At 43.3% G+C, this 115,343-nt stretch carries 87 protein-coding genes and 1 tRNA gene (2 of these 88 cut by a window edge); 69 read left to right on the top strand and 19 right to left on the bottom strand.

Annotation, left to right across the window (positions count from 1 at the left end; all coding sequences use genetic code 11):
- Both EHO59_RS08635 and EHO59_RS08630 read left to right on the top strand, forming a co-directional pair.
- Positions 1-998, top strand: partial view of a hypothetical protein gene (locus EHO59_RS08635; protein WP_135587308.1) — the 3' portion only. 166 nt of this gene lie to the left of the window's left edge; the window shows 998 of its 1,164 coding nt (coding positions 167-1,164); its start codon lies off the left edge, out of view; it ends in the stop codon at positions 996-998.
- Between the two features lie 66 nt (positions 999-1,064).
- Positions 1,065-1,703: an ankyrin repeat domain-containing protein gene (locus EHO59_RS08630; RefSeq protein WP_167882095.1), complete on the top strand. Its 639-nt coding sequence runs from the start codon at positions 1,065-1,067 to the stop codon at positions 1,701-1,703.
- An 8-nt stretch (positions 1,704-1,711) separates the two neighbouring features.
- Here EHO59_RS08630 and EHO59_RS08625 read toward each other — a convergent pair whose 3' ends face one another.
- The 3 genes from EHO59_RS08625 to EHO59_RS08615 are packed head-to-tail and all read right to left on the bottom strand — an operon-like array spanning position 1,712 to position 4,676.
- On the bottom strand, positions 1,712-2,371 hold the full coding sequence (locus tag EHO59_RS08625; RefSeq protein WP_135586899.1) for a tetratricopeptide repeat protein: 660 nt from the start codon (positions 2,369-2,371) through the stop codon (positions 1,712-1,714).
- The gene (locus EHO59_RS08620; protein WP_135586897.1) at positions 2,368-3,723 is read right to left on the bottom strand and encodes a Kelch repeat-containing protein; all 1,356 of its coding nucleotides are present in this window, start codon (positions 3,721-3,723) and stop codon (positions 2,368-2,370) included. The genes EHO59_RS08625 and EHO59_RS08620 overlap by 4 nt, the downstream gene beginning before the upstream one ends.
- A complete protein-coding gene (locus tag EHO59_RS08615) occupies positions 3,720-4,676 on the bottom strand; it encodes an LA_3334 family protein (protein ID WP_246052762.1) in 957 nt (318 codons plus the stop codon). The genes EHO59_RS08620 and EHO59_RS08615 overlap by 4 nt, the downstream gene beginning before the upstream one ends.
- A gap of 200 nt (positions 4,677-4,876) precedes the next feature.
- Between EHO59_RS08615 and EHO59_RS08610 the strand changes: the two genes are divergently transcribed.
- The 4 genes from EHO59_RS08610 to EHO59_RS08595 all read left to right on the top strand — a co-directional run bounded on the left by EHO59_RS08610 (position 4,877) and on the right by EHO59_RS08595 (position 13,864).
- The gene (locus EHO59_RS08610) at positions 4,877-11,989 is read left to right on the top strand and encodes an RHS repeat-associated core domain-containing protein (RefSeq protein ID WP_135587304.1); all 7,113 of its coding nucleotides are present in this window, start codon (positions 4,877-4,879) and stop codon (positions 11,987-11,989) included.
- The gene (locus tag EHO59_RS08605) at positions 11,986-12,681 is read left to right on the top strand and encodes a hypothetical protein (RefSeq protein ID WP_135586895.1); all 696 of its coding nucleotides are present in this window, start codon (positions 11,986-11,988) and stop codon (positions 12,679-12,681) included. Before EHO59_RS08610 ends, EHO59_RS08605 begins: the two co-directional genes overlap by 4 nt.
- A 53-nt stretch (positions 12,682-12,734) precedes the next feature.
- Positions 12,735-13,094, top strand: a complete 360-nt coding sequence (locus EHO59_RS08600; RefSeq protein WP_135586893.1) for a TIGR04452 family lipoprotein — start codon at positions 12,735-12,737, stop codon at positions 13,092-13,094.
- Positions 13,095-13,195: 101 nt separating this feature from the next.
- Positions 13,196-13,864 carry a hypothetical protein gene (locus EHO59_RS08595; RefSeq protein WP_135586891.1) on the top strand — a complete coding sequence of 223 codons (669 nt, stop codon included), beginning with the start codon at positions 13,196-13,198 and terminating at the stop codon, positions 13,862-13,864.
- Positions 13,865-13,918: 54 nt separating this feature from the next.
- Here the strand turns inward: EHO59_RS08595 and EHO59_RS08590 are convergent, their stop codons facing one another.
- The 5 genes from EHO59_RS08590 to EHO59_RS08570 all read right to left on the bottom strand — a co-directional run bounded on the left by EHO59_RS08590 (position 13,919) and on the right by EHO59_RS08570 (position 19,598).
- Complete coding sequence (locus tag EHO59_RS08590; RefSeq protein ID WP_135586889.1) at positions 13,919-14,554, bottom strand: TetR/AcrR family transcriptional regulator; 636 nt, start codon at positions 14,552-14,554, stop codon at positions 13,919-13,921.
- Between the two features lie 2 nt (positions 14,555-14,556).
- Positions 14,557-16,011, bottom strand: a complete 1,455-nt coding sequence (locus EHO59_RS08585) for a phytoene desaturase family protein (protein ID WP_135586887.1) — start codon at positions 16,009-16,011, stop codon at positions 14,557-14,559.
- Positions 16,011-17,654 (bottom strand): DUF3556 domain-containing protein, encoded by a 1,644-nt coding sequence (locus tag EHO59_RS08580; protein WP_135586885.1) that lies wholly within the window; start codon positions 17,652-17,654, stop codon positions 16,011-16,013. The genes EHO59_RS08585 and EHO59_RS08580 overlap by 1 nt, the downstream gene beginning before the upstream one ends.
- 77 nt (positions 17,655-17,731) lie before the next feature.
- The gene (locus EHO59_RS08575) at positions 17,732-19,231 is read right to left on the bottom strand and encodes an ATP-binding cassette domain-containing protein (RefSeq protein ID WP_135586883.1); all 1,500 of its coding nucleotides are present in this window, start codon (positions 19,229-19,231) and stop codon (positions 17,732-17,734) included.
- Between the two features lie 295 nt (positions 19,232-19,526).
- Positions 19,527-19,598 (bottom strand) — tRNA-Arg (locus EHO59_RS08570).
- Positions 19,599-19,744: 146 nt separating this feature from the next.
- Here EHO59_RS08570 and omp85 point away from each other — a divergent pair.
- Positions 19,745-21,190 (top strand): Omp85 family outer membrane protein, encoded by a 1,446-nt coding sequence (gene omp85 / locus EHO59_RS08565; protein WP_210413052.1) that lies wholly within the window; start codon positions 19,745-19,747, stop codon positions 21,188-21,190.
- Positions 21,191-21,310: 120 nt separating this feature from the next.
- Complete coding sequence (locus EHO59_RS08560; protein WP_135586881.1) at positions 21,311-21,655, top strand: LIC10421/LIC12816 family protein; 345 nt, start codon at positions 21,311-21,313, stop codon at positions 21,653-21,655.
- Here the strand turns inward: EHO59_RS08560 and tmk are convergent.
- On the bottom strand, positions 21,649-22,242 hold the full coding sequence (gene tmk, locus EHO59_RS08555; RefSeq protein ID WP_135586879.1) for a dTMP kinase: 594 nt from the start codon (positions 22,240-22,242) through the stop codon (positions 21,649-21,651). The two genes, EHO59_RS08560 and tmk, sit on opposite strands and share 7 nt — an antisense overlap.
- Before the next feature lie 86 nt (positions 22,243-22,328).
- Here tmk and EHO59_RS08550 point away from each other — a divergent pair, with 86 nt between their 5' ends.
- From EHO59_RS08550 to EHO59_RS08515, 8 genes are all read left to right on the top strand, one after another.
- A complete protein-coding gene (locus EHO59_RS08550) occupies positions 22,329-23,468 on the top strand; it encodes a S1C family serine protease (RefSeq protein ID WP_135586877.1) in 1,140 nt (379 codons plus the stop codon).
- A gap of 10 nt (positions 23,469-23,478) precedes the next feature.
- Entirely contained in the window at positions 23,479-24,510 is a 1,032-nt protein-coding gene (gene ruvB / locus EHO59_RS08545; protein ID WP_135586875.1) for a Holliday junction branch migration DNA helicase RuvB, read from the top strand.
- On the top strand, positions 24,488-25,423 hold the full coding sequence (locus EHO59_RS08540; protein ID WP_135586873.1) for an energy transducer TonB family protein: 936 nt from the start codon (positions 24,488-24,490) through the stop codon (positions 25,421-25,423). The genes ruvB and EHO59_RS08540 overlap by 23 nt, the downstream gene beginning before the upstream one ends.
- Positions 25,424-25,434: 11 nt before the next feature.
- Positions 25,435-26,487 carry a tetratricopeptide repeat protein gene (locus EHO59_RS08535; protein ID WP_135586871.1) on the top strand — a complete coding sequence of 351 codons (1,053 nt, stop codon included), beginning with the start codon at positions 25,435-25,437 and terminating at the stop codon, positions 26,485-26,487.
- 164 nt (positions 26,488-26,651) lie between these two features.
- Positions 26,652-27,929, top strand: coding sequence for a glycosyltransferase family 39 protein (locus EHO59_RS08530; RefSeq protein WP_246052760.1), 1,278 nt, complete (start codon positions 26,652-26,654; stop codon positions 27,927-27,929).
- A gap of 434 nt (positions 27,930-28,363) precedes the next feature.
- Positions 28,364-32,653 carry an LIC12048 family lipoprotein gene (locus EHO59_RS08525; RefSeq protein ID WP_135586868.1) on the top strand — a complete coding sequence of 1,430 codons (4,290 nt, stop codon included), beginning with the start codon at positions 28,364-28,366 and terminating at the stop codon, positions 32,651-32,653.
- Positions 32,654-32,744: 91 nt separating this feature from the next.
- Positions 32,745-40,313, top strand: a complete 7,569-nt coding sequence (locus tag EHO59_RS08520; protein WP_135586866.1) for a SpvB/TcaC N-terminal domain-containing protein — start codon at positions 32,745-32,747, stop codon at positions 40,311-40,313.
- Between the two features lie 9 nt (positions 40,314-40,322).
- The gene (locus EHO59_RS08515; RefSeq protein WP_135586864.1) at positions 40,323-40,724 is read left to right on the top strand and encodes a hypothetical protein; all 402 of its coding nucleotides are present in this window, start codon (positions 40,323-40,325) and stop codon (positions 40,722-40,724) included.
- Between the two features lie 92 nt (positions 40,725-40,816).
- On the opposite strand, the gene EHO59_RS08510 is transcribed toward EHO59_RS08515, so the two are convergent.
- Both EHO59_RS08510 and EHO59_RS08505 read right to left on the bottom strand, forming a co-directional pair.
- Complete coding sequence (locus tag EHO59_RS08510; protein WP_135586862.1) at positions 40,817-41,176, bottom strand: LIC12806 family lipoprotein; 360 nt, start codon at positions 41,174-41,176, stop codon at positions 40,817-40,819.
- 1 nt (position 41,177) lies between these two features.
- A complete protein-coding gene (locus tag EHO59_RS08505; protein WP_135586860.1) occupies positions 41,178-42,170 on the bottom strand; it encodes a hypothetical protein in 993 nt (330 codons plus the stop codon).
- 105 nt (positions 42,171-42,275) lie between these two features.
- On the opposite strand from EHO59_RS08505, the gene EHO59_RS08500 reads away from it, so the two are divergent.
- The 10 genes from EHO59_RS08500 (at position 42,276) to EHO59_RS08455 (ending at position 57,729) form a co-directional block, all read left to right on the top strand.
- Positions 42,276-42,467, top strand: a complete 192-nt coding sequence (locus EHO59_RS08500; protein ID WP_135586858.1) for a hypothetical protein — start codon at positions 42,276-42,278, stop codon at positions 42,465-42,467.
- 38 nt (positions 42,468-42,505) lie between these two features.
- Positions 42,506-43,045 (top strand): hypothetical protein, encoded by a 540-nt coding sequence (locus tag EHO59_RS08495; RefSeq protein ID WP_135586856.1) that lies wholly within the window; start codon positions 42,506-42,508, stop codon positions 43,043-43,045.
- Positions 43,042-43,623, top strand: coding sequence for an RsmD family RNA methyltransferase (locus EHO59_RS08490; protein ID WP_135586854.1), 582 nt, complete (start codon positions 43,042-43,044; stop codon positions 43,621-43,623). The genes EHO59_RS08495 and EHO59_RS08490 overlap by 4 nt, the downstream gene beginning before the upstream one ends.
- A complete protein-coding gene (locus EHO59_RS08485) occupies positions 43,604-45,940 on the top strand; it encodes a sulfatase-like hydrolase/transferase (RefSeq protein WP_135586852.1) in 2,337 nt (778 codons plus the stop codon). The genes EHO59_RS08490 and EHO59_RS08485 overlap by 20 nt, the downstream gene beginning before the upstream one ends.
- A 33-nt stretch (positions 45,941-45,973) precedes the next feature.
- Positions 45,974-49,285: a carbamoyl-phosphate synthase large subunit gene (gene carB, locus EHO59_RS08480; RefSeq protein WP_135586850.1), complete on the top strand. Its 3,312-nt coding sequence runs from the start codon at positions 45,974-45,976 to the stop codon at positions 49,283-49,285.
- A 108-nt stretch (positions 49,286-49,393) separates the two neighbouring features.
- A complete protein-coding gene (locus tag EHO59_RS08475) occupies positions 49,394-50,878 on the top strand; it encodes a flagellar hook-length control protein FliK (RefSeq protein WP_135586847.1) in 1,485 nt (494 codons plus the stop codon).
- A 10-nt stretch (positions 50,879-50,888) separates the two neighbouring features.
- On the top strand, positions 50,889-51,602 hold the full coding sequence (locus EHO59_RS08470) for a flagellar hook capping FlgD N-terminal domain-containing protein (RefSeq protein WP_135586845.1): 714 nt from the start codon (positions 50,889-50,891) through the stop codon (positions 51,600-51,602).
- A 30-nt stretch (positions 51,603-51,632) separates the two neighbouring features.
- The gene (gene flgE, locus EHO59_RS08465) at positions 51,633-53,027 is read left to right on the top strand and encodes a flagellar hook protein FlgE (protein WP_135586843.1); all 1,395 of its coding nucleotides are present in this window, start codon (positions 51,633-51,635) and stop codon (positions 53,025-53,027) included.
- A gap of 155 nt (positions 53,028-53,182) precedes the next feature.
- Positions 53,183-55,537, top strand: a complete 2,355-nt coding sequence (locus EHO59_RS08460; RefSeq protein ID WP_135586841.1) for a patatin-like phospholipase family protein — start codon at positions 53,183-53,185, stop codon at positions 55,535-55,537.
- Between the two features lie 212 nt (positions 55,538-55,749).
- Positions 55,750-57,729, top strand: a complete 1,980-nt coding sequence (locus EHO59_RS08455; protein ID WP_135586839.1) for an HD family phosphohydrolase — start codon at positions 55,750-55,752, stop codon at positions 57,727-57,729.
- 8 nt (positions 57,730-57,737) lie between these two features.
- On the opposite strand, the gene murD is transcribed toward EHO59_RS08455, so the two are convergent.
- Entirely contained in the window at positions 57,738-59,087 is a 1,350-nt protein-coding gene (gene murD, locus EHO59_RS08450) for a UDP-N-acetylmuramoyl-L-alanine--D-glutamate ligase (RefSeq protein WP_135586837.1), read from the bottom strand.
- Between the two features lie 74 nt (positions 59,088-59,161).
- Between murD and EHO59_RS08445 the strand changes: the two genes are divergently transcribed.
- The 6 genes from EHO59_RS08445 to EHO59_RS08420 all read left to right on the top strand — a co-directional run bounded on the left by EHO59_RS08445 (position 59,162) and on the right by EHO59_RS08420 (position 72,311).
- The gene (locus EHO59_RS08445; RefSeq protein WP_135586835.1) at positions 59,162-59,500 is read left to right on the top strand and encodes an STAS domain-containing protein; all 339 of its coding nucleotides are present in this window, start codon (positions 59,162-59,164) and stop codon (positions 59,498-59,500) included.
- Between the two features lie 3 nt (positions 59,501-59,503).
- Positions 59,504-60,253 (top strand): beta/alpha barrel domain-containing protein, encoded by a 750-nt coding sequence (locus tag EHO59_RS08440; RefSeq protein ID WP_135586833.1) that lies wholly within the window; start codon positions 59,504-59,506, stop codon positions 60,251-60,253.
- 167 nt (positions 60,254-60,420) lie between these two features.
- On the top strand, positions 60,421-61,488 hold the full coding sequence (locus EHO59_RS08435) for a TMEM43 family protein (protein WP_135586831.1): 1,068 nt from the start codon (positions 60,421-60,423) through the stop codon (positions 61,486-61,488).
- A 539-nt stretch (positions 61,489-62,027) separates the two neighbouring features.
- Positions 62,028-65,789 (top strand): hypothetical protein, encoded by a 3,762-nt coding sequence (locus tag EHO59_RS08430; protein WP_210413051.1) that lies wholly within the window; start codon positions 62,028-62,030, stop codon positions 65,787-65,789.
- A gap of 37 nt (positions 65,790-65,826) precedes the next feature.
- Positions 65,827-68,967, top strand: coding sequence for an Ig-like domain-containing domain (locus EHO59_RS08425; RefSeq protein WP_135586827.1), 3,141 nt, complete (start codon positions 65,827-65,829; stop codon positions 68,965-68,967).
- Between the two features lie 248 nt (positions 68,968-69,215).
- Positions 69,216-72,311, top strand: a complete 3,096-nt coding sequence (locus EHO59_RS08420) for an Ig-like domain-containing domain (protein WP_135587298.1) — start codon at positions 69,216-69,218, stop codon at positions 72,309-72,311.
- On the opposite strand, the gene EHO59_RS08415 is transcribed toward EHO59_RS08420, so the two are convergent.
- Complete coding sequence (locus EHO59_RS08415) at positions 72,308-73,051, bottom strand: FecR family protein (RefSeq protein ID WP_210413058.1); 744 nt, start codon at positions 73,049-73,051, stop codon at positions 72,308-72,310. The two genes, EHO59_RS08420 and EHO59_RS08415, sit on opposite strands and share 4 nt — an antisense overlap.
- 5 nt (positions 73,052-73,056) lie before the next feature.
- Positions 73,057-74,457 carry a hypothetical protein gene (locus EHO59_RS08410; RefSeq protein ID WP_210413057.1) on the bottom strand — a complete coding sequence of 467 codons (1,401 nt, stop codon included), beginning with the start codon at positions 74,455-74,457 and terminating at the stop codon, positions 73,057-73,059.
- A 377-nt stretch (positions 74,458-74,834) separates the two neighbouring features.
- Here EHO59_RS08410 and EHO59_RS08405 point away from each other — a divergent pair, with 377 nt between their 5' ends.
- Complete coding sequence (locus EHO59_RS08405) at positions 74,835-75,800, top strand: sensor histidine kinase (RefSeq protein WP_135587296.1); 966 nt, start codon at positions 74,835-74,837, stop codon at positions 75,798-75,800.
- Positions 75,797-76,540: a LytR/AlgR family response regulator transcription factor gene (locus EHO59_RS08400; RefSeq protein WP_135586821.1), complete on the top strand. Its 744-nt coding sequence runs from the start codon at positions 75,797-75,799 to the stop codon at positions 76,538-76,540. The genes EHO59_RS08405 and EHO59_RS08400 overlap by 4 nt, the downstream gene beginning before the upstream one ends.
- A 10-nt stretch (positions 76,541-76,550) precedes the next feature.
- Here EHO59_RS08400 and EHO59_RS08395 read toward each other — a convergent pair whose 3' ends face one another.
- The 4 genes from EHO59_RS08395 to EHO59_RS08380 are packed head-to-tail and all read right to left on the bottom strand — an operon-like array spanning position 76,551 to position 79,640.
- Positions 76,551-77,249 carry an SDR family NAD(P)-dependent oxidoreductase gene (locus tag EHO59_RS08395; RefSeq protein ID WP_135586819.1) on the bottom strand — a complete coding sequence of 233 codons (699 nt, stop codon included), beginning with the start codon at positions 77,247-77,249 and terminating at the stop codon, positions 76,551-76,553.
- Between the two features lie 10 nt (positions 77,250-77,259).
- Positions 77,260-78,261 carry a magnesium/cobalt transporter CorA gene (corA, locus tag EHO59_RS08390; RefSeq protein WP_135586817.1) on the bottom strand — a complete coding sequence of 334 codons (1,002 nt, stop codon included), beginning with the start codon at positions 78,259-78,261 and terminating at the stop codon, positions 77,260-77,262.
- Between the two features lie 20 nt (positions 78,262-78,281).
- The gene (locus EHO59_RS08385) at positions 78,282-78,833 is read right to left on the bottom strand and encodes a TetR/AcrR family transcriptional regulator (protein WP_135586814.1); all 552 of its coding nucleotides are present in this window, start codon (positions 78,831-78,833) and stop codon (positions 78,282-78,284) included.
- Positions 78,834-78,836: 3 nt separating this feature from the next.
- The gene (locus tag EHO59_RS08380; protein ID WP_135586812.1) at positions 78,837-79,640 is read right to left on the bottom strand and encodes an aldolase/citrate lyase family protein; all 804 of its coding nucleotides are present in this window, start codon (positions 79,638-79,640) and stop codon (positions 78,837-78,839) included.
- Between the two features lie 139 nt (positions 79,641-79,779).
- Here EHO59_RS08380 and lepB point away from each other — a divergent pair, with 139 nt between their 5' ends.
- The 15 genes from lepB (at position 79,780) to EHO59_RS08300 (ending at position 95,802) form a co-directional block, all read left to right on the top strand.
- Positions 79,780-80,814 (top strand): signal peptidase I, encoded by a 1,035-nt coding sequence (gene lepB / locus EHO59_RS08375; RefSeq protein WP_135586810.1) that lies wholly within the window; start codon positions 79,780-79,782, stop codon positions 80,812-80,814.
- Between the two features lies 1 nt (position 80,815).
- Positions 80,816-81,049, top strand: a complete 234-nt coding sequence (locus tag EHO59_RS08370) for an AtpZ/AtpI family protein (protein WP_135586808.1) — start codon at positions 80,816-80,818, stop codon at positions 81,047-81,049.
- A gap of 476 nt (positions 81,050-81,525) precedes the next feature.
- Positions 81,526-82,575: a F0F1 ATP synthase subunit A gene (gene atpB, locus EHO59_RS08360; RefSeq protein ID WP_135586804.1), complete on the top strand. Its 1,050-nt coding sequence runs from the start codon at positions 81,526-81,528 to the stop codon at positions 82,573-82,575.
- Positions 82,576-82,620: 45 nt separating this feature from the next.
- Entirely contained in the window at positions 82,621-82,911 is a 291-nt protein-coding gene (gene atpE, locus EHO59_RS08355; protein WP_135586802.1) for an ATP synthase F0 subunit C, read from the top strand.
- 2 nt (positions 82,912-82,913) lie between these two features.
- Positions 82,914-83,441 (top strand): F0F1 ATP synthase subunit B, encoded by a 528-nt coding sequence (locus tag EHO59_RS08350; protein WP_135586800.1) that lies wholly within the window; start codon positions 82,914-82,916, stop codon positions 83,439-83,441.
- A gap of 1 nt (position 83,442) precedes the next feature.
- A complete protein-coding gene (gene atpH / locus EHO59_RS08345) occupies positions 83,443-84,003 on the top strand; it encodes an ATP synthase F1 subunit delta (RefSeq protein ID WP_135586797.1) in 561 nt (186 codons plus the stop codon).
- Positions 83,993-85,507, top strand: a complete 1,515-nt coding sequence (gene atpA / locus EHO59_RS08340) for a F0F1 ATP synthase subunit alpha (protein WP_135586795.1) — start codon at positions 83,993-83,995, stop codon at positions 85,505-85,507. The genes atpH and atpA overlap by 11 nt, the downstream gene beginning before the upstream one ends.
- A 12-nt stretch (positions 85,508-85,519) precedes the next feature.
- Entirely contained in the window at positions 85,520-86,380 is an 861-nt protein-coding gene (gene atpG, locus EHO59_RS08335) for an ATP synthase F1 subunit gamma (RefSeq protein WP_135586793.1), read from the top strand.
- Between the two features lie 22 nt (positions 86,381-86,402).
- A complete protein-coding gene (atpD, locus tag EHO59_RS08330; RefSeq protein WP_135586790.1) occupies positions 86,403-87,806 on the top strand; it encodes a F0F1 ATP synthase subunit beta in 1,404 nt (467 codons plus the stop codon).
- A 3-nt stretch (positions 87,807-87,809) separates the two neighbouring features.
- Positions 87,810-88,193 (top strand): ATP synthase F1 subunit epsilon, encoded by a 384-nt coding sequence (atpC, locus tag EHO59_RS08325; RefSeq protein WP_135586788.1) that lies wholly within the window; start codon positions 87,810-87,812, stop codon positions 88,191-88,193.
- Between the two features lie 193 nt (positions 88,194-88,386).
- Complete coding sequence (locus EHO59_RS08320; protein ID WP_135586786.1) at positions 88,387-91,119, top strand: midas domain-containing protein; 2,733 nt, start codon at positions 88,387-88,389, stop codon at positions 91,117-91,119.
- A gap of 2 nt (positions 91,120-91,121) precedes the next feature.
- A complete protein-coding gene (locus tag EHO59_RS08315; protein WP_135586784.1) occupies positions 91,122-93,416 on the top strand; it encodes a GAF domain-containing protein in 2,295 nt (764 codons plus the stop codon).
- A 43-nt stretch (positions 93,417-93,459) separates the two neighbouring features.
- On the top strand, positions 93,460-94,665 hold the full coding sequence (locus EHO59_RS08310) for a serine hydrolase domain-containing protein (protein WP_135586782.1): 1,206 nt from the start codon (positions 93,460-93,462) through the stop codon (positions 94,663-94,665).
- Positions 94,666-95,003: 338 nt separating this feature from the next.
- A complete protein-coding gene (locus EHO59_RS08305; RefSeq protein ID WP_135586780.1) occupies positions 95,004-95,333 on the top strand; it encodes an ArsR/SmtB family transcription factor in 330 nt (109 codons plus the stop codon).
- Positions 95,320-95,802, top strand: coding sequence for an SRPBCC domain-containing protein (locus EHO59_RS08300; RefSeq protein WP_135586777.1), 483 nt, complete (start codon positions 95,320-95,322; stop codon positions 95,800-95,802). Before EHO59_RS08305 ends, EHO59_RS08300 begins: the two co-directional genes overlap by 14 nt.
- 109 nt (positions 95,803-95,911) lie before the next feature.
- Here EHO59_RS08300 and carA read toward each other — a convergent pair whose 3' ends face one another.
- A complete protein-coding gene (gene carA / locus EHO59_RS08295) occupies positions 95,912-97,000 on the bottom strand; it encodes a glutamine-hydrolyzing carbamoyl-phosphate synthase small subunit (RefSeq protein ID WP_135586776.1) in 1,089 nt (362 codons plus the stop codon).
- A 72-nt stretch (positions 97,001-97,072) separates the two neighbouring features.
- Here carA and thrS point away from each other — a divergent pair, with 72 nt between their 5' ends.
- The 20 genes from thrS to hisG all read left to right on the top strand — a co-directional run.
- The gene (gene thrS, locus EHO59_RS08290; RefSeq protein WP_135587294.1) at positions 97,073-99,046 is read left to right on the top strand and encodes a threonine--tRNA ligase; all 1,974 of its coding nucleotides are present in this window, start codon (positions 97,073-97,075) and stop codon (positions 99,044-99,046) included.
- 198 nt (positions 99,047-99,244) lie between these two features.
- A complete protein-coding gene (infC, locus tag EHO59_RS08285) occupies positions 99,245-99,790 on the top strand; it encodes a translation initiation factor IF-3 (protein ID WP_135586774.1) in 546 nt (181 codons plus the stop codon).
- Between the two features lie 33 nt (positions 99,791-99,823).
- Entirely contained in the window at positions 99,824-100,027 is a 204-nt protein-coding gene (gene rpmI / locus EHO59_RS08280; protein ID WP_135586772.1) for a 50S ribosomal protein L35, read from the top strand.
- Positions 100,027-100,380, top strand: a complete 354-nt coding sequence (rplT, locus tag EHO59_RS08275) for a 50S ribosomal protein L20 (protein WP_135586770.1) — start codon at positions 100,027-100,029, stop codon at positions 100,378-100,380. The genes rpmI and rplT overlap by 1 nt, the downstream gene beginning before the upstream one ends.
- A gap of 227 nt (positions 100,381-100,607) precedes the next feature.
- Positions 100,608-101,291 carry a hypothetical protein gene (locus EHO59_RS08270; RefSeq protein WP_135586768.1) on the top strand — a complete coding sequence of 228 codons (684 nt, stop codon included), beginning with the start codon at positions 100,608-100,610 and terminating at the stop codon, positions 101,289-101,291.
- A 6-nt stretch (positions 101,292-101,297) separates the two neighbouring features.
- Entirely contained in the window at positions 101,298-101,597 is a 300-nt protein-coding gene (locus EHO59_RS08265; RefSeq protein ID WP_135586766.1) for a cell division protein ZapA, read from the top strand.
- Positions 101,598-102,182 (top strand): 5-formyltetrahydrofolate cyclo-ligase, encoded by a 585-nt coding sequence (locus EHO59_RS08260; protein WP_135586764.1) that lies wholly within the window; start codon positions 101,598-101,600, stop codon positions 102,180-102,182. It begins immediately after the preceding gene.
- A 112-nt stretch (positions 102,183-102,294) separates the two neighbouring features.
- Positions 102,295-102,780 carry a chemotaxis protein CheW gene (locus EHO59_RS08255; protein ID WP_425460223.1) on the top strand — a complete coding sequence of 162 codons (486 nt, stop codon included), beginning with the start codon at positions 102,295-102,297 and terminating at the stop codon, positions 102,778-102,780.
- Entirely contained in the window at positions 102,781-105,927 is a 3,147-nt protein-coding gene (locus EHO59_RS08250) for a chemotaxis protein CheW (RefSeq protein ID WP_135586760.1), read from the top strand.
- A gap of 27 nt (positions 105,928-105,954) precedes the next feature.
- Positions 105,955-107,028 carry a protein-glutamate methylesterase/protein-glutamine glutaminase gene (locus EHO59_RS08245; RefSeq protein ID WP_246052787.1) on the top strand — a complete coding sequence of 358 codons (1,074 nt, stop codon included), beginning with the start codon at positions 105,955-105,957 and terminating at the stop codon, positions 107,026-107,028.
- A 2-nt stretch (positions 107,029-107,030) separates the two neighbouring features.
- The gene (locus tag EHO59_RS08240) at positions 107,031-107,393 is read left to right on the top strand and encodes a response regulator (RefSeq protein WP_135586755.1); all 363 of its coding nucleotides are present in this window, start codon (positions 107,031-107,033) and stop codon (positions 107,391-107,393) included.
- 11 nt (positions 107,394-107,404) lie between these two features.
- Entirely contained in the window at positions 107,405-108,181 is a 777-nt protein-coding gene (locus EHO59_RS08235; protein WP_135586753.1) for a segregation and condensation protein A, read from the top strand.
- 5 nt (positions 108,182-108,186) lie between these two features.
- Positions 108,187-108,726: an SMC-Scp complex subunit ScpB gene (scpB, locus tag EHO59_RS08230; protein ID WP_425460222.1), complete on the top strand. Its 540-nt coding sequence runs from the start codon at positions 108,187-108,189 to the stop codon at positions 108,724-108,726.
- A complete protein-coding gene (pheA, locus tag EHO59_RS08225) occupies positions 108,713-109,804 on the top strand; it encodes a prephenate dehydratase (protein WP_135586749.1) in 1,092 nt (363 codons plus the stop codon). Before scpB ends, pheA begins: the two co-directional genes overlap by 14 nt.
- The gene (locus EHO59_RS08220) at positions 109,801-110,718 is read left to right on the top strand and encodes a prephenate dehydrogenase (protein WP_135586747.1); all 918 of its coding nucleotides are present in this window, start codon (positions 109,801-109,803) and stop codon (positions 110,716-110,718) included. Before pheA ends, EHO59_RS08220 begins: the two co-directional genes overlap by 4 nt.
- A complete protein-coding gene (gene aroA, locus EHO59_RS08215; protein WP_135586745.1) occupies positions 110,699-112,015 on the top strand; it encodes a 3-phosphoshikimate 1-carboxyvinyltransferase in 1,317 nt (438 codons plus the stop codon). Before EHO59_RS08220 ends, aroA begins: the two co-directional genes overlap by 20 nt.
- Positions 112,012-112,725, top strand: coding sequence for a (d)CMP kinase (gene cmk / locus EHO59_RS08210; protein ID WP_135586743.1), 714 nt, complete (start codon positions 112,012-112,014; stop codon positions 112,723-112,725). The genes aroA and cmk overlap by 4 nt, the downstream gene beginning before the upstream one ends.
- Positions 112,715-114,439: a 30S ribosomal protein S1 gene (locus EHO59_RS08205; protein WP_281275714.1), complete on the top strand. Its 1,725-nt coding sequence runs from the start codon at positions 112,715-112,717 to the stop codon at positions 114,437-114,439. Before cmk ends, EHO59_RS08205 begins: the two co-directional genes overlap by 11 nt.
- A 20-nt stretch (positions 114,440-114,459) precedes the next feature.
- On the top strand, positions 114,460-115,197 hold the full coding sequence (locus EHO59_RS08200; RefSeq protein ID WP_135586739.1) for a tetratricopeptide repeat protein: 738 nt from the start codon (positions 114,460-114,462) through the stop codon (positions 115,195-115,197).
- Positions 115,197-115,343 carry the beginning of an ATP phosphoribosyltransferase gene (gene hisG, locus EHO59_RS08195; protein WP_135586737.1) on the top strand. 483 nt of this gene lie beyond the right edge of the window, so the window shows 147 of its 630 coding nt (coding positions 1-147); its start codon is at positions 115,197-115,199; its stop codon lies off the right edge, out of view. Before EHO59_RS08200 ends, hisG begins: the two co-directional genes overlap by 1 nt.

Raw genomic sequence — 115,343 nt, 5'->3', positions numbered from 1 at the left:
CGGAGATCCTACTTTCTTATCCTGGTCTCACCCCGATTCATTCGGACGCTGTGTCCCGTTTCGGAAACGAGAAAGTATATATTATAAATCGATTGAATAAGGATAGTGTCCAAGTTCTGGATCCGAATTTTGGATTTCAAACAGTTTCCGAATGGTCGATGGGAGCAGGCACGAATCCAAGTGATATCGCGATTGTCGGACCGAATAAGGCCTATGTTTCTTTATACAATTCTAGATTTCTTAGGATCATAGATCCGAGCAATGGAGCTTCCCTCGGAAATATGGATTTAGGCGGTTACTCGGAACCGAGTGCTGTGCCGGATAACTTACCTGAGGCTTCCGGTATGCAGATCGTCGGTACTAGCCTTTTTATTTGTCTAGAGAGATTAGATCGCAATGATCCGAGTGGATACTTTCCTCCAGGGCCTTGGGGTTCCTTATTGTTGGAGATCGATATCCTTACGGATTCCGTTATTGCAGTTTATACCTTTCCGACACCGAATCCTGTAGGTAAGCCTTTGCTAGTGGATATTTTCGGAGAGCAACATATCGTTATTCCTACTCCGAACAGGATGGGATTTATCAGCGCGTTGGACGGCGGAGTCACTGCGTTCAGACTTTCTACTCGAACATTTCGCTCTGGATATCTCTATTCGGAGACCACTGCAGGGGGAGATCTGATGGTGGTCCAGATTGCAAGCGATCAATTAGGCTATGCTAGCGTGATGGACGCCGGCTTCAATAAAACATTACAAGTATTTAATCCTAGTACAGGCCATAAGATCTCGACTCTGATCTTTATTCCTTCTTCTTTCGATGCCAGTCTCTCCAGCATTTTACTCGGAGACGACGGAATACTGTATGTCGCAAATACTGAATTCACTCAGCCAGGAGTCACTATGTTCGATACGAACGATTCGAATCGGCTGATTACTCCTTTGCCTATCTCGGTCGACTTGCAGCCTTTCGATCTCATCCAATTAAAAGATTCTCCGTGAATCCGGATTGACAAAACTGAAAAAAAATGGATCATCCATCGGTGGTTTTTGGAGGCCCCACTTTTGATTTCGGATATCTTTCAGATGATTGCGGCCGGCCAAAAAGCTCAGGTGATCTATTCCTTGAGAGAAGCACCGGATCTTTGCTCTAAGCAAAATGCAGAGGGGATCACTCCTGTACTATTTGCGCTCTATTTCGGAAAAGAAGATATAATACAAGCGTATCTAACTCTCGGAATTCCTTTGAATCTATACGAGGCTGCTGCTTTGGGAACCGAGGCAAGAGTTAGAGAGTTGGTCGAAGGAAATTCTTCACTCGTGCATTCTTATAGTCCGGATGGATGGACTCCTTTGCATCTTGCCGCTCATTTTGGTCGTTTGCCTCTGATCAAATATTTGATCGAGAAGGGTGCGGATATACATGCAAAATCCAAGAGTAAGTTCTCTTTAGGAAACACTGCTTTGCATTCTGCAGTCGCTTCTTGGAAGGCGGATGCAGTTGCACTTCTGTTGGAGTTTGGGGCTGATCCGAATTTTACACAGGAGGGAGGATTTTCTCCTCTGCATATAGCTGCTTCTCGCCAGGGAAATGAACAGATAGTGAATCTACTCCTGCAAAAAGGAGCCGATCCTGATTTGAAGACTGAGGATGGAAAGACTGCCAGAGATATTGCAGCCGAGCGCGGGGTCGCTCTAAGTATTTAATATCTTTATTATTTATCTTTTTTGAATAAAATAAGGATCTGAAATACAATCTGAGTTAATAGAAGGGCACTGATCCATAGGAGGATATTATTTCCTCGAGTTTGGGCGGCCTCTATTTTCGTTTTCAGATCCGAGACTTCCATTCTTAACCCTGAGATCTCCGTTCGTAAAGACTCCATTACGGATTTCCATTCTTCGAAAGGGGCAGCCGAGAAAGTTTGCCGTTTAGTTGTCGAAGGATTCTTTATCGTTTTTGAATGGCCTGGACCTTTTTCGAGTTCCTGGATTTCTTTTCGAAGATCTTCGTTTAAAGGCCATTTCTCATAGGCTTTTTCCAGATATTCCTTGGCGGAGCTGAGATTTCCTTTTTTTCCTTCTTCCTTTCCTAATCCGATCCAGGCTCGAGTGAGTAGGAATTCGGCCTTTAAGTCGGATGGATTCGATCCCAGAATCGAATTTGCCAGTTTCTCCGCTTCCAAGAATTGTTTCGTTTCGATGAGTATCTCTCCTTCTTTGATCCAAGAAGTTTCGGATTCGGATAAGGGCTGCGAATATAAGGAAAAACTTATATAGAATGACAAAAGTAGAAGAACAAATTTACTTTTGTAGGAAGAAGCAGCCGATGGCCTGAATTCGGTTTTTGGATCTGTAAAGAAGATCTTCTTCATCGATCGATCCGGATTGCCTTATGACCATATCTTCTACGAGGCATAGTTTTGGGATGAAGGCTCCAAGCGGAGAGGATCGGATTTCCCGAATCCAAGTAATACACGCTGTCTTCTGGAACATTGATCGCACTTGCCCCTCCAAATACAAAGATCTGTCTAGTCTCGTAAGAGGTTTGAGCTGCCGGATAATACAAAGAAGAGGGAAGAGTGGGACCTGAGGTGAAAACGCCGGAACCTAATTGATAGAATTCCGTTTTATTTGTAGGAAGAATAAAAGTCGCAGGTTGGAACACATTTCCTGAGCCTGTGGATCCACCGATGACTGCAAACCAAACTCCATCTGCAGGAAAAGGATCTTGAGAGCTTGGATTGATGCAGAGTCCTACACCTCCATGTTTGGACTCCACAAGACTTGGTTCACCGAAGGAAGTAGTCGTATTTGCAGGTGGAACAAAACCATCCGTGCTTGCATTTGCACTTCCGGTATTGTAAGTCCTTCCTCCTGAATAAAAAATAGTGCCGTCGATGGCGCATCCAGCCATATCCACTCTGCTGAATATTGTAGATGCAGATGAATAGGAGATCCATTGTCCATTTGTTCCTAACTCAGGATAGAACTTTAAGATTGTATTAAATACGGGACCATTCGTCATGTCGGTTGAATTAGAACCGGAAAGAATATAGATCTCGTCTCCTACGGAACCGGATACGGCTCCCTGAGATCCGAAAGGAAGAGATGCCTTACTTTCCCAGATATCCAAATATGGATCATATACTTCGACTTTAGAAGAGGAAGTGTATACTCCTGAAATGAGTTCCATTCCTCCAATCACATATATTTTACTTTTGTGTGATAGAATGCTCGCGTAGACTCTTGGAGTTGGAACACTCGTGATGGAAGGATACCAAATTCCAGTAACAGGATCGAATAAATCGATTTCGGCAACAGGAACTGCAGTGGACCCGATACCTCCTACGATCCAAATTCCTCTCGTTTTAGGTGGATCATTGGAGATCCAAGTCTTAAATCGGAGAGATTTTCCTTCGAGGATAGTTTGAGAACCGCAGGTCACAATCGCATTGTATTCAGTATTTGGTCGTAAATACTTTAGTTCTATCCAATGAGTCTTTAAAGAAGAAGGATCCGAAATCATTCCTACTTCGCTATAAACATTTCCTTTGGCGGGCCCGGAACAATTCCAAGAGAGAGCTGCTGAATTCGGGCCAAGTTTTGCTACGTAAGCAAAGCCTGCTTCCGATGCTTCTTCTCCTAAAATACTGCTTAGGCCTGAATCTCCGCATCTTAAAATTCCTAAGAGTAATATTATAAAAATAAAATATAAAGATCTCATATATAAAATCCCCAGGAGAATCGGATCCCAGAATTACAAAGGCTTGCCTCATTTTGTAGATTGCATTGAGAACGAATTCCTAATCGGACTAAATGCTGAGAGTGAGTATTCCAACTCCATCCGAATTCAAGAAGAAGGTCAGGTGCAAGAGCCGAATTTCTTTCTTCTCCTTGGTTTCTTGAGATGGAACTTGTTCCTGCTCCTATCATCCAATAGGGAGAAGAATTTCCGTAAGCGGATCCTAAATAAAGGTTTTGGCTCCAGATGGAAAGTTGCCCTGTCTTGCCCGGGCCGGTCGCATATTCGGAAGAAAATCCATAAAACCAACCTGACACTCCCGCATTTCTCTCTAAGAAGAATCCACCTCCATACACCAGAGGAAATGCCGTGGACCAAGTTCCCAAGGATGCTAAGCCGATACCAGAAACGCCGACTCTCCAGCCCAGATTGACCTGTGAAGCGTCTAAATATTTTTCGGGAAGAGAAGGAGAAGCCTCCAGATCTTCCTGCGTTTGAGAAACTATTTTACTTTTATCTAATTCAGCAAATCCCAGCTCTGTTTTTAAAACGATCTTAGATCCTTTCGTTTCGATAAAGACTCCTTTCAATACGGTTCCGTCACTCAATACGAATTCGGCATATTTGTAGGAAGAATCCTTTCCCTTCTTTCTAGGATCTAAGCGTTGCACTTCCTGTTTGGAGATCCTGTATTTATTTTCCTTCCAATAGAAATGGATCTCATCTTGCGTTTCGGAAACTTCTTCCGTTAGAAACGCATCACCATTTTTTAATAGGATTTCAGTAGAGAAGAGAGAATTGGTCGAGAGAAGAACATATAGAGAGAATAAGAATATATTTTTTCGCATAAGGTTCTCTTTGCTTTTGGAAGTTCGGATCTGGAATGGAAATTCAGCATCTCTCACCCATTTGCCATTCTTGGAAACGAATTCCATCTTCTTCTTCAAAAAGAAAGAAATTAATTTGAGAGTGAGAAAAAATATCCCAAAATAGGATATTACTGTTTGACAAAAGTCTTTTTGAACGCGTTAGTGCCCTTATATATAAAGCGCCTTATAGGCGTTTGCTCACAGCTCGGCTGATTCCCCCGATAGGAACTTTGGTTCCGGAACTATTGGTGAGGATTAGCAAGAGAATGTTTCGATCCGGAAAATATTATGTAATTCTGATTTTATTCAGCGCGTTATTCGTCTTAGGTGGAAATCCACTTAAGCCAGTATTTACTTTCCTTGCCAATTTATTCGGAATCCAAACGGAGATACCTCTCCCGTTTGCGGATGTGAATGTGGATCATACAGGAAAGGCTAGATTCTCTCTTGCAATCCAGGTGCCACCAGGGGCGGGAGATCTTGTACCAAATATCTCACTTCAATATTCAGGAACAACAAACCAAGGGATCTTGGGGAAGGGTTGGTCCTTATCAGGATTTTCTCAAGTAGCCAAGAACCCTAGTTTAGGAATTCATTATGGATCTTCGGATGGGTTTATTTCGGATCAATTTGGAGAAATACTCTCTGCAAACGGAGCATATAGATTTAAATACGAGAGTTTTTCGAAGGTGGACTTTTCTTCCGATGTATGGACGATCCGAGACCGAAACGGAACCATCTATGAGTTCGGAAGAAACCAGCCTTCGGGTGCAAATTCTGTCATAGATTCCAATGGACAACCGATCGCGTATTATTTGGATCGGGTTCGAGATAGATTCGGGAACGGATACGATATCAGCTACGATCCGGAAACATTACAATCTAACGAACCGATCCCACGGGAGATTCGATATGCGAGGGGAAATGCCAGGATCTCATTCACGTATGAAGATCGATCGAACGGGTTTGGGGAGAAATTATTTTATGCGACTAAGCAAATTACACGCAAGAAGCTACTGCAAAAGATCCAGGTCTTTGCAAATGATGGGTCCGGTGCCGAGACAGAAGTAGAGACGTACGAGTTTGATTACGATTCTTTAGAAGGACAATCCATTCTTTCTTCCTTTCATAGGGAGCAATACAAGCCTCTTACATTTTCTTATACCCAAAGATCCAAACAGAATAATCTACTTCAATCTTCGGGAAAGAATTTCACGAATTCCTATAAGGCAATGGAACCAAGTGTGCAGTCTGCCTGTGCTAAGACTCAGGCAATCTGCGCTTGCACTGCAGATTGGGGTTGCATTGTAGCAAGCAATTATACTGCCCCGGATTTGTGTAGGGCAGGAGTAGAAGCATTCCAAGACGTTTGTTCCAACGGAGTGGAGATGTCCTTTGTGACCACTGCAGATACCAATGGAGACGGCTCCGTTGAGATAGTTCGTATCTTAGGAGAAATAGGAGATCAAAAATTTACGGTTTCTTCTTTGGGTTCTTGGGATAACTCCGGAAATGTTTCTCTTTCTGCTTCTGAAAATCGTGTGGGAGATCCTATCGGTCTTACTACGCAAGGACAGATCCTTCCAGGTGATTTTAATGGAGATGGGAAGAGCGACTTTTTAGTACTGAGACAAAAAGGTTCTGCTTTAAGTGTTCACTATGGACCGAACTTTCAATCTTCTGAATATTCAAATATTGTTTTGGGAAATTTGGACTTTGGTGCGGATGATTTTTCTCAGAGATTTTTCACTGCGGACGTAAACGGCGATGGTAAGACTGATTTTCTACAGAGTACTGACGGATCTCAAATGGATGTGTTTTTGTCCAATGGTTCCGGCTTTCAGAAAATACAGAGTCTGGCAGTCACTGACTTCGGAACTGAGTTCCAGCAATTTATAGATCTAGATCGAAATGGGGTTCCGGATTTTCTAAGAATACAGACCACAAACGGGACCAAACGTTTGATCTCTACCTTTTATGATTACCAGAATGGACAGTTAGTTGCATTAGAAAATACTGAAATATCCAGATCCAGTTTCGGTGCGCATGGAGATCAATTTATAGCAGATATCAACGGAGACGGTTATCTTGACTTTGCTTTCTTCTCTTTGACCGGAAGCCAAGGAAATATCTCCTATTATCCTTTTGACGGACGTAAATTCGTCTCAAACGGAGCTAGTCCATTCGTAAGCGCTGAGGTGAACGGAGCTTATGCCAATCTTGAAAAGAAGAAGTTTAGCTATTTAGCATCTTCTTCTTATCTAGAAATTGATCTTTCGGGAGACGGAATAAAAGACAGAGTAAGTTACGATACTTCCGACTATTTGAATCCATTCTTTAAGGTGGAATTGTACGATCCTGTCCAGTCTAACTATCTTCCTGCATTCAATTTGTATTGGAACCAGGATCAATCCTTGGATCTGAACGGAGATGGCACCTTGGATGTTCTACGTGCCAATGTTGTGAACTCTGGCGATCCTGCGAATACGGACCCTTCTTCTCAAAGTGATGCTACCCGTAATTTTTCGGTTACCATTACGAATTTGTTATATTATGAGGTTCCGATCGATCTTTCCGAGTATCTTCCTGCATCGACCAGCACAGGCTCTGCAACTCAGAATGCTTATTTTAATTGGAGAAATCCTAAGGCATTTTTAGATCTAAACGGAGATGGAAAGGCGGATTTTTTGCGTTATGACGACTCTTCTTCTGCATTAAGTGTTTCTTATGCAAGTATCGGTTCGGATGGGAATACTACCTATTCTGCGGATGGAGATGATACCTGGTCTACGAACGGATTCTTTTTGGCCTTGGATATTAACTCGGATGGAAAACCGGAACTCTTGGGTATGGATGGGAATCAGAAAGCGTTTCAGTCCAACATTCCAAGCTCCATTCCATTTATCAACACTACTCAGTATCGTCAGTTCCCTTACGAATCTAGTCTGAGTATTTCTTTACTTCGTTTCAATAAAGAAGTTCCCAGTGGACTTGTGAATAAGATAGAGAACGGATCGGTTTCTTCTTCCGGTGATATAATGCAAACTTTAGATTACCAGCTTTCTAAGGATCATGCGGGTGCCTGCTCCTTGGGTTCTTCTTCAGATCCTAGAATCCAATCTATTTGTTTTACGGATATTCTACTAACTGGCATCTCTCAGAAAGCGGGTGATTCGATCCTTTCTTCTTTGAGCTATCAGTATTCTAACTCGAGAGTCTTCTTGGGTGGTCTGAGGAATTCTAGTTATATAGGATTTCAATCCTTAAACCAAACGGATACGATCTCGAATTCACAGGTCCAATCCAAATATGAGCCAAGCTTCTTAGAGATGGTAGGAAGTCCTACATACCAGGCTTCCTTTAAGAATGGGATTCAGATCTCTGAATCATTTAGATCCTATACAAGATCTACATCTCAATTCGGCGGTATCTTAGTTTTGCCGAATGCTTCTACTGAAAATTCTTATAGTGGAGGGCAGCTCTTAACTTCTACTACAACGAATCCTATTTACGATTCTTTCGGAAATATCACTACTAAGACCACGAATACCAACGGAACTATCTTAGTAGAAACGAGTACATATCAAAACGACTGGAATTTGGGAATATTAGGAAGACCTACGGATCTACAGATCCAAAAGGACGGAGATTTAATCTCTTACAAGAAAATTGAATATTCTAATTCTTCCATATCTTCGGTAAAAGAAATGGTTTCTGATGGAGTTTGGAAGACCCAGCTCATCAATTCTTACGATTCGTATGGGAATCCGATCTCGATCCAAGATTCGAATGGAAATATTAGTAATATTCAATATGATTCCGTTGTTTATAAATATCCGATCCGATTCACCAATTCTCTCGGCCATACCACTTCTAAGACATACGATTATACAAGAGGATTAGAGCTTTCTAATACCGATCCGAACGGGGCCGTTTCCAGGTCAGAATATGATTCCGTGGGTCGTGCAACCTTTAGCTATCTGCCAGGGGAAAGCGATTGGTCCGAAAAAATCGAATATGAGAACCCCGGAGATCTAGAGAATCAGCTTGTCCGAAAAGTATTTCGCACCAGTAATGGTGAGACTTGGAAGGAAGATTTGAGTAATAATATTACCGGAGTCTATAGAAAGCGAAGTAACCTTGGAAATGGGTATGTGCTGGTGGAAGAGTCCCAGAAGAACCTCCAAGGACAGATCGTTCGTAAGGTGGATCCTTATTTAGAAGGATCGGACCCTTTTTCCTGGACGGACTTTTCGTATGATGCGGAAGGGAATCAGATCCGGGCTACGAAGAAGGATGGAACGATAACCGAAATTTCTCGTGACGGGCTTACCACCACAACCACCGACTCCTTGAATGGAAATGTTCTGGGCCAGACTGTAGAAGTAAAAAATTCCCTGGGCCAAGTGATCTCTGTGACTAAGCAGGGAAAAACAGTAAGCTATTCTTATTCGTCGAACGGAAGGACTTCGCAGATTTCTGATCCGGAAAATGGGACCACTTCTATCGAGACGGATCTTTCCGGAAGACAAACCAAGATCATTCATCCAGATTCAGGAAAGACAGAGTTCTCTTACGATCCGAATTCAGGAAATCTAATAGAGCAAAGGAATGCAAACGGATCCAAGGTCGGATACCAGTATGATGTTTTGGGAAGGACCATCCAAGTGATCGGTCATTCTTCTCAAGGAGAAATAGAATCTCATTCCTATGAGTATGATGATCCTGAAAAGAACAATTCTATCGGAAGACTTTCCAAGGTCACGGATACTTCTGGAAGCACTGAGTTTCAATACGATGCTCGCGGAAACCAGATACTCATTCAGAAAAACCTAATACAAGAAGATCTGAACTTCCTGATCCAAAAGAGCTTCAATCTGCAAGATCAGGTAGAAGAAGTTGTCTATCCGGATGGAAGTGTTGCTAAGAATCTCTACTCGGATGCGGGTTATCTTTCCGGAATCACATTGACTCCTTCCAACGGGAGTGGCTCCGACTTTCCAGTCGTTCAATACAATGGCCCTATTTTAGAAGACGGTCAGATCAAGATCCAAAGGGTTTTAGGAAATGGTGTTCGAACGGATATATATTATGATCCTATAAAGCTTAGACCTACTAAATTCTTAACCTCCAAAGATACTCAAACCTACCAGAGCATTGTGTATTCTTATGATAGTTTTGGAAATTATCAATCCATCCAAGACAAGGTGAATCCGAATCGAAGCCAAAACTTTACGTATGATCCTCTCAATCGTCTCTTAACTGCTGCAGGAGTTTACGGGAGCGAAGATTATCAATATTCTGACTCGGGCAAATTACTCCAAAAAGGAAATTTAACTTATTCTTATGCGAATTCATCTCATAAGAATGCAGTGACGAGGGTAGTAGGACAGAACACAAGCTACGATTATTCGTACGATGAATCCGGAAATGTGATCAGTCGGAGTGGAGAGAATTACGCTTATAATTCTTTTCAGAAATTAGAGAGTATCGTTACCGCAGATCAAGAGACTATCTTGTTCGATTATGATTTTACAGGAACTCGGATCAGAAAGACCAAGTATAGCGATTCCAGCAAAACGATCTCCATCGGAGGGATCTACGAAGTTGTCTTAAGTCCGGGACAATCTCCTCAACATACATTGTATTTCAAGGGGAACTCTGGGGACTTAGTGGGGCAGTGGAGTAGAACGGATGCCGTTTTAGTGAGTAGTGCGCAGGGCACTGGAGGATCGGCATCTCCTATCCGATCTGCATGGAACGGTTTCGCTTGGAAGTTAAAAGACAAGACGATTCGAGGAGTTAAATATTTCTTCTTAGCTCCTGGAACGAATTTAGGATTTTTGTATATAGCAATTTTCTTAAGTATCGGATTTGCCTTTATTTCATACCAAGAAGGACTTCGAAATATACTCTTTCGGTTTGCGACTCCGATCCTTTTGTTATCTTTTTCTCATTGTTCCGTCTTCATGCCAAATGGAAACGGAACTCCTCCTTGGTTGATAGCTCCTCTATTTAATCCGGACACTCCTTCTGTCGGAAATCCATACGAGCCCGGAGGGCCAGGCTCCGGAGCGGGGCTTCCTTTTAGCGGTTTCCTGTTCCTACATCCGGATCATTTGGGCTCCATCACTATGGCAACCGATGGGAATGGAAACAGGATCGCAGGAGGGGACCAAGGAGGAGCATCATATATTTCTTATAAACCATACGGAGAAATACAACGCACCGACTCTTCGGGCCCGGATGTGTTCCGCTATAAATATAACGGACAAGAAGAAGATAAAGAAACAGGGCTCTATTATTTCAAAGCTAGATATTATGATCCAATCTTAGGAAGATTCCTGCAGGCGGATTCGGTCATGGACTCCAATCATCCAATGGGGATGGATCTGTATATGTATACGGAAGGAAATCCAATCCGTTATACCGACCCGAGCGGAAATAGTATGGTAAGCAGTTTCTTCGACAGAAATGGATTAGGTTTTCTTAATTTTCATATTTCGTTCAGCGGCTTCTTTCAAAGAGCATTCTTTATTAGTTCTCAAAGATGGAGTGATGCATTGGGAATCGGGGCAGCGATTGCTCCGGTCACATTGATCGGCACAGCCTTAGGAATAGGAGCCGTCGGAATTGGCATCGCAGGGATCTTAGGGATGAACATGATTGGTGCCGCTCTTGGAGCAGCTCTTGTCGGAAGTGCAAGCGCTACTGCAGTGGGGGCTACGGGATTCTTAGCGGCTATGGGGGCTGTTTCCGTTGCCTCTACGGTTACCATGGTGGCAGGAGCATTGGGGATAGGAGTGGGACTACTTGCTTCCGCAGTCGCGATGACTGCCGCTGCGACTGCTTTACTCGCTGGAGTTGCGGCTCTTGGAGTGACCTCGCTTTTAGTGATGGTAGCCTTGGTGACTGCACTTGTTCCTGCAGCTGGGATCGCGTATTTAGTTAGCACTACTGCTTTAATTGCGGGCTATATCGGAGTCTCCTTAGTAGGATCCGCTCTTTCTCCATTTACTCTCCAAGCCTATATTGCAGGCGGTTTATCTAAATCAAGTTTCAATAATATACATTGGAGCGAAAAGGATGCGAGGATTGCAGCTTGTTATGCGACAGGGATTCAGTTTGGGATCATTATGGGAGTAAGCGCAGCAGGTGTGTTCGGCGGAATTGTTAAAGAGATTACAATAGTGAAGGAAATTGCAGAGGTTTACGGCTACGTTAGCACTGCTAAGAGTATTATTAAGCAAGATTGGAAATCCGTTGCGGCTGATGCTCTTGGCTACTATGTCAAATACAAGAAAGACGCCGATATTCCTTTCGGTTTGGTCTTGGATTATGGAGAGGGTTTACATAAAACCTGCGGAGGAAGTTTATGAACAAGCTTCCTCTGTTTTATCTTTTGTTGGGATTATGCCTTTTTTATAATACTCGATGTATATCATTAGCAGGTGTAGGCAGATCCGGATTTAGTAGGGAAGTGCCTAATGTAAAGAATACATATTTAAAGTTTAACATACGAAACTATAAAGATAGAAAAAACTATGATCCTGATAGTTGGTTCTATAAAATTAATCAATTCATACTCCTTGTAGAGTGGTTTGATTCAGAACCTCCATTTCCTTATACAAAAAATAGTGGATATTCATTCCCTATTAATCCGCCGGAAAGCTACTATCAAAATAAAGAAGATAAAATTGGTCGCATGCGGATCAGACAGATTTTGAACGGGGATAGAAGAGATTATTTTATCTTCGACTGTGAGTATTGGATGCCGATGCCCGCCGGACTGGGTAAGTTCAAATTCTACATGAATGATTATGAAAATGGAAGAATTAGCGAAGTAACAAAAGAACTGAATCTTCCGGAAAATCATTCCATTCGATTGGCTATCCATCCCGCTCGAATTGATTACTCAAAATATCCACCTACTGTGATCCATCTTCAAGTTGGAGAAAATAAAAACTCACAAGAAGGCCGCAAGGGCTTTGCATTCGAATTTCAAATCGAAGAGAACAAGCCTGGAGATGTGGAGCCTAAATGTAATGTCGATTCTTCGGAAAATCGATAGGCCTTTTCTTTATAAAAGATATTAATTTTTGATTATATGATTAGAAGAAAAAAATGAAAAGATATATATTAGCTCTATTTGGAATAATTTTGGCCAAATGCATGATTACAGGTCCTTTGGGACTTGCAACGCAGTTCGAATACCAAAAAGGAAATGTAGTAAAGCAAAGACTATTGAATGCTTCTATGGAATCCGATCTATTATTCACTGCTTTGAATGGAAAGCCTCTTGGAATTGATCCAACGGATATTTTAGCGATAGAGTCAAAGGGGCTTCAAGAAGATAAATATTATAAAAAGGAGAAGGTTGATAATTGTGTTAAGAATATACTGATATTGTTTAACACAGTTTCTCCTTGGGACTTAAATCTTAGAAGGAACGGGCCATGCTCATTAGAGCCTGAGAAATATTGATTTGCTGATTGTTGTGGCTTGTTTGCACATTTAGATCAAAGCTTTTTGGATATAAATTTTATTTACAATTGGATCAGAATCTCAAATATACAGACACACGTATGAGCTGGAGTTTCTGGAGATTTTTAATAGCAAAGAAATCGTTAATTTCCTTTGGAAGGATTGTTACTACTCTTTGTATAGGGACCTTTATTTCTTGCGCCATTTCTGTAGACCAAAAACCGGAAAAAGTGAGAATAGATTTACTTCAGTATTCCCAGGAGATTGCCATTCTTATCTCTAAGGATCTAAGGGAGTATACTTACCTGGCAAATCTGACCAATACGTTTAAGATAGGTCAATCCATCGAGCAAGCAATGCGAAATCGGGCCGAGGCCCAATTCGAGAATGTTGTAGTTATCGATTCTCTTTTTAAAAAGCATAGAGATATCAATTCGATATCCGTTAAGGTGCTGAATGTTAAATATGAATTTCATAATGATGCTTTAACTGGCTTATTTAGTTACACTGTTTTTCAGATATCTTTAGAATTTAAATTTTACCAAGGACGGAATTTAGTAAAAACTGTTGAAGGAAAATCAGAACTATTATATTCTCACGTTCTCCCATTGACTCATGCAGGATACATGTCTGCAGATTCGGTAGCTAAGGGGATTGCGGATGCAGTAAATCAGGGTTTTATAAGGCTTCTTTCCGATAAAGCAGTGCAGGCAATTATAGATCCAAATTCTACTCCGGTATATAAGGATCGTGTCGGTTTTGCTCATTGATCGGATTGCTTTGCAGCTTTGTATAAAATGCCGTCGACCTTCTCTGAAATTTGCTTAAAACAACTCCTCGTCATCTTTCATCATTTGAGAAACACGTTCGATCCCTCCTTGGAATAACAATCCTAAATAATCGGAGAGTTTGCGGATATCGTAGCGGTTCTCATTCGCTAAGAGGACCATCGCTTCGAATCCTGCGGCGACCATCATAACGGATGTTATATGGATCGGATGCGCGGAGAATCCTCCTGTTTCTATCATCTTCTCTACGTCTCTATCTAATTCTTCTAATATATATGTCATGGGGCCGCCTTGAAAAAGATAGCCTCGTATTACATCCCGATTTCTTGCGAGTAGCTCTAGATGGATTCGATCCTGCATCATTACATTGAATACTGCAAAATATGCGTCGCTTAAGAACGTGAGTGGAGTCGTAGCCTTTGCTCTCGCTTCTCGAATTCCTGAGCGGATTCCTTCGGACAATTCATCGGCTATATCCTGCATTACGGATTCCTTATCTTTATAGTAATTATAAAAGGTTCCTTGTGCGAGGCCGCTTGCTCGAATGATTTCTCTTGTAGAACATGCCTCGAACCCTACGGAAGCGAATACTTTTCTCGCCGCGTCTAAGATCGCATTTCTGTTTCTGTTCTTATTGTCTTCTCTTCTGGAAACAAGATGGGAAGATTTCATTCTTAATTGTACCGGACCGGTTTTAATGTATGAATTTTCTTTAATACGGATTTGGCCGCATGATAGCCGCACATCCCGTGAACTCCTCCTCCGGGAGGGGTGGAGGCGGAACAAATATAGAGATGAGGATTAGGAGTTCCATAGGGATTGATCCTCGCAATCGGTCTAAAGAATGCCTGGGTCAGATCTGCAACTCCACCAGTAATCGCTCCTCCTACATAATTCGAATTATATCTATAAAAATCTTCCGTCTTCATTGCATGTCTGGCTAAGATCCTATCCTTAAATCCTGGGGCAAATCGTTCGATCTGTTTTTCTAATACATCCGTTAAATCTAGATCGGAACCTGCAGGTACATGGCAATACGCATATCCTGTATGCTTTCCTTGAGGCGCTCTTTTGCGATCAAATTGGCTTTGTTGTACAACCAGCATGTACGGTTTCTCTGGATGTTTTCCCTTCCAGACGTCTGCTTCTGAGGCGGCAATCTCCGAGAATTTTCCTCCCAAATGAACTGTAGAAGCTTCTAAGCATCTAGGATCAGACCAAGGGATTGGACCATCCAATGCCCAATCCATTTTGAAAACTCCAGGCCCATATCGATAAGATTTAATTCTTTTAATATAAGAAGAAGATAATGCTCCTTCTCCCAAGGTCGCTAATTGATCCGGACTCGTGTCGAATATTACTGCTCTTGTTTTTGGCAATTGCCTTAGGCTTTCTACTCTCTGAGAGGTTTTGATCTCGACATTGAGTGTCTTTAGATAAGACTCTAAAGACTTAGCGATCATCTGAGATCCACCCGCAACTACAGGCCAAGATTTGGTATGTCCTGTAATAGAGAACAATAGGCCGAGTGCTCCTGTCAAAGCTCGGTTTAATGGAAGGATAGAATGTCCTGCACATCCAGCAAATAATGCCTTCGCTCTTTCTCCTTTAAAGGATCCATTTGCGATGGATTCTGCGGATCGTATTCCTGATAACCCGAATCGAGCCAGTAAAAACGGATGTTTAGGAATTCCTAATGGAGCCAGAGCATCTGAAATAAGCCCTTCCGGATTTTTTAAGAAAGGAGAAAGAAGATTATGATACGCTTTTCGGTCGATTCCCAGATCTTCTGCTGTTTCTTCCAAAGATAGTTTGAGAAGTACGGCTCTTTCTCCATCTAAAGGATGAGCGACTGAGGCAGGCGGTTCTATCCATTCTAAGCCATGCTTATCGAGAGGAAGTGTCTTTAGAAATGGGGAAAGAATTCCCATTGGATGAGCGGCAGAGCATACATCATGCAAAAAACCGGGCAAGGTAAGTTCCTTGCTTCTAACTCCGCCGCCAATTGTATCCGAAGCCTCAAGTACAAGCACGGAGTATCCGGAACTTGCGAAGAGTGCCGCGGCGCTCAGACCGTTTGGGCCTGAGCCTATTACACAAACATCATATTCTTTGGAAGAATATTCCATTATTTAGTCGGCCAAGGTTGCAGTTCTTTTAGATCGCTAACCTTGATCTTTCCATCATCTATTAATCCTTTTTCGGCGTCGTGAACTCTGTAATGCAATGTGGATTGTCCCAGAGGTTGTCCTTCTATGAAGATGCATCTCAATTCTCCGTCAGTGAATCCGCATTGGGATTGGACCGATCTAAGAAGTTGTTCGCTATGCAAATGCCCTTCTCCGAAATTCCAACCGACCACCATTCCTGCGATCAGCTCTCCTTCTACCCATTCATACCTTTCGAAATCTTTTACCGCTTTCGGAACGATTGTTTGGAAGGCTTTTCCGTGTAAGTGCATGAGTCGGAATGCCATGACCTTGCTTACCAAACCGACGGATACCTTTCTTTCATAGAACATGTCCAATTGATCATACAACCAACCGGAAGTCTTGGTGAGTTTGTCCAATTTTCTGTAGCTATCGTCTCTAAACATCCAAACGCTTACTGCCCAGTTTCCCGCGTAGTAACGCATTGCTAATAGAAAGGAAACCCATTCTGGTTTAATATTTCCTAATAAAGGAATCGCAAAAGAGAAGAAGAACAGAAAGACCGCAACTACCTGAGAGTCGAGCTGAAAAGGAGTAATATGAGAATGAGCTCCGAATAGAAAGAAGCCAGAATAAACTACTAAGAAATTCCATTCGATCGGAACTCCCATAGGGAAATTGCTCGTGATATAACTATGCAGAAAGATCATCATTCCTAAACCGATCATAACGATCGTAGAAGAACCGCTCACTACTCCGGTAAATAGAACGATAGGGGTCCCTAATTCTAGCAAGATTCCCATATAAGATTTTACTAATGCAGTATTAGACGGGCGTAGATCATCCGGATAATTCTTATACATTGCCTTTCTAAACCATGCAAATGGAGTGAACGGGCTATTGCTCGCCATTACGCAAACAACACTTGGAAAGTGGGAGTTTAGTTTGGAGAAACCCGCAAAGAGCCAAATAGACAATTGAACAATCATCGCGCCTGCGATCCAATTCGGAGCAAATGCGAATACTACGATGGTAACCCAATAGTGTTCCGCTCTTGCAGCAAGAAAAACAGTTTTATCTAATATTCCCGCGATCACGAGGAGTGCTATGATCGGTAAAAATTGATCATAGCCTGGGGCTGGATGGATCAAGGAGAGCACTAAAGATCCGATCAGTGCCGCATAAGACAGGATCTCTAAGATCCCTCTTGTCTTTCCTCCTATGATAGGAGCTCCTTCGAATAACGGCATTTTGGTGGTCTTTGGTCTTAAGAAGTAAAGAAATCCTCCGATCGGCGGGAAGTATCTTCCGGTTAGTGGACCGCTTCCGCATCCCAATCCTAAGACTTCGAAGAGTAAACTCCAGATGATTGCCTTTTGAAAAGCGACTGGTTGAAACCACCAAGAGATCGTTCCCCATTCTCCTAGTCCAGGGGAGAAGGAACAGAAGTAGATCCATCCCGCGATATAACCTATGATCTTAAGTACATAAACAAAATAGGCTCCGAGCGGAGAGCCATAGCCTTGGACTGCCCAGGCTTGGCAGGATAGGCGTGCCCTTTCTGCGAAGGACATCTTCGCCCAGGCTAGGGCGTCATAGGGAGGAGCTTTTGGTAGGAACATCTTTCTCTCCAAGTTCTGTATTGCGGACCGTGGTATAGTCGATTGTTGCGAAATGTCAATTAAAAATGACTAATTGGTCATGTTCTTAGAATGCGTTTTATAGCAAATTCCTTGGGGATATCGCAGTTTTGTAGGAACATATCATCATGAGAAACGGCCACTACTGCACCTGGAAATTCCTTCACGAGCCTTTCTAAGAATTCTATATTTTCTAGGTCCAGATTATTTGTAGGTTCATCTAGGATGAGAAGTTCGGGAGTATTGGCGCCCAATAGTCCTACGGCGAGTGCAGCTCTCAATCTTTCTCCTCCGCTGAGAGAGTTGCATTTTTGAAACACTCCTTCTCCAAAGAATAGAAATTTCGCGAGCCCATTTCTAATTTCGCTTTCCATCAAAGAGGAAACATCTCTAACATTTTCGAAGATACTTTTTTCTTCCTGGAGTTCTTCGCATCCTTGGCTGACATAAAGTGTATTGAGCTTTCCGATCCTCAGATCTCCTTTTGTTTCGAATCTATTCCCTAAGATTGCTTTCAATAATGTAGATTTTCCGGAGCCGTTTGGACCGTTGATTGAGATCCGAATATTTCCCTTCCAGGCAAAGTTTAAGTTTTCCTCATAGATCCAATCTTGGAATTTTATGTTCAGATCGATCGCTTCGGCCACTAGTTTTTGGGAAGGAATCCCGTTCCCCATAAGGTCTGCATACATTACCGGATCTACTTTCATTCGATCCATTGTTTCATAAACTTCTCGTATCTTTTGATTCGATTTTTCTAATGTGGAAGAATTCAATTTTCCTGATGTAGATTCTGCGCTTTGCTTTCTTGCTCCTAATAGGATCTTGGGCGCTCCTCCTTTTGCGGCAGATCGTTCTCCTTTTTTATTTCTTCTCTCTTGTTTTTCTCTTTCTTCAGTTCTCTTTGCAAGTGCCTTATCTCTTTCTCTTCTTGCTCTTTCTAAGGAAGCAATCGAACTTTCTCTTTCCTTCTCCTTGAGCTCTTGGTAGAACTCCCAGCCGACTCCGTACTTGTTCAGTCCTTGATTAGATAATTCTAAAACTTCTTCGCAAAGGCTAAGGCATCTTCTATCATGAGAAATGAGAAGAACTCCCGATTCATATTCTCTTAGAAAACGAATTAAGACTTCTTTCGCCTCCTGGTCCAGATCGTTTGTAGGCTCGTCTAGGATCAAATAGCCTTCTTCCTGGATTTGAGCGAGCCTCACTCTCATCCATTCCCCGCCGCTTAGGTTGTCGCAAGTATTCTCCTGGTTTATTCCAGAGAGAAGAGTATCTCCTAAAAGGGACCAGGAGTATTCATCCAAGAATTCTCTTACGGTAATATGCTCCGGTTCTTGGCGTTGGGAAAAGAATAGGACGTTTTGTTTTCGACGTATTTCTCCTGCGCTTGGATCGATGAGCCCGGCAATGATCTTTGCGAGATGAGTTTTTCCTACACCGTTTGAACCGACAAGTGCGGTGATTTTAGGTCCTAAGGAGAAATTAAGATTTTTGAATAGAACGCGCCCGTTCGCAAACTCGAACGAGACGTCATTCGCCGTGATAATAGATTGCATGTACAAACCCCGTGCGCAGACGCGCATGTTAAAAAATCGGATGGATTGGGATGGGTTTGCTTACGATGCCATGATGGTCCGGTTGCACCGGAGATCTCAGTCTATCATACTATGGGGTAAATGGAAAGAAAAATAAAGCCCTGCGGTGACTAGGGACTCGCCGTTACGTAATCTCGCATCCTGCTCGATTGGACTCCACGGCGTCTCGAGCTGTGCTCAACACTTCCTGTGTTTCGCACGCGATTCTTTACGCTCCCTATGGGTCGCTAAATCGCTTTCCAGCTCTCGCTTCGAGTGCACCTACCGGGACTCGAACCCGGACTCCAGGCTCCGGAGGCCTGTACTCTATCCGTTGAGCTATAGGTGCCCTACGGTGTTGAGTTTTTGAAAAGAAGCTCCTAAGTCAATCGCATTCCTCCATCGGGGCCTTGAGCAATTTGTTATCGTATCGCATTTGGATTTTTGCTTACATTTTATTCCTCTTCCTCACCTTGCCTATAGGCGGCTTTATCTTTGTTCCTCGTTCGAATCATTCTTCTGGTCTTTGCAATTTGCTTTTCCTTCTCCTTATTCGCAGAAGATGAAAGAGTCGCTATCGAGCTAAGTGAATCCAAGCGTCTTTCTCCAGAAGAATTGCAAGAGAAGAGAGAAGGTTGGTATGCTACTGGATTGCCTGTCTTCTCCCAAGATCCTGTAAGAGGCCAAGGCTATGGAGTTCGAGGTTATTTATACCAAAACGGAACCCGCAAGAGTCCTTATTTCGAATTTCAACCTTATATGTACAGGATCGGTGGTCAGGCTTATAAGACTACGAATGGCGCAGCATACTATGAGATGACCTTCGACAGTCCTTTCTTATTCGATACTGCATATCGATTGAAGGGAAGTTTCAATTATAGTGTGAATAAGAACTCTCAGTACTTCGGAATAGGAACATCTACTCTAAAGGATCTGACATATAGAGAAAAGAACCAGCCTACAGGAGCCTTGGTCAACGGTAGTTCTTTCGGGGATCGTGAGGATGCTCTTTCTTACCGTAGACAATCCGATCCTGGTTCTCCTTTTGCGTACCAAAGCAATCGGGAATACAATACATACGAATTTCGTTCCACTACTGCTACCTTCTCCGTCGATAAGACTTTTGCAAAAGCATTTCGTTGGATCGTTGCTCCGGAGTTTTCTCAAAATATAATTCGTACATTCGATTATCCTAATGGAAGGATCACGAACAATCAGGATTATTTTACCCCAGCAAAGGATCCTAATACCGGCTGGGCTTCTTCTACTCCGAATGGTACGAGCAAGTTGACGCAAGACTATCAGAGAGGCCTGATCAATGGATATCATGGGGGAAATGTAAATTACTTTCACGCCGGCCTTGCATACGATACGAGAGACTTCGAGCCAGATCCTGATTCAGGAATGCTATTGGAAGTGAATTACTCTACAGTATCTAAAAAGTCAGGCTCGGACTTTGATTTTCAAAAGTTCTTCGCGCAAGGGAAATTCTTCTATACGCCTTTTCCTAAATTGTTCGAGGAATTGGTCTTCGCAGCCCGAGGTGCAGTTCAATATTCTAAGGGTGAAGTTCCTTTTTCAGAATATCGTTATATGTGGTCCATTGACGGAGCGATTAACGGTCTTGGTGGTCTGCAAACTTTGAGAGGTTATAGGCAGGAACGTTTTATCGGACCGATGATCGGTTTCGGGAATTTCGAGATCCGTTGGAGATTTGGTACATTCAAATTTTGGGATCAATTGATCACGTTGAGCCTTGTTCCCTTTTATGATTTCGGAAGGGTCTGGGATGGTTATCATGATATCGGTACTCAAGGATATAAGTTCTCGTACGGTAGCGGCTTGCGTATCATTTGGAACCAGGCCACAGTCATCCTGATCGATTATGGTAAGTCCAGAGAAGATTCTCAGTTATTCATAGATGTGGGACATATCTTCTAAGCTGGGTCGGAAGAGACTTAGAAATTTGCTATCCAGAATTTCTAAGTCCTGTTTCCTTGAGCTTAAGCCGAACAAAACAGAAACAATCGGCTAGTTAGAATTCCCACATAGAGAACCGAGATGAAATTCAAATATCCTCTAGCAATCCTGCTCCTTCTTTCCTTATTCCCATTTTCAGTTTCTTCTTTTTCTGCAGAAGAGGAGACTAAGCTGATCGAAAAAGCCTTGGTAGAGAGTCTTTCTACTCAAGAGCAAAAGGATATTGTTCGCAAATACTTGCTCAATCTTGCTAAGAAGAAGAGAGATGAAGCGGGACATCTGAGAGAACTGGCTTCTTCCGAGCCTAAGGGCGAGGCTTCGTCCAATAGAAAAAGAAAACTAGTGGAGCTTGCTTCTCAATTGGAAAGAGAAGCTGCCATTCACGAAGCTACATTAAGAAATCTGCAAGCTACATCCACTCAATAATCGATATGATTTAAGGCGAGCTCCGCAATAGATTCGGGGCTCAAATTCGCGTCCAACCGGATCGTATTTTTCGGAAGTATTTCCTCATACGCCTTATAGATCTTTTGTAAGGCAGAGATGGTTTCGAATCTGTCAGCAGTAGTATCTCTGACTTTCAAACGAGAAAGCGCCTCTTCCGGTTTCAGATCCAAATAGAAGACAATCTCCGGCTTGGGAAATTTTCTCTCTATATTCTTTTCTAAGATCTCTCTCGCCGAAAAATTCTCTCCAGATTGATAAGCTGCAGTTGAATACATGTATCTGTCCAAGAGAACGATCTTCTTCTCGGAGAGAGAAGGTAGAATATTCCTTTGTAAGGAAACTTCTCGATCCGCTAAGAATGCTTCGATTTGTTTTTCCGGAGAGAGTTCTATTTCTCCGCTTAAAAATTTTCTGAGATAGATTCCGGATTCGTAGCGAGTCGGTTCCGCAAAGCAAATTGCTGGAACATCTTTCGATTGCAAAAGGTCTAAGAGGCGACGAGTGAGGGTACTTTTCCCGCTCCCGTCTAAACCTTCAAAAACGTAAAATCCCGGTGTATTCGCCATGCTTAAGGAAAGCCACTTGACATGAGTGGTTTTGCTTCGAATGCTGAAGCGTACTACCGGAATCGCATTCCCGAGGACAGGAATCCATGAAAAAAAACGACCGATTCAAAAATTTCCTGGTGATAGGCATATCCGTGATGGCAGGAGTGATCCTTTCTCCCATTTTATACTGCGGAACCGGCAGCGATAGTACGCTGTTCTTAAATGCAAAATCCGACAAAGAACCTAGCCAGGCAGCAAAGGCCGCGATCTCCATTCAAAAAGCCTTTGAAGAAGTATACGAAAATGTTTCTCCTAGTGTAGTGTTAGTCGCTACTGAAGGAACGGTTAACGTGCCTCAGTTCAGTGATCCTTTCCAAGAATTTCTTTATGGACCTCAAGGGAGAGTGAGAACTCAAAAAAGAAAGATCAACGGGCTCGGTTCCGGTTTCGTTCTGAATAAAGAAGGTTATATTCTTACGAACGATCACGTGGTCCGAGGATTCGATAAATTTAAAGTCTTATTCAAAAATGGAAAGGAACCTGTTTCCGCTAAATTAGTGGGAACAGATCAGACCATTGACGTCGCCCTTCTAAAGGTAGAAGGAGCCGCAAATCTGCAGCCCATCGAGATTGGTGATTCTTCCGATGTTAAGGTGGGAGATTGGGCGATCGCTATCGGCGCTCCGTTCGGCTTAGAACAATCCATGACAGTTGGAGTGATCTCTAAAGTGGGACGAGGCGGCATCGATAATTCCGGAGTACATTATATCCAAACGGATGCTTCTATCAATAAAGGAAATTCGGGAGGTCCTCTTCTGGATATCAACGGAAGAGTGGTGGGGATCAACCGTATGATTCTTTCCCCAAGTGAAGGTTCTATCGGTCTAGGCTTTGCCATTCCTATCAACGAAGCAAAATCGGTGGTAGAGGAATTGAAGTCCGGAGGAAGGATCAAGCGACCTAGACTCGGAGTGGGCTTGGACGATCTTACCGAAGAGATCGCAAAAGAATTAAAACTTCCTAGCAAGGACGGAGCATTTGTTCGACAGGTGCAGAATGGATCCGCAGCTGCCGAAGCAGGTATCGACGTCGAAGACGTGATCCTGGAGATAGACGGGGCTAAAGTAAAGAGCGCGAACGAAGTCGCGACCAAGATTAGAGAATCCAAGGTTGGACAAAGGATTACTGTAACTGTTTTCCGAAAAGGCCAGACCCTGAAGATTTCGGTTAAACTCGCGGAATAAGAGAAATCATTTGGCAGGACATACCCTAAATCCCGAGGACAAATTCGAGGAGGACAACTCTCTTCGTCCTTCTCTGTTCTCGGAGTTTGTGGGACAAAAGGAAATCCTTTCTAATCTTTCCGTATTCGTAGGTGCCGCTAAGAAAAGACAGCAGGCACTGGATCATGTACTTCTCTCCGGACCTCCCGGTCTTGGAAAAACCACATTGGCTGGAATTATTTCCCAAGAATTAGGAGCTCGCATCGTAGTCACTTCTGCACCTGTTCTTACAAGAGGTGCAGATCTCGCTAAATTACTCACAGATTTAGAAGAAGGGGATATACTCTTCATCGACGAGATTCATTCCCTAGGCAGAAAGGTCGAAGAGATCCTTTATCCAGCCATGGAAAATTTCATGATCGATCTTCTCGTGGGAGAAGGGATCACAGCGCAGACGATACAAATCAAACTTAAGCCTTTCACTCTGATCGGAGCGACGACTCGAAGCGGACTCATTTCGGATCCTCTCAAGAGTCGCTTCGGGATCCATTTCAGATTGGAATATTATGACGATCCTGAGATGCAGCAAATTGTTCTTCGTTCTTCTAAAATTTTAGGCTATGAGATCGACGAAGACGCTGCCTTCGAAATAGGAAAAAGATCCCGAAAAACTCCTAGGATCGCGAATCATCTTCTAAAAAGAGTGAGAGACTTTGCGGAGATCAAAGGGGAGAGAAGAATCCGTGCCCATGCATGCGAAGAAGCATTCTCTCGCCTAGGGATAGACGAGCTCGGCTTGGATAAGATGGATCGCAGGATCCTAGAATGCATGATCGACAGATACAAGGGAGGGCCTGTGGGCCTGAAGCCGATCGCTGCTGTGGTGGGGGAAGAGGAGCGTACCTTAGAAGATCATTATGAGTCTTACATGGTAAGAGTTGGCTTGATTAATAGGACCTCCTCCGGTAGAGTTGCCACAGAGAAGGCCTATAAGCTGATGGACAGGATCCCTCCGGCACTCGGCAAACATATAGAAGAAGATGCAACTCCCGGCCTTTTTTAAATCCGAAATAGACGCACCAAGCAATTTGCAGGAAGACGATAAGCGTCTTCTATTCGCAGCGTTTTTGGTATTTGCATTTTGTTCCTTTTTGGTCGCTCACTTATTCACAAGAAATATTCTATTCCAAATCCTGGGCGAAGATCCTCTCGTACAGGTAAAAGAAAGGGCCGAAAGAGAAAAGATCTACGAAGTTCTACTCGAACAAGAGTTCGTAGATAAGAATATCAAAGATGAGTACAAGGCTCTATCTAACGCGGACTCCGCAGGCTCAGGAGGGCTTACAAAGGAAAAGGGATTTCATACTTCTTCTCCTTTTCGCGAATTCATTTTCGGGAATATTGCACGAAACCCATCCAAGGCCACTCCTCAATCTGCTCAAAAGAAAACAGAGGATGAGCAAGTATACGAGGTCGCTATCCTAAAACAGGATCCTGTAGAAAATGCGAATCCTACGGAACAAACCCAGGAGCAAACTGCGGCCACAGGAAGAATGACCAAGATTCCTTCCAACTATCGTTTCCAAGAGGACATTCGTTTTCGTTGGGACGGAAGTCCGAATACCGCAATTCCCACCAAGAAGTTAGTAGGTTACGAATACTTCAAAAGAATGCTCCGACAGATTGAGCAGAGTTTCTCTCCTCCCGGCGGAGGAAATTACGGCTATCGTGATGGAGCCGGAACAGTGATCCGAGAAGCGATCGTTCCTGGAGAAGCCAGAGTGCAATTTTTGTTAAACGACGCGGGCCAGGTCATAGATACTAAATTAGTTTTATCTCATGGACAATCATTAGTAGATCAATCCTGTATGGACGCGATCCGAGGACAGAATTTCGGACGTGTCCCGGAAGAAGTGAAAGCGCAGGGAATGATTTACGGGATCCGTTTTCTCTTCCCTGCTATTTATAGAAGGTAGAAGAGGGAGAGATGCGTTATTTTCTGTTCATTTGCATAACAATTATATCACTAAACTTATACGGGCAATCCGCTCCTCCGACTTCTTCTGAACAAGCAGACTTTGAAAAAGCGGATATGTATATGCGGGAAAGGGATTTTCAATCCGCATTGCCTATCCTTCTCAAATTAGCAAAATCCAGAGAAAAGGACGATACATTGCAATACGCAGTGGGCTTCGCCTATTTTCAGTTAAACGATCCTAAAAACGCTCATATCTATTTTGAAAAAGCGATCGAGTTAAACCCGAATAATGCCAGATACAGAGATCACTATGGAGTGAGCCTGTATTTGTCCGGAGATTTTAAGAATGCTAAGAAGCAATTCTTGAAATGCATAGAGCTGGATAAGACATCTCCGAACGCGTATCCATTTCTCGGAAATATCTACTTGCAAGAGAAAGAGAGAACAAAGGCGATTGAATCATTCGATAAGGCTTTGGAGATCAATCCAGATAATATGATGGCATTGGTCAATCTGTCCAATATCTATTTCATCGATCGAGACTTCAAGAAGTCGGAAAAGTATTTAGAAGCAAGCTACAAACAGGATCCGAATAACTTCACGTTAGTGAACATGCTTCTTGAAAATAAATTCCAACTAAATAAAACCAAGGAAGCAGACGCCTTAAAAACCGTTTTGATCAAACTGAAAGCCTCTAGCACGGACGAAAGAATCAAAAGTGCGGAGTATTTCCGTTTCGATTCTTTTTCTTATAAGGAAGTAAACGTAGTCGCCCAGGAAGCATTTCAAAAAACCGGGGACCTGTATTACTACTATATCTTTCTAGTCTACGACAAGGAAGATAAACTATTAAAGAGTATTAATTTAGAATCTTCTGCAGTGATCCGAGAGCTTGGAATGAAGTATATTCTCGGTAAGGACACTCTCGAAAATGGTATTCGTAAGCATTATAGTTCTCGCTTAGGGTTTAAGGATCTTCCGGATTATCAGGATCTGAAAAAGATCGTGACCAAGGAATTAGACGGAGAGATTGAATTTACCGCGAGTAGCGATAAGAAGTAGGTGAGTTAGAAGAAATTCGTAGCATTCCACTCCGCTTTTAAGGGATAGGAAAATTTGATTTACAGTCGTTTTATAATGTAGAGTAATGACTGTCGAAGATTTAGGATGTGGAATTCCTGCCTCATTTGATTTTCAATTTATAGTTTTTAAAAGTAGGTTAGCTCTTGAGTCCGGAATATTATTTTAAAAGTTCCAAACGAGTGAGCTTCCTAATTTTCTGTCTCGTTTTCTTTTTAAGCATTATCTTTCCGATTCTCCCTAAAGCTGACTCTAAGTGGGCTGCCCCAACTAGCATAAGTATTATTCGTGAAGGAAATGTAAATTTAGATGAATTTGTTAATCATCCAGCTTTTCAAAATTTGCCATCCCAAGGATTAGAAAAAGTCCAAGATCATTATTATAGCTATTATCCTATAGGGAGCTCTCTTTTAGGGATTCCACAAATATTTCTTTTAATGCAGATTAACGGCCCTAATGAAGTTGTGCAACATTCGCTGGAGGCTGGAAAGCTCGTCGCCTCTAGCTGGATGGCAATTTCTGCTGTCTTGATTTATCTATGTTTTCGAAGAAAATTTGGTGAAATGAATGCTGTAATGGCAAGTTTACTATTCGCTTTCGCTACCCCGGCACTTTCTACCGGCTCTCGCGCGATGTGGCAACAAAGTGGAAGTTTGTTTATTAACTGTATTTTGATATACTTATGCATGCTTGAAACGGTTAAGAATAGGAGCTTAATATTTCTAGGTTTCATTCTTGGCTTGGATATATGGGTTCGCCCAAGCACTATCATTTTTACATTTCCTGTGTTTGTATATTTTCTCTTTCTTGTAAAACGCAGAATATTTTTTGTGATTGCTGGCGGGATTGTGCCTGCAGTTCTTTATTTAATTTATAACCTGAATATTTACGGATCGCTTGAGTCAACGTACGCAAGCCAGCATATAAATAGAATTTTTCAATTCTCAGGTTTTGGTAAGAAGCTTGTCGGAATTCTATTAAGTCCTAGTAGGGGTGTTTTTATTTGGTCCCCATTTTTGTTATTTAGCTTTTGGGGAATAGTAAAAATGAAACAAGATCCTGATCGAAAATTATCGATTCTCTTTCTTACGTGCATTGTTCTTCATACTCTCTTGATTGCAAGTTTCGATGATTGGTGGGGTGGCCATTCTATCGGGCCAAGGTTGATGTCGGAAATTATTCCTTTCTTACTTTGGTTCGCGATGAAGGGCATTGCTGATCTTCCTGAAGAAGGAAGAAAATCTGCATGGTTTCGTAATCTATGGGTGGCGGCTTGCATATTCAGTTTAATTGTACACGTAAGAGCGTCCGTAGATTTTGGGCCGGAAGTTTGGAACAAAGCTCCGGATGAAGGACCGCGATCTTGGGAGCTTCGAAATCCTCAATTTATTGATGGGGATTGGACTATTAAACTTTTATATTAAACGTCGCAATTCATTATTCTTGCGGAAAAGCAAAAGAGCATTCTGTCGATTTGGATGCTTCACCTCTCTTGGTTTCTAATCTCAATCACTTTGAAATAAATTTCTTCGAGCAAAGCTTGGCTAGATAAATTTAGATTTTTCAATTAACTCTAGATACCAATTTTTATCAATCGGGTTCCCAAAATTCGAATAAAACATTCCTTAGGGGATGTTTTAATTTGAGAAATTCCAGAAAAAAGAACTAAAGTTTCAAAAAAAATGGACAGCATATGTCAAAAATCAGAAATGGCAGTCTCAGTGACATTTTTATCTCCCTTTAGTCCTTTGGGATATAGAAATGATCCAGTTAAGAATTATTTAAACTAGCTAACCGGTGCTTTTATTGCGTGAGCATATATTGAGCGAACTTGGAAGGCTTAAACGAGATTACCGGTATGAAAAAGAAATTGGTGCTATTAAAAACAATATTGGTTGTTCTTCTCTCTTTAATTTCCTTGTCGTGCTTCGGCGATTGGGGCTGGGGAAAGAAAGGGGACGTTGATTTATCAAAAGCTACTCGATTAACAGCAGAGATGGTCCCTCTTTTGATAGATAAGAGTGGTATCCCAAAGCAAAACGGGGGGCAAATAACTCCTGTTAATGGATTATTTAATCTTCCTCCCGGCACAAGTGTTCCAGTCGCTGCGTTAGGCGGTGCAATAGATCCGACAGGAACTACGATTGTAAACGATTTTGACGGCGACGGCATATTAAATGTAAGTGAAACCACTACTAATGTTTGGGTTGCGGATTATCCACAGATCACTGCAAAAATTGCTCCGCCTGTTACGATGAAGATACAAATTCTGAATACCAGTTCAAATACTTCGGATGAGATTGTAAGCGAGATCCATGCGGATGATCTTGAAGACACTAAGAACCAAGGTACGGAAAAAATCCACCAGAATGAAATCAATCTAAAGACTGTCCAATTCCAAGATACTTACGCTAGTTCTCTTTCTTTAAACTCAGCGGGATCCAGTAGTATGAGCGCTGGAATCACTGGTCCTTCTCCAGCGGGAGCGATTCCTGGGTCTGGGCCAGGAATCAATTATGGACAAAGTAATTCGAATAGTTGGGGCGTTACTGCATCAACAAGTAAGACTGTGACCAAGTGGGCAGATCGCCCTTTCAAGAACAATTTGGATAGAGATGCTGTAAGCCTTAAGTCAGATTCAACAGGTAAGAATTCTCGTAATTATCGTGCTGAAAAGACTCAAAAAACTTCCTCTTCAACTACAATTAAATCAGATGCAGGTTATGTTCGCGCTGCCTTGTATATAACGAATGAGTCCGTTAATATGCCAGTTAAGCTTACGAATATTCTTTGCTCTCTCATGTTTGAAAATGCTGCTGGTGATCTGATTCCAGTTCAAAGTTTCCGTTTGCGGAATGATGATTACAGCTTGTTCGAAATATCTGTTTATGGTGGTTCGGAATTTGGGCCTTACGTTGTAGAATTAGCAGGTTTAAATAAAGTTGAAGTGGAACAAGCGATTACGTCGGGCTATAATCCGAAAATCTTTATCGTTGATTATGAAATGTCCCATGTGCCTAATTCGAATTACGCCTCTACACTATTGAATTTTAGCGGAGATAATTTAAAAGTAATCGAAGAGAATGCCAAAGGCAGGACTGCGATGGTTAAAATTATCGGACCGGATATTCGTGAATCATACAGAGTTGCTGCCTTTGATGTGACGGCAGGAGGATCTGGAGATCCTTGCACTACAACTAATGCAACTCAATTGGCGCCGGGGATTTCTTTTGAGAAAGCATTGAATCGTATTAGCTGTTCGGGAATGGAAATCATTTTCAGTGAATATGTTTTAGATCTATCGGAAATAGCCCCTACATTAGGTGCTTCCAGAATATACACTAGAGCGATTAAATCGATAGCGGGAAAAGAGACTAATTTCCCTTGTGATTTGAAAACCTTTACAGGCTCCGACGGGACTTCTCGTACTGCGTGTGTTCAGAAGCCGATTAATCAGTGGACTGATGCAGAAAAATCGACTGCAGGTATATGGATTGTTTTCTCAAAAGGGAAATACTACGATTCAACTACCTATTTGAAAAGTGGGAACAATAAAGTTGTATTTGATCCGATTAACTCCAATGGTGCTTTTGTTTTGCAAGGCGCTAGTTCTACTATTTGGGCTGGCGACTATTACGACATCGTCTATTATTCCATTGCTGATTACCTGGCTGAGTTAGAAGCATTTGGAAAAAATCCATTGGAGAATGGACAAGAGTTTTCAGTAAATTCCAAATGGGACAATGCTGAGTTGGGAGATAACCCTTATGATCCGGATAAGAATTCGATTTATCTTGGGGAAGCTGGTTTCGGAGAAAAAATAGAACTTACTATTTCTCTCTTGAATACTAATTATCTGAATCCATCGTTTGGAACTGCGCAGCTTTCAGGCAACTATCAATATTTTACAAACTTTCGATATACTCCAGCATTTACCACCAAGCGTTTTGCGATGGAGGAAGTCACAGATTTTGAATTAAGTTTGGGCTTTTCCGGATATAGGACTGATTGGCTTCATATCGTTAAGGACCTAACTCCAGGAAGTACGGATAAAATTCAAGATTGTGGAAGTTATCCTGACTATCAAAACCAAGTATTCGTCAGATGTATTCAGCTTCCTTCAACGCATCCGATTTACGATATCACTAAGACGCCTATAAAACTTTATTTGCGTCCTGCATTTAATAGTGCATATAGAAATACCGCTTGGCCGTTGAATTATCAGAATGTTCGAAAAGTCAGAGGAGAGCTTGGCGTTCCGATTAAAGCAGGAGATCTAAGTCTCAAGCTTCTAAACGTTTACGGAAATTTGCAAACGGGTGATACTTTATATATTGAAGGAGATAATACAAATTATCTTGTTTCGGGCGTAACTGGCCCTGATACAGACGGATATCTAGTTGTAACTATTACAAATCCGATTTTGAAAGCTGCAATTAAGACAACTGCCGTTTATATTCCTGGGACGTTAACAGACCCGGAAATTCGACTAGCCATTGATAATAATTTTGTAAGTGATTGGAATGGCCAATATGCGACAACTCCAACTTCTTACACTACGGATCAATACGTACCACTATCGAACGGAATTGCAATCCCATGTAGTTCAAATCTTTTTAACCCTTTTGGGTGTCTTGGACTTTCTCCTGATTACAATGCATTGAACTGGATGGGAAGTTATAACAAGGGAGTAACTAGGTGGAACTCATGGTCCGATGGAGGAGGCTTTGCTGGCTTCCTTGCAAAAGGCTTGCCTTCCTTGAAAACGAGTACTTCTCGATTCTTTAGATTTGAAGCAACGGCAAACGATTATATCTTTAGTGATCCTGGAGTAGTTGCAACTTTAAGTAATCCGGTGACTCTCGTTGAGGGTGATAACGGATTTGTAATTTGGAAGCAAGGTACATCACTTAAAGGTAAATTCTTTCAAGTTTCAACGGGACTCACTACGTCATCAGAGCTGACACTGAACACGCAACCTATTGGAGAAGATTTTGTAGCGAAAGTCCAAAATGGAAAGGCTGTGATTTCCTGGGAGAATGTAGATAAGATCTATCTTCGTGTTTGGGATATGAATACGAAAGCAGCTGTAGGAGCTGAGAATTTAGTTGTAACGAGACCGTACGCTTCAGCAGTTTATCCTGATTTTCTAAGCGTAGATTTAGCATTAAGTGACACTAGAGCTTTAGTTGTGTGGAACAGTGTAACTGGATGTGCTAGCGTTTGTAATTACCATCATAATGTTAACGGAAGAGTATATCAAACTAGCGATGGCACAAGTGTGAATGCCGCAGCTATACTTTACGCATTTGATATTACAGGGTCAGTGGGGCGAATGGTAGTTGTTGCTGATGCAAATGGAGATAAAGCCGTCGTCGCTTCTCTCGCACGCGGCAATAACGAAAAAATTAAGGTTCACGCTATCCCATATACTTTAAGTACGGCGACCCCCGGCACCTCAATTCTTGTCGATAGTTATGCTACTTTCGGAAATATGAATATAGCGGTTAAGGCTTCAAATGGAATTGGGTTAATAGTATATGACTTTCTAGATACTGAGTTATATTCTAGATCACTCAACCTTTCCACTTCAGCATTGATTGGTTCTCGAGTGACACTTTCAACAGGAACGACGATTGCGAACTTTAAACTAGGAGTTTCAGGTGATACTGGACTTATAGCTTACAGTGTCGGCAATCGCATTAATTTGAAAGCCTTGTCCATTTCTGGATCAAGTCTCGTTTTTCCAAGTGCGTTGATAATGGATTCTTCGACAACAGCTAGTTCAAAATCGATTGGTTCTGTTGTTTTAAGCGGGAATAATATTATTACTCTGTGGGAGCATCAGGAAGATGCGATCAAGACTATTCGCGGCCGTTTAGGAACTTTATCACCTTTCCAAGTGAATGGAAGCGGGGAATTTTTCCTAAGCACAACGAACCAAGGAGATCAGACTGGCCCTACATTCCAAAATATTGGATCAACAGGATTGGCAATTTGGTTATCGCAAGACTCGGATAGACAGAAATTCCGCGGCTTTTCTTTCGATTTAATGAGCCCTGGAACTATCCAATACGGATTAAATAACTTCTTCGTTGCTCCGTTGATTGAAAGAAATTATTTGCTGAAGGGAAGAATCATCTTCTAAAGCAAAAGTTTTCACTCGGTAGGTCTGAAGTAAATTTTTAGACCCTACCGAGTGATATTGAATTATCAATTTATTAAAGATTATTTCTAGTATGGAATCTATCAGATCCTATGATAAGAACGGAGAAGGAACGCTTTTACTGTTAAAGGTAACTCTCTTTTCTGGGCTTATTTTTTTTGCTTCATGCGCGCATGGCAATAATCTCCTTTCTCGCTTATTACCGATGGCACTCTTGCCTTCCGGCACTTCTTTGCCCTCGCCTGGTTCCGCTCCGGCTCCTGAGGGAAGTGATTTGTTCTCAATATCGAATAATTACAGTGAGGCAATTGATGATCCACAATCCAAAGCGGATCCTATGTCAGGGGCCATGTTCATCGCTCCCCCTGAACCAAACCATTTCGGAGCTGTATCTCTAATTTACCCTATCTCGATCCCTTCTGGACGGGGTGGAATGGAACCAGAACTAGCCTTATCTTATTCTTCTAATGGTGGAGATGGATGGGTCGGTATTGGTTGGAGTTTAGGTTTAGGGGCGATCACTCGGACGCCCGAATATGGAGCCTTGTTCTACGATTCAAGGGACACGTTTACATGGAACGGTAAAAGGCTGATCAAGGTTTCAGGTTCCACATCCAATGAGAATGGAACGTATCGTGTCGAGATTACTGACCAGAACTTTGTTATTTTAAATTTAACGAATATAGAGAACGGAGGGATTTGGATCGTCCAGGATTCTTCCGGAACTAAATCTACATACGGGGATACATCCTCAAACAGGATCTATGATCCGATCCAAATTACTAAGACTTACGCCTGGTATCTTTCGAAGGAGGAAGATAGGAACGGTAATTATATGGAAGTGCAGTATGATACTTCCCAATATTCTGATAAACGAAATTTATATATTCAAGAAATTCGATATACTGGGAATACGCAAAGCGGCGTTGCTCCAAAACAGTATGTTCGATTTAATACGAAATCAAGACCGGATCCTTATGTAAGTAAAGCACCTGGATTCACTATGACCATGGATCGTCTTTTGGACACGATCGAAGTCGGTTGGAATGGAGGCAAGCTTTGGACATATACTTTTGTTTACGATACTTCCTTTGATTCTGGAAGACCTATTCTAAAGACGGTAAATTCCGATCGCCATACCACTAAGCCTGAATTCCAATATAGTACGGCGACACGCATATTGAATTGGCAGACAATTACCAATCAAGCATCCAGCGAGTCGGAAATACTTCCGGATTCTACTCAGTATTTCGAAGGAGATTTTAACGGGGATGGAATCTCGGATATGCTCTTCTTCAATCCTCAATCCGGGAATTGGAAGGCTGCGGAAGGTCGAAAGGAAGGCGGGTATAATTTCAAACTCTACGCGAATCGTTATAAGAATTATGACAGCCCATCTAAGATTCGATTTTTTAAAGGAAATGTGAGTGGTGATTTTAACGGGGATGGAAGATCTGATATAGGTTTTTATCTGCCAGAAACAAAGGACCTGATTGTAGCTGAACATGATGGCAGGATATTCCAGTTCAAGAATTACGGAAGATTGATGAGCGGTATTCCGGATATCTTCCGCATGGAATGGTTTCCGGGAGATTATGACGGTAACGGTTTATCTGATTCCATGTTATTCGATGAGCCAACCGGGCTTTGGACTCTTATGTTGAATAAGGGTGGATACTTTGAATTCTTAAAGATTGGAAAGAAATTCCAGAACTTATATAGATCTGATTATTCTCCGAATGCCAATATGGATAGTGTTAGTACTACCGACACTTCTATAGAAGGCGGATCTCAGTCCAAAACTAAGTTTCTTGTGGGAGACTATAATGGGGATGGTCTTACTGATATTTCCCTATATGATGATCGCAATGGATATTGGTTCGTTGGAGAGAATCTACGAAATCCAGATAAGACCGATCCGATCTATTTCAAGACGAATTGGGTTCTCTATAAGATTTTTACCGCGCCAGAACAGGCATTATTCTCCAACGATAGATTTTCTGGAGACTTTAACGGGGACGGTCTTTCAGATTTCCTTCTCTTTGATCGTTCTTCCGGAAATTGGACCTTGGGAGCAACATCTAACGGTACGATCAATTTTCAGATCTGGTCCAAGACCCCTCAGTTCACTTCTGTTACTCGTTGGCTCCAAGGAGATTTCAACGGTGACGGACGGACAGATATAGGATTCTTTTCCGCTTCTGATGGAAAATTCTGGATCGGGGAAGCTACGACTAACGGATTCAGATATAAAGTATACAGTGATATGTCTTATGGCCCGGATCAAAGTCGAGTCATGAAGACTCCTCTTCCTCTTGATGAAGTAAAACTCACCAAAGGATTCGGAGTGATCAATGCTGCGTCCGATACGAAAACTGTTCTACTCGACTATCAATATGATGGCAATTCGAACCCTGGAAAAGGGGAATTGGTATTTCCAGGTTGCTTTACTCAAGACGATTGCAGCGCTTCCCCCGAGCTTTTGATCTATGACCGCAAAGCTGGGGTATTCGATTTTAAGAAAGGATCTACTTTCACCGAATCTGTGCTGACAGGATTCAATCCAGAGGCTTCGACTGTTAAGACTCTCTTTAAAGGAAAAGCGGATCGATATACTACAAATGCGAGAGATGAAGTTCTCTTCTTTATGGATTTGGGCTCTACGAATAAATTCTTTGTAGTAACTCAGGCGAGTGGGACTTCTTTTCAGAGCAAAGACCTTGCAGGCATTACAGATTCTCAGATTGGGAATTTCGATATAGGATCGAGTGCTTATCTAGTCGATAATTTTGATTCTACTTCTACCAAATCTGTTCTCACTCTGGATGATCAGTCTACTACTGGGACCGGAAGATTTTTGATCACCGGTCCGAGTGGGACTCGCTATTTAGATCCGGCAGGAGATGTTCTTTCTTCTTATCTATATAATTTATTCCAAGTCGGAACCTCCGGTGCGAATCGGAGTAACCGTACGAGTTTCAGTTTTTTTTCGGGCGATTTCTTGGGAACCGGAAAGGCGCAAATCCTATTCGTAGATCGTAGGACAGGAACTCATAAATGGTATTTGGGAACCATAGGATCCACGAGCATCCAGTTCAAGCTATTGACTGGAGGAGTAACTCTTCCAATTACTACTGCAAATTACGATCTATCTAGTCAGGCTGGGATCCAATTCGGTCTCTTCCCTGAAACGATTGGTAAATCCATTGTTTATGAAGATCCTTCCGATTCTTCTGTAGTATTCTCCAAGATCCGCATCACTGCGACTAGCATTACGCGCACTGTATTTAATCCAGGCCTTGTGAGTTTCTTAAATAGTTTCGATCATCGAGGATATCCGATCATCATCTCAAACGGAGAAAACAGTCTTTACGATCTTTCTCAGAGTAAGATCGTAAGTTTAAGCGGTCCTGTTACGAGTGCGTACGTGGATCGCCCAGACTTGATGACCAAGGTCTATCCGTTCCAATGGATCCAAGGGGACTATAACGGAGACGGGATCACAGATATTGGGATCATTCATCTCAAGGAGCCGAGCTGGTATTTCGCCATGTCCAACGGAAGTGTTCCGGATATCATGGAGAAGGTTGTCAATGGGATTGGCGGTTCGTATTCTTTCGAGTATGAGAACTCTACGAAATTTGAGAATAATGGAACGGATGATATACCGGACCTTCCCATCAATTACAGGGTTTGCACTAAGATCACCTTAGATGACGGTTTTGGGAACACGATTCCGAAAACATATTCATACTCCGGTGGAGTTGCTTTCTCAGGATTTATAAATGGGAAGAAAGAGAGCGACGCGTTTGGATTTACTCAATTCACAATGACTGATGCGGCTGGGTCCAAGACTGTTCACACATACTTTAGCCAGCCTTACTCCAATTTCATGGATAACCGTGCCTTGGGAGGAGCGGAGCAGCAGACACGTATCGTTGGCTCGGACAATAAGGATTACGGAACTGTAAAATACACCCATGATATACAGCATATCGAGATTACTACGGGCAAGGTCTCTTATCTTTCTCATACCAATAAAGTGGAGAAATTTATCAATGGGACTGCTACCGAAACTACTCAGAATTCGATCACTCTAGACGGATATAAGCTAACCAATAGTGTTGAGACAGGGACGGACTTGTTTGCGGATACGTCTCATTCTACCCAGACATTTACTACTTCTACAGATTTCGAGACGGATACGAATTCTAACCAAACCCGTCCGAAACGGGTCGTATCCTTGGCGAGCTCTACTAATGAAACTACGACTACGATCGTATATGATTCCAAAGGGAATCCTACAAAAAAGACAAGTGTATATTCTGGAAGCGGGCTTCCTTCCGCTCCATCTAAGATAATTGATTCTAGTTACGACTCTTACGGGAACTTAATCCAAGAGAAGGATAGCAGCTCGAGCCCTAACCGTGGGACTTCCTACGAATATGATGATGAACTGCATCAATTTATAACTAAGAAGACAAGTTTCGGCGGATCTGTCCAACTACCGACCCAATTCACGATCAATTATGCGAAAGCATTCGGTTCTCCTGAAGATAGCACCGATCCAAACGGCAATAAGACTTATTTCGAATATGATGATTTTGGTAGGTTGATCGAATCCAGCGCGGATACCGACGGCGGTGCGAAAGTTCTGGCAGCGTATGAATTCAATTCCAATTATCCATTGAGTGCGAAGACAACCTTCCCATCTGGAAGCGGTGATCCAGATTTTGCGACCAGATCATACAAAGATGGAATGGGCCGTATCATTTATACGGTCAAAAGAGCGTCTAACGGTCTTTTTGTGAGATCCGGAAAGATCACGTACGATGGGGATGGAAAAGTAGCCCGCACTGGTCAACCGGATTGGGCAGATGCGAGTGAGATCGACACGTATGCTCCTCACGCAGAAGAAAAGAATCCAAGTCAACTCCGCTATGATTCGATCGGTCGTTTAGTGCAAACCATTCTTCCAATCGCCGCTGGTGAGACGGAAGCAACTGTTCTAAGTGTAACTTATAATGATCCTTTTGAAACAGTAGAAGCCCATAGCGGTGGAACAAGCAAACGCACAGTTAAAAATTCACGGGGCCAAGTTCTATATGTGGAAGATTTCGGCTCCGATGGAACGGATTCCCAGATCGGATTCTGCTATGATATCGCAGGAAATCTGATCAAGAAATCCGACCTGAACGATGGAGGAAATCTAAGCTGTGATACAAGTGGACTTTCCGTAAAAGATACTTCCGGAAAGAACCAAGCATACTGGCAATATGATGCGTTCGGTCGCCAAAGAAAGCAGAGCGATCCTGATTTCGGAGTTAGCACGAACACTTATAATGCTTTTGGAGATTTAACGCAAAGCACAGATGCACGCGGGATCACCACAACTTATTCTTATGATTCTTTAGGAAGATTGAATACCAGAAGTGTTCCTGACGGAGACACGTATTACGATTATGATTCCGGAAGCGGAAGCGAGAATGCTTTAGGAAAACTAGTAAAAGTAGAAGATGGGGCCCAGACCAAGACCTTCAGCTATGACAAACTCGGAAGAGTAAAGAAAGAAACTAGAACCCTCAAAAACCTAACGATAGATCTTGCGGGTGGACCATATATTACGGAATACCAATACGATCTTTTGGATCGAGTAACTGTCATAGATTATCCGGAACATCCGGTCAATCATTCCAGAATGAGAGCCTGCTATGCTTATGGAACCGCAGGATATATTTCTGGCATCTCAGTGCAGGTAAATACGAATGGGATCCTTCCGGGGTATTGCAGTAAGACGATCGTAGAGAATATTACGTATAACGAATTCGGACAAACTGCTAGTTTCACTTTAGGCAACGGGATCCAAACCAACTATACCTACGATGTAAAACAGAGGATGATCCGCATCAACTCTACGGGAGACGTAGACGGAAACTCCAAGACCTTGCAAGACGCAGTGTATGCGTTCAACAGCAGAAATAATATCACTTCTATCGCGAATAATTCCAGCGATTATACAACCTCTTACAATTATAGTTACGATGGATTGAACCGACTTGTAGCAGCCGATGGGATCTTCCAGGAATCCGCAAGCAATTATACCAAGGCATTCCGCCAAAGCTTCTCCTATGCGAACAACGGAAACCTGACTGCAAAGAGAGATCATAATTATACCGACAGCTCCATCCAAGACGAATGGAATTATCAATATAGCAATCACCAAGTCACACATATCAATTCTACACAGAGCGGGAACGATAGACTCGTAATGAGCTACGATTCCTCTGGGAATATGCTGACCCAGAGAGATAATCTCAAGGATCTGACCAAGAATATCAGTGTAGATTCCCAGAACCGGATCACTCAGGTCCAAGATTCTCTGAATGTAACTATCGGAAGCTATTGGTATGACGATGGTGGCTTTAGGGTCCGCAAGAAAGCGCTGGTCCCACAAGGTGCCGGCTCCGTAACCCAAGAGATCCTATATCCAAGCAAATTCTATGGATTGGAATATCTAGACCAAGACAATCTATTACGTTCTATTAATAATGTTTATTTGAATGGGGTCCGAATTGCAGCTCTCAATGAAGAAGGAACAACAGCTTACTTCTTAACGGATCAAGTAGACTCGGTATCGCATGTTTTAGATGAAGGCGGTCATACCTTAACCCAAACACAGTACGAGCCTTATGGAGAAACCCTTGTCCAAAGAGGAAATCTGGACTTCGCTCCGAAATACAACTCCCAGGAGCTAGACAAAGAAACTAATTTCTATTTCTATAATGCACGCTATTACGATCCACAGATCGCAAGGTTTACGAGTGCGGATACTGTGATCCCGAATGGTGGAGCAATTACACAAAGCTGGAATAGATTTTCGTATGTAGCTGGAAATCCGATTCGGTATAAGGATCCTACGGGGCACGAGAAAGAAATTAGAAATGTGGGTCCAGATAGAACGTATGGAAATAGTGTTGTGAAACAGTTTGACGGCTATGAAAATAAGACGTTTACCGGTCGATATGTGCAAGTAGCCACAAATTATAATATTGAACGAAGCGAAGACAAATTTTCGAATAATGGATTGTCGGATAGTCATACTATAATTGAAAGATATCAGATGACCGATGCAAAAGGGAATAAATTTACTCAACCGAAATTGGTCTCCAAGCATATTCAATACCATGCAGTTAAGAATATATATGGAAAAGTAAATGATAAAGGAGCGACCTATACTATTTGTTCAGGGGCCGATGCCTGCACGGGAGTTTCGGGAACTCCTGTTCCAGTCGCTGTAGCATACAGATTCTTTAATACTGGAACAGCAATACCAGGGGATGTTAGTTATTATGAAGAATACGAACTTATTACAGAGAAATATATTCAAACAAGAGATTCAAATTTTATTCCAGAGAAAAATCCTTCTACCGGAAAACCGTGGGATCCCCCTCACGGACCTGGATCCAGAACTCCAGCAGCTCTTCACTCAAGTAGTAGTCCCGATACCGCAATTAGGGGGGGAAGTGGAACTTCGACTTTGGGTACTCACGATTGGGAATTATACACTGGCCCGACGGCGCCTGCGTCGCAGGCTCCGCAGCCATCGTCAAAATATAGATCTGATCCAAATAACTGGAAATGAGGTAACATTGTGCATATAAATTATAATCTTTCCTACTTAGTTATATTTATATTAATAACAAATTGTTCACTTTTTTTACGGGCGAATAAAGTCCAAAATATTTTATATTTACCAGGGCATACAGAAGGGAGAGTTTTTACTGATCTTGATAAAGTTAATAAAGAATTTTTCTTTTCTAAATTTTCCGCTCAAGATGAATTATTAGTTGATGGAAAATGGAATAATGCATTTTGGCAAATTGATTTCATTGATGAATCGACTGCTACTTTAACATTATATACTTGTTTTAAGTGTTCCTATCCCACTACAATACGAATAATGAAAAATCATCAGCTTACTAGATTAATCGGGAGCTTGTTGAAATATAATGAAAATGGTATATTGGAAAAAGAGGTTGGGATCGGTAAATAGTATCTAAAACTAACACTTGATACTGGCCCATATAATAGTTCTAGCTTGGAGTTATTGAAAATTTGATATATGACAGTTTTACTTGCTCTCCCTCAAAACATCTCCTTTACCTTCTCCCATAACTTCGCCCATTCTTTCTTTCTCTCATCTTTGTCTTTCAACTTCAACAAAGTCTTGTTGAATCCATTCGTACCAACGATCTTGACTCGGTTCTCGTTTAGAACTTCAAGCTCGTAGGTAACTCCTTCCACAGTATACGAATAATTTAATATACTGGTGGACTTCATCGGATATTCCTTATCTTCGAGATAAGCCTTTCCCTTTCTGAAATCCAGAGTGATGCATTGGGTTTCTTTGAGCATAGGCTCGCAGAATTTTCCCGCAGGAGGAGGGACCGGTTTGAATCCGCAGTCAAGGATCAGAAATGGGATGAGTAAAAAGAGTCGTTTCATTTTATTCCTCTATGGGGAGTTTGGTTTTGAGAATAGGGTTCTTTGCCAGGATCTCCCTCGCTAATTTCAGGACTTCTTCCTTTCTGTCAGCAGAAATCGGATAATATTCTTCTAATAGAGCGATTGCTTTCGGAGAAAGGTTTTGGTAAAAGAAGATCTTCGCTTCCAGGATCTTGGAACTTCCTGTTAGAAAATCCTCGTTTGCATTCTTTACTCTGCGCAAGAAATTCAAAGAAGATACATATTGCCCCGCTCTGAATTCGGATAATGCGATCAGAAAATCGGATTCTCTTCCGGAGAGTAAAAGTGGTCCAGAGATCTCGGGTCTTGCTAGAGTCTTCTTTAAGAAATCAGTATTTCCGGAAAGTGTGCTTCCTGCCAGGCAGGTCCATGCGTAGCCAGCTTTTAGTTCCGGGCTGAGTTTTTCAGGATCAATGGAGACTAGTAATTTGTTCAATGCGCTGCGGCTGAGTTTTTGTCGGATAGCTTCTCCGAATGCGATCAAGTAACGATTGTCCGTTGATTCTGCAAACTCTGGATCCACTGCTTGTGCTCTTAAGGCTTGTCTGTAAGAGTCCTCTACCAAGGGAAGATAAGAGCTGTCTTGGGCTAAAAATTCCTCGAATCCTGTATAAGCGATCTTTGATAGAGTTGCCGAATCAAAACGAAATCCTAATAGTAAGAATTCATAATATCCTGATAGAGCAGAGTAGTGATAGGAGATTCCTTCCTTCGGATTGGTGGATGCAAATTCCTTTGCAACCGATTTGAAATCCTTGATCTCTCCTTCTTTAGGATCTCCTTTTACGATCCCTTCTTGCAATATCTTTCTTTCTTTTTCAAGAAGGATGCGTCTGTCTCCTGCAAACAGATTCTTTATATCCTGACGAAAAAAGAAAGCGATGCCTCCCAAAGCTAAGAAGATGAGGAAGAATACTAAGGGCTTATAATTGGCTTTCTTTCGATAACTTCTGTGATTGGCTTGGTAGAGCATGTATCTGACAGATTTTCCAAAAAGGCCAAAGGTTTCACTTATTTTTTGACGTAGGAACACCTACTCGGGCTTGACTCCAGGACCCTCCTTGGATTCCGTGTAAATATGCCTTATAATTACGATTTTGACGAAGATTACGAGACAGACGGCGACGAGGATTATCTCGACGACGAAGTCGTCACTTTTGTTTGCGAGGACTGCGATCATCGTTGGGAAGATGACGAAGAAGGTTCCTATAACGGCCCCGAAAATCATATCTGCTCCATGTGCGGTTCTTCAAACGTAATCGAGCTTTAATCTCTAAGCGGTCTTCCCTTTTTTCATTCGGGATCCTTATGACCGCTTCCAAATTCTCAATCATCCTATGTATTTTTCTTTTCGGGTCTTCTTCGTTCGGAGTGGATTTCGACGAAGTATATGAATATTATAAAAAAGGAAATTACGATACTCTCGTAAAAGTTTCCCGCCACGGTCTCCGCTCGGGAGAAGTGGATTATAAGATCCTTCTTCTGTATGTGGCATCAGAACCAAGCCTGGAGGAGATAGATAAGACTCTTCTCAGCATTTATTCCAGGACAAAGGATCATCCTTCTATCTTCTTTAACGCAGTATATTTATTCTTGGAAAGAGCCTTGGTGCTCGAAGCGTATGACTCTGGCACTCGTTGGGGAAAGATCTTTTTGCAAAAGGGAGAAGCCTCCGTCCGTTATGCGGAAGGCGTCTATACTTACGCTTGCATTTTATATTCGGCAGATAATTATCAATCTGCTGAAACAGTTTTGGACAAGGTCAAGTCCACTCCCAGGGATTCCAAATTGGGAAAACGTATCCGCATCCTGGAAATGAGCCTGGATAAGAAAAAAGAGGAAAAATGAAACCAAAGAAGGGGAAGGGACTTCGGATCCAAACAGGAGAATTGAAAGGTAGAGTGATACCTTCTCCCGTAACTCCGGAAGGTAAGAGTAATTTTACTCCTGCGATTATTAAGAAATCATTATTCGATATTCTAGAATCCTTGCAATTGCAAGGGAGATTGAACATTCAAGACTCCGCTTTTATCGATCTGTTTGCCGGTTCCGGGCAAATGGGAATAGAATCCTTGAGTAGAGGTTTTGCCCGGGCCGTTTTCTTGGAACTCGCTTGGGATCGTTTCGAAAGCCTGAAAGGAGTATTAGAAAAACTTGGAAAACCTCATCTTGTGATGAGAAAAGACGCTCTTAGATTCCATTCAGGACTGAATATTCCTGAGACTTCCAAAGTGTATTTCATGGATCCTCCTTATTCTTTTTGGGAAAAGAAAACTCCAAAACTGAAAACGGTAGTAGATGAGATCATTCAGAATGAACCGGGAACCGCAGTAATCATTATCCAATCTCCGGAACCTTTGCAGTGGGAGGATTTTACCTCTCGTTCTTTTGGAAGGAATACTTTGAATGTCCGCATTCTGGTCTAAGTTCAAAGCTTCTTTCTTATTAAACTTTCATTCAGGAAATCCTTGGCTTCATACAGGGATCTTTGTATTCGTTCTTTCTATTCTTTGTCTGATCACGAATACTTCTTTTCATGTGATGGGAGTAGATATCAGTGAGTTTGTTTCTTTATTCTATGGCTTAGCTCCTCTTCTTCTACGAGACTTGGGTGGAGTTCTTCTTTCATCATACGCATTTTTTTTAGGAGCTCTGGTCTTATTTTTAGGTCCGGAGTTTTTGGACTGGAAGAAGGGAGAGAGGCTCCAACCGATTCGGATCTATTCCATTCTCATTGCGGTTTTATTTCTTTTATTTTGTCATTCGGTCGCTAAGTACCCGCAAGTATACGGAGAGTTTTTCTATTACAGGCACACTTGGGCTCTCGGGTTTCTGTATTTCATCACGGATCATTTTCCTCCTTGGGTATTCACATCCCTGCTCGGGATCTTTCTGGGCTTACAAGTTGGCAGGAGTTTCTTCTCTCTCTGGCAAACGAAACAGTATCGTTCCCTGATAGAATATCTAGTATTTATAATACTCTTCTATTTGTTCCATCTGAGCGGTTTGTTCTTGGGAATTCTTGCTCTTTGCTTTTTGTATAGTAAGGATTTTTTACTTGTCACTTCTGCAATTGTGAGTAAGGATCCTTCGGCGATTGGGGAAACAGGATCTTGGAAAATTACTGGCGTATTCCGATCTAAAAAGGATTTGATCGTCGTCTCGGTTCTTCTCTTCGCATTTGGGATTTCTATATTCGTACATCATGATTTTCAAAAGGGACCTTCTTCTCCCCAATTTTCGATCGCAAAGAAGTCTAAAGAATTCAATGTTCTCATTCTCGCTGCGGACAGTATCAGAGAAGACAAACTTGGTTTTGTAAAAGGAGAAAAGGATCTTACTCCGAATATAGATTCTCTTGCCAAAGACTCGGTTGTATTCTTGGATCATCATACAACGATTCCAAGAACCTTTCCTGCTTGGGCAGACCTTCTTACTGGCACTTATTCCTTCGAGCATGGGATACAAGACATGTTCCCGGATAAGGAGGACAGATCCAAGCTTGGGATTTCTATTCCGACCCTTCCTTCTTTCTTGTCCGAGACGCATCGCACTGCAGTTGTCTCTTCTTTTGCAGGAGATATTTTTCCAAGAGCGAATTGGGGCTTTGAAGAAGTATATGCTCCGAATTTTAGTGCGGAGACCTTAACCCAACAGAGGACGATCGAGTCTCAGGTTTTCTTTCTTCCCGTATTGACAGGTTCTTTTTTCGGAGGAGGGGAATATCTTTCTTCTGTTCGTTCCTTGCCTACTCTTGGGGATGATTCTCGTATTCTTTCCGATCTGGATCCGATCTTTCAAAAGAAGGAAAAGCCTTTCTTTGCAGTGTATTTTTCTTCGGTCACTCACTTCCCGTATAGTCCTCCGTATCCTTTTTATAAGGAAGGCACGGATCCGAAATATTACGGTCCTTCGAAATACTTTAGGTTCGTAGATCCGAGTAATTCCGAAAAGCCAGACACGAGAGAACGGGAACAGATCCGAGCAGTCTACCAAGCCTCTCTAAAGTCTTTCGATCATGCTGTAGGAGAGATTATCTCCCGATTGAAAGAAAAAGGTCTATATGATAAAACCTTAATTCTCTTAACATCAGATCACGGAGAGTCCTTATTTGAAGAGGATCATTCTCACGGACACGGAGAGCATCTTAGAGGAGAAGGGGTGACCAAGGTCCCTTTGATCATTAAATTTCCCAAGGATTTTGCGGGCCCAAGGATTGGCAGTTTCAAAGGAATTACTAGCTCCCTCGATATTTTCCCCACAATTCTTAGTATTTTGGAAACCGACGAAAAGCCTCATTTAGCGGGAAAAGACCTAAGCAGTCGGCCTGGAACAGAGTATTGGCCCGAAAACAGAGCCGTTTATTCTGAAACGGGGATCTGGTTCTCGGACCGGGGGAATCATTTCTTCCAAAAGGATAGGATCCGTTATCCGAATATACTGGAACTACATACGATAGACCCCTTGGACGGGAATAGCGTAACGGTTTCGGATCCTTATGCCAAGGAGACAGTCCTATTTTCAAAACATAGAATGCTTCAAGATCGAAATCGCAAGCTGATCTATGTACCAGGCCCGGAAGGAGTGAAATACTTCTGTTATGATCGGGAGAAGGACCCTTGGAATACGAGGCCTCTTCTGAATGGGGCCTGCGCCGATCTTAGGTCCCGATTGGAGGATCTTCTTCTCCGTTCCGGCAAATGGAAGAAGGCTGGAGAATATTTCTTACACGGAAAGGCTTGAAGTACAGGCAGGAATAAAAATCCTGGAAATAATATGCCCAAGAGGGAAGAAATCCGCTCCGTTCTCATCCTAGGATCCGGGCCGATCGTTATCGGTCAAGCCTGCGAATTTGACTATTCCGGAACCCAAGCCACCAAGGCTCTGAGAGAAAAAGGAATTCGAGTCATCCTTCTTAATTCAAATCCCGCGACCATCATGACGGATCCCGATCTTGCGGATGCCACTTACGTGGAACCCCTGACCGTGGCAGTCGTCCAAAAGATCCTAGAAAAGGAAAAGCCGGACGCGATCCTTCCTACTGTGGGAGGACAAACTGCGCTGAACCTCGCGCTTGCCTGTCATAATGCAGGTGTATTAGAAAAATATAATGTAGAGTTGATCGGCGCAAAGATAGACGCTATCAAAAAGGCCGAAGATAGAGAGCTCTTTAAGAGAGCGATGCAAAAGATCGGAGTAAACGTACCGAACTCCGGACTCGCAAATAATATCAAAGAAGCATACGAGATCAAGGCAAGGATAGGCCTTCCTCTGATCGTAAGACCTGCATTCACTCTGGGAGGAACCGGAGGAGGGATTGCCTTCGACGAGGAAACCTTCGAAGAAGTGGTGAGCAAAGGGCTCAAGGCATCTCCGATCAGCCAAGTTCTCCTCGAGCAATCCGTGCTCGGATGGAAAGAATTCGAGTTAGAGGTCATGAGAGACCTGGCGGACAACGTAGTCATTATCTGTTCTATCGAAAATATAGATCCGATGGGAGTTCATACAGGAGATTCCATTACGGTTGCTCCTCAACAGACTCTTTCCGATAAGGAATACCAAAATCTCAGGGATATGTCGATCAAGATCATCCGTGAGATCGGTGTGGAAACCGGCGGTTCTAATATCCAATTCGCGGTGAACCCTGAAGACGGTGATGTGATCGTGATCGAGATGAACCCTCGTGTCTCTCGCTCTTCTGCACTTGCTTCCAAGGCTACCGGATTCCCGATCGCTAAGATCGCAGCTCTTCTCTCCATCGGTTATACCTTGGATGAGATCAAAAATGATATCACAAGAGTTACTCCTGCGTCCTTCGAACCATCGATCGACTATGTAGTGACTAAGATCCCAAGATTCGCATTCGAAAAATTTCCAGGCACGGACGATACACTCGGAGTGCAGATGAAAGCCGTCGGAGAAGCGATGGCGATCGGAAGGACTTTCAAGGAAAGCTTTCAAAAGGCGATGCGTTCCCTAGAGATCGATCGGTTCGGTTTCGGATCCGATGGAAACTTTGCTGAGCTAGTCGAATTTCATTCCTTATCTTCTCCTCAAAGAAAAGAGAGAATAGACGCATTCTTACGCAGGCCAAACGACAAGAGAATCTTTTATGTCAAAAAGGCTTTGGAAGAAGGGTATACAGTAGAGAAGATCCATGATCTATGCAAGATCGACCCTTGGTTCCTCTATCAATTCGAAGACCTGCAAAACCTTGAAAAAGAGTTTTTGTCGAAAGGGGACACTGTCCTCGGAAAACTGAAACGGGCGGGATTTGCGAATCGCCAGTTGGCCTTCCTTGCGAAGAAATCAGAGATCGAAAAGATCCTTTCTTCTACCCAAACTCCTGATAAGAAAAAGGCCGAAATAGGTTCTATTCTTAAGAAAGAGGAATTGAGACTCGAAGGAATATTGCAATCCTCTAATATAGCTCCTGTATACAAAAGGATCGATACCTGCGCCGGAGAATTCGAGGCATACACACCTTATTTCTATTCTTCTTATGATGAAGAAGATGAGACAAATGTTACTTCTAACAAATCCGTAATTATTCTAGGCGGCGGGCCGAACCGCATCGGACAAGGGATAGAGTTCGATTATTGCTGCTGCCATGCTTCCTTTGCGCTACAGGATCTGAAAGTGGAATCTATCATGGTGAATTCTAATCCGGAGACTGTGTCTACTGACTACGATACTTCCGATCGACTGTATTTCGAGCCTCTGACCTTAGAAGATGTAATGCAGATCTATAAAAAGGAAAAGCCGTCCGGAGTCATTATCCAGTTCGGAGGCCAAACCCCTCTCAAACTCGCAAAAGATTTGGAGAGCAGGGGAGTTCCCATTCTTGGAACGAGCCCGGATTCTATCGATAGAGCGGAAGATAGAAAGCGTTTCGCAGAAGTATTAGAAAAACTGAAACTGATTTCTCCAAAGAACGGGATAGCTACTTCCATGGAAGAAGCTCGCAAGATTGCCCAAGCGATCACCTATCCTGTTCTTGTTCGTCCAAGCTACGTTTTGGGCGGAAGAGCCATGCTTATCATCAGCGAAGAGAAAGAGCTGGATAAATACATGGAAAAGGCAGAAGAGATCTCCGAAGACAGACCTCTTCTTGTGGACTCCTTCTTAGAAGACGCGATCGAAGTGGATGTGGATGCTCTTTGCGACGGCAAAGATGTATTCATCGCTGGGATCATGGAGCATATCGAAGAAGCAGGGATCCATTCAGGAGACTCTGCTTGTGTTCTTCCTCCTCAATCCCTTTCTAAAAATGTTTTAGAAGAGATCCGCAGGGCAACGAGAGCTCTTGCACTGGAGCTCCAGGTCAAAGGACTTATCAACATTCAATACGCGGTCAAAGACGAAGTGGTTTATGTAATCGAAGTAAACCCTCGTGCTTCCAGAACCGTTCCTTTCGTATCCAAGGCTCTTGGACATCCGATCGTGAAATATGCAACTCGCATCATGATGGGAGAAACGTTGAAGGATCTTCCTCTTCCGAAAGAGATGCAATTCTCTACAGTCAACGTAAAAGAAGCAGTATTACCTTTCAGTAAATTCCCTGGAGTAGATACCATTCTCGGTCCCGAGATGAGATCCACGGGAGAGGTCATGGGGATCGCCGACACAGCAGGCGAGGCATTCTTGAAATCCCAGTACATGGCCGGAGAAGAACTTCCTTCTCAGGGAACCGTTTTTGTTTCCGTAAATGATAAGGATAAAAAAGAATTATTAAAGTATATCAAAGACCTATCGAATCTTGGATTCAATCTGATCGCAACGGAAGGAACTCATAAATTCCTTTCGGAAAACGGGATACTTTCCTCTAAGATCAATAAGGTCTATGATAACCAATTCCCGACTGCTCTGGATTATATAAGAGAGAACAAGATCCATCTTATACTGAATACTCCTCTCAGCCGAGTGACCAGAGACGATAGCTTTGCAATCCGCCAAGCTGCCATCCGCTACAAGATCCCTTGCCTGACGACTGCGAGCGCCGCCAAGGCACTTATCAAGGGAATGGTGGAGATGACGGATAAGGGATTTACCATCCGTTCTCTGCAAGAAATTCATAGCTCCAAGTAAGAAGACCCTAAAATTAGAGACATAATCCCGAAAGGGAAGAAGATAATTTTATAAAGTCATCAAGGAATTCCGGCATATTTCGATCCTTAATACTGCAAGGGGCGAGCTATGCAGATAAGAACGGAAGGACCAACCAGAGAAGAAGGGTATACAATCCCTACGGAGCCCAAGCCATCCGTTTTATCCGAGAAAACGAGCGCTCCTTCTACAAGCTTCATGGACCTCATGAAGTCCATTCAACTTCGCTCCCAAAAAGTCTTGGAAGAAGGACAGAGATCAAGTGAGCCTGTCTCTGAAAATATTTCCCGAGAAGAAATAGAAGATAGAGAACTCTTCGAAGAAGAGGAGATCGATACGGAGGAGTCGGCCGAGAAGCCTGTCGATGGAGAAGATTCCAAACTAGTACGACTCTTTGAAAAGAAATCCAAAGAAGAAGTGAGCGAGGAGTCGGAAGAAGGCTTTGATCCTGAAATGGAGATCGAAGAGGAAGAATGGGACTCTCCATTCATTAACCAGATGAGTGCGTTTATCGCAAATCTGGAATCTAAGCAGGATAAGGATACCGAGATCCATCCTGCCAACAAAGAAGAAACTTTATCATTCAAAAAGATCTCCAAGCAAACTAAAGAAGAAGCTCAAGTGCAGCAAGCAGTTCTGGAGAAAGAAGAATCTGTATCTTCTTCTCGTCCGACCGGCAAGGAAGAAGAGAAACGCGCCGGCAAAGAGATAAAAAGAACTTCCGAAAAGGAAAGTCTCGAAGAAGGCTTAAAAAGCCTGGAAGAGGTCCGAAAGCTCTCCAAGCCTGCTAACGAAGAAAAGATCCTAACCGTATTAAAAGATTCTCATAAAGAAAATTTCATCCCCGAGTCCGAGAACTGGAAGATCACTCGAGACAAGAAACAGGAATCTCTGTCTGCTATCTCTAAGAACCAAGCAAAGATCTCTTCTGCAGAAGATGCTTCTAACAAATCCGATTCTTCCGGAAAGGGTTCTCAGAACCAAGACTTCTCTCAGAGACAGGGAAACGAAACTACACTGACCTTATTGAAAGCAGGATTAGGAGTGCAGGAGAACAAGGACGTATCCGCGTCGTCGTCTTCTTCTAAGGCAAAGACGAATTCTCCCATAATGGATCGTTCTCAGATGAAGGAGAACTTTCAGAGACTGGTCCAATCAGCAAAATTGAATATAGTCGAGAACGGAAGATCGGAAGCTACTCTCCGATTGAATCCGAAAGAGCTTGGACGAGTTTCTCTTCGCATCAGCGTAGAAGACGATAAGGTACAGGGCAAGATCTTAGTCGAGTCCGACCAAGTTCGTAAGCTTTTTACCGGGGACTTAGAGCAACTTAAGAAAGATTTCAAAGACCAAGGTCTTCAATTGGAATCGTTGATCGTAGAAGTAGAGGATTCTTTTCAATATTCTTGGGGAGAGGGCAATTCTTCCGCTAAGAATTTCGACGAGGCTTTCGGAGAACAATCCTCCGCAATCTCCTCTTCTACTCTTTCCGAAGAAGTTTCCGAGTTAGACTCTACAGAAATTTCAGAATTCGCCGACAAGAATACAGACAGACGCTTAAACATTTTGGTTTAAGGAGAAGAAGATGCCTGACGCAAACGCAGTTTCAAGCGAAGCAACACGTAGCCGTTATCTCGAAGGAGACAGAAGTTACGATTTAAGGAAGCATTTTGATAAATTGGAGAAGGAAGAAAAAAGCGGTCTCCAAGGAATCGAAATCCGTTCCACTGCGAAAGCATTAGGAAAAGATGATTTTCTAAAGTTACTTATTACCCAGCTTTCTTCTCAAGATCCTACCAATCCTGTGAAAGACCAGGACTTCATCGCACAGATGGCTCAGTTCTCCTCTTTGGAGCAGATGAATAATATTTCTCAGGGCATTGGCAAGATGAGCAATCGTCAAAGTTTCTCTCTTGTAGGCAAGGTTATCTCGGGTCCTGATTTCGTGACCGGAGAGAATGTAGTTGGAATGGCGGGAGCCTTATTCTTTGACGGAGAAGGAAAAACTTTCGTAAGAGTGAACGGTAGAACTGTAGAAGTGGATGCAATCACTCTTATCACCGATCCGAGCGCTTTGAACCAGCAAGAAGGACAGACTGCCGCTCCTAAAGGCCCAGCACCTTCTCCTGCAGGAATGGGAACTCAAACCGCTCCGAATCCGCAACAAGGAACATTACAGAACCAGAATGTAGCGGCTCCAGCTTTCTCGGAAGCACCGCAAGAACAGAGTTTTGAAGATACAAGTTCCGGGGCTCCAGGTTGGAATTTCCCGGGCAAACCAAGCGACAGCAATTATTAATTAAACAGAAAATTTCGAGGTATAAGCGCCATGATGAGGTCCCTTTATTCAGGAGTATCCGGTTTAAAAAACCATCAAGTTCGGATGGATGTGATCGGTAACAATATTTCAAACGTGAACACTCACGGTTTTAAAACGGAGCGTGTGACTTTTCAAGACATGATCTCCCAAGAGCTGAGAGGAGCTTCTGAGCCGAAAGAAAATATCGGAGGGGTGAACCCGCAACAAGTGGGTCTCGGAGCCTTGATTGCAGCGATCGATAAGATCATGACCCAAGGTGCTCTTCAAACTACAGGTAAGAATACCGACGTAGCAATGTCCGGAGAAGGATTCTTTATCGTAAAAGATGGGGACAAACAGTTCTATACAAGAGCGGGCGCTTTTAACTTGGATAAGAACGGATATTATGTAAACCCTGCAAACGGGCTTAAGGTCCAAGGTTGGAATTCTCGTTTAGATGATAAAGGGAATAAATACATCAACTCTTCCGCTTCTATCGAAGACATTGTCATTCCAGTATATTCTAAAGAACCTGCAAGAGCGACTTCTAAAGTGGATTTCAGATCCAACTTGAATTCTTCTGTGCAAGCTGTTCCGCCTGACGCGACTCAAGAAGAGATCACTGCAATGATCAATGATCCGGATCCTAAGGCAAGAAGAGGACATGTTACTACAATTAAAGTATTCGATGACCAAGGTGCTGAGAGAGAATTCAAAATGGAATTCTATAAGGTCCGCGATAACACTTGGAAGGCGAGAACCTCTTTAACTGATGCAACTCAACTTTCTGTTGACGTAGCTGCAACTGGTGGACAAAACACTCAACTCCCAGGACTGACTGAGCTTGAGTTCGGATTCACTCCTGACGGTAAGATCGTATATGTTTCCGACGGAACAGATGTGATGAACACCGGTAAATTGAACGCAAAGGTTTCTTTCAAACTTCCTGGAAACCCACAAACTCAAAGCTTCGACCTTTCTTTGGGAGAAGCAGGAATGGTAGACGGGATCACTCAGTTCTCTTCTGATTTCACTACGAAAGCAGTGAAGCAAGACGGATATACTATGGGATATCTTGAGTCTTTCTCCATCGATAATTCAGGAACCGTTACTGGGGTTTACTCTAACGGAATCAAGCAACCTCTCGCAAGAATTGCAACTGCAGTATTCAATAACCCGGCAGGTTTGGACAAAGCTGGAGATACAATGTTCGCTTTCTCGAATAACTCTGGAGAGCCTTTGATCGGAGAGGCTGGCATTGCAGGTAGAGGTAAGATTAACGCAGGTCTATTAGAAATGTCGAATGTGGACCTATCCGATCAGTTTACTGACATGATCGTTACTCAAAGAGGTTTCCAAGCAAACTCGAGAACGATCACTACCACCGACCAGATGCTCCAAGAGGTGTTAGGATTAAAACGTTAATATAATTAACTAAATCTCCTAATCAATTCATCAGTTGCGCCCGTCGGAGAATTCCGCGGGCGTTTTTCTTTTAGAGGTTGATAAAACCCATTTGAGATTGCAGTATTATTTCTTTTTAATAGCCTGTTCCTTAATTTATACCAGAGACTAACGCGGTGAGAGAAAAAAAGAAGAAGACCACAGCAAAGACCAAGCATGAAGGGAAGAATATCCGGTTTGGATCTGTATTCTCGTCCAATCAGGAATTGTTCCGAGATTGGGAGAAGGAGGAAACCGATTCCTTTGCCGGACTTTTCGAGTACAAAACCGTAAGCTCTGGTGCAATTCTCCTTCCTGCCGAAAGGTCTTCCGAGTGGTTCTATTTTCTTTTAGAGGGCAACTGCGAAGAATTTACTAAGGCTTCTTCCGGAGAGGAGTTGATGATCCGTCGACTAGGTCCTAATTCTCATTTTGGAGAAGCGGGATTTTTTCATTGGAAGGAAGGAAAGTTCGGAGTAAGAGCAGAGACCGACTGCAAACTTTTACGAATCAGTTCTAAGCACTGGAAGAAATGGGAAGCAGAACATCCCGAAACTTCTAAGCGTTGGAAGGAAAGATTAGAAACGAAACGATTTTTCAGAATGGCCTCGTATGAGCCGAGCCATAAAGAACTCTTAGCATTTATTTCCAACATAGAGCTGCTCTTTCATATAGATCATAGAAAGATAGGCGAATTACTTCCTTACTTGAGATGGTTGTACGTTCCGGGTGGAGAAAGGCTTATGCTCCAGGGAGAGCCGGGAAATTCACTTTTTGTAATATTATCCGGACGATTTAGATACACTGTTGCGGACGAACAAGGAAATATCACTGGAGAAGGAGAGTTTGCGAAAGGGGATATCATCGGAGAAATGTCCTTACTTACTGGAGAGCCTCGATCCGCTTCCGTATATGCAGTGCGTTCTTCTCAGGTGATCCAGATCTCTCGAAATGGATTTAGAAAGTTTATTTCAGATTCTCCGGAAGCACTCTTTCATGTGACTGAGACAATTGCTAGACGATTGGGACAGAGAAATAAGGAATCCTATCGCTTCAGTAGAAAAGTCCATACGATCGCTTTGGTTCCGGTTACGGAAGGGTTTCCTCTTCGTCATTTTTCTAATGAACTTTCCAAGTCCTTAAAATCGTTCGGTTCTACACTTTCCGTAAACGAAGAGAAACTTTCCAAATCTTTAAAAGAGAAAAAGATATATCAGAAAAACGGAATTCGATTTGGGATACCGGATATCCTTTCTTGGTTCGGAGAATTGGAGAAGGAATATGATAATGTGGTATTCGAAGTGGATCCTTCAGGAGATCCTCTTTGGACCGAAGCGAGTCTTAGACAAGCGGATCGTATCCTTCTACTTACAGAAACGGGGCGACCTATTTTAAAAAACTCTTATTCTTGGAATTTGATCCAAGGAGAGAGCCTGAGCGAAACCATGAAAGAATCCTTAGTATATTTAGAGGATTCTTTTACTCGTTGGGAAGAATTAGAGACACTCCTTCACGAATTGCCCGGCCAAAAACTGATCTTGAGAAAGAACAGAGCCGGAGAATTCGATCGGATCGCAAGAAGATTGGAAGGTAAATCCGTCGGGATCGCGCTTGCAGGAGGAGGTGCCAAGGGCTTTGCGCATTTAGGATTTCTTAGGTCTCTTTCGGAAGCCGGTGTCCCGATCGATATTATCGGAGGAACAAGTGCCGGTTCCATCATGGCGGGATTATTCGCTATGGGTTATGGATTCGATGAATGCATTCGTTTGATCAAAGAGGTTTGGATAGAAGCAAAACTTACCAGAGACTATACTCTTCCTTTTGTTTCTATTTTGAGAGGAGCGAGATATTCCAAAGCAATCAAAGAATTTTTCGGAAATAGAAAGATAGAAACATTATGGATCCCATTCTTAGCAGTTGCCTGCGATCTTACGAATTCCAAACCTAAGGTATTCGAGGAAGGAGAAGTTTGGAAGGCGATTCGTGCGAGTACTTCCATTCCTGGTATCTTTCCTCCTTTTTATTCCGACGGTTCCTTGTATGTTGACGGAGGACTTTGGGACAATCTTCCCGGCACCTTGGTGAGAAGAAAGGGAGCCGATGTACTTTTCTCCGTAGATTTGGGAGCAGGTTCCCAGCCGAACAAGGACCAAACCTACGGACAACTTGTAGAGTCCAGATTTCCGGGAGAAGCGCCTTCTGCCTTAAAGCTTTTAGGAAATCAGTTTATGAAAAAGGAACAAAGGTATTCCTATCCGCATATCGGAGAATTGTTCATGAGATCCATGTTATTGTCTAGTCGAAACAACCTTATAAAAACCAAGGAGAATTCGGATATATTCGTAGAATTGCCTGTTAGAGATTTTTCTACATTCGACTGGGATGAATACAAAACATTGTACGAGTTAGGCTACGAGCATTCTCAGAAATTCGTGAAGGATTGGGCCAAAATCATTAAGGACAAAGTATATTCCGAAAAAAGGAAGAATTAGGAGGATCCATCTAGTTCAATATCTCTAATTTAAAATAAATCTATATGATAGAATTTGAGTTTAGATTCGTCTTATGTGAAATTAAGGATCTCAAATGGATCTTGAGGTTTCTTTTATTTTAAACCAAACGCACGTTTTTCGGCAGTGAAGAGGCAGGAAAGACGTAAAAAACTCCTTTTCATGATTTGGAAAGGAGTCCAGGATGGATCGGAATGGAATCCAAGTTTCAGCAATATATCGTAACGGATTCCAAGACCCTTGGGCTGAGACTCTCCATTCTTAAGAACAGGATGGTGCCTGAACTCCTGACCTTGGAAGAATTCTTCGAGTCCACTTCCATCAGAGACACTCCTCAATTCGTAAACATCGTATTCTATATTTCGAGTGCGGGTCTCGAAGCAGAACATAAGAAAATTCGAGAACAACTCAAGATGAACCCACTCATTTTAGGTAGGTTCCTGCTGAACGCAGACTTAGGTTATGAGGGCTATAAGAATACCGAGATCGAAGACGATCTGATTTTCGGATTACTGCCGGATATTACAAGCGATCTACATATTTGTAAGGCTCTTGCAAATGCGTTTCTAAATCTACAGATGATTACGGATCAATTTGATCTATTACATAAAATTAATACTGCAAAATATGAGATCAATCGTCTGACTCGAATAGGTATTAGTCTTGCGAATGAGAAAGATTTCGATAAACTCTTGAGAGAGATCCTTTATAGCGCGAGAGAGATCTGCAATGCAGATTCAGGCTCTCTCTATTTGGTGGAACAGGACGATATCGGTTTCGTAAAAAATCTCAGGTTTAAGATCTCTGCTTTGAGCATAGATACAGAAGAATTCATTCTTCCTATCAATAAGTCCAGTATTGCCGGCTACGTCGCCGAAACCGGAAAGGTTTTGAATATTCCGGATGTTTATAATCTTCCGAATTCCTCCGAGTTTTCTTTCAATCGCAACTTTGATATTCTTTCCACTTATCATACCAAGTCTATGCTCGTAGTCCCGATGAAGGGCCATAGAGGAGATGTGGTAGGAGTACTTCAGCTCATCAATCGAAAGAGAAATTTTAGTCAAAAGCTGACAGTAGAACAGATGAAGGGTGAGGAGATCCAACCTTTCGACGATTATTCCGCTCAGTTAGTTCTTGGAGTGGCGGGACAGGCTGCAGTTGCCATCCAAAATAATTATCTGTTACGAGAGATAGAGACCTTATTCGAAGGATTTGTTACAGCATCCGTAAATGCGATCGAAGCAAGGGACCCTACCACGAGTGGTCACTCTTTCCGAGTTGCCCAACTCACAGTCGGCTTAGCGGAGACTTTAGACTCTGTGAGCGATGGAAAATACAGAGATACAAAATTCAGTAAGGAACAAATAAAAGAAATTCGTTACGCTTCTCTTCTTCATGATTTTGGAAAAGTAGGCGTGAGAGAAAAAGTCTTAGTCAAGGCCAAGAAACTCGAGGATTTGGAAATCGATCTGATCGATTGGAGATTTCGCTATTTACGAAAGGATTTCGAATCCAAATTAAATATCAGAAAAATAGAATATTTAAAGAAGCACGGTTCCTTGGGCTATTCGGAGTTTGAAAAGGCTATCGAATTCGAATATGCAGAAGAATGTAAGCGCTTGAATTCTATGTTCCAAATCATCGCCCAGAGCAACGAGCCTTCTATTTTAGAGGAAGCGAATTCTCAGTTTCTAGAAGATATTGCAAAGATGCAATACGTTACGACAGAAGGGGAGAGTGTGGAGCTAATCTCTCCTTATGAATTCAGTTTCTTGACGATCAGAAAAGGTTCTTTGGACTTCGATGAGAGAAAGGAAATCGAATCTCATGTGGAGCATACATTTCAGTTCTTAAGCAAGATCCCATGGACGAACGATTTGAAAATGGTCCCGAGCATTGCGCATGCACACCACGAAAAATTAAATGGGACAGGATATCCTAGAGGACTGGCCGGAGAAGATATACCAGTTCAATCCAGGATCATGACGATTGCGGATATATTCGATGCTCTCACAGACCAGGATCGTCCATATAAGAAGGCAGTTCCTTTAGATAGAGCCTTGGATATTTTAGAAATGGAAGCAAAAGAAAATCATTTAGACAAGGATCTTCTCAATGTCTTTATAGAGGCTAGAGTCTGGGAAAGACTCAATCATACTCAAATTAAATAATTCTAATATTAGGGCTCTTCTTTGGCCCAGGCCCCAACCAATCTTAAGAAATGATCCCCTCTCTCTTCGAAATTTTTGTATAGATCGAAGCTCGCACAAGCTGGGGAGAAGACTACGGAAGATACTCTTGCCCTTCCGGAACGAACTGCAGTTTTGATCTGAGAAAAGCCTTCTTCTAAATTTTCGGCCAAGATCAAATGAGAGCCTAAGATGGGAGAGATTTCGGACGCCCACTTTTCTCTTGCCTCTCCGATCAACAAAACCCAGCCAATTCCGGAGGAAAGGAATTCTTTTAAAGGCTCTAAAGGCTCTGCTTTGGGCCTTCCTCCCAGGATTAAGAAGGTGCCTTTCTTATCTCTCCAAGTACTTAGTCCGGCGAGCATACTGTGCAGGTTTGTGGATTTGGAATCGTTTATAAAGGAGATCCCTGCTGCCTTCCCCGCATTTTGAAAGCGATGAGGAAGACCTTGGAAGGTTCCGATCAATTTTTGGATATTTTCGGATTTTGCTCCAATGGCTTCCGCCGCCAGAATAGATGCCGCGAGGTTCTCCAGGTTATGTCCTCCCGGAAGAGGAAAGGAAGAAACATTATACTTTGCCTTATTGGTTTGTATGCTTTGGTGTTCGTCCAAAATCTGAGCGTCGTTCCCTTCTTCTCTCCCGAAGGTGAGAATGCTGCATCGCCAATCGAATCTTTGGATCCTTTCTTTAAATAATTTTGAACTAGTTACCAATGTATGTTTCGGATTTCGTGAATCCACGATCCTCGCCTTGGCGGCGAAATAATTGTCCAGAGACTTATGCCTTTCTAAATGATCGGAGGCCAGATTTAATATTACAGATACATTAAGTTCTAAAGGTCCAGAATCTTCCAACTGATAGCTTGAGAGTTCAAGAACGGTAAGCGGGATCGGCTTCAGACAGAAATCACTGAACGCGAGTCCTATATTTCCTCCGGCAGTCGCTCCCGGAAAATCGTTCGAAGCCAAATGACAAGTTAAAGAAGTCGTTGTGGACTTTCCATCAGTCCCGGTGACTCCAATGAGTCTTCCGGAGTAGAACGCTCTTGCCAATTCCACTTCGGAAACGATAGGGATTGCGAGAGCTTCTGCTTGTACTAAAATAGAATGAGTGGGAGAAATTCCTGGGCTCTTCACTATTAGAGAAAGAGGAAGTAGATCAGAGAGAGGAATATCTTCTCGAACATACTCTACTGACGAATCGGAGATCGGTTCCGAGTTACATAGAACAGGAATCGCCTGTCTTTCTTTCAAGAGTCGGAGAGCTGCCTTGCCGGAAACTCCCCCTCCTAGAACCAGGACTCTTTGGCCTAACAGGGAAGTCGGAAAATTCTTCATCGTGGGGAACTTGGTTGACAGGCTATTTTTCGCACCGAGAATTGTCTCTAATTTATCTCTAAGGGTAGGTTCCTTTGCTGGATCACAAGGTGCAGGACGGAGTTCTCATAGTTTACCTCAAGGGACGTTTGGACGTCTCTATCGCCAATGAGGTGGAAGAAAATCTGAACGATCTAATTGATAACCAAGGACATACTAAGGTTATTTTGAATATGCAGGATGTGGATTATATGTCTTCGTCCGGTTTTAGAGCCTGTATTTCCACGCTGAGGAAGTTAAATGCAAAAGAAGGTGGGTTGAAAATTTGCGGGATCAAGCCTGCGGTCAAAAGAATTTTTGACGTAATCGAACTCACCTCTCTATTCGACATTCGCGAAACGGAAGAAGAAGCTCTAAAAACCTTTCGTTCCTGACTGATGGCTTTACATCGGGTTCTACAAGAAATCGTAGAGACAAAAAAGAAAGAGATCGAATCGATCCCGGAGTATACTCCAGTTCCTTATCGCGGGATCGGCTTATGGCAATCTCTGCGATCCAGAAAATTTTCCATTATAGCCGAATGTAAAAAACAAAGTCCTTCTTCCGGAGTGATCCGAGAGGAGTTTGATCCGCTTTCCATCGCCAAGACCTACTCTGAATGCGGTGCCTCGGCAATTTCAGTGCTTACCGACAAACAATACTTTGGTGGGGATCTTTCTCATCTTCGCGAAATATCTTCTTCTCTACAGATCCCTATATTAAGAAAAGATTTCATACTGGATCGAAAGCAAATTCTGGAAGCGAGAGAATTCGGAGCTGCCGCAATTCTTCTGATCGTTCGCATACTTACCCCAGAAAAACTCGCTGAGTTGATCCGTGAGGCCAGAAGCTTGAATATGGATGTCTTGACCGAGATCCATACGGAAGAAGAGGCCGAGATCGCTAGTAAAGCCGGTGCCAATATTGTGGGAGTGAATACCAGAGACTTGGATGATTTCACCATTCACAAGGATCTTGTTTCTAAGGTGGCGGGCAAACTCTCTCCGAATATAGTGAAAGTAGGGGAGTCTGGAGTGAAGAGCAAGGCCGATCTAGACGAGTTTCGTCCTCATGTGGATGCGGCACTCGTTGGTACTTATTTCATGGAAAAGCAAGATATCCGTAAGGCCTGGCTGGAGTTATTCTAGCCCCGAGCGGAATCCATTTCTCCGCTACTCTAAAATTCTTCTAACCTTCTTCTGTGGGAACTGTTGCCGACTTTCCCCCTCAAATCTTTGGAAAAAAATTATTGCTCCTTTCCTTGTTGAGCCTATAAAATGCCCTTTCGTCTTTCAAGGCAATCGGAGGGAAGAACATGGCATTTGAAGATTCGGGAGAAGGCGGAGGCATACTCGGTTCCATTGGTGAATCGATTAAGGGAATTCTTGCAGGAGTAGCTTTATTTCCTGCCTCTTTATTTTTGATCTACCAAGTGGAGACTTGCGAGCAAGCGGGAGCAGCATTGAAGGGAGCCGTTCCTGCCGCGCAAGCGCAAGCAGGGCTCGCATCCTATGTAACTGGAAAATTATCTGCGAATTCTCTTGGAGGAGAATTCGTAAAACCAGGCAAATATATTTCCTACAGTCAATCCTCCGAGGTATATGCTTGGGAAGAGACAAGCAAAGAGGACTCGAATAAGAAAAAGACCTATGACTGCAAACTGGACTGGGTCTCTTCTCCTAAGAATCCTCGCGACTTTAAATCTTCTCAATGTAAATCCAAACAGTATCACAGAAGCACGGTAGAAGACAAAGATTCCTATGCTTCCGATGCTAGGATCAAGGGAGAAGAAGGAAAGACCTACACAGTTCATCTAGGCGAAGTCGATTTTACTTCGGAAGTAGGTTCCATTGTTCCTGAAGCTGGGCAGTTGAGCAGAGGCACAGTAGAAGATGGATATCTTTACTTATCCGAAAAATGCGCTCGCGACACTGTCGAAGGATGTGAAAGGATTAGTGTGAGCGTTGTCCCAATCCCAGAAGAGAATATGACCTTTGTGGGATCCGTAAGTGGAGCTTCTGTGGGAAAATTCACAAGCAAAGAAGGGAATAAATTCTTAAACGCTTCTGTAGGGGATTATCTTACCACGATGAAGGATATCCAAAGTGACGACAATGTGCAGAAATGGGTGATGAGAGGGGTTTGTTTCGTTGTTATGTGGGTAAGTTTCATTCTTCTCTTGGGACCACTCATGTCATTACTCAGTTTTATTCCTTTTGTAGGAGAATTTGGAAAGGCAGCCCTTTCTATTTTCTTAGGGATTATAGCTTTCCTGATTACCGGGATCACTATTTTACTCGTTAAATTCTGGTATATTTGGCTGATTTTGGGGCTCGCCGCGATCGGATACGCGATCTATAAGAGAAAAGCAGCGACCGCGTAAATTAGATCAAAAAGCGGAGTTTTAAAAAGGCCGGGGACTTGTTTCCCGGCTTTTTTGTAGATTGATAAAGTATTAAATAATTTGAATGTTATAAAACACCGATTAGAACTCGTTCCGAACGATTGTTCAAAACTTGTCGGTAAATTATTTCTTAAGTGTATATTTACATTTTCTTTACGAAAATGAAGCAAGGTTATTGTCAATAAATATTTGACTAAAATGCCCTTCTGACCCGTTTCTTCTCCCCTCTGAAAATTCACTGAATGGGTTAAAAATGACCATTTTTACGAGAAATAAGAGACGTATAAGAGATTAAAAAATAACGATCGTTATCTTTATTTTAGAGAATTATGGTGAAAAAAAGCCTTGTCTAGTCCGTTATAATATGTACCAGTATAGCGAATGATACAACATTAGAACGATCGATATAAAAAAAGATTGAAGGTTTTTCTGAACTGGTGTATAAAAAAAGGCCGGCCGGGTAGAAAAACATAACATTCGTTCTAAAAAGCGAATCAAAGCCCAGCGAGGTTTTAGGGATGAAGATGCTGCCAATAGGAGAAAAAGCTCGGGGAACTACGCTCTACCGAGATTTTAAGAAATTTATAATTTTCATTTCTCTTATATTGTCATTATTCGGCGCTTGTTCTCATGCCGGTACTGACACTAGCGGAGTAGCACAATTCTCGGATAATACCGACGATTATACAGGCGTTTCTCTATTTACTTTCTTAAATCCTTATCCAGTGGTGAAGAGCTTTTTCACCGGTTTGGACCCTGTTTCCTTCAATGCTGCCTTGGGAGACTCCTTATCCGAAGCTCCTAGATTGGACAATTTAGGCACAATTCGCGCTGTTGAAGCGGCTATGCTGCAAAGCCGTACTGCTCTACAAACTCTTTCCTTGGGCCTTGCTGACCTGATTGAAAAGTTTCAAACTTCAAATCCTACCGCATATTCGGACATGCAGCCCGTCTTTGAGAAGATCCGTAAATACGATCATCCGGTGATGAGAAATCTGATCCCTTTAAGCGCGAATCAATTGCTGATCGAATACAATACGAATTCGACGAATCAGATCACTACTTCTATTCACGATACTGCGGATATTCTTATCGATCCTGGTACGATCGATAACCTGCATGATATAGAGGATTTTTTATTCAAATCCTTGAAGTTGAACGCAAACTTCCGCACTGGTATGGAGGATCTCCTTGGAGGTTTCTTTGCTCCTTCTCTTCTTACGGATCGATCCTTAAAGAACGGATTTATCTCCATTATCTATGATTTGGGAGAGATGATGTATAAGGCCGCAGGTTTTGCGGACGAACTTACTCCTCAGACTTCTTTCAAACAATTCATTATTCATGCAGAGAATTTCTTCACTGTGAATTCTGCAGGAGAACCTACTCCAAACGAATACTCTACGAATGCTGCTTATAATTCTCCGGGAGGTACCTTACATCCTGCGGAGTTGGAGACAATGCTTCGGGACTTGTTCGGAGTCATTAAGGCTCTCATCTTCCCCGCTGGAGAAGTTACTGTAAACGTACTGAAGGAAACTGCTAAGAACGCATACACCTTGGACTTCATGAGAAATTCTACAGGTTCAAGCCAGACTTTCCGGGATCTTCTTCAATTGGATGGTGATGGTAAGAATCGCCAAACCGATATAGATAGTCGCCCTGTTTCTTCTTTAGAGAGCTTATTTATTGTTCTTACTCTTGCGAATAATTACGGTTTTAGATGGAATCCGACTGGAACTCAGACCCAAAACAACGCTTTGACTGACACTGGTTCAGTAACCACAGGCGGAGAGCTGACCTTGGGAGATGCAATGTTCAGCATGGGCTCCATCATCGGTTCCTCCGATAATTTCAATTTTAAGAATATTACAGAAAACAGTAGGACCGGTGGTGCTACCGGAAACACGAAAGTCTTTAGAGATGAAACTCCTGATACTGGGCCTGCCAGTGCGGATGTGTATCGCATCGGATTCAATACAAGAGTACTTTCTATTCTCGAGGCTCCTTCTAGAGGTGTGACTCTTCCGATTACGGATACTTCTACTGGTACTGCAGCTATGAATGAGTCTCAATTTGATAAGGTATACAACAAGACGATCCCTTGGATGTTGGATTGGATTGTAAAGGTAACCTTAGAAGGATACGGTCCTTATTATAGCCAGAAAGACTCTGGTGGAAATCCGATTGCGCCTAACGGTAATCTTCTGCAATACCAACCGACCTGGAAAACTTCTCAGTATTATATCCAAGTAATTCCACGCACTGGTATGACTGCTGCAGATCGACTCGCATGTGATCCGAATCCGAATGGAACTGCAGTTACAAATGCCGCTACTGCTATCGAAACAGAATGTAGGATCTATCTTGGCGGTCTTCAAGAAGGAGCGACCAATCCTGCGACTGTGAATCCTGGAGCGACTAAGGGAATGTACAGTATTCCCGAAACCATTTCTGCTCCGATCCAAGTCTCCACTGCAGAAGAAGCATTCTATCGCAATTTACAATGGCTCATGTATGAGAAACGTTTCGTAGCGATTCTTCCTGTGAGAGCGAAATTGGCTGCGACTGTTACTTACGAAGAAGCTTTGTTCATTACCGCGATCGGGAACGGGATCTTAGGAATGATGAATCTTTCTCCTAACTGCGGTCCTACCGAAGACAATTGTACTAATTATAACGGTTATTGGCAGAAGAAAGGAACTCCGATCAAAACTTTCTCCGGAACCCAGAATGGTCCTTGGGAAGTTATGGGATCTGATTTTCAGGATATATCCAATGTTCCGGGTGACGCAGTCTTTTTTATGGAAGGATGGGGTTACGGGCTGGCGGGTGATGAATCCTTCCAAGTGACTGCAGTGTATTCTGCGTTATTCCCTCTTTTGATTCCGGATCCGACAACTGCTTACGGAATGATTCCTCCTACGATCTCTCAAAACGCAGGTGTAATCAAGCAACTTGGGTTCTTGGGAACCACAGATGTTCCTTCTGCGAATGCAACCCCTTCTGATACGAATTGGAATAATAGAAATCGTCTGACTCCGTTTATCGTGGCCTTAGCTAAAGCTCTTGGTGATGACGCTAAGACTCCTGCGAACCGCGCAGCAGGCAATAACCCATACAAGGTTTTCACAAATCTTGCTGAGATATTTAGCAGACCTTACTTATTCTATGGACCGGATACGACTTCAGTTACCGGGAATAATTTGCCTGCGACTCCTTCTTTCAATCAGATCCGTACTGTGGGTATTTCCTCTGGTATTAGAAACGGAGCGGCAACTCCTGTAGAGTATAAGCCTTCTAAAAATTATAGATCTCTACTAAGTGTCTTGATTGAAGGGAATGCCCTGGATGGAAGCGGCACAGAGACGAACGACCGTAATCGTATGACGGACGGTCCTTTAGATCTATTAAGTAAAACTGATATTCTTTCCGGACTAATCACCTTTACAACCAATCTTGGAGATCCGAACAAAACGGACGCGAGAGACCTGATCATGAACGGTCTCCAATTCATTTTGGGAGAGACTAAGCTTTGGTCCGATTGTGGAGGGCAGGCGAATTTTTATACGAATTGCCCGAACCAATTCTCTATAGACGTAGCCTTCGATTGGTTGACCGTTCGGATCGCAGATAATTACGACGCTATGCCTCGTAACAATCTATACGATCCTGCCTGGGGTAAGATAGACACTTTAGTAAAGAGGATGAGAGATTATATTTCTCAATCTTCCGGTTGGTCTCTAGTACGTTCTCTGGACTTCTTGTTGGACCTTTTATTGGATATTCAGATCACCGCGACGGATGTTACCAATACATTAGATCTACTTTCTTCTCTTTTGTATAAGGATGATCCTGCGCCTCCAGGTTATGTGAGAACATACACTATTTCTGATATTCTTACTACAAGCCTTCCTCCTGTGTTGGATGCTATGGCTCCTTATGGAAAGAATCTGTATGCGACCGGTTATCAAATGGGTAAGTCTGGCGGTTTCTTCAGTTACTTGGAGAATCACGCATACATGGCTCCTCACTATTCCGTGTCTGATCTATTCGATAATACTAAAGTTCTCTTACGATCCAATATGATCCAGACTCCTTTTATGGACAATAGAGCCTTCCTCTATTCTGCAGGCACCTTGATCGGGCTTTTCGGAGATATTTACGAGAAAGGTCGTCGTTTCTCAGGAGAAGACGCCTTCTTCTATGACAATTGGAATGATAACCAACCTACGTCGACCTATTGGGACGACTTGAATGCGATATTCTCTTTAAGATGAAAAAGATAGAAATAAGAAACAGGAAGATCTGATAGAAATGTTTATTATAAAAAATCTGGTGAGATCCTTACTTGCAATTTTTGTTATGCTCGCAACCTTGATCGGTTGCGGCGGAACGAAGGGCGGTAGTCTTTCGGACTCTATCTTTGCATCCCTGGGGATTGCAGTGGGAGGCGGGGGAAGTATGCCTACTAGCGCTTCCCTTACTCCATACAAGGATACAGATCAGCCTGCAGTTCTACCTGTAGATTTCGGAACTGCTGGTCCTCAGGCATTATTGAATCTGGCTTCTCTATCCCAAGTAGATCGTTATAAAAGTTTGGAAGTAGTCTTCTCTGAACCGATGACACAAGCCTCCGTATCTGCGGATTTTTCTTTGCAAGAACAAACTGGCCCTAGTACTTTCGCTGCTCTTCCTGGACCTGTTTCTCAAAAAGGAGGAGTCTTTTATTGGAAATCCGGCGGAAGATTGATCTTCGATCCATATAGAGAGTTAAAGCCTAATACTACTTACCAATTGACTCTGACTGCTGCCTCCCAAGCTTTAGAAGGGGGAAATCTTCAGCCGTATACAGTCCAGTTTACCACCGAACCAGATTATCTAGTCACTGCTAGTTTGAATGGAACTGCGGTAGGACCAGCTAATAGTTCTAAGGATCTTACGTATGCGGATGCGACTCCTGGAACGATAGCGATGAATTTGAACGCGAGCTTCTCTAATCCGGTAAGTGGCGCGAATCAAATCATAACTATTAAATTGAAGCATTTGAATTCTACACAAGAGTATGTGATCTGTTCCGCTTCTCCTTGTGATATGACTGCTCCTCTTGCTTCTTCTTTAAATCTAAATTCATTTAGTGGATCAACTTTGGGATTGAAACCGTACCAAGGAGGAAACTCTTATTGGTTCGAGATCACTACTGCAAATGGAAAAGTATTTACTCGCAGCTTTGGTTTTAATTACGGAAAAGTAAATTCCTCTCCGTATGGATTGGTAGCAAGTGCTTCGGCAGCGGTATTTGATCAGGCTCAAACTTTGAATCTTTTCGCTAAGATCTTGGAGAAATTCGTGCATGCGGATTACAAGATCAACTCCAAGACATTTAACGATTATGCAGGAGCTCCTACCACTAGTAGTCTTGGTCCTCTTCAAGATCCAAACGGGGATGGAAACACTTCCGATAGACGTTGTATCGATTTCTGGTCCATCACTGCTAACGATTTCCCGATCACTGTAAATTATATCCAGTCTTATGGCGACATGGCCGGACAATATGGAAACGGGTATTGCGGAGCAACTGGCAATCCGGGAGCGTTCGCGATCACTGCAAGTTTCGCAGGAAATCTTCCCATGTATTTGGATACGTATTTGACAAGCGTAAGTGTTCCTGCTCTGGCTCCGGACAGTACCGCCAATGTGACCGACTCGATCTATGTGCAGGCTGACGGTGTTCTGGGAATAGATCTGAACGGAAAGAGAGCAGTAGTAGGCCTTGTTCCTGTCGGTTATTCTCATGACTGTACTGGGCTTGCATGTTTATTAGGAAACGGTGATACATACGCGTTCTCTACAACGGCGACTCTGAATAATAGCTCTCCTTATACATCTAGATTAGCTCGAGCTAAATCAACGGCTACATTCGATAGTTCAGGAAATATCGCGATCACTATCAATAGCCCTTATACTCCGTCGGATACGATCACTCAGAACTTCTACGTTTCAGAATGGACCAATAACCTAACTGTTGCGGGTGTAACTCTTCTTGCTGCGACTGACGATCTTGGTTCTTGGCTTTCTTCCGTTACTGAAAGTGTTGCAAACGGCGCGGTTCCACAGGCAACACCTTATATCACTCAAAGTATGCTAAGAGACTTTATTCAAAGGATCTCGGTTGCAGCGATGAATGCAGTGCTTGTATCTTTGAATAATCCAGGTCTGGACATCACTCTACCGGATTATCTTCCTGCTCCTTTGAGTAGCTTTCCTCTTTCTCTTAGATTGATGGCTCAGAATGACGCTGTCGTAAAATCGGATGGAACGAACAAAGGGATTCTGACTTCTGCCAGCGTCTCCTTGGTTGCTAAGAATCCTCTGGCTGCGAGTGATCCGAATTATCATGGTCATCAGTTGGCAACGGGATTTGTAAGCACTAAGCCTGCGGCAGCGGCTACTCCTCCTAAGAGTTATGCGTTTGCGAATAGCAATGCAAATCCTGGACTTCTTCTTACCCTGACTGCCGACACCGTTACCCAAGCTGCATACAGCCTCTGGCAGAATGGTGCTTTGAATTTGAGAATTAACAAGGCATTCATCAATACTATCGAGGCATACGCTGGAACTGACCCTCTCTTCCAGTTGACCCAAGAATTGGTGCAAGTGGGAACTCTTTTGAATATTCTTGCTCCGGGCAGATCTACTTTGGTGGGCTTAAATCCTAGTGATCCTACAAAGCTGGTTACGAACGTAAGTGCTACTGACGAAGTAGATATCGATGTATATGCGATCCATGCTCCGAATGGCGAGTTCAAGTTTGTGGGAAGTGCGGCTCAATTGCCAACTCTTGTAGTGAACTTTACGGATCTTGAATTAAGGATCTATGGAAGAAGACCAAACGGAACTCAGATCGGATATCCGGTGCTTAGCTCTCTCACTTGTTCTTCTGCAGCGGCAGATAGTGCGGCAAATTCTTGTCGTTATCTATTGAATACCGTGAGAGTCAGCATTAAGGGAGACGGTTCTTTTAACTTCATTCCTTTTACAAATCCTGATCCGACCAATAAGCCTCAATACAACAATCTGAATGCTCTTAGTCTCGTGATCAAAAAGGATCAGGCAAGCATGTCCTACACTCTGGACATTTTGGAAGGAAGCCAATACAATCCTTTCGGTTTGGATCCGAACGGGATCTTCCAAGTAGTGGATCCTTTGATCCGCTCTTTGATCATTCCGTTGGTAAACAACGTATTGCGTCAGGTGCCTCTGCCTCAGAACCTTCCTTTGGCGGCAATCACTCATCCGACGAATGGTACTCCTTGTGCTCTTTCGTCTACTACGGATAAATTGAAATTGATTACGATCCCTGTTCCTACTTCTCAGCCTTACCCTTATCTGTTTGGCGGATTGCAGTTCCAGGGAACGGCTGCTTCGAATCCGGGGCTCGCGATCTCTTGTCCTTAATTGAATGATGAAAATATAAATTATAAAATAGTGAAGTATCAGAATGAGGAGCAATTTATAGAAAGAAGAGGATAGGGAAATATAACGATCTGTATCAGTTTTCTCCTAAAATTGAAAATAACCTTTAAGGGCTCATTCCTTCTACTTAAGGGAAGGTGGGCCTGAGGTTGAAAAAGACGATCCGACGGGATTGTCTGCTTCAGCCGAATTGCATACGAATGATACATATAGAACTGGAGAGAGAAAAGATGAAGATCGGATTGGGTTTTTCAAATAGTTTTGCGCGGAAATGGACTGTTCTTACGGCAGGTCTGACCGCTCTACTTATATTTTCTGGATGCGGCGGAACCCAGAAGGGGGGAAGCATGCTCGACTCCTTCTTCTCCTCTATTGGGATCCCTGTAGATACAGGTGGAAAAGTTCCAGGCACTTCTAATCAAATCACTTATACTGAGACAGATACTCCTGTTCAGCTCCCGGTTGATTTCGGTACTACCGGTCCTCAAGCAATTCTGAATCTTGCAAACGTTTCCCAAGTGGATCGTTATAAGAGCTTAGAGATCGTCTTCTCCGAGCCCATGGTTACTTCTACAGTCCAGGCTGACTTTGTTTTGACGGAGCAGAGTGGTACCGCTTTGCCTGGACCTTCTGGAAACAAGGGAGGTGTTTTCTATTGGAAATCCGGCGGTAGATTGCTTTTCGATCCATACAGAGAATTGAAATCCAATACAACTTATAAGCTCACTCTCACCAGCGCATCCAAAGGATTAGAAGGAGGAAATCTCCAACCATATACGGTTACATTTACGACCGAGCCCGATTATTTAATCAATATGACTTTAAATGGAACCGCTGTGGGTCCTGGAAACAGTGCGAAGGACTTAACATACGCAGACGCTTCTCCAGGCACAATCGCTTTGAACTTAAATGCTAGTTTCTCGAATCCGGTGAATCCCAATCAGATCCAATCCGTGAAGCTTCAACATTTAAATTCTAATACGGTCTATAACATCTGCAGTGCTCCTTGTGATATGACAGCTCCACTCGCTTCTTCTATGAATTTGAATGCTTTTAGCGGAGCGAACATAGGATTGAAACCATTTCAAGGCGGAAATGCTTACGAATTCCTGATCGCTACAGCAGACGGAAAAGTATTCCGCAGAAGTTTCGGTTTTAATTACGGTAAAGTAAATACGACTCCTTATGCGTTGATCAGCAAGGGGGCCGCCACAGTTTTTGATGAAGCTCAGACTTTGAAATTATTCAGCGGTCTTTTGGAAAGGTTAGCTCATAACGACTTCAAGATCGGCGGAAAAACTCTATCAGATTATTCTAATACTCCTACTTCGGGAACCAAGAGAAGTTCCTACTGCATCAATTATAGCGATGCAAACATCACTTATATCCGTAGTTACGGCGATGCAACCGATTACGATTCTTCTGCAACTTATGGAGACGGTTACTGTGGTGCCTCCGGAGCGAATCCAGGAGCATTCGTGCAGAACGGATGTTTTACATTCATCTTCAGTTTCTGCTCCGACTTCGATATCGACGTTTATATTACGAGCGTCAATATGCCTCCTACTTCGGGAAGTTCGAATAACCTGAACGGAGGACTGAAGGCGACCGCGAACGGCGAGCTCACCGCTCAGTTAAACGGTAAGACTGCGATCATCAATCTTGCTATGGTCGCTCGGAATAGAAGTTCTTTAGCTACGGTTTCCGCCGGTAATTATTTCTATTTTACTGCGACTGCAGAATTGAATTATAATTTGAGCACCAAGCCTTCTCGTCTTACGCAAGCAAAGACGAATTCAAGTGTGGACTCAACCGGTAGTTTTGTGATCCAGATCAAGACTCCGTACACTCCTACCGATCCAGTCACAGGGAATTTTTATACTTCCGAATGGTCCGGAAATTTGACCGTTTACAATATGAATCAGGTCGCTTCTACGGACTGGTTGGCGGACCTGATCACTTCCATAGGAACCGGTATCGCGAGTCAGATGACTGCTTCCTTAACACCTAAGATTACTCAGGTTATGTTAAGAGACGTCTTTCAAAATATTCTTCCGAGTACTCTGAATGCAGTGGTTCTTTCTTTGAACAATCCAGGTTTGGATGTGATCCTTCCGAATTATCTTCCTGCTCCTCTGAGTAATTTCCCGCTCAGTCTGAAACTAAAAGCTCAGACAGATGCAGCAGTTAAAGTAAGCGGTTCGAATAAAGGAGTGGTCTCTTCTGCGGATGTGGGTCTTGTAGCTAAGAGCCCACTGGCCACCTCTGATCCGAATTATCACGGTCATTTGCTTTCGAATGGATTCGTGAGTACTAGGCCTATTCCGACAACGGATCCTTTGACTAGCACTTTCGCTTTCTCTAAGAGCGCTGCAAATCCAGGGCTCCTTCTTACGTTAACCGCTGATACGGTTACTCAGGCGGCGTATAGCTTATGGCAGAACGGAGCCTTGAATTTACGCATCAATAAGACTTTTATCGATACGATAGAAGCGTATGCAGGAACCGATCCTCTCTTTCAGCTAACCCAAGAATTAGTAAAAGTAGGGACCCTCTTGAATATTCTTGCTCCGGGTAGATCCACTCTTGTAGGTTTGAATCCATCCAACCAGAGTCAGTTGGTGCAGAATGTGAGTGCTACGGATGATGTGGATATAGATGTATATGCGATCCATGCCCCGAATGGAGAATTTAAATTTGCGGGCGCGAGTGCAATTCCTACGTTAGTCGTGAACTTTACAGATCTAGAATTAAGGATCTATGGAAGAAGGCCTAATGGAACGAATAACGGAGTAGCTACATGTTCCTCAGCTGCGGCGGACAGTGCTTCCAACTCTTGTCGCTATCTTTTGAATACGGTCCGAGTGAGTATTAAGGGTGATGGGAATTTTAATTTTGTTCCTTTCGTGAATCCGGATCCTACGAACCTTCCACAGTACAATAACTTAAACGCGATGAGCTTGGTAATCAATAAGGATGAGGCGAGTATGTCTTACTTCCTGGATATCATGGAAGGCTTGCAGTACAATCCGTTCGGTTTGGATCCTAAGGGAATTTTCCAAGTAGTGGATCCTTTGATCCGGTCCTTGATTATACCGCTGGTGAATAACGTGTTACGTCAGGTTCCTCTTCCTCAATCCTTGAATCTGGCAGCTATCACTCATCCGACTAAGGGAACGGTTTGTAATCTTCCGTCCACAACGGACAAGTTGAGGCTGATCACTGTTCCGATCCCGAATACGGAACCTTATCCGTATCTGTTCGGAGGATTGCAATTCCAAGGAACCTGGGCGGCCAACCCTGTGACCACCATCGTTTGTCCTTAAGGAACTTTACTGCCTCCGTAAGTCTCGTCGCTTGGAACCGAATCGTCCGGCGTCCAGCCTTGCGGAGTGTGGCAAGAAAGACAGTTCTTTAAAGAAATGTTTTTCTTCATCAGGTCCTTGAAAGGAGGCATGGACTTGAACTTCACGATAATTCCTTCGTAGGTACTTCTCTTAGGCTCTCCTCCATCTCCAGGATAATAGCCTCCGTTCCCTTTTTCTTGGAGAGTGCCGTCTTTAGGATCTCCGGAACCGTTCATGAGCACCTTACCTTCGCAAGTACAAAAGGAAGAGTCCTTGGTTCTCGCATCATGAAAAGCGGAGAATGCGGTCCCTCTCACACCTGCAGTAGTAGTAGGAGTGCCTACCTCGAATTTCTTGCCTTTCAAGTTTACCAATTGGAACCAAGCAAATCCGCTGAGGACTTCTAGTTTTCCGTTTTGATTCTCATTGTAAAGAGTAGCGATTCTTAATTTAGTATTCGGTAATATTTTAAATTCCGATCCTCTATACAAGAGAGTTGTCTTGGAGGCATTCCCAGTGGAGATTATATCTCCCGAGGAGGCTGTATCTCCTTTTTGTAAAGTAGCCCAAGGACCCTTGCCGGATCTTTGGATCTGCACTTTGCCGATTAGAAAAGAAACTCTTGCGTCTTTTTCGGAGGATTCTTGGCTGATTAAGACCAATGAACCCAGGGATAAAACCAGAGTTAAGATCATCCATATTCTTAGTTTCATACTTATCTCCGTTAAAATTCTATCGTTGTCCAGAGAGTTAACTCTTTCGATAAACGACCATAAGCAACGATTCCTTGATTGACCGCTTGGCCTTGGAATTGTTGCATATATTCAGCTTTCGTTCTTTCGTTCCCTGATTGGTCTATATAAGATTTCTCTCTTCCTCCGTCTGCATCCCTGTTTCTAGATTCGGTATAACCTAAAGAGACGCGAACATTATCTAAAACGATCCATTCGAAGAAGATGGAACCTCTTCTGAAAGAAGTATGGACCGAATATCCTGAGGAATTCACCAAGGGACCGACAGTATAACTTTTAACATTCCAATATTCGGAAGCGGGAGCTCCCGGAAGGACCTGATTGATCTGAGCCTGGTTTGCTGCGAGCACTCCATTTTGACCTGTTCCACCTTCCATTCTTCCCACCACTCTAAAATTCTCCCAACCTAAGGAGAGCCAAGCGTAAGCGGCATTCCCGGTTGAGTCCAGACCAGGAGAAACAGGATTGAGCGATTGACTGGAAAGATCACGGATCGCTCCACCTTTCTGCTTTCTGAACACATATCCTAATCCGAAGTTAAGAACTTTTTTACGATCAAAATTAGTTTCGAGAGCATAGGAATCACTTTCTAAGGAACGAACATCCTTAATTAGATTGGTTTTAGGATTATTATCGGAGGCAAGGCAAGAGGTTCCTTCTCTACAATCATTGTAAGAAGAGCCCGAGAAATTAGAACTTCTATAAAAGAAATGCAATCCGAATCGATTCTCATCTCCCAACTTAGGTTCGTACGAAACGCGAGAAGACATATCGAATCCGAAAGAATCGGTGCCTTGGATCTGTCTGTAACCTTCTCCATTTGATAAGACTACTTGGGCGGAGAAGTTATCCCATCTTGCATTTCCCCCCAAGCCAATATCTGCCGGAGCAGGAGCAAAGCCTAGACTTTCGAGAGGACCTTTGTCTACATATCTCCAGCGCCAATAATTCTTCCATTGAGTATACGTGTGAGGGAGTTCCTGCATTCCAAAGGTAAGCGAATATTCCCCCAGATTGGTTTCCCAGGTCTTGCGGATAAGTGCCCTACGAATTCCCATGGTAAATGGATTTAGTTTGGTCCCGCCGTCCACTGGAGTGTCAGAGGTGAATTGACTGGCTCGTATGAGTTCTCCCCAAAGTTCAGCGGTGACTCCTGTGTCCTTCCATTCTTTAGTTACGGTAAGAAGGGTCCATGGGGTAGAGAAGCCAGGTTCATGATTCGGATAAGGGTTACTTAATCCGGAGGCGCCATCTTGCAACCTTTGGTTATAAGAAGGGGAGAGGATGCCCCCGATCTTCAAACCGTAAAAAGCGTCGGGTTCGTCCTTCTTTGTCGTTACGATCTCTTCCGAAGACAAATTCGCGGATCCCATAATAAAGCAAACGGTTGCGACTAGCTTACGTAAGGTTCGAATCTTCAAGGAAAGTCCCCCTTGACCCTTTCTCCTAACGGAGGAAAGAAAAAATTTCGTTTAGCTAATCCTATCTCTTCTCTGCTGTCTACTAGACTTTCATTTTAATAAGCGAGTCTATCCGATTTCCGTAGTTTTCATTCCAGGCGGAACGAACGATACTCCGGTTGGAACGGGTTAGGAAAAAGCGGATCGACGGAGTTTCGGAAGAAGTGCTAGATGGGATTCGGTAAATGGATTGTAATAATACAAATCCTTCTTTAGTATCCTGAGCAAAGATTCTTATGCGCACTTTCAAAATATTGTTTTGGTTCACCATTAATACGATCATCGGAACGATGAACTCTTTATTGGTGGCCCACAATTCTACTGTTCCTTTTTGGAAGGTATTTTTGGCCACTCAGGTCACGACGCATTCTGTTTGTTCCATCGTCGAGTTTTCAGTAGAGTTTTTGAATAGAAGAAAGTTCGGTCCTTTCTTTACAGGCGCCTTTTTAGTGGTCGCTTCTGCCGTAGCATCCGTGTTAGGCGTTGCCGCGGGTGGGATTATACATGTTCTACTTTTGGTGGGGGAAGGGGTGGAGAGACCTCACGGGGGTTCGTACAATATTCTTCTCAGTAGTTTAATCTTAGCATTGTTTATTTCTTTTTTGGAAAAATCCATGCAGATACTGATCGAAAGAAGGAGAAAAACGGAGAGCGAGTTAAAGGAAATCCAATACAGGACATTCCAGAATCGTATGGACCCTCATTATCTATTCAATACTTTGAATACGGTCCATTCTCTTTTAGTGACAGACCCGCAAAAGGCAGATCATGCACTCATCCTTCTCTCAGAAACATATCGATTTCTTTCGGATAGGATCTTTGAGAAGACAATACCTTTCGCAGAAGAATGGAATTTTACAGTGAACTATCTGGAATTGCAGAGGATACGATTTTCAGATTCACTCACAATCCGGATCCAAAAATCGGGGGATTTCTCCAGACTCAGGATCCCTCCTCTTACCTTGCAACCCCTGGTTGAAAATAGTTTTAAACATGGTCTGGAGAATCGCTCCGAATCCGGTATCCTGGAGATAAGCGCTATAGAGGATGATGGAAGGATCCGAATTGAAATAAGAAATAACGGAAATGATAAATCTGAAAACGGGTTTTTACCGGAGAAAAAGAAATCCGAATTTACTCGGACCTTGGATAATATAAAATCAAGGTTAGAATATAATTTCGGAAATGCCGACTTAATACTAGAGAAAAATAAACTGGGTATTACCGTCTTAAAATTGGAATTTGCCACAAGATGAAGGAATCAGTATATAAAGTTTTAGTAATAGAGGACGAGGTCCCCGCTAGGGATCTTCTCCGAAAATTCTTAGAAGATTGGAAACAGTTTGAGGTCGCCGGAATTGCTCGGACGGGATCCCAAGCCTTGGACCTTTTGCATAAGGAAAATTTCGATCTTCTCTTTTTGGACATCAATCTTCCCGAAAAAACAGGACTTCAGGTCTTGGAAGAAATGGGAGAAAAATCTCCGGTGATCGTCTTTACCACCGCGTATCGAGAACATACTCTCAAGGCATTTGAGGTAGGAGCCTGTGACTATCTATTAAAGCCTTATACAAAGGATCGATTTGCATCTTGCATGGAAAGAGCGCTACGTCATTTGCAATTGAAGTCGATCTCCAGTTCCAAAGGTTCCGGAGAACCGGATCCAGTGTTCGTGTTCAGAGATGGGGGACTGATCCATAGGGTTTTGTTCTCTGATCTGTATTATTTGACTGCGAATGGAAAACGTTCCGTCCTGCATACCAAGGATGGTGACTTTGAAACGGCTAGGCTTTTGGGAGACTTGGAAAAGGAACTTCCTAAATCCGATTTTTTAAGAATTCATAGAAAGCACATGGTGAATCGACATATAGTTTCTGCAGCCAAGTCCCAAGCTGGCGGAGCTTACACCGTCTATCTAAAAGATGAGGATGAAACGAACCTGCCAGTGGGAAGGGAGTTTGTGGACGGAGTGAAAAGTCTTTTTGGAAAAGGCTAATCTGAGAATATTACCAAGGAATTTCTTTCTTATCTCTTAAGAATACACCTGAGGGGCCTTTTTCATTTAGAAGTGCGGCCCATACGATTGTTTCCGCGCCTTTCTCTACCGATCGGCTCGCTCCTGGACCTCCCATATCTGTTCGGACCCAGCCGGGACATACTGAATTTATTTTGATATTCGGACTTCCCGCTTCTGCATGAAGGATTCGCGTAAGAGCGCTTAACGCAGTCTTGGAGATACGATAGGCGGCATATCCCGAACTCATATCATAGAGTTGTCCCATACCGGAGCTTACATTTACGATTCTTCCGTAACCGTTTTTCTTCATTTGGCTCAAGATCTTTTGGGAAAGAAGAAAAGGACCGATCAGATTTACATTCAAAGTGCCTTGAAGCATTTCCAGAGTCGTATCTTGGATGGAGCCTTTGTCCAAATAGATCCCTGCATTATTCACAAGAATGTCTATTCTTGGAAATTTAGAGATCACTGTAGAAAGAAATTCCTGAATGGCAGAAGGGTCCGAAACGTCCAAAGCAAACGCTTCCGCAGAGCCTCCATTCTTCAGGATGAAATCCACAGTTTTTTGGGAATCTTCCTTTTTGCGAGAAACGCAAACAATATGAACGCCTTCCTTAGCGAGCTCCTTGGAGACTTCTTCTCCTATTCCTCTGCTTGCTCCGGTTACAATTGCGATTTTTTTGTCCATGGAGATTGGACTAATCTTTGAACCAATTTTTGTATTTAAAATACAAAATCATCAATGCCGGTATCGTAAGAATGGTAGTAACGGAGGCCGCTAAGAGAGTTTTACTTCCGTAAGGCAGGTCGGCAAAATTCATCCCGAAGAAACCGGTTAAAAAGGTGAGTGGCATGAATATCATGGAGACCAGGGTCAATTGCTTGATGATATCGTTTGTTCTTTGGGACAATAATGAAAAATAAGCGTCCATAGAGTTTCCGATCAGATCTCTGTCCATGTCTATGGTTTCCACAAGCCTACTCAAATGATCGTAAACGTCCCTAAAATAAAAACGGATCTTTTCAGAAAGGAATTTGTCTTCGTGCCTCATGATCAGGTTTAGGACTTCTCTTTGCGGGGAAAGAACCCTTCTCATTCTGACCAGATTTCTTTTGATGTATAATATATTCGTAATGAAGTCGGGCCGAACATCATTCATAAGGATCTGATTTTCCAAGTCGGTGATCTCGTCGGAGATTTGATCTAAAATTGGAAAATTAGAATCTACAAGCAGATCGAACAATAGATAGAGAACATGATCCGTTCCCTTGGAGGAAATATTCGGTTCACTTGTGCAGCGATGCCAAAGGAAATCGATCAGAGGTTCTTTATGTTCATGAACCGACACGATGAATTTCTGATTGAAGAATACATGGGTTTCTTTCGCGGCATAGGACTGTTCTCCTTCCGACTTGAAACTATGCAAAACGATGAATGCGTGATCCTCGTAATCTTCGAATTTAGGTCTTTGATTTCGGTTAATGCAATCTTCGATCGCAAGATCATGAAATCCGCAATTATTAGAGAGAAAGAGTAGGTCCTCTTCTGTTGGATTTTCTATATCGATCCAAACCTTTTCTTTTTGTAAGGTCTTTGCTAAAGAGAATTTCTTGCGAAAGGAAAGATCTGTTTGTCTAAGGACTGCCTTGGAGTTGGAATTTTTTGAGTGAGAGGGAGGAAAGGAAAGAACGCGGATCATCTACCTATCTCCGCAACCTTTTAGGTATTCTCCAACGCGTATACTATATATGCACGAAAATCTTCTAATGTAAATTCTCTCTTATTGGTAAGATGATTTACCATATAGCCGATGATTGCCGAAGTAAGGTTCTTCACTTCAAATTCTGAATAATTCGGTTTAAGCACCAATATTATCTTTTTAGAATTCTCATAGAAGATCAGATTTACCAGATGGATATTTCTTTTCTTCAGTCTGTGGATCTTTGGTTGGAGCATTAGGCTCCAATAGAGGCGTAGATATTCTTCGTTTTCTTTTACGAGTTTAACGATCTGTCCACCTAAGAACTGGATGAGCTCGCTTCTGTTTTCAGAAGGGTTCAATTTCTCAGGTAAATACTTCTTCAATATAGTATCGTGAGATTCTATGATACCTTCTAGAATGGATTCCTTGGATTCGAAATAACGGTAGGCGAGTCCCAAGGAAAGGCCGGCTCTCTGCGCGATCTGACGCATCGTAGAGCCGTGGTACCCTTGTTCTGAAAAGAGTTTTAAAGAAGTTTTTAATATAAGATCTCTGGTGTCTTTGGCCATTTTTTACCGGATAGAGTAGAGGACCTTTCTGGACCCGATCCTTTCCCGGTTCGTCTCCATACGATTCTTATATCCGTAGGATTTCTCCGGCTTTAATATAGAAAACAGATCATACAGTTCTATCTCGAACTGAAGCATAGCTTCCGCTACTTCTTCTGCGACTTTTTCTGCCGATTGAATAGCGTCCACGCATACGTGGCGGGAGTTGATCTTGTCCGGACGAATTTCCTCGGCGATCTTTCTGAAATTCTGTTTAGTGATCGTGCCGCCAACAGAAGTCTTCTTTCCTCTATCTTTAGAGATGGCTACGATTGTACGGGTCACCTTCATGACTTCTATATCATCCGGGATGAGTCCCATGGATGCGGATAGATCGGATCTGGCAGCGGTTACTTGGTCTAGATCTTCGAATGCTTTAGAATCGGCGATCTCCAGCATATTCTTATAACCGGTAATCGTCTCCAAATTGATTGCCTTATTCACTTTTGAAAAAGTGACAGGAGTGAGCATGCTTTTGAGAGTAGAAATAAAATTCTTAAGAGCGTAAGCAGACTCGATCATCGGAGCGGAAATCCCTTCGATTTCTTCCTTCACGAGCATCCGGATATCGGTTCTCGCCTCCGGGCCACCAATCTTAACAGTGACCGGGACCAGATCCTTAGCGATCATATGCAAGACTCGGATCTCATCAGAGTCCATGTCTTCCGTCTCCGTTCCGCCTTTGAGGCCGACGATAGGATAACTACGCATCAGAGAGATGAGGTAGCGTCTGAGTTCGATGATTTTGCGGTCTATCTGCTCTTTCACGTTTCTAGTATCGTCTTTTTCCAAAAAAGAGTAAGGATTTTTGATTTTTTACTGAAATTGCGAGACGCTCTGAATTCGGATCTTCGGCCAATACCGGCGTGTTATTGACGGGAAATCCACTTTCCGTATCAATAGACCTATGAATAAGCCTAAGGGCAGTACCTTCGTCAAACATCTCCCTTCCTGGGTCCAAACAATCATCGGGGAAGAATCTGTAGATTCCACATTCTCTTTTCTTTTCATCGTTTTATTAGTATTGGCTTTTAAATCTTCCGTCTTGGACGCGAATAATATTCCTTCCGGTTCGATGATCCCTACTTTGAAGATCGGAGATTTTCTCTTTGTGAATAAGATGAGATATTCCCTGCGCGTTCCGTTTACCGAAAAGGAGCTGCTCCGTTACGATGATCCTAAGAGAGGAGATATCGTGACCTTCGTTCCACCGGCTGGCGCGTTACGCGAACCAGGAGAATCCAGAGAAGGTTGGTTCCCTAAGCGTTTCGTAAAGAGAGTGATCGGAATTCCAGGTGATCGGATCCGAATTACTCCCAAGCCTTTGATCCGCGATGGAAAGCAGATCTATTACGGTGCCATAGAATATATGGAGAAGGGGAGCCAAGAATTCCAACCGTACGAATTCCAAGAAGTCGATCCCGGAAGTCTGCTCTATGATCTAGATGATCCGGGTGCCGTGGAGAACTATGTTTTCCAAGAGAAGAAACCTGGCTTCGGACATTATGTAATCGAGGGTCCTCATATAGAAAAGGGCACTGATTGCTATAAGCCTACCGGTTGTCTAATTCCAGAAAATTATTATATGATGCAAGGGGACAATCGACCGAACTCATTCGATTCCAGAGATTGGGGATTTGTGCCAAGAGAAGACGTGCTCGGAAAGGCCCTCATGATCTATTTCTCCATCAATTGGAAGGATCATGTTTGTCAGTACAAGAGCGGAAAAGATCTGGCAGACCTAGGGCAAAGCGATGCACCCAGATATGAAGGAGACGAATTAGAATCCAAGTGTAAGGACACCGGATATTACAATTCGATCCCTAAAATGCATTCTAGTTATTTGGACAGAGACCAAATGGGCTGGCTTAAAAGCACGATCTTCTATAGAATTCCTCGTATGGAGATCCGCTGGTCCAGGATCGGAACCATCTTAGAATAATATGGAAGAATCTCCCAAACCTCCTTCTGATAAAAATCAATCTCCTTGGGGACTCGCTAGCCTCGGAATGGAGTTTTGCTTTATCATTGGCGCTTCCTTCTTTATAGGGAGATACTTGGATTCCAAATTCAGTTGGTCTCCCTTCGGGATCCTCGGAGGTTTAGTCTTCGGCTTTAGCTATGGGATCTATTACATTTTGTACAGAGCAGGGCAATTCGAGAAGGGAGATAAATAATCGCATGGGAGAAGGGGGAGAAGGCCTTCTTAAACCCAGAAAATATTATATCGGGGCATTTTTCCTTCTTCTGGTATGCTGGGTCTGTTACGGATCTCTACCGGAACCATTTTCCGGATTTTGGAAGGGGGTGTTTCTTTCTCTTCTGCTCTCTTTCGGTTTTTATTCACTCCGATTTTATATACTTTCTAAACTCCCGAAAGAAGACTTTTCCGCCCAACTTGGAACGACTGTTCTATCTTTATTAACACAAACAGCCGGTTTGCTATTGTTTATTTGGATGGGTGAACGGGAAGGTTTTATTCTCGGTTTTTTTATTGCTCATTTCGCGAACATTTTAATATTGGTATTCGCAAGGTGAAGGGCATAAACGCAAAGATATACGCGTTTTACTCGAAATTTTGTAGGAATAAGACCCTGGGATGGTGCTCTCCCGAAATATCTTTCCTCCCTGATGATAGGGATCTTTTATAAGTATGTTGAAACAAATCTTCGCCGCAATATTGATCGTTTTCTCATTACCATTGTTCGCATCCGAGAGTGTAGACAAATCCTTCGATCTGAACGAAGTGTTGGTGCATCACTTAATGGACCATGTTGAGTTTCCTTTTAATATCGGGGGAACCAGAGTGTATGAAGGACACGAAGGTTTCGATTCTCACAACGAGAATATCTTTGTCGATCATCATACCGGTCATAGATTTCATTTCGTAGGCGGTTTTGATCTTCATATCACTCGTCGAGTGACCATGATGTGGATCGTCTCCTTGTTACTCTTCCTCGTTTTCATTCCTGCAGCTCGACTCATCGCTCGAAATCCTCTCAAAATCCAAAGCAAATTTGCAAATGCTGTCGAAGCATTTGTAAGTTTCCTCAAGAAAGACGTAGTGGATGCGAACATGGATGGTCATGGGCATTCTTATTATCATTATATCTTCACGTTATTCTTCTTCATTCTATTCTCCAACCTGATGGGCCTTTTCCCTCCTGTGGGAGAAGTGATCCAACTCGGAATGGATTATATCAATGGCGGTGAAGAAGCAGAGGCAGCAGCGGCATTAGCTTCCGGTCATCATGAGTCGATCTGGATCGCGAAAGTTTGGAACGGGATTACCGTCACTGGAGATATCTCAGTTACTGTCAGCTTAGCTCTGATCACATTGCTTTTGATCTACGGAACAGGCTTTGTATACCAAGGACCTAAATTCATTCTTCATTCCGTACCGAATGGAGTTCCTTGGCCTTTGTATATACTCATGTGGCCTTTGGAATTCATCATTTCGCCTCTTGCTAAAGCCTTCGCTCTTACAGTGCGTCTTTTAGCGAATATGACTGCGGGACACGTGATCATTTTGGCCCTACTTGGATTTGTTTTCCAATTCCAATCCTACGCGGTAGGGGCCTTCGCTTCCGTTCCGGGAGCTACTGCGATTTACTTCTTGGAGTTGTTTGTCGCATTCCTTCAAGCTTACGTATTCGCGTTATTAACCTCGCTCTTTATCGGATCGAGCATGCACAGGCACTAATTTTATTATAAAGCGTTTTGATTTCAAATAGGAGAAAGTAGTAAAATGGAATTCGGACTTGGATACATCGGAGTGGGAATCGCAGCTGGCCTCGCTATTTTAGGCGCAGGTTTAGGAATCGGAAGAATCGGTGGTTCTGCAGCTGAAGGAATCAGCCGTCAACCTGACGCAGCTGGAAAAATTCAAACTGCGATGATCATTTCTGCAGCACTTATCGAAGGTGCCGCTCTGTTCGCAATCGTAATTGCGTTCCTTGCTGGCGGAACTTTGAACGAAGCAGTAAAAGCTAAAGCTGCAAACCCTGCAGCAGTTTCCGCTCCCGCAGAAGGTAAATAATCTTGTTTCTCTTAGCAGCTGGTAAGGGGCTAGGCGGATTATTAGATGTAAATCCGGGTCTATTAATATGGACCCTGATTACTTTTCTAATCGTCGTAGTTATCCTTAAAGTTTTCGCTTGGGATGTAATTCTCAAAGCTCTTGATGAAAGAGCGGAGACCATCCAAAACGATATTCGAAAAGCTGCTGACGTACGTTCCGAAGCGGAAGCCCTGCTCAAAGATTATGAAACAAAAATCGCAGCAGCAAGGGACCAAGCGAGCGGAATCGTAGCAGAAGCAAAATCGGACGCTACCAATCTCAAAAACAAAATGTTGGATGAGGCTGCGAAAGAAGTGAAGTCCCTAAAAGACGGAGCTTTGAAAGACATAGAACTCGCAAAATCTAAAGCATTGGCCGAGCTTCAAGGACAGATCGTGGATATGACCGTTCAGGTTGCCGGATTGGTTCTGGAGAAACAGCTCAAAGCGGATGATTATAAATCATTTATCGAAAGCGAGTTAGGTAAGATCAGGAAACTGAGCGCATAAAATGAGCTATTCTGCGATCCCAAAAACATACGCTGCGGCATTTGCCGAAGCAAGCTCTTCCCCGGAAGAAGCAGAACAGGAACTGGATTCTATCGTAAGTATCTTTCAGGTAGAATCTCAGTTTCGAGATTTCTTCGAAACTCCTTCTGTAAAGAGAGAAGAAAAGGAAGCAGTTTTACTAAAAACCTTCCAAGGCAAAATTTCGGAGACCACTCTGAACTTTTTGCTGGTCCTTCTCCGCAGAGGAAGATTTTCGTTTCTTTCCGAAATCCATGAGGCTTTGAAAGAAGAGCTGGATCGCAAGGCGGGAAGAATTCGTGCAAAAGTGAAAAGCTATCCTGCGTTAGACGAAGGTGCTCTTTCTAAACTGCGCGACGTACTAAAAGAAAGATTCAAATCAGAGTTTATCTTGGAATCAAGTGAAGACCCAAGCCTAATCGGTGGGTTCGTGGTCCGCTTCCAAGACTTGTCAATCGACGGTTCTATGAAGAACCAGCTTAAGAAAGTAAGGCAGACCTTGCTGGAAAGCAAACTACCGGTCGGAGTTGTTTATGAAAATTAAAACGGACGAAATTACGTCGGTTCTCAAACAGGAAATTTTAAATTATAAAAAAGACCTGGGTGTTGAGGAAGTTGGAACCGTTCTAGAAGTAGGGGACGGTATCGCGAGAGTATTCGGTCTTAGAAACGTAATGGCCGGAGAGCTTGTTGAATTCCAAAACGGAGTTCGAGGACAAGCATTCAACCTCGAAGACAACTCCGTGGGTGTTATTATTTACGGAGATTATAAGAATATCCGCGAAGGTTTCAGCGTTAAAAGGCTCGGTAAGATCCTTGAGGTTCCGGTAGGACCGGAAATGCTCGGACGCGTGGTAAACCCTCTGGGTGAGCCTTTGGACGGAAAAGGTCCAATCAATACCAAGCACACTCGCGCGGTAGAAAGCCCTGCTCCAGGTATCTCTAAAAGACAACCTGTAGAAGAGCCTCTTCAAACAGGTATCAAAAGTATCGACGCAATGATCCCGATCGGACGCGGACAAAGGGAGTTGATCATCGGAGACCGTGGAACTGGAAAAACTTCCATCGCTCTCGATACGATCATCAACCAAAAAGGTTCCGGAGTTATCTGCGTTTACGTAGCGATCGGACAGAAAGCTTCTACCGTTGCTACTATCGTAGAAAAACTGAAAGCTGTTGGCGCCCTCGATTATACCATCGTGGTTTCCGCTACTGCTGCGGATCCTGCTCCTCTGCAATACATCGCTCCTTATTCCGGTTGTTCCTTCGCTGAATACTTCATGTATAATGAGAAGAAAGCTACTCTGGTAGTTTATGATGACTTGTCTAAGCAAGCGGTTGCGTATCGCCAAATGTGTCTCCTTCTTCGTAGACCTCCGGGCCGCGAAGCTTATCCTGGAGACGTTTTCTATCTTCACTCTCGCTTGTTAGAGCGTGCGGCTAAACTTGATGAGAAATACGGAGCAGGATCACTGACTGCGCTTCCGATCATCGAGACCCAAGAGGGTGAGGTTTCTGCTTATATTCCGACTAACGTGATTTCTATCACTGACGGTCAGATCTATCTTCAATCCAACCTGTTTGCATCCGGGGTTCGTCCTGCAGTGGATGTTGGTATCTCCGTATCTCGTGTGGGTTCTGCCGCTCAGATCAAGGCGATGAAACAGGTAGCCGGAAAAATGAAACTGGAATTGGCTCAGTTCCGCGAGTTGGAAGCTTTCGCTCAGCTTGGAACCGATCTGGATCCTGTTACTCAGGCTCAGTTGGACAGAGGATACCGCATCGTTGAAATGTTAAAGCAACCTGTTTCCAGCCCTTATCCGGTAGAAGAGCAGGTGGTTGAGATCTTCGCAGTAACCCGTGGTCACATGGACAAAGTTCCTGTATCCAAGGTGCGCGAGTTCGGAACTCATTTGTTGAATACTCTTAGAGCTCAACATTCCGATGTCCTGAATGCGATCCGTACCGAAAAGAAAATCTCCGACGAAGGAAAACTCGGCGAAGTCGTTGGCGCAATCGCTGCTGATTTCGTTAAGAACCTGAAATAAAAGGGAAAGATCTTGGCTACACCCCGGGAAATAAAGAAACGGATTAGCTCCGTTAAAAACACGCGGAAGATCACTCGCACAATGGAAATGGTCGCTACGGCTAAATCCAAAAAGTTGAGTGATAGGGTAAACGCTTCCCATCCTTTCTCGAATAAGATCAAGGAATTGGTGGGAGCTTTAGCCTCTTTGGCTGCCGTCGTGAAGAGTCCTTATTTACGAAAACCGAATGCAATCCGTTCGGTTGCCTTGCTTGTGATCACAGCGAACAGAGGTCTTTGCGGAGGATATAACTCCAAGACGATTCGTGCCGCTCGAAGTCGCATCCAGGAATGGAAAGAAAAAGGCGTAAACGTTCGACTCTTCGTGGTAGGAAAAAAGGGAATCTCCTATTTCCAATTCGCGAAGGAGAAGATCGAGAAATCCTACACTCATATAGACGATAAGTCAGGATACAAAGAAGCAGAGGAATTTGCTGACTTCTTCTTGTCCATGTTCGCAAAAGAAGAAGTGGATTCAGTAGAAATCGTTTCTACTATCTATCATTCTTCTTCGAACCAAGAAGCAGGAGTGACCAAGGTGCTTCCTTTCGAAGCCCAAGGACAGTCCAATGTCGGATCTAACGTGTTGTATGAGCCGAATCCGGAGAGTATCTTAGAATCTCTTCTTCCCTTAGTCGTTAAGACTGCATTTTTAAAGGCGATCCTGGAAGCGAATTGCTCCGAGCAGATCGCAAAGCGCGTGGCCATGAAATCCGCAACGGACGCGGCCTCCGAAATGATCAAGCTATTGACCCGCGGTTACAACCGTATTCGTCAGGCAAAGATCACTCAGGAGATCTCGGAAATCGTAGCGGGAGCGGACTCGCTAAACTAGTTCTGGTATTGGAGTTACTTGGATGAGCAAAGGTAAAGTAAAGCAAATCATCGGTTCGGTTTTGGATATCGAATTCGAATCCGGAAATCTTCCTGAAATTTTCAACGCGCTCGAGATCGAAGCGATTGTGGAAGGCAAAAAGGAAAAAATCGTCGCAGAAGTGCAACAGCATATCGGCGGAAGCGCAGTGAGAGCGATCGCACTTTCTTCCACTGACGGTCTTGTTAGAGGCCAGGAAGTTTCCGATACAGGATCTCCTATCTCTGTTCCTGTAGGTGACGTTACTCTGGGAAGGATCTTCAACGTGTTAGGAGATCCAGTCGACGAAGGCGCTCCTATCCAAGTGAAAGAGCGTAAGCCGATCCACAGAGCGGCTCCAAGTTACGAAGATCTTTCTCCTAAGACAGAAGTCTTCGAAACAGGGATCAAGGTAATCGACCTTCTCGCTCCTTATATCAAGGGAGGAAAGACCGGACTCTTCGGAGGAGCCGGAGTTGGTAAGACAGTACTTATCCAAGAATTGATCAATAATATCGCGAAACAACACGGTGGATTCTCAGTATTCGCAGGTGTTGGCGAAAGAACCAGAGAAGGAAACGACCTCTGGAGAGAGATGAAAGAATCCGGAGTTATCAACAAGACCGTACTTTGCTATGGTCAGATGAATGAGCCTCCTGGTGCTCGTCTTCGCGTTGCTCTTTCTGCTCTTACAATGGCGGAACATTTCCGTGATTCCATCGGAACAGACGTACTACTCTTCGTAGATAATATCTTCCGTTTCTCCCAAGCAGGATCCGAAGTATCTGCGCTTCTTGGACGTATGCCTTCTGCGGTAGGATACCAACCAACTCTTTCCACAGAGATGGGTGCTCTTCAAGAGCGTATTACTTCTACTCGTAAGGGATCCATTACTTCCGTTCAGGCGATTTACGTTCCTGCGGACGACTTGACTGACCCGGCTCCTGCAAACGCGTTCGCTCACTTGGATGCAACTACGGTTCTTTCTCGTGCGATCTCCGATAAAGGGATTTATCCTGCGGTTGACCCGCTTGATTCTACTTCTCGCGTGATGAACGCAGAGGTTCTGGGACAAGAGCATTACACTGTTGCTCGAGAAGTGCAAAGAATCCTTCAGCGTTATAAAGACCTGCAAGATATCATTGCAATCTTGGGAATGGACGAACTTTCCGAGGACGATAAGGTTCTCGTGGCACGTGCAAGAAAGATCGAGAAATTCCTTTCTCAGCCTTTCCACGTTGCAGAAGTATTCACCGGAACTCCTGGTAAATACGTGAAACTTGCGGATACAGTTCGCTCTTTCAAAGAAGTGATTTCCGGAAATTGCGACCATCTTCCTGAGCAAGCCTTCTACATGGTAGGAACCATAGAAGACGTGATCGAGAAGTCCAAAAACCTGAGGGCATAATCGATGGCTTCTCCTAAACTGGACGTTTCCGTAATCTCTCCTGAGAAACTTCTCTTCCACGGCGATGCTGATAGCCTCGTCGTGCCTGGGAGTGACGGTTTCTTCGGAGTGTATCCGGGGCATACTTCCTTGGTATCTCTTCTGGGGATAGGTGTGTTGGAAGTCCGACAAGGGAATAAGACCAAGATCGCGGCTATTGAAGGCGGATTTTTCGAGGTCCGAGACAATAAGGTTACGATCCTAACCGACCATGGCAGCCTGAAAGAAGATATCGATCTGGCTGATGCCCAAAAAGCCCTAGAAGAGGCCGAAGCTCTTCCTCCTTCCACAGAGAAAAATACTCTCGTTCAAAAAGCAAAAACCCGAATTTTAGCGGCTTCCCGCTAATATTTCGGGGGACTAAATTCCGAAAATTACTAAGAGGAACTCTTCTTTTGGCTTTGCCATAGAGAGAGTTCCTACCGGAGAATTCCCACAGAAGAGGTTTCTCTTCCCGGAATTTTTCGGATTGTATTTCCCACTTATATCGGAGATCCTTCGGTATAGGGGAAGAGCGGATTTTTAGTACATTGTAGGAAGCATGGCGGACGATTTTACGATAGAGGAAGGAGAAGGGTTTCCTGCTGGAAGCGGAGATGATTTTGATCCGAGCGAAATGAGCTTGGACGAAATAGATTCTCTATTATCCCCCGAGGGCGGAGACTCTGATTTTAATTTCGAATCACTCCCCGAGGATTCGGTGGATACTGCCGGTTTCGAGGAATTGCTCACTTCTTCCGGAGACAGTTATCCCGAGGATATTCCTAATTTCGAACCTGATGATACAGAGTTCGGTACTGACCTCAGCCAACTAGACGAATCCGTTCACCTGGACGAAGATTTTGATTTCGATCTGACAGATCCTTTGATCGATGCAGAGATAGATCGACTACTCGATATAGATGATGATATTACATCTCCGATCCCACCTTCTTCCGGTTCCGGCTCTCCTTCTTGGAAAGAAGAAGCTCCTGCAGCGTCCGACACGAATGATCATGAAGAAGCTTTCGGAGATTTAGGCGCTCTGGATCTGGGAGATTTCTCTCAGCCTGGAGATATTCCTTCTTCTGCATTCCATTCCGAAGATAAGCCTTTCGAATGGGGAGGAGAAGGAGACCACGACGAAGTAGTCGGACTCTCCGATATGGAAATGGATGAGGCCCCGATCTCTCTTTCCGACGACGAATTACATAATATTGATATAGCTGCCGATCTCGCCGACTTCAGCATGGACGAAGAAGATACTGGCACAACAGAAGAGCCTTCCGTTCGCACTCACGAAGATGATATGATCTCCGATGACGAGGGACCGATCTCTCTCTCCGAACATGAGTTAGACGATATCATGGCGGAGGATTTTACTCCTTCTATTGCTGACGAAGGCTTTGCCGATCTTGGAGAAACCGATTTCTCCACACCTTCTTCCGAAGTTGCCGGAGATCTGGACTTTGAAGGAGAAGAAGAGAAAGACATCGCACTTTCTACGGACGAATTGGATCATCTCTTGGGAGACGAACCTTCCGATTCCAAAGACTCCTTCCATGAGATGGGAGATTTCGGAGATCTGGATCTTGGAAGCGTTCACGAAACGCAACCTTCTTCCTTATCTTCTCTCGAAGAAGATGACGAGCCGATCGCACTCTCCGACGATGAGCTTGGAAACTTGCTCTCTTCTAATCCGGAAGACGACGCGGACTCCATCAGCTTAGACGATATTGGTGCTCCTGATTCTCCTTTTGAAGAAGCTACCGAACTTGATTTCGGAAAATCGGATGATGATTCCGAATTAGATCTGACTGATTTTAATTTTGATCCTGGCGCAGAAGAAGGCGAGGATGCTTCTGACGAATTCTCTTCAGATGATGAAGAAGAAGATTCTATCTCTCTTCCTGTTTCCGATTTCGAAGATCTGGGAATTTCAGAATCCGCAAATCCTTTAGACGGTGGATTGGATCTGGGAGACTTCGAAGATACAAGCGCATCTAAAGAAGAACCTATCTTGGAATCTTTGGGAGATTTCACTTCTGCGAGCGACGATGATATACTTGGATCTTCTTCCACAGAAGAAGAAATTACCGAGCTTCCTGATCTTAGATCCGATGACGAAGATCTATTCGCAGAAGGAGGAGAGGACGAAGCGATTGCACTCTCCGATGACGAACTTGGAAATCTATTATCCTCAGGAACAGAAGAAGAGGCATCTATCGATTCTTCTTCCGAATTAGAAACCTTAGACTCCGATTTCTTAGGAGACGGAGATGATAACGAGCCGATCGCACTTTCCGATGATGAGCTAGGCAATCTACTTTCTTCCGAAGAGGAAGAAGGAACTTCTGCATTCGATTCCGTTATGGACGAAGAAGAGGATCAAGAACCGATCGCACTCTCCAACGATGAGTTGGGCGATCTACTTTCTTCTGGAGAAGAAGAGACTTCTTTCGACGGAATGAATTTCGAACCGGAAGAAGACGCATCCAGAGAGAGCGCCGTTGAGTTCGGAGACTTTAGCCTGGATGCGGAAGCAGACGAGCCGATCGCTCTCTCCGAAGACGAATTAGGAAATTTATTATCAGACGGAACCGAAGAAGAGGAAGATCATACTTCTCTCGGCTTGGAAGAAGATTCCGACGAACCGATCTCTCTTCCTATCAGCGAGTTGGAAGAAACTGCGAATGCAGCAGAGCAAGTTGCCGGAGATTATGAGATCGATTGGGATGGTCCGGTTGCAGATGTAAATGATCTGGGAGCTTCTGAACCTGCGGCTCCTTCCGATTGGGATTTGGGAGAAGGGGCGGATGAACCGATCACTCTTTCTAACGATGAACTCGGAAATTTACTCTCGGATGATGCTCCACACGAAATGGAAGAAGGGGAGTTGGACGATTTATTATCTTCTTCTCCTGCTGAATCCGATCTGGATGCGTTAGGCTCCTTTGGTGGGGACATGCCGATCGCGGATATGGACTTTATCGATCATACTGGAGAAGAGATTATTCCTACGATAGATACTCTTCCTCCTGAAGAAGAATTGAACTTTGTCTTAGACGAGTATGCGGATGAGAATGAACTTTCTCCGTTAGAGGAGATCCGACAAGCGGGAGCTACGCAAACCGCTGATGGAGAAGAGATCGCTCCTACTCAAGACGAGATGAAGAGGATTCTTCTCTATCTGGATGAGCTATTGGGAAATCTTCCGGACGATATGATCCGCGATTTCTCTCGTTCCGATTATTTCGAACTTTATAAGAAATTAATGAAACAAATCGGCGTTTAACGATGGGACTGCTGGATAAGGTCACGCGTTTAATCCGTTCGGGATCCGTTGACCCCGGAGCTACTGCTTCGTCCTCAGTTTCACTTTCTAGCGGAGACAAACCTTCTCTCTTAAAAAAGTCCATGGCAGTGCGCGCTAAAGGACTTTTGGAAAAAGCAATGGACTTCGGTGGAAAGAAGGAGCCGAAACCAGTCTCCGTTTACGAAGATCCTACAAACTTCGAACCTGAAAGCATTTCAGCACCAGAAGAATCTTATTCATTCGATACTAACGGCGAAGACTTTGGAGATTTCGATCTGGGCGCCGACCTTTCTCCTAGTTCCTTTTCTCAAGACGAGGATGCTTCGGATATTTCCTTTCCGGATTCAGCATTTGATAATCAAGGTGCAAGCGACTTCGATATTTCTTCAGGAGAAGACCAAGAGCCGATCGCACTCTCCGAAGACGAACTTGGCAATCTACTTTCTTCTGAAGAAGAAGCTCCTACTTTTGGCGGTGATGATTCTGATCCCGATTTTGGAATGGATTTCGGAGATACGGATCTCGGTTCAGACTTTGGAAATCTAGACGAGCCTGAGAAAAAGGAAGAGGCACCGAGCAAGGGACTTCTATCCAAAGCAAGCGAGGCTAAGGAAGAAGATTCTATTTTTGATCCGGATCTTCCTAAGTCGGATGATATTAAGGATCCTTTCGGAGATTGGATTAAGGATGCTGAGAGCCAGGCGAACCAAGAAGCCAAGCGTCCATTAAATAAAGAGCAAACAGATAGAGAGGCTTCGGGCTTTCTTTTCGATGACGATTCGGATTATTCAACCATGCCGATTGATCTGCAGATCGCGTCCCGTAAGAAGCTGGAAAATTATCTCTCCGTATTCGAGATCTCTAAAGAGATATCCGCCTCTCGCGACTTTACAACCTTCTTCGAAAATTTGAGTTATTCCATCCAAGGACAAATAGGCGCAGAGTCCATAGTGATCTTTTCTTCTACCAATGGAGAGTATGATCTGTTAAGAGTTGTGGAAGCGCAGGGAATAGGCGCGGATCCTGATTGGGTATTAGAAACGGGTGATGAGACCTACCACGCTGCTTTGAAAACTTCTTCGGTCGTATATGCAAAAGAGCTCTTCAAGTCTGCTCTTCCTAAAAAAGAAAAAGAGATCTTAGAAAAGACTTCTGCAGAGATGCTCGTCCCGATCCGCAGCTATGATGAATTTTATGGAATTATAATATTAAGCAAGACTGTTGCTGGAGAGGATTATACGATCGAGGATTTGGAGTTCCTGAAGATCGTAGGAGAAATGGCAGGTTCAGTTCTCCGCAGGATCATGGATCTGGAAAATCTCCACCAAGAGAATGAAAAACTCAGACAGGTCCTGAAGGGGAATGAAAGGATTCTCTCGAGTGCAAGAGATCTCGCATCCGTGAGAGACATGGACGAAGCTTACGATTATTTAGTAGAGACATTCAAGAAAGAACTCGGGCTTAGACGTTGGAGTTTCCTTCTCTTGGATAGAACTACTCGCAAGGAATATAAAGTCTTCGGAACAAATTTGCTGACCCCGGATACTGCTGGAAAATTCAGGCTAGCCCTGGATTCCAATCTGGTTGGAATTATCGCTAACGTTCCTGGAGTATTCAGGATTTCTAATTTTAGAAAGAACCCGGAATTATTGTCCCAGCTTTCCAACGATGAACTTGGGCTTATGAGGGATTTCGATATTCTTCCGTTCTTGAATTTGAATTGGCTAGTGGGAATGCTTGTTGTCCATGAGACCGAAGTTCCTTGGACGGATACTGACAGAGAAACTGCTGTAGGTATTTCCGAGATCGCTGCTCCAGTACTTTCTAATTTACTAATGTTGGAAGAGAGGGACGCTGTCTTCCGCGATCCTTTCAGTCCTGTAGAAACCAGGATTGACGAAGCAATTGCAAGATCTGCAAAGATAGGTGCTCCTTTTAGTCTGACAGTGTTCAAGGTCCAGAACGCAAGTAGAATGGTGCGAATTAAGGGAGCAGGGTTCTTCTCTTATTATTGCGAGGAGCTGAGAGCTTCCATTCAGGAAAATCTGGGAGAAACTGATTATTGCTATAGAGTTGGCCAAGGAAAATACGTGGTCGTGCTGGACGGAAAAGATCGAGAAGAAACTCAGATCGTAGTGCGCAAGATCCGAAATCGTATCGTGGAAATGGATCGCAAGAATAAGGACTTCCAAACTTCCACATCCAACCAAACTCTTTGCTACCCCGCGGACACTCGAGAAAAAGAAAGAATGCTCGAGCTGATCGAAGAGTCCTGAAAAATATTAAAACCGTTTTTTGACCTTAATCCGTCAAAGGACTATGGCTTCTAAGAATCCTAGATCCATTCTTCCAAAGATCTTTCTTCTCATCGCCCTTCCTTTTTTTGTTCTACTGATCTCTTGTAATAATACGTATTATAGAGCTCTCATTCATTTGTATCCGAGCTTAGAAACAAATCGGATCTTTCCGGAACGAACAGTGGAAACTACTCTTCCTGTCTCCGTCATAGAAAAGAAAGAAGGATGGGATCTTCCTGAGAAGTTGACTTTTAGGACAATGAAAGGGGAAGAAACTCTTTTTAGCAAAGAGATCTTAAAGATCACAAATACGAATACTCTTATCATTATCAAAGACGGAAAAGTCCTTTATGAAAATTACTTCAATGGATTTCAAAAGGACTCGTCCCAAACTTCCTTTTCGATGGCCAAGTCTATTACCTCTACTTTGATCGGGATCGCCATCGAAGAAGGTAAGATCGGAAGCGTGAATGATCCAGTGATCAAATACATTCCGGAGTTAAAAGACAGAGGGATCGATCTTCTTACCATTCGAGACTTGATGATGATGTCTTCTGGGATAGACTATACTCGAATCGAGGAGACCTTCTTTCTATTCATTCCATTTTCGAATGACGTGAATACTTTCTACGGAAATAATCTAAGAAGGTTGATCCTTTCTTTGCATGGAGGCAATGATGCTGTTGGAAAGCTTTTTAATTATAATGATTTCTATCCTCTCATAGAAGGAATGATCTTAGAGAGAGCGACTCAGATGAGCGTGTCCCAATATACCCAGGAAAAATTATGGAAGCCGATGGGAATGGAAGCGAGTGCCACCTGGAGCTTGGATAGTAAAGAAGACGGTTTAGAAAGAGCTCATGTAGGTTTAAATGCAAGAGCCATGGATTTTGCAAGGATCGGATTGTTGTTCTTAAACAAAGGGATCTGGAACAAGCACAAGATACTTTCCAAAGATTGGGTTTTAGAAGCGACAACTCCCGATCCGAAAGATGAAAGAGATTGGAAAGTATTCTCTTTTTGGAAGAAGTCCGGAGGGTACTATAAGTATCATTGGTGGGGAATGAAAAATGCAGACGGCACTTACGATTATATGGCCAGAGGAAATCTAGGGCAGATCATTTTCGTTTCTCCTAGCAAGAACGCAGTAATCGTTCGCTTGGGAGAAGAACCGAAGCCGATCTATCAATGGCCATTCATTATAAAATCGTTATTGAATACTATCTAGATTGGCCTTCCGTATAAATCGCACTCCGGATAATCGAGATTCCGGTCTAACAGATAGTTGTCCTTTAAAAATTATTGAATCCGGATTTTAGAATCAAATTAAACCCGCCAGGGATTCGGAAAGCGTAAGTCCGAGCGAAGCTCGGATGAGCGTAAGCGAACTCGCAGCAGCCCGACCCGAAGGGGGCGGCCAAACTGGATATTCTCTAAAATTTAAACTCCAATCCCAAAATGATTCATTTCTTTAAAGAAAAAATCCCAATATGGTGCCGTAACATTTTTTACTTTTTTATTATTTAAACGTTGATTTAATTAAATAATCGTTTAAATAATGGATATATGAACGCCTTTGCAGCTCTTGCGGATGATACCAGAATGGAAATTGTGAGATTGGTCGCCAAGAACGGCGAACTGACCTCTACGGAAATAGGGCAGAATTTCAAGATCAGTGCCCCAGCCATTTCCCATCACTTAAAAATCCTGAAAGAGTCAAAGGTCCTTTATATGAAGAAGGATGCGCAAAGGCGTGTCTATAGTCTAAACGGAGCTCAGGTCAGCGAAATGGAAGAATGGTTAGCGAGCATCATAGATCTATGGCACAAGCGCTTGGATAAATTAGACAAGTATGTAATGAAGATCAAGAAGGAGAGATCCAGTGGTAAAAAATAACGTAGAAACAACGATAGAAGAAAATAAGGTCACCTATAAAAGATACTTCGATGTATCGGTCGAATTGCTTTTCGAAGTATGGTCTTCCGCAGAACATCTTGCAGAATGGTGGGGGCCAGATGGATTTACACTGACCACGAAATACATGGATTTTTCAAACAATGGAGTTTGGGAGTTCATCATGCACGGTCCGGACGGGCATGATTATAATAACAAGATCCGTTTCACGGATATCAAGGAACCTCATTATATTCATTATCAACATTTGGGTGACGGAGAAGCCGACCACGATGTGCATTTTGAGTCCAGGATCCTATTCGAGAAAGCAGGAGAAGGTACGAATCTGATCATGGAGCAGATCTTCCCGAGCAAAGAAGAGCTAATCAGAGTGAATGAAAAATTTGGAGCAATCGAAGGCGCCAAGCAGCATATAGGCAACCTTGCTAAGTATTTAGAAAAGATTAAGTAATAACTCAGACCTATATTTTCTGAGAAGGAAATGACAGGTTTAAATCAAGATTTCTTAAATGAACAATCTTAGATTTGTTTCAGGCTCGGATTTAATGATCCGGGCCTTTTTATTTCTTCTTAGTAGAATCTACTAGATCGTAGAATTTTTGGAACAAATAACGACTATCATTCGGACCGGGAGAACTTTCCGGGTGATACTGCACGGAGAGAAGAGGGTATCCGGATTTTAAGATCCCTTCTACTGTGTCGTCGTTCAAATTGATGAATGAGATCGGTTCCTTTTCGGTTGTCTCTGCTACTACTGCAAACCCATGGTTCTGAGAAGTGATCTCGACTTTTCCGGTCTCCAAGCTTTTTACAGGTTGGTTTCCGCCTCTATGGCCGAATTTCATTTTTTCCGTTTTCTTTCCGAGAGTCAGGCCTATGATCTGATGACCTAGACAGATTCCGAAAAGAGGATAATTATTTTCTAATATGGATTTTGTAGAATCGATTGCGTAGGTGCAGGCAGCCGGGTCTCCGGGACCATTGGACAAGAAGAATGCATCTATTCCATCTTTCATGATCTCTGGCGCGGGAGTTTGGGCAGGATATACGGTTACTGCAAAACCTGCTGCATCCAAGAGTCGGAGTATATTGGTTTTAACTCCGTAATCATACACTGCGAGTTTGTATTTTTTGCCGGAGTTATTTCCGAACTCGTATTTCTTGTTCGTAGTAACCACTTTTGCAAGATCCGCGTCCGCTATCCCTGGGAATTTTTTAACTTCCTGTAGGAATAGGTCCGAGTATTCATTTGCGACGAAGATCCCTCCGTTCGGAGCTCCGTTGGTACGGATAAAACGGGTCAGCTTTCTTGTATCGATTCCCTGAATCCCAGGGATCTTGTAATCTTTTAAGAATTGAGATAATGTCTTTTGCGCTTTGAAATTGGAAGGTCTATCCACGTATTCCTTCACGATCATTCCGGAGGCTTGGATTTTTCCGGATTCCATATTGTCGGGATGGATCCCGTAATTCCCGATCATCGGATAAGTGAGTGTGACGATCTGATTGGCGTAGGAAGGATCTGTAAGGATTTCCTGGTAACCCGCCATGGAAGTATTAAAAACGATTTCCCCGACGGACCCAGTTTCGTAGCCGAAGGACTCGCCCTCGTATACGTCCCCGTTTTCTAAAACCAAGAACGCTTTCATTACGGACAGGCTCTTGCAAGCGGGGCAAGGGTCAAGTGGAATAGCTTGCGAAAAAAACCTCCCACCGACGGAATGGAAGTAGGGGTAACTGTGGCAGTTCAGAATCAATCAATCAAATTTATCTTACCGGATGGTAGCTCGAAAGAAGTCCAGTCCGGATCCACGTTTAAGGATTTTATAGAATCCCAACTTCCGTTCTTAAAGAACAAGGCATTGGCAGTCCGTCTTAACGGCACCGAAGTCCTGGATCTAAGCCGGACCGTGGACACGATAACAACCCCTGATCCTTCCCCCAAACTGGAAGTTCTGACCTTCCAAGACAAGGAGGGTTGGGAAACATTTCAACATTCCGCTGCCCACCTTTTGGGAATGGCAGTCCAGAACTTATATAAAGATGCAAAGCTAACTGTAGGACCAGTGATTGAAAATGGTCCCGGCTTTTTCTATTATGATATAGATTTTACCGAAGCAACTATCACTCCCGAAGATTTTCCTAAGATAGAAGCGGAGATGAAAAAGATTTCTGATGCAGATCATGAAGTTTTCCGCAAGGTCTGGGATAAGAAAGAAGCAATCTCCACATTCGAAAAGATGGGAGAGAATTATAAGATAGAGATCATAGGCCAAATCCCGGATGAAAAAGTTTCTATCTATGGAATGGGGGAATGGTTCGACCTTTGTAGAGGACCTCATATTCCCCGCTCCGGTTTCTTGAAAGCATTCAAACTGACTGCGCTTTCCGGAGCGTATTGGAAGGCAGACAAAAACAATAGAATGCTCACTCGCATCTACGGGATCGCATTCCCATCCAAGAAAGAATTGGACGAGTATCTCTTCCAAATGGAAGAAGCAAAGAAGAGGGATCACAGAAAGATCGGAAAGGAAATGGATCTATTCTCTTTCCAAACTGAGGCTCCAGGCTTTCCTTTCTGGCATCCGAAAGGAACTTCACTTTGGAATACTCTTGCGGATTATATTCGTAGAGAATGCGCTAAGAGAGGCTACCAAGAGATCAAGACTCCTGCGGTGCTTTCTTCCGAGTTATGGAGAAAGAGCGGTCACTGGGAAAACTTCAACGAGAACATGTACTTCGTTTCTATCGACGAAGAAGAGTTTGCGATCAAGCCGATGAATTGTCCAGGTTGCAGTTTGATCTATAAGCATCACCTTCATTCTTATAGAGAGTTGCCTCTTCGATTCGCGGAGTTAGGAAGCGTTCATAGACATGAGTTACATGGAGTTCTGCATGGACTCTTCCGAGTGAGAGCATTTACTCAGGACGATGCACATATCTATGCTCCATTGGAATATTTAGAAACCGAAGTTCTGGATATCATCGACTTCACATTTCATGTGTATAAGAAGTTCGGATTCCAAGAATTCAAAACATATATCGCAACCCGTCCGGAGAAATCCCAAGGAAAGGATGAGGACTGGGAGTTTGCTACCAATGCGTTGAAACAAGCCTTGGAGAAGAAAGGAATTCCATACGAGATCAAAGAAGGCGAGGGAGCCTTTTACGGTCCAAAGATAGAATTCAATATCAAGGATTCTATCGGAAGGATGTGGCAATGTGGAACAGTGCAGATCGACTTCTCCATGCCTGACCGTTTCGAATTGGATTATACCGATTCGGATGGAGCTAAAAAAAGACCAGTCATGGTTCACAGGGCAATTTATGGCTCCTTGGAAAGATTTATCGGGATCCTGATCGAGCATTTTGAAGGCAAATTCCCTCTTTGGATCTCTCCGAATCAGATCCGAGTTCTTACTGTCACAGAAAACGTCCAAGACTACGGAAATGAGGTCTTAAAAAACCTGATCGATCTGGGCTATCGCGCAGAAGCAGATTTCAGGAACGAGAAGATAGGCGCTAAGATCAGGGATTCTATTCTGAAAAAGGCAAATTATCTTCTCATTCTAGGGCAAAAAGAGAAGGAGACCGGCTCCGTTGCGGTCCGTAAACGAGGTTCCGAAGAGACCATTACTCTTACATTTGCCGAGTTCAAGGCTCTATTGGAGAAAGAAGTCTCAGAAGGAAATTGATCGGTATCTATTTTAGCCGCCGGGCCCTTATTTTTTGAGGAAGTCGTCGGCTTTTCTAGAATACTTCGGTAAATTTGCGGAAGCGGCTGTTATAAGCTTCAGAATACTAAATTCTACTTGATGAGCTTGACCGTTCAGATAGAAAATCGCTTGTAAGCGGGCCTAATGGCCAAAAAATTGGAAAAAACCGGAGATTGAATGCAGAGGAAGCCGCAACCGAAACCCACGGATAAACTGTTTAATCACAGAATTAACGAAAAAATTACCGGAGTTTCTCAGGTAAGATTGGTTACGGACGATGGTGTCCTAATCGTTGCGTTCGATGAAGCTCTCCGGAGAGCAAAAGAAGAAAACCTGGATCTTGTGGAAGTTTCCGGAGATCAGGAAATTCACGTTTGCAAACTTATCGATTACGGTAAGTACAAGTTCGAACTACTTAAAAAAAGTAAGGAAGCGAAGAAGAAACAACACGTAATCAACGTGAAGGAAGTTAAGATCCGTCCAAGGATCGACCAACACGATTACGATATTAAGAAGCGCCACGCTGTCGAGTTCCTGCAAAAGGGTGACAAGGTAAAAGTGAGCCTTCGTTTTCGCGGCCGAGAGATGATGCATTCCGAATTGGGAATGAACGTAGTCAACCGTATGGTGGAAGATCTGAAAACCGTAGGTTCTCCTGAAAGAGAACCAGTATTGGACGGACGTCAGATCGTGGTAGTTATCACACCTCTTGCTGCGAAGTAAGAGATTAGAGTCAGGAGTTATCGAGGTAAGGAAATGCCTAAGCTTAAAACAAATAGAGCCGCAGCTAAACGGTTCAAGTTTTCCAAAAATAATAAAATTAAACGGAAGAGTATGAACACCCGTCACATTCTTACCAAGAAAGGTCCTAAGAGGCGTCGTCGCCTTAGAGGAATGACTTTGGTAAATGGATCTGATTGGAAATCAATCGTTAGACTCATGCCTTACGGAGTACGATAATGCCTAGAGCTACAAACGGAACTATTCATAAGAATCGTCGTAAAAAGATCTTAAAAACCGCAAAAGGTTTCCGCGGAGCTCGCTCTAAACTTTACAGAACTGCGAAATCCGCAGTGATGAAAGCGGGGCAGTGGGGATACAGAGATAGAAAAGCAAAGAAACGTGATTTCCGCAAACTTTGGATCATCCGTATCAATGCTGCTGCTCGTGAAGCAGGACTTTCTTACTCTCAGTTTATCCACGGTTTGAAAAAAGCCAATATATCTTTAGATAGAAAAGCTTTGGCCGAACTCGCGTTTAACGACAAAGAAACTTTCAACGCACTCGTTGAAAAGATCAAGGTAGCAGCCTAAGATCAGCCGCCGGAAGGTCGCTTGCGACTTTCCTTAGCACCTAAAAAGCCCGTAATTCTACGGGCTTTCTTTGTTTTTAGAAAAAAAGGTTTTTCTCTTTTCGAGAAATATGAAAAATGGGATGGATTTTGCCGATTTGGCGGGTCCGAAAAATTAGGGCTTGGAAAGCTACTGAGTCCGATGTGTAATCTTACAAACTAATTCGGAAGGACAACGAGGTTCGCATTATGTTAACCATGGAGACTATTGAAGAGCTCGAGAGTAAGGTTTTAAAAGCTCTCGAACTCATAAGCGACCTTCGAGCGGAAAATGGCCGCCTCGAGACCGAAAATGAATCCCTCCGCGCGGAAAATGACCAGATGAAACTGGCCATGGAGGAAAAAGAGAAAGAACTTTCTTCCCTTCGCGAGCAACTCCAAAAAGCAAATCAGGAGTTGGAGGATATCAAAGATAGAGAAAGAGCACTCGAAGCTAAGATCAATCAGCTTCTGGGTCGTTTGGATGGCCTACCTGCTTCCGGCAGCGGATCCTCTTCATCAGCTTCTTCTAAACCGTCTAGCAGTTCTTTTGCGACCGGCGCCGCTGCAGGTGCGGTCGGTGCAGCTGGAGTCGCAGCCGCTGCTGCGGCAGCTCCTTCTGTGGTTCGTGATTCCTCCGACGAGGACTTTAACGAAGACGATGAGATCATTTTACTCGACGACGAGGACGATGATATTTCCGTTCTGACAGAATCTTCTGATTCGTCCGGAGGAGATGACGAGATCATCATCACCGATGAACCGATAGATGATTTCAGTCCTGTTTCTGTAGACGATGATGATATCATTATCGAAGATGATGACGATGCGATCAGCGTTTTCGACGCGGACGAAGATGACGACTTTCTAGTCATCGAAGACGATCCAAAGTAAGGCTGTATGAGTGAAAAGGTCAAAGCTCGTATCCAGGGCGACGACTATACGATCGTAGGAGATACGGATCCAGAATACATCCACCGACTCGCGGAGTTGGTGGATCGTAAGATCCGGGAATTACAGCTTGGAATGCCGAGCGCTTCTAAATTAAAACTCGCCGTGCTTGCAGCTCTCAATTTCGCAGACGAACTCGAACAATCCAGATCGAATGCTCCTGAAACGGGATCTTCTTCTCCGGAAGCCGAAGAGAAAACCAGAAAGTTAATCACTCTCATTGAAGAGGGGTTGATCGGAGATCTGTAATTGCTTTCCAAGCAAGACGCGAGAAAGATTCAAAAGCTAGCTATGCAAACGGTCGCTTTGCGGAGCGAAAAAGAAGAAAATATTCGAACGAATCTAATCCATTTCTTGAGACATAGATCTTCTCGCTCGAATTTGAATATCATCTCCTATGTCTCCGACGAGTTTGAGATCTCCGCCTTTCCGTCCACGTCATGCATTCAACTCGAGGATCTTCGTTTTGACTTATTCTTTCCTAAAATAACCGAAGCGGGTTTGGAATTCAGAGAAGGTCTCGAATTTTCCAAAGGAGCATTCGGCATTCTGGAACCTTCCGGCAAGAAAACTCTTCTTCCCAAGGAAGCGGATTGGATCCTAATTCCCGCTTTGGGTTGGAATGGAGAAGGCGCGAGGTTAGGAAGGGGAAAAGGTTTCTACGATCGAAGCATGCAGAACGTCCCTTCTGAAAAAATGATTGGCTTGTCTTTCGAGGATCTATACCCTTGCGAATTCTCTGCAGAGCCGCATGACTTGCGAGTCGGTACGGTAATAACGGAGAAAAAAAACCATTGCTTTCCCCATAAAATTGGAGAAAAATCAGTCCGATAATTCGGTAAGGGGAGTTCTTTTCAAGACTACCCATGGTGATTTGTACCTGCCGGAAACCGCTGCCAAACGTTTCCGATCAGAGTGAGAAAATGGCGGAGAACCGGTGAAAACCATAGATAAAAATAACCCCGCAGAAAAAGACCAAGAAGGAAAGGAACTGGAAACTCTCCAAGAATTCCTAACTTTCGAAGTGGATAAAGAGATCTTCGGGATCGATATCCTTTACATTCATGAAATATTAAAACCGGTCCCTATCACTCGAATTCCTAACGTAGAAGGTTTCATTTTGGGTGTGATCAATCTTAGAGGAGAGATCATTCCTATCATGGATCTGAAGGAATTATTCGGATTAGGTTTTTGTAATATTATTCCTTCGACTAGGATCATCGTGGTCGTGGATGGAGAGAAGAGAGCAGGACTTCTCGTAGACTCAGTAAAGCAGGTTATCAAGGTTCACAAGGATAAGGTCAGTAAGGCAGACGAGGATCTTAGCGTGAATTATAGCGAACTCATCGAGTCCGTCAGTCAGTTCGACGAATCTCTAATACTGAACCTGAATCTTTCCATGCTTATGGATTATGCCGGGGAGGAAGCGTAAATGGCCGGAGTATTAGGCGAATACACTGAACTCTTCCTCGAAGAGTCCGAAGATCAGATAGAAGAATTGAATGCCAACCTTCTCAAATTGGAGAAGGACCAATCTGATCCCCAGACCATCAATGATATCTTCAGAGCGGCTCACTCTCTTAAGAGCTCCGCAGCATTCGTAGGTCTTTATAATCTTTCCGATCTCGCTCATAAGATGGAAAATCTTTTGCAGAGCATTCGCGACGGAAAACTCGCAGTCAATCTGTCCTTAGTTAATCTTCTCTTCCAATGCTTTGACCTCATTAAGAACGTGATCGTTAACGTTTCAGAAGGAAAGAAAGTGGATACTCCTTATACGGAGATGATCCAAAGATTGGAAGCTTACGAAAAGAGTCCGGAAGCGACTGCGGTTCCTTCTCCGAAAGGCAAACCTGTTACTGAATCGGCGCCTGCATCTACTAAGCACGAGGCAATTTCCGGAAGCGGAATGGAACTTGATGGAGAGGAACTTAAAGATCTGACAGAAGTAGTTCGCTCTAATCCAGGAAAGGCTTGGCTACTTAAAGTAGGCCTGAAGAAAGATTCCCCTATGAAAGGGTTACGTTATACTCTCATTCTTCAGAATTTAAGAGCAATGGGACACGTATTCCGCACCCAACCTAGTTCTGAAGAATTGGAAAAGGGGACCGAAGCACATTTCCTTTCTATCCTTATCGTAAGTTCAGAATCCCAAGAGGAACTTACCAAGGCCGCAAATGTGGACATGGTAGAGAACGTAATGATTCAAGAATACAAACTGGCTGATTCTTCCGCCTCGGCGAGCGGATCTTCTTATCAATTGGATGAAGAAGAAAGAACTAGCGAAGCCAAGGTTACATTAAAAAGTATTAAAGTATCTTCTGACAAACTCGACCAACTTATGAATAACGTCGGTGAGCTTGTGATTACTAACTCAGGCTTTCAGAAGATCTATGACGATCTTCTTCGTACTTTCGGGGATGATCAATTATTCAACGAGCTGAAAGGCCGAATCGATCTTATCAATCGTATTTCTAAGGAATTGCAATCCGGCATTATGAATATCCGGATGGTTCCTATTTCTACAGTCTTCAGACGTTTCTCTCGTCTCGTGCGAGATCTTTCTTTAGAGACCGGAAAAACGGTCGAGCTTGTTCTGAATGGTGAGTCGACCGAGTTGGACAAGAAGGTGATAGATGCTCTGGGAGAACCTCTTCTTCACCTGATCCGAAACTCGGTGGACCATGGGATAGAATCTCCGGAAGAAAGAAAAAGACTCGGCAAATCCGAAACCGGTATTGTGGAACTGAACGCTTACCAAGGCGGAAGCAATATCATGGTGGAGATCAAGGACGATGGTCGTGGTCTGGATGTGGATAAGATTCGCAAGAAGGCGATCGACAAGGGTCTTGTTTCCGAGACGGACGCTGCGGCTCTCAGCGAGAACGAAGTTTATCAATTCATCTTCGCGCCTGGATTCTCTACTGCTGAAAAGATTACCGATATTTCCGGACGTGGAGTCGGGATGAGCGTTGTAAACAGCCTCATTCAGGAATTCAAAGGAAAGATACTCATCCAATCCCAGAAAGGATCCGGAACTTCTTTCGTATTATCCTTCCCGCAAGCGTTAGCTATCATTCCTTCCATTCTTATTGTTATGGAAGAAGAGGTGTACGCCTTCCCGTTATCCGAAGTCAACGAGACGATCAAGGTCAGCAACGAACAGATCACTACTCTCGAAGGAAACGAGATCATCAACCTTCGGGGAGAGGTCCTTCCTATCTATCGCTTGAATCGGATTCTGGGTCTACAAGACAAAACGGAAAGAGAAGAATCTCCTGTCGTAATCGTTCAATACAAGGGCCGCAAGTTAGGCTTCATGGTGGACGAACTTGTAGGAAAACACGAGACAGTGATCAAGTCCTTAGAAAAGAACTTCAAGAATATCAAGGGATTGACTGGAGCTTCTATCATGGGAGACGGAACCATTATCATGGTCCTGGATATCCCTGGCCTCGTAGAGTTTGCAGCAGAGCTAGAAGAAAAAGCAAGATACGTGAACTATCATCTAGAAACGATGAAACGGATCAGCACTCTTCGAACCATAGAAACCGAAGAAGACAGATATATCCAAAAGACTTCCAATCCTACGAACGTATACAATCATAAACTCCACGAGATCACTACTCAGGAAAGAGAACGTCGCAAGAAGAGCGAACGTAAGAAATCGGAAGCGGCTAAGAAGATTGTAGTCACCAAGGAAGAGTTGGAAAGAGAAACTGCTCCTTCCCCAGTGAAACCTACTGTCGAGATTAGACCTGTTGAGGATAAATTGATCTCTTCTGCAGAAACTGCGTCCGAATCTTCTGCGAGTACCGCTGTGCTCGAAAGACCGGCCGCCAAAAAGGGTATGGAAGAAGAATACAGATCCCATATCCGCGAACTCATCTCCGAGGATATTACCGCTGAAGAAAAGAAAAGAGCGGATCATATCATAGAAGGTTTCTTGGAACAGAAGAAGCAGAGAATGATGGCAATTTCTCATTCCAAGGATTTCACCGGGAATTTGACCAAGGAACAGATCAAGAAGATCGAGTCTGTGGTGAATACCGGAATGATGAATGCGGGAATGGTACTTTCTCAGATCCTAAATAGAAATGTGGATCTATTCATTCCTGAGATTATCATGAACGATAAGGAAGGTCTTGCCTCTGAGATTCGTTTCTCCGATGACAAATTCTACGGAATGAAGGTCCGTATGAACGGAGATTTGAACGGAAACATGCTCATGATGTTCTCCAGAGAGAATGCAAAGAATCTTGCTAAAGAATTATTAGATAGTGTTGCGACTGGAGATGCTTTGGACGACGATACTCGAAGTGTTCTCTCCGAAATCTCAAACATTGTTTGCGCTTCTGTTTTGAACTCTATTTCTAATAAGGCGAAAGTGAGTGTGATGCCTGATGTTCCAGAGCTTGTGGAAGGAACCTTCCTCGAAGTCTTGGATGTAGTAAAACCGGAAAGGACGAAATTTTTAAGTATGCTTACCGAATTCAATCATGAGGGTAATAATCTTCTGGGAGTTCTTTTGTTCCTTCCGGACTTCGACGAACTCATGAGCTTGCTTCCAAAGTTCTAATTTTTAGGCTTGTAAATCGTGGTAGGCATTCATACGGACCAAGCAATCAGAGTCGTAATCATCGACGATTCTCTCTTAGTTAGAAATATTATTTCGGATCAGATCCAAAAAGATGAGCGGATTCAAGTCATCGCAACTGGCAAGACTGGAGTGGATTGCATAGAACTCGCAACCAAACTTCGTCCAGACCTAGTGGTGCTTGACGTGGAGATGCCTGTTCTTGATGGACTTTCCGCTCTGCAGGAACTTCAGAAACGAAAATTAGGCATTCCAGTGATGATGCTTTCCGTTCTTACTCAACACGGAGCGGATGCGACATTCAAGGCATTGGAATACGGAGCGATTGATTTTGTTCCTAAGCCTTCCACCACCAATCAATTCAATCCGGAAGAAATAGGTACTGTATTGAGAAATCGCATTCTTTCTTTCTTCGAAAGTGTGCGTCATATTTCTCCGGCTCTCGATCCGAAAAAGATTGTGGAGTCGGTTCGTCATAAAATTTTCAAAGATGAAAAAAAAGTCGTGGAGGCGGTCTGTATCGGGACTTCCACGGGTGGACCAAAAGCTCTACAGACTGTTTTTTCGGATTTTCCGGAGCATTTTCATCTTCCGATTTTCGTCGTACAGCACATGCCGGTAGGTTTTACGAAAGCTTTTGCTGCTCGGCTGAACGATCATTCGAAAGTCACCGTTAAGGAAGCCGAAGAAGGTGAAGAAGTTCGCGCGGGTTACGGTTACGTCGCTCCGGGTGACGCACATTTGAAGATCGAAACTAGGGCAGGAAGGAAATGGATTGCCTTAGGCAGGGAATCACTTGTAAATGGACACAGGCCCTCAGTCGAAGTTTTATTCGACAGCGCAATCCGGGAATACGGGAGCGCCTTGGTCGGTGTAATAATGACCGGTATGGGCAAGGACGGAGCGGCTGCTACTCTTAGAATGAGAGAAGCGGGAGCTTCTACCGTTGCTCAAGACGAGGAAAGCTCGGTAATCTTCGGAATGAATCGCCAAGCCATCGAAATGGGGGGGATTCAATTCGTGGAACCTGTAAGCGCAATAACATCAAGGATACTTTCCATTCTTAAAGAAAGGGGAAACTAATTATGGCCAGAATTCTCGTAGTAGACGATGCAAAATTCATGAGGACCATGGTGAAGGACGCACTCGTCGCCGGAGGGCATGAGATCGTCGGCGAAGCTGAAAACGGAAATATTGCCGTGGATCAGTACAAGGCAATCAAGCCTGATCTAGTCACCATGGATATCACGATGAGAGAAAAAGACGGGATAGAGGCAGCCCAAGAGATCTTCAAATTAGATCCTAAGGCTCGCATCATCATGGTAACCGCTCTCGGACAGGAAGAACTTCTCGCGAAAGCGATCAAGATGGGAGTTAAGGATTTCGTAGTAAAACCTTTCTCTCCTGAAAGATTGCAACAAGCGGCCGATAAAGCTCTGAATTCCTAATAGAAAAGATCATGGAGAGGGAGAACGGCGGGAATTCCTTTGTTGTTCAATGGAACAACTCGGATGGTGGAATAACGGAAGGGCCTTTGAGCCTTCTCTGGTCTTTGATAGAAAGTTATAAAGTAGATATATTCGAAGTTTCCCTTTCTCAAATTACTCATGACTTTTTAAACTTCATTAAGATTTCTGAAAGTATTCATATAGATATAGGAGCTGAATACGCTCTTATGGCCGCCAACTTGGTTTATCTAAAATCAAAGGCATTACTCCCCGATCCAGGATTCGAAGAAGAAGATTATGATCCGCCACTTCCCCCAGAGCTTGTCGAAAAACTTCTAGAACATAAGAAATTCCAATTAACCGCTCAGAAAATGTCTGAAATAGACAAGACCCAAGCGGGGGTTTTCCAAAGGGAAACCAATCAGGTCATAGACGAATCCGAATCATGGCTGGATCTCAGTCTTTTGGATTTAATTTCCGCCTTTAACGAGATCCTGGAAAAAGGCGGAGAAGAGGGGGAGATTCCCGCTTTACTTACCGCGCCCCACCGATATTCTGTCGAGGACAAGATGGTCTCCATCTCCGAACTCCTCGTCAAACGTTCGGATATCTCTTTCGAAGAATTGTTTTCTACGGTCAAGCCGGAGAAAGCAGAGATTGTAGCCGTCTTTCTTGCCATGCTGGAGCTCTGTAAGCAGAGAATCGTATCTATCCGGCAGCATAAAACGTTTGGCGAAATCCGTATATTCTTGGTGGGAGAACCGTGGAACGCGACAAAGCCGGCTTAAAGGGTCTGATCGAGGCGCTGCTTTTCCTCTCTGGAGAGCCGCTCAAACTCGCTAGCATCGCTAAATCCATAGAATGTGAAAAACAAGAAGCCCGTGAGATCCTAGATGAACTCATCTTGGACTACCAAGAAAAAGACGGAGGCTTCGTACTCCGAGAGATCGCAGGCGCGTATCAATTTTCCACCAACGAAAAATATTCCGAGATCCTGGCGAAGCTATTCAAAGAGAAGAAGAGGGAACAACTCTCTCGTTCTAGCCTGGATACTCTTGCAATTATCGCTTATAAGCAACCGATCACATTATCCGAAATAGACGATATCCGCGGAGTTTCGTCGAGGGCGATGGTGACTTCTCTTATTTCCAAGAAACTGGTAAAGCCAGTGGGAAATAAAGAAGTGCCCGGACGACCCGCACTGTACGGAACTACCAAAGAATTTTTGATCCATTTCGGTTTAAATAAACTGACCGATTTACCTGCTCCTGTAGAAGTGAAGGAGCTGAAATTCGAAAACCTGGACGATTTAATAGAGAATGGCCAAGAATAACGACAAGCTGAAGGAATTCAGGGACAAGATAGATTCCTTGGATAAGGAGATCGTCAAGGCTATTCAGGCCAGGGCGGAGATTGCGTCTGAGATCGGAGAGATCAAGCGTGAGAATAACGAGCCAATCTATCGTCCCGATAGAGAAAAGGACGTTTACGAAAAGATCTTAAGCCTGAACGGAGGACCTCTTCCTGATAAGGTCTTGGTTGCTATTTATAAGGAGATCATGTCCGGTTCCTTCTCGGTAGAAAAGGGATTGGCTATCGGATATCTCGGACCAGAAGGATCTTTCTCTCACCAGGCAGTTCGTGCCAGGTTCGGAACTTCGGTTGAAGCAACCGAGTTCCCTTCCATTCCAGAAGTATTTAGAGCAGTCGAAACGGACAAGGCAGATTACGGAGTTGTTCCTGTGGAAAATTCTTCCGAGGGTTTGGTAAACTCCACATTGGATCAGTTCTTAGTCTCCGATCTGAATATTTATTCGGAGATCTATCTTAAGATCACTCTGAATCTTTTGGGATTCGAGCATGATCTTTCTAAGATCAAGACATTGTATGGGATCAAGATCGCGAATTCACAATGTAGAAATTGGATCGCAGCGAACCTTCCTCATGTGGAAGTCTCGGAAACTCCTTCTACTTCTAGAGCGGCGAGCATCGTTGCGGAGAAGAGAGGAGGAAGTGCAGCAGTTGCCTCTTCGATCGCTGCAGAGATCTACGGATTAGATATAGTTCGAGAATCCATCGAAGACATGTCGGATAATACGACTCGTTTTTTGATCATCGGAAAGAACCAATGTCCTCCTACAGGAAATGACAAGACCTCGGTTGTATTCTCTATTCCGGATAAACCAGGGTCCTTATACAAAGTGCTGAAACCTTTCTTTGATAAGGGGATCAACCTGACAAAGGTGGAATCCAGGCCGACTCGTAGGACTTCTTGGGAGTATAATTTCTTTATCGATTTTCACGGACATAAAAAGGATCCGATCATTGAAGAAGTGTTAAACACTCTAAAAGAAAATACAATTTACCTCAGGATACTGGGATCTTATCCGATCTCTCCTCCCAACCCGTGAAGACAGAATTTAAAAAAATTCTAATATACGGTTTGGGAATGATGGGAGCCTCCCTGTCTCTTGCTCTCCGTAAAAAATCTTCCGGTCTGGAAATTACCGGAGTAGTTGGCTCGTCTTCTAGTAAAGAGAAGGGGATAAAGCTCAATTCTGCGGATATTCTATTTACTGCGGACGAATTTTCCAAATCTCCGAATTGGAATTCGTATGACCTGATCGTTTTCGGTGTTCCGGTGAATACAACTGTGGACGTGATCCGAAGTCTTCCTTCTTCTTTTTCCGGGCTTCTGACCGATATGGGTTCTACTAAGTTAGAGATCGTAAGAGCAGTGGAGTCTGTTGTTCAAGGAGAACATCGTTATATTTCTTCTCATCCTATGTGCGGCTCAGAGGAGTCGGGTTTGGAATTCGCGAATGCAGATCTATATGAGAATCGTCTTTGCATTCTGACAAGGCCTAAGGGAGCCACAGAAGATGCATTCCTGAAGATCGAATCTTTTTGGAAGTCTCTCGGAATGTCGACTACCGAAATTCCTGCAGAGGATCATGATCATATTCTTTCCTACGTGTCCCACGCTCCCCATTTGATCTCTTCTCTCATGACGAATTGGGTCTGGGAAAATAAATGTGTGAGAGAGTTTACGGATCGTTCTCCTCTTCCTTTGACAGGAGGAGGATTTAGGGACATGACCAGGATTGCAGGTTCGAACCCTAAGATGTGGTCTGCGATCTTTTCTTCCAACCAAGAAGAGATCTATAAAGCGCTTTTGGATTATAAGTCTAGATTGGATTCCCTTCTTTCCGCATTGGATCCTGAAAACCCGCTGGACCTAGAAAAATGGGAGTCCTTCATGGAAAAATCCCGTTTAGATAGGGATGCAATTTTAAAGAAGCAAAATGATCCCAAGAGTTCTTAGTTCTTCCGGCCGCGAGATTTCCGTTCCCGGAGATAAATCCCTTTCTCATCGTTCCGTTTTATTCTCCGTACTTTCCAAAGGGACTTCACGAGTTTCCGGATTTTTGGAAGCAGAAGATCCTTTGAATACGATGAAGGCATTCTCTCATCTTGGTTTGAAGATTGAGAAGCTTTCTCCCGGTTCTTATCTTTTTACGAGCCCCGGAAAGAGTTCGCTTCATTCTCCCAAAGAAGAATTGGACTTCGGAAATGCAGGCACTGGAATTCGATTGTCTGCCGGGCTTCTTGCCGGACTTTCCGGAATTAACGCGAGGCTGACGGGTGATCATTCCCTACAAAAAAGACCCATGTCGCGTATTATAAAACCTTTAAGTGCCATGGGAGCTTCCATTCATGGAAAGGAAGATAAAGCACCTCTGGAGATCCAGGGAAAGAAACTTTCTCCTTTTGTTTATAAGAGCCCTATCGCTTCTGCTCAGGTAAAGTCCTGCCTTATGCTTGCGGCAATGGCATCTGAAACCTCTTTAGAATACGAAGAAGAGATTCTTTCCAGAGATCATACAGAGAATATGTTCCGCTTTCTCGGCAATAAACTGCAATATTCTTCTCCCACTCATTTCAAGATGGAGCCTCCCTATATTTTTGAAGCGGGAGATTTCAAGGTGCCCGGAGATATCTCTTCTGCGGCATTCTTCTTGGTGTTAGGTGTTCTTTTAAAAGAAGGTTCAGTTCTTGTGAAGAACGTTGGATTGAATCCTTCTCGCGTCGGGATTCTAAAAGCGTTAGAAGCTATGGGCGCAAAGATTCTCATCCATAACGAAAGGGTAGAATGTGGGGAACCTGTAGGAGACTTAGAAGCGGTTTCCTCTAATTTATATTTTTCTGATATACCTGAAGAATGGATTCCTTCTCTGATCGATGAGATCCCAATCTTAACGATCGCCGGTCTTTTTGCGAAAGGTGGATTTGCGATCCGTCATGCAGAAGAATTAAGAGCCAAGGAATCGGATCGGATCACCGCTATGGTGGAGAATCTTCGAAATCTCGGAATTCTAGTGCACGAATACAAAGACGGTTACGAAATCCCGGAACAAAATTCTTCTGCGAATTCCTCCGAGCTGCAAGCTTGGCTTTCCGGAAAAGGAGCTAAGATCTCTACTAAGATGGATCACAGGATAGCGATGAGCTTTCTTGTACTAAGAGCAGTGAGTGGTTTGGATCTAACTCCGGATGAGACTTCTTGGATAGAGACTTCTTTTCCTGGATTCGAATCTTTACTAAAAGGTTTCTTATCATGACTGAAAATGTAATCGCACTCGATGGCCCTGCTGGAACAGGAAAGAGTACAGTTGCGAGAGAACTCTCCAAGAAATTGGGATTTGAATATTTGGACTCAGGAGCTTTTTATAGAGCTCTTACTTTGCACATATATAAAATCTATTCTTCGACTAACAGTTCTATATCGTTTTCCGATTGGCTTCCTCTAAAAGATTTTCTATCTCTCACTGAAGGAGTGGAGATCTTATGCGAGTTTTCTAAGACAGGTGAGAATCATATTTTTCTAAACGGGCAGGATGTTTCTCAAGAGATCCGCAGTCCAGAGATTACTAGAGAGATCAAATACATTGCCGATAAGTCGGCATTCAGAGACTTCGTAAATTCTCAATTGAGAAACCTTGCTCTTACTCATCGTCTCGTTATGGATGGTAGAGACATAGGTACACATGTATTTCCGGACGCTCGTTACAAATTCTTCTTAACAGCTTCTTCTAAGGTGAGAGCAGAAAGAAGATATAACCAGTTATTGGAGCAAGGAATTCATTCTAATCCGGATGAAATAGAAAAGGAAATCATTATTCGGGACAAATCCGACATGGAAAGAGAAATCGCTCCTTTGCGAAAAGCGGAAGATGCAATCCTCATTGACACGGATAAGCTGCCAAAAAATAGTGTAATTAGTAAGATCCTTGGGTGCCTAGAGCCTGGCATTTATAACGATTCGCACTAATCCCAATCAAACACCGAGTATTTCAATCCGTATGAGTAGCCAACAAGACAAGTCCACTTTTGCAGAAGTTTTCAAACAGTGGGAAGAAAAGAAAAACGATGAAGCCGAAATCCGTAAGGATCAGATTGTAGAAGGTAAAGTCGTATCTGTCGATAACGATAACGTTTATGTGGCAATCGAAGGACTGAAACAAGAGGGGAGAATTCCTCGTTCCGATTTCGACGAAAAACCGGAGATCGGAAGTGTAGTAACCGCACTCGTAAAAAGAAAGGAATCTACTGATTCCGGATGCATTCTTTCTAAAAAAGAAGCCGACCAAAGAAAAGGTTGGGAAGTAGTTAAAGACGCTTTCAAAAATAATTACCAAGTTAGTGGACGTTTGGTAAACGAGATCAAAGGCAAAGGCTATATCGTGAACGTCGAAGGTTCCGAACTTTTCCTTCCTGCATCTCAACTTAGTTATAAATTCTCCGATGGAGAAAATTTCAAAGGCGTAGAGCTCGATTTCAAAGTGATCGAGATCAATGAGCGCACTCGTTCCGGAGTAGTTTCCAGAAAGAAACTTTTGGACGAGGTCAATAACGAGAAATGGGATGCTCTCGCTCTGAAAGTAAAAGTCGGAGATAGAGTTAAGGCAACCGTTTCCAAGATCGCAAGCTTCGGAGTTTTCTGCGATCTAGAAGGAGTCGTAGGACTTCTTAGACAAAGAGATATTTCTTATAAGAAATTCGCACCATTCAAACAATACTTCACCATTGGACAAGAACTCGAACTCGAAGTTCTAGAAATGGACAAAGAGAATAACAAGCTCGCTCTCGGACTCAAGCAACTTTACGAAGATCCTTGGGTTTGGGCAAAACGTTCCTTGGAAAAAGACATGGTCATCCGTGGAACCGTTACTTCTCTCACTAACTTCGGAGCATTCGTTGAATTGAAGGAAGGTCTGGAAGGTTTAATTCATACTTCCGAGTTGACCTGGGCTAAGAAGCCTCCTCATCCAAAAGAACTCCTGAAAAAAGGCCAGGAAGTAGAAGCATTAATCTTAGATATCGACTTCGACAGCAGAAGACTTTCGCTCGGACTCAAACAATTACAACCGAATCCTTGGGATACTCTTGGACCAGAAGTAAGAGTAGGTAACGTATTGACCGGAAAAATTACCGGAATCACCAAATACGGTGCCTTTGTTGAAGTAGAGAATGGAATCGAAGGTCTGGTTCATATCAGCGATATCACTTGGGATGAAAAACAAAAGAATCCTACTTCTCTTCTGAAAAAAGGAGAAGAAGTAAAATACGTTATCCTCGATATCAATTTCGATGCTCAGAGAATTTCCTGCGGACTCAAGCAATTGCAAGAGCATCCGTACGAAGCTCTTAGAAATCGTTATCCTGTAGGTTCCGTGGTGCAAGGAAAGATCAAGAGCATCGTGGACTTCGGAATGTTCGTAGAGATCGAGCCTGGATTTGAAGGTCTGGTTCATATCTCCGAAATTCCTGGAGGAAAGGATACGAATCTTGCCGAGTCCTATAAGCCTGGCGATATCGTAAAATGCGCCGTTGTTAAGATCGACTCCAAGAACAAGAAGATCTCTTTATCCATTAAAGATTTCGACAAAGCACTAGAAAGAGAAGAGATGGCTAAGTATTTGAAAACTTCCGATACTCCTTCTCGTGAAAGTCTAGGTAGCTTTATCAATTCTTCCTTGAAATAAAGGAGAAACTCGGAGTTTCCATGAAGCGGTTCGAACCAAAACCCGGAGCATCTATAAAGGATCTGGATCCGTACGCGGATCTTTCCGGAGCCGAAAAGGCTTTTGCCATCTTATTCTCTAAAATCGGAGAACATAAGAAAGAGGTCCTGATCGGATTCGGAGTTTTATTCGTAACCGTTGTCTCCGTAGTGGGATGGAACGAATACAGAGCCGAGCAATTCCGCAAGGGAACCATCGCAATTGAACGCCTCGAAAAGGAATTGGCTCAAAATCCTTTGGCGGAATTGACCGATAAGATCAAGAAATACGAAGCAATCGCTTCTACTTATAGTTCACCTTCTTTGGATCTTCGTCTTTCTAAGACTCTCGGAGATCTGTATGCTCGTAACGGAGAGTTCGCAAAGGCTGCGGATAAGCTAGAATATGCTGGAAAGAAGATTGATGATCTTCCTGAAGCAAAGGCTTATTATTTCTATTTGGCCGGTAATTACAGAGAGAGCGGAAATCAATTCGCCGAAGCGGAGACTGATTATTCCACTGCCTCTTCTCTTTTGAGCAATCGCAGGAATGTATCCGGATTCTACGCTTGGAGTCTATACCAGGCTGGACGACTCAAACTTAAGAACGGGAAAAAGGCGGAAGCTCTGGAACTCTTGAAAAAGGTTTTAGAGCAAGAGATCTCTTCTCCTTCTGAAGAATTCAAGTCGGTCAAAGAACTCGCTACTTATCTTCTACTGAAAAACAGCCAGGGCAACTAATGCTAACACTGGCCCTTCCGAAAGGACGGCTCGCCGAAGAAAGCATCGAATTGATGCTGGAACAAGGCTGGCTCAATGGTCGCCCGGATCCGGATTCTAAAGAATTAATCTTCAAAGATTCTAAGGGAAAGGTCCGCATTCTGCTT

Origin of the sequence: Leptospira semungkisensis (assembly GCF_004770055.1) — a bacterium.
Classification (GTDB): domain Bacteria; phylum Spirochaetota; class Leptospiria; order Leptospirales; family Leptospiraceae; genus Leptospira_B; species Leptospira_B semungkisensis.
Note: the sequence above shows the minus strand (reverse complement) of the source record. Positions and strands in the feature narration are given on the sequence as shown.

Bases quoted from the DNA above. Each gene is read 5' to 3' on its own strand.
- EHO59_RS08540 (WP_135586873.1), top strand. From the start codon at position 24,488: ATGCAACTCCCGGCCTTTTTTAAATCCGAAATAGACGCACCAAGCAAT.
- EHO59_RS08585 (WP_135586887.1), bottom strand. From the start codon at position 16,011: ATGGAATATTCTTCCAAAGAATATGATGTTTGTGTAATAGGCTCAGGC.
- EHO59_RS08510 (WP_135586862.1), bottom strand. From the start codon at position 41,176: ATGAAACGACTCTTTTTACTCATCCCATTTCTGATCCTTGACTGCGGA.
- atpA (WP_135586795.1), top strand. From the start codon at position 83,993: ATGAAAATTAAAACGGACGAAATTACGTCGGTTCTCAAACAGGAAATT.
- EHO59_RS08575 (WP_135586883.1), bottom strand. From the start codon at position 19,231: ATGCAATCTATTATCACGGCGAATGACGTCTCGTTCGAGTTTGCGAAC.
- EHO59_RS08310 (WP_135586782.1), top strand. From the start codon at position 93,460: ATGGCTTCTAAGAATCCTAGATCCATTCTTCCAAAGATCTTTCTTCTC.
- EHO59_RS08505 (WP_135586860.1), bottom strand. From the start codon at position 42,170: ATGCTCTACCAAGCCAATCACAGAAGTTATCGAAAGAAAGCCAATTAT.
- EHO59_RS08535 (WP_135586871.1), top strand. From the start codon at position 25,435: ATGCGTTATTTTCTGTTCATTTGCATAACAATTATATCACTAAACTTA.
- flgE (WP_135586843.1), top strand. From the start codon at position 51,633: ATGATGAGGTCCCTTTATTCAGGAGTATCCGGTTTAAAAAACCATCAA.
- pheA (WP_135586749.1), top strand. From the start codon at position 108,713: ATGGCCAAGAATAACGACAAGCTGAAGGAATTCAGGGACAAGATAGAT.
- EHO59_RS08580 (WP_135586885.1), bottom strand. From the start codon at position 17,654: ATGTTCCTACCAAAAGCTCCTCCCTATGACGCCCTAGCCTGGGCGAAG.
- EHO59_RS08625 (WP_135586899.1), bottom strand. From the start codon at position 2,371: ATGAAGAAGATCTTCTTTACAGATCCAAAAACCGAATTCAGGCCATCG.
- EHO59_RS08435 (WP_135586831.1), top strand. From the start codon at position 60,421: ATGGCATTTGAAGATTCGGGAGAAGGCGGAGGCATACTCGGTTCCATT.
- infC (WP_135586774.1), top strand. From the start codon at position 99,245: ATGCAGAGGAAGCCGCAACCGAAACCCACGGATAAACTGTTTAATCAC.
- EHO59_RS08400 (WP_135586821.1), top strand. From the start codon at position 75,797: ATGAAGGAATCAGTATATAAAGTTTTAGTAATAGAGGACGAGGTCCCC.
- EHO59_RS08265 (WP_135586766.1), top strand. From the start codon at position 101,298: ATGAGTGAAAAGGTCAAAGCTCGTATCCAGGGCGACGACTATACGATC.
- EHO59_RS08410 (WP_210413057.1), bottom strand. From the start codon at position 74,457: ATGGGATCCGCGAATTTGTCTTCGGAAGAGATCGTAACGACAAAGAAG.
- cmk (WP_135586743.1), top strand. From the start codon at position 112,012: ATGACTGAAAATGTAATCGCACTCGATGGCCCTGCTGGAACAGGAAAG.
- EHO59_RS08320 (WP_135586786.1), top strand. From the start codon at position 88,387: ATGGCGGACGATTTTACGATAGAGGAAGGAGAAGGGTTTCCTGCTGGA.
- rplT (WP_135586770.1), top strand. From the start codon at position 100,027: ATGCCTAGAGCTACAAACGGAACTATTCATAAGAATCGTCGTAAAAAG.
- EHO59_RS08620 (WP_135586897.1), bottom strand. From the start codon at position 3,723: ATGAGATCTTTATATTTTATTTTTATAATATTACTCTTAGGAATTTTA.
- atpC (WP_135586788.1), top strand. From the start codon at position 87,810: ATGGCTTCTCCTAAACTGGACGTTTCCGTAATCTCTCCTGAGAAACTT.
- murD (WP_135586837.1), bottom strand. From the start codon at position 59,087: ATGAAGAATTTTCCGACTTCCCTGTTAGGCCAAAGAGTCCTGGTTCTA.
- thrS (WP_135587294.1), top strand. From the start codon at position 97,073: ATGGAAGTAGGGGTAACTGTGGCAGTTCAGAATCAATCAATCAAATTT.
- EHO59_RS08440 (WP_135586833.1), top strand. From the start codon at position 59,504: ATGGCTTTACATCGGGTTCTACAAGAAATCGTAGAGACAAAAAAGAAA.
- EHO59_RS08610 (WP_135587304.1), top strand. From the start codon at position 4,877: ATGTTTCGATCCGGAAAATATTATGTAATTCTGATTTTATTCAGCGCG.
- aroA (WP_135586745.1), top strand. From the start codon at position 110,699: ATGATCCCAAGAGTTCTTAGTTCTTCCGGCCGCGAGATTTCCGTTCCC.
- EHO59_RS08560 (WP_135586881.1), top strand. From the start codon at position 21,311: ATGAAATTCAAATATCCTCTAGCAATCCTGCTCCTTCTTTCCTTATTC.
- carA (WP_135586776.1), bottom strand. From the start codon at position 97,000: ATGAAAGCGTTCTTGGTTTTAGAAAACGGGGACGTATACGAGGGCGAG.
- carB (WP_135586850.1), top strand. From the start codon at position 45,974: ATGCCCAAGAGGGAAGAAATCCGCTCCGTTCTCATCCTAGGATCCGGG.
- EHO59_RS08595 (WP_135586891.1), top strand. From the start codon at position 13,196: ATGAGCTGGAGTTTCTGGAGATTTTTAATAGCAAAGAAATCGTTAATT.
- EHO59_RS08495 (WP_135586856.1), top strand. From the start codon at position 42,506: ATGACCGCTTCCAAATTCTCAATCATCCTATGTATTTTTCTTTTCGGG.
- EHO59_RS08600 (WP_135586893.1), top strand. From the start codon at position 12,735: ATGAAAAGATATATATTAGCTCTATTTGGAATAATTTTGGCCAAATGC.
- EHO59_RS08305 (WP_135586780.1), top strand. From the start codon at position 95,004: ATGAACGCCTTTGCAGCTCTTGCGGATGATACCAGAATGGAAATTGTG.
- lepB (WP_135586810.1), top strand. From the start codon at position 79,780: ATGAATAAGCCTAAGGGCAGTACCTTCGTCAAACATCTCCCTTCCTGG.
- EHO59_RS08550 (WP_135586877.1), top strand. From the start codon at position 22,329: ATGAAAAAAAACGACCGATTCAAAAATTTCCTGGTGATAGGCATATCC.
- rpmI (WP_135586772.1), top strand. From the start codon at position 99,824: ATGCCTAAGCTTAAAACAAATAGAGCCGCAGCTAAACGGTTCAAGTTT.
- EHO59_RS08240 (WP_135586755.1), top strand. From the start codon at position 107,031: ATGGCCAGAATTCTCGTAGTAGACGATGCAAAATTCATGAGGACCATG.
- EHO59_RS08270 (WP_135586768.1), top strand. From the start codon at position 100,608: ATGTTAACCATGGAGACTATTGAAGAGCTCGAGAGTAAGGTTTTAAAA.
- atpB (WP_135586804.1), top strand. From the start codon at position 81,526: ATGTTGAAACAAATCTTCGCCGCAATATTGATCGTTTTCTCATTACCA.
- EHO59_RS08485 (WP_135586852.1), top strand. From the start codon at position 43,604: ATGTCCGCATTCTGGTCTAAGTTCAAAGCTTCTTTCTTATTAAACTTT.
- tmk (WP_135586879.1), bottom strand. From the start codon at position 22,242: ATGGCGAATACACCGGGATTTTACGTTTTTGAAGGTTTAGACGGGAGC.
- EHO59_RS08470 (WP_135586845.1), top strand. From the start codon at position 50,889: ATGCCTGACGCAAACGCAGTTTCAAGCGAAGCAACACGTAGCCGTTAT.
- EHO59_RS08475 (WP_135586847.1), top strand. From the start codon at position 49,394: ATGCAGATAAGAACGGAAGGACCAACCAGAGAAGAAGGGTATACAATC.
- atpE (WP_135586802.1), top strand. From the start codon at position 82,621: ATGGAATTCGGACTTGGATACATCGGAGTGGGAATCGCAGCTGGCCTC.
- EHO59_RS08385 (WP_135586814.1), bottom strand. From the start codon at position 78,833: ATGGCCAAAGACACCAGAGATCTTATATTAAAAACTTCTTTAAAACTC.
- EHO59_RS08615 (WP_246052762.1), bottom strand. From the start codon at position 4,676: ATGGAATTCGTTTCCAAGAATGGCAAATGGGTGAGAGATGCTGAATTT.
- EHO59_RS08315 (WP_135586784.1), top strand. From the start codon at position 91,122: ATGGGACTGCTGGATAAGGTCACGCGTTTAATCCGTTCGGGATCCGTT.
- EHO59_RS08455 (WP_135586839.1), top strand. From the start codon at position 55,750: ATGGAATCCAAGTTTCAGCAATATATCGTAACGGATTCCAAGACCCTT.
- EHO59_RS08420 (WP_135587298.1), top strand. From the start codon at position 69,216: ATGAAGATCGGATTGGGTTTTTCAAATAGTTTTGCGCGGAAATGGACT.
- EHO59_RS08590 (WP_135586889.1), bottom strand. From the start codon at position 14,554: ATGAAATCTTCCCATCTTGTTTCCAGAAGAGAAGACAATAAGAACAGA.
- EHO59_RS08520 (WP_135586866.1), top strand. From the start codon at position 32,745: ATGGAATCTATCAGATCCTATGATAAGAACGGAGAAGGAACGCTTTTA.
- corA (WP_135586817.1), bottom strand. From the start codon at position 78,261: ATGATCCGCGTTCTTTCCTTTCCTCCCTCTCACTCAAAAAATTCCAAC.
- atpD (WP_135586790.1), top strand. From the start codon at position 86,403: ATGAGCAAAGGTAAAGTAAAGCAAATCATCGGTTCGGTTTTGGATATC.
- EHO59_RS08250 (WP_135586760.1), top strand. From the start codon at position 102,781: ATGGCCGGAGTATTAGGCGAATACACTGAACTCTTCCTCGAAGAGTCC.
- EHO59_RS08395 (WP_135586819.1), bottom strand. From the start codon at position 77,249: ATGGACAAAAAAATCGCAATTGTAACCGGAGCAAGCAGAGGAATAGGA.
- EHO59_RS08235 (WP_135586753.1), top strand. From the start codon at position 107,405: ATGGAGAGGGAGAACGGCGGGAATTCCTTTGTTGTTCAATGGAACAAC.
- EHO59_RS08425 (WP_135586827.1), top strand. From the start codon at position 65,827: ATGTTTATTATAAAAAATCTGGTGAGATCCTTACTTGCAATTTTTGTT.
- atpH (WP_135586797.1), top strand. From the start codon at position 83,443: ATGAGCTATTCTGCGATCCCAAAAACATACGCTGCGGCATTTGCCGAA.
- EHO59_RS08605 (WP_135586895.1), top strand. From the start codon at position 11,986: ATGAACAAGCTTCCTCTGTTTTATCTTTTGTTGGGATTATGCCTTTTT.
- EHO59_RS08370 (WP_135586808.1), top strand. From the start codon at position 80,816: ATGGAAGAATCTCCCAAACCTCCTTCTGATAAAAATCAATCTCCTTGG.
- EHO59_RS08525 (WP_135586868.1), top strand. From the start codon at position 28,364: ATGAAAAAGAAATTGGTGCTATTAAAAACAATATTGGTTGTTCTTCTC.
- EHO59_RS08405 (WP_135587296.1), top strand. From the start codon at position 74,835: ATGAACTCTTTATTGGTGGCCCACAATTCTACTGTTCCTTTTTGGAAG.
- EHO59_RS08430 (WP_210413051.1), top strand. From the start codon at position 62,028: ATGAAGATGCTGCCAATAGGAGAAAAAGCTCGGGGAACTACGCTCTAC.
- EHO59_RS08200 (WP_135586739.1), top strand. From the start codon at position 114,460: ATGAAGCGGTTCGAACCAAAACCCGGAGCATCTATAAAGGATCTGGAT.
- EHO59_RS08500 (WP_135586858.1), top strand. From the start codon at position 42,276: ATGCCTTATAATTACGATTTTGACGAAGATTACGAGACAGACGGCGAC.
- EHO59_RS08490 (WP_135586854.1), top strand. From the start codon at position 43,042: ATGAAACCAAAGAAGGGGAAGGGACTTCGGATCCAAACAGGAGAATTG.